This is a genomic window from Variovorax sp. LjRoot130 (genome assembly GCF_964253755.1).
Taxonomy (GTDB): domain Bacteria; phylum Pseudomonadota; class Gammaproteobacteria; order Burkholderiales; family Burkholderiaceae_C; genus Variovorax.
Window position 1 is genome coordinate 5,844,183 of record NZ_CAXURM020000001.1, and the last position, 110,181, is coordinate 5,954,363.

Genomic DNA, 110,181 nt, shown 5'->3' on the forward strand with positions numbered 1-110,181 from the left:
GACGGTGTTCATGCGGGACTCCTGAAGTCGGCGACGTTGACACGGCGTGTCGCCACGGCGGCGCCGACCTCCGCATCATGGAAGATGCCGACCATCGCGGCGCCGCGCGCTGCCGCCTCGCGGATCAGTTCGATCACGGTGCGCGTGTTGGCCGCATCGAGCGAAGCGGTCGGTTCGTCCAGCAGCAGCAGCGGCTTGGGCTTGATCATGTTGCGTGCGATGTTGATGCGCTGCTGCTCGCCGCCCGAGAAGGTGGCGGGCGGCAGATGCCACAGGCGTTCGGGAATGGAAAGGCGCGTGAGCCACTTGCGCGCTTCCTCGCGCGCGGCTTCGAGGGCGGTGGGGTCGTCGCCCGCATCCTCGGCCAGCGGCTCGGCCACGACGTCGAGCGCCGGCACGCGCGGGATCACGCGCAGGAACTGACTCACGTAGCCGATGGTGTCGCGGCGCAGGCGCACCAGCTCCCGCGGATCGGCCTCGGTCACCTCGACCGGCGCACCGCCCGGCGGCTGCACCGTGATGCGGCCTGCGCTGGCGCGGTAGTTGGCATGGATGAGCTTGAGTAGCGTGCTCTTGCCCAGGCCCGAGGCGCCGTCGAGCACCACGCATTCGCCGGCCGAGACGCTGAGCTCGAGGCCCTCGAACACCGAGAGCTCGAGATGGTTCTGTTGATGGAGGGTGAAGCGCTTGGCCACCCCGCGCAGTTGAAGAAGGGGCGCGGTCATGGTTGCAGTACCGAGGAAACGAGAAGCTGGGTGTAGGGATGCTGCGGGTCGTCCAGCACCTGGTCGGTGAGGCCGGCTTCGACCACGCGGCCCTTCTGCATCACCATCATGCGGTGCGCGAGCAGCCGGGCCACCGCGAGGTCGTGCGTGACCACAATGGCGGCGAGCTGCATCTGGCGCGTGAGCTGGCGCAGCAGGTCGAGCAGGCGGGCCTGCACCGAGACGTCGAGGCCGGAGGTCGGCTCGTCCATGAACACCAGGCGCGGCCGGGTGACCAGGTTGCGCGCGATCTGCAGGCGCTGGCGCATACCGCCGGAGAAGGTGCGCGGCGCATCGTCGATGCGCTGCGGATCGATCTCGACGCGCTGCAACCATTCCGATGCGGTAGCGCGCAGGCGCCCGTAGTGCCGCTCGCCGAGGCCCATCAGGCGCTCGCCGACGTTGGCGCCGGCCGAGACATCCATGCGCAGGCCGTCGGCCGCGTTCTGGTGCACGAAGCCCCAGTCGGTGCGCGCGAGCAGGCGCTGCTCGGCCTCGCTCATCGCAAAGACCTCCTGCAGGCCGCCGCTGCGCGTGTGGAACTGCACGCTGCCCTCGTCGGGCCGGCTGCGGGCCGCGACCGCATCGAGCAGCGTGGTCTTGCCGGAGCCCGACTCGCCGACCACGGCCAGCACTTCGCCGGGCCAGAGATCGAAGGAGGCGTCTTGCAGCGCGACGCGATCTCCGTAGCGCTTGCCGATGCCGCGCACGCGCAGCAGGGGGAGGGTGACGCTCTTCATTCGACCTCCTCCAATTGCTGTGCCGGCATCGCCGGACTCTGCGCTTGCTGCCGCGACTGGCAGTAGTCCGAGTCGGAGCACACATGCATGCGTGTGCCGCTGTCGTCGGTGATGACCTCGTCGAGGAAGCTGTCGGTGGCGCCGCACAGCGCGCAGGCTGCGTCCCAGCGCTGCACTTCGAAGGGATGGTCCTCGAAGCCCAGGCTTTCGACCGCGGTGTAGGGCGGCACGGCATAGATGCGCTTCTCGCGGCCGGCGCCGAAGAGCTGCAGCGCGGGGTTCATGTGCATCTTGGGGTTGTCGAACTTGGGGATGGGCGAGGGCGACATCACGTAGCGCTCGTTCACCAGCACCGGGTAGTCGTAGGTGGTCGCGATATGGCCGTAGCGCGCGATGTCCTCGTAGAGCTTGACGTGCATCAGGCCGTACTCGGCCAGCCCGTGCAGCGTGCGCGTGACGGTCTCGCGCGGTTCCAGGCGTTGCATGGGCTCGGGCACCGGCACCTGATAGACCAGCACCTGGCCTTCGGCCAAGGGCGCCTCGGGGATGCGGTGGCGGGTCTGGATCAGCGTGGCCTCCTGCGTGCGCGTGGTGGTCGCGACCCCGGTGGTGCGTTCGAAGAAGCGCCGGATGTTGACCGCGTTGACGGTGTCGTCGGAGCCCTGGTCGATGACCTTGAGCACGTCCTTCGGGCCGATCACCGCGGCCGTGACCTGGATGCCGCCGGTACCCCAGCCGTAGGGCAGCGGCATCTCGCGCGAGCCGAAGGGCACCTGGTAGCCGGGGATGGCCACGGCCTTGAGGATGGCGCGGCGGATCATGCGCTTGGTGCGCTCGTCGAGGTAGGCGAAGTTGATGTTCGTGTCTGTCATTGGGCAACCTCCCCCAGGCTTGTCACTTCGTGTACTTCGCGCACCCCCTCCTGAAGGAGGGGGCGAGCGCCTTCGGGCGGACGGGCGGCGCTCATTCGTCGTCTCCCTGTGCGGGCGCGCTGCGCATGCGGCGCACCAGTTCCAGTTCGGACTGGAAGTCCACGTAGTGCGGCAGCTTCAGGTGCTGCACGAAGCCGGAGGCTTCGAGGCTGTCGCTGTGCGAGAGCACGAACTCCTGCATCTGCGCCGGCGATTCGACCGCCTCGCCGAGCTCGTCGGCGCGCAAGGCACGGTCGACCAGGCTCATCGCCATCGCCTTGCGCTCGCTGTGGCCGAAGGCCAGCCCGTAGCCGCGCGTGAACTGCGGCGGCTCGGTCTTGCTGCCGGCGAACTGGTTGACCATTTCGCACTCGGTGATCTCCATGTCGCCGATCGAGATCGAAAAGCCCAGCTCCTCGGGCTCGATCTCGAGCGCGACGCTGCCGAAGCGGATCTCGCCGACGAAGGGATGGCTGTGCGAATAGCCGCGCTGGGTGGAGTAGGCCATCGCAAGCAGAAAGCCTTCGTCGCCGCGCGCGAGATTCTGCAGCCGCGTCGCACGATCGGCCGGAAAGCGCAGCGGCTCGCGCGTCAGGTCCACCGGGGCCGGATCGCCGGGGGGCACGGGGCGGGTCTCGATCAGGCTTTCGTGGTTGAGCAGGTCGACCACGCGCGGCGTGACGGCGGGTGTGTCGGCTGGCGCTGCTGCTGGGGCAGCCTGGCCTGTTGCGCCGCCGCCGCTCGCGAGCAGCGTGAAGTCGAGCAGGCGCTGCGTGTAGTCGTAGGTCGGGCCCAGCACCTGCCCGCCGGGCAGGTCCTTGAAGGTGGCGGAGATGCGGCGGTCGAGCTGCATGCGCGCGGTGTCCAGCGGCACGCTGGTGCCCAGGCGCGGCAGCGTGGCGCGGTAGGCGCGCAAGAGGAAGATGGCTTCGACCAGGTCGCCCGAGGCCTGCTTGATCGCGAGCGCGGCGAGCTCGGGGTCGTAGACCGAGCCCTCGGTCATCACGCGGTCGACCGCGAGCTTGAGCTGCTCGCGGATCTGCTGCACTGAGAGCTCCGGCGTGGCCGGGTCGCCGCGGCGCTGCTCGGCCAGCAGGCGCAAGCTGTGGAGGATGGCGGCTTCGCCACCCTTGACGGCAACGTACATGCTCAGTGCTCCAGCTCGATGTGGGTGGTGCGCGGCAGGCCGACGATCTGGTGCTCGGTGGCGAGGAACAGGTCGACGCCGCGCGGGAAGGCCGCCTGCTGCGCGGCGTGCTGGGCGATCAGCTTTTCGGCGCGCTCCTGCGGCAAGCCGTCGACGCACAAGCGCGTCTCTGTGCGGATGCCCGGCCCGCGCAGCGTCCATCCTTCGGCGTCGGCGCCGTCGGCCAGCGAGGGCACGTCCACCACGCAGGTGGCTGACTGGTCGGGGTAGGTGTCGCTGCCCTGCGCGAAGCGCTCGAGCGCGGGCGCTTCGTCGCCGCCGGCGATCCAGGCGAACTGGGCCTCACCCGGATCGTCGACGATCACGCAGCCGCAATGAAAGCGCAGCCAGGCCGCGGCATCGCTCTTGGCCAGCATCGGCGAGAGCCAGAGCTTGCAATCCGGATCGAGCAGCGCGAGCAGCAGCGCGGCCGAAGCCGCATGCCCGTGCCTGGGCACTTCGGCATCGTGCGGCAGGTCGACGATGCGGCCCGGGTGCGAGAGGGCCTCCAGCGCAGCGCGGAACACGGCCTGGCTGCCGAGCGCGAGATCCGAGAAACCCGCGCCGACCTTGGAGAGATCTGTGGTGCTGTTCATTGGGTAACCTCCGCGCTGTGCGCTGCGGTGCTATTCGACTTGGGAGCGGCCCGGCGTCTCATGCGTTCTCCTCTTCGTCTCCATCGGCACCGCCGGCTTCGCGCGCAACGGTGAAGAACTCGACCTTGCTGCCCTGCGCACGCGCATGGCGCTCGGCGCGCTCGCGGGCCAGGTGCTGGCGCACGGGCGCGAGCAGTTGCGCATCGAGCGCGTCCTGCTGCGCCGGGTCTTGCAGCAGCGCATCGGCCACCGCCGCCAGCTGCGCTTGCCGGTGCGAGCGGCCCAGCACATAGGCGACGCCGACCGCCGCGCCTTCGTGCGCGACGCCATGCAGGCGCAGCGCACAGCGCGTGAGCGTGACCTCGCCGAGGTTGAAACGCTCGCCCGTGCCGCCGGCGCGGCCCTGGACCATCATGAGGCCCGTCTCGGGCGCGCGCAGCCACTGCGGCGTGCGCTGGGCGTGCTCGCCGAGCGCCGGCTCCAGCAGCGAGAGCGGCGCCCGCGCCAGCACGGCCATCCACTGCGCGCGGCTCGGCGGCCGGCTCGCAGGATGGTTGTCAAAGGCATGAAACATGTGGGTGTTAATCTGGGAAAGTTGTATAGACAAATCGAACAACTGGCGCCAGCTTAGGGCGCACGCATGTAGCTTTCATGACAGCCATCACGACTTCTCCCGACTCGCTTCCGGCGCGCACGGCGCGCGACAGTTTCTGGACCCGCATCGCGGCCGAGCTGGCCGAATCGATCGCCCGCGGCATCTACCCGCCGGGCGAGCGCCTGCCCTCGGAGCACGCGCTGGCCGAGCAGTTCGGCGTCAATCGCCACACCATCCGCCGTTCGCTCGCCAGCCTGAGCAGCCAGGGCCTGCTGCGCGTGACGCAGGGCAGCGGCACCTACGTGGAGGAGTTCGCGGTCGACCTGGTGCTGGCCAAGCGCACGCGTCATCACCAGAGCATGGCGCTGGCAGGCATGCGCGGCGCCTTGCGCGTGCTCGCGTCGAGCACCGTGCGTGCCACGGCCGCGCAGGCACGCGCGCTGCAGGTGCCCGCGCGCAGCACGCTGCTGCGGCTGCAGGTGCTGGGCGAGGCCGAGCAGCAGCCGCTGCACATCAGCGAGCGCTTCTTTCCGCTGCCGCGTTTTGAGCAGCTCGAAGCGGTGGTGCGCGAGACCGGCTCCATCACCGCGGCCTTTGCCGCACATGGCATCGACGACTACACGCGGCATGAGAGCCGCATCACGGCGCAGATGCCCGAGGCCGAGGTGGCGGCCCAGCTGCGGCAGCCGGCCGCGCGGCCGGTGCTCTTCGTCGAGAGCGTCAACGTGGACACCGCGGACGTGCCCATCGAGTTCGCGCGGACCTGGTTTGCGGGCGATCGCGTCACGCTCACGGTGACGCATGACGAGTGATCCCGTGCATCGCTACGCCGTCTACTTCGCGCCCCGCGCCGACAGCGCCTGGTGGCGCGCCGGCAGGCGCTGGCTCGGGCGCTGCGCCTCGCGGCTCGAGCCGTTGCCGCAGGCACCGCTGCCCGGCGTGCCCGCGCCCGAACTGCATCGGCTGACGAAGGCGCCGCGGCGCTATGGCTGGCATGCGACGCTCAAGGCGCCTTTCGCGTTGGCGCCGGGCGTCGACGTCAAGAGGCTGCGCGCCGGCCTGCGCGGCCTCTGCGAGGACTTCGAGCCCTTCACGATGCCCGCATTGAAGGTCGCGATGCTCGACGATTTTCTGGCGCTGGTGCCGGAGGTCGGCAGCCGCGCGATCGACGAAGTGGCCGCAGCCTGCGTCACGCGCCTGCACGCACTGGCCGCGCCGTTGACGCCGTTCGAGATCGAACGCCGCCGCGCAGCCGGCCTCACGCGAGAAGAAGACGCGCTGCTGCTGCGCTGGGGCTATCCCTTCGTGCTGGAGCGCTTCCGCTTCCATCTCTCGCTCACGGGAACGCTCCGCGACGCGGCGCCTTCGATCGTCCCCGCGCTGGCGGATGCGGCGCGCCACGCCTTCGGTGCCTTGCCCGCCTGCCGCTTCGACACCATCTCCCTGTTCGCCGAACCCAAGCCCGGTGCCGACTTCGTGCTGGTAGAACAGATGGAGCTTGGCGCATGAAGGGGCGGCTGGTCTATGTGATGGGGCCTTCCGGCGCCGGCAAGGACAGCCTGCTGGCCTGGCTCAAGGACCATCTTCCGCCGCACATGCCGGTGCACCTGGCGCGCCGCACGATCACGCGGCCGCCCAAGGCCGACGACGAGCAGCACCACAGCGTGAGCGCGCACGCCTTCGAGCAACTCAGCGACGCGCAGGCCTTCGCGTTCCACTGGCAGGCCAACGGCCTGCACTACGGCGTGCGCCACGACGAGCTCTCGCCCCTGCACCTGGGCAAGTGGGTGATCGTGAACGGATCGCGCGCCTACCTGCCGCAGGCGCTGTCGAGGTTTCCGCATCTGACTGTTGTGCACGTCACCGCCAGCATCGACGTGCTGCGCCAGCGCCTGCTGGCGCGCGGGCGCGAGACGCCGGAGATGGTCGATGCCCGCGTGCGGCGTGCCTTGGCGTTCAAGCCGCCGGCGCATGCCATCGAGGTCCGCAACGACGGCGCGCTGGCCGAGGCGGGTGCGCAGCTGCTGCACGCCTTCGAGCGGCTGGCACGCTGAGGCTCACAAAGACGACGAGCGCCGGCGCCAAGCCCGCCGATGTGCTGCTGGACCTCCACTGCCCCTCGCGCGCTACGTTGCAGAACGCGGGCAACAAGTGGGCGCTCGTGATCGAGACCGCGCTGGTCAGGGGACCGCTGGGCCCGAGGAGCACCACCAGGACCTGGCGGATGCGCGTGCAGCTTTCGACTAGCGTTCACCGTCGCCATCATGGCTTGCTTAGTGCGCCGGTACAGCCATGCCGAAACTTGCTAGCTGCTAGCGCATTTTTGGGCTCGTTCGTCGCGAGGAATCCGCGCAAGATGGACAGTATGGACAAGAACTGGCTCTGCTTTCATCCTGCCCCCTCGAAGCCGCACTTCACAGCACCGCCCGGTGCGGTGGATGCACACTGCCACGTCTTCGGCCCGGGCGCGGTGTTCCCCTACGCGCCGGAGCGCAAATACACGCCCTGCGATGCCTCGAAGGACCAGCTCTTCGCACTGCGCGATCTCCTGGGCTTCGAGCGCAACGTGATCGTGCAGGCGAGCTGTCATGGCAACGACAACCGTGCGTTGATCGATGCCATTGCGCATTCGAACGGAGGCGCACGCGGCGTGGCCTCGGTCGCGCCGCGTGTGAGCGACGCCGAGCTTCGCCTTCTGCACGAAGCCGGGGTGCGCGGCGTGCGCTTCAACTTTCTCAAGCGGCTCGCCGACTTCACGCCGCGCGAGGTGCTGATGAACATCGCCGAGCGCATCGCGCCGCTGGGCTGGCACGTGGTCGTGTATTTCGAAGCGCCGGATCTGCCCGAGCTGTGGGATTTCTTCACTCGCCTGCCGACGACCGTGGTGGTCGACCACATGGGCCGGCCCGACGTCGGCCAGCCGGTCGACGGGCCGCAGTTCGAGCGCTTCGTGCGGCTGTTGCGCGAGCATCCGAATGTCTGGTCGAAGGTGAGCTGTCCGGAGCGTCTGTCTGTCTCCGGTCCGCCGACCTACGATGACGTCGTTCCTTTTGCGCGGCGCCTGGTCGAGGAGTTCCCGGACCGCGTACTGTGGGGTACCGACTGGCCGCATCCCAATCTCAAGACGCACATGCCCGATGACGGCACGCTGGTCGACATGATTCCCCGCATCGCGCGGACGGCGGAGCTTCAGCGCAAACTGCTGGTGGACAACCCGATGCGGCTGTACTGGGCCTGAGGCCGGCGGGGAGCTCGTCGGGGGTAGTCCCGGGCGAGCCTAGACTACCCTCCATGGACCTCAAGCAGCTGGAGTACTTCGTTCACGTCGCAGAGCTGGGGAGTTTCACCCGGGCTTCGATCGTGATCGATGTCGCACAGCCCGCGCTCAGCCGGCAGGTGCGCCAGCTCGAAGTGGAGCTGAGACAGAATCTTCTGACGCGCAATGGCCGAGGCGTCATCGTCACGGATGCAGGCAAGCTGCTGCTGGAACACGCCAGAGGCATCCTGCATCAGATCGAACGCGCCAAGGAGGACCTCGGGCTGTTGCGCGGCGCGCTGGCCGGCCGCGTCGCTGTGGGTTTGCCGCCCAGCATTTCGAAGCGCATCGCCGTGCCCTTGACCCGCGCCTTCCGTCAGCAACTTCCCGACGCCAGCCTCTCCATCACCGAGGCGCTTTCAAGCGCCATGCAGGAATCGGTGACCGCAGGCCGCCTCGACCTGGCGCTGCTCTACAACCCTGCGCCTTCCGCGGAGATCGACAGCGTTGTCATCCTGGAAGAGGACCTGTACCTGGTCGGCCCGGCGCAGCCCGCCGGCGAACCGGATGAAGAAGTTTCGATGCGAGAGCTGGCTTCGAAGCCGCTGGTGATCCCGACCAAGCCGAACTCCATTCGCATGCTGGTCGAAGCGGAAATGGCGAATATCGGATGCCGTCCGACCATCGCGATGGAGATCGACGGTGTGGCCGCCATCCTGGATCTGGTGATCGACGGTGTGGGACTGGCTGTCTTGTCCTCGAACGCGGTTCTCACTGCGCCTCGCCCCGAGGCCTTTGCGATGCGCCGGATCGTGGATCCTCCGCTGCGCAGCCGGCTGGCCCTTGCGCTCAGTTCTCAAAGGCCGACCACCCTCACCCAGCAGGCCGTCCTCAAGTTGATCCAGGAGGTGGTGAGCCAGACGATGAGCGGCTCACCGTCACACGCAAAGACTTGATGCGCCACGGGCACATGGACGCTCATTGCTTGGGGATGCCTGCCAGGCGGATGACTTCGGACCAGCGCTGAATTTCGTCCCTGAGAAGCTCCGCCTGTTGCTGCGGAGTGCTTCCCTGCGCCTCGACGCCGAGCTGGCGCAGCCGCTCCTTGATCTCCGGCGCGGCCAGCGCTGCGTTGACCTCCTTGTTGAGCCTGGCGACGATGGCGGGCGGCGTCTTGGCTGGCACCGCAAAGGCGTTCCAGGACGCGACCTTGAAGTTGGGCGCCCCGCTCTCCGCGACGGTCGGCGTCTCCGGCAGCGCGAACGAGCGCTTCGCTCCCATGACGGCAATGGCGCGCAGCGACTTCCCGCTGATCTGACCCAGGATGGGCGCCAGGATTTCGACGCCGGCATCGATCTGCCCCCCTCGCAGCGCGGTGATCAATGCGGGCGACCCGTTGAAGGGAATCACTTGCGCGTCGATGCCGGTGCTGCGCTTGAGCAGCTCGGCCGCCAGATGCTGCGTACTGCCCACGTTGATGGTCCCGATGTTGACGGTACCGGGGTGCGTCTTCGCGTATGTCAACAGCTCCTGCATCGTCTTGAATTTCGAGTCCGCGGCGGTCACGACGGCCATATCGAAATAGCCGAGCGTCGACACCGGAGCGAAGTCTTTGACGGTATCGAAGGGCAGCTGCTTGAACAGCCCCGCGCTGACGGCATTGGCGTTGGACATCAAGAGGACGGTGAGTCCGTCCGGCGGCGCCTTGGCCACGGTATCGGACGCGACCACTCCCCCTGCGCCCGGCTTGTTGTCCACGATGATGCTTTGCCCCATGGACTCCGACATCTTCTGCGCGACGGTCCGTGCCGTGAGGTCGGCAACGCCCCCGGGGCCGAAGGGCACGACGAGACGAATCGGCTTCGTCGACGATGGTTGTGCATTCGCACTCGCGCAAATGGAGATTGCGGCAACGACGAGGGCTGAATGCCGGGCAATTTTCAGGAAGGTGTTCATGGGATTTCGATTCACTTCGAGACAAGCGTGCTGGCGTTTTCAGAAGCGGTGTCGCATGCCGAGCGCGACGTTTCCTGCTCGCGCGAATCCGGTGAGCTTGTCCGCGAGGTAGACCGCGTAGAGATCCGTGCGCTTGGAGAGGAAGTAGTCATAGCCGACGGCACCTGTGGTTCGACGAGAGTCGGCGATCGGCATGTCTCTCTGCGTGCGGGAAACAGAGGCCATGACCCGGCCGGCGCCTATGGGCACCGCGAAGCCGAGCTGGGTCGTCCGGGTCTTGGTCCGGATGCCAGGCGTATCGGTATGAAAGTATTGGCCGTAGACCTTCACCACATCGAAGTCATACGAGAGCCCGGCCATCTGCGCCTTCTGGCTCGAGATCCGGGCCGAAAGGCCCGGGCCCACCTTGACCTGCTGGGCGGAGACCACCGCAGCGAACGGACCCTTCGCGTAGTTGAGGCTCAGGTTGAAATTGCGTTCACCAGTGCGCTCCGCCACTTCGCCCAGTCCGTACGCTGCAGAAACGCGAAACCCCGCTGCTTCCGGCGACGCGTACTGGATGGTGTTGTCCCAGACGCTGTCACCCAGGATCGCACGGTTGTAGCCCGTGTTCCAGACCTGCAGCATGACAGGGCTCAGATTGGCAGACGCCAGAAAGGGGTTGAAGTTGCCTGTTGCCGTATAGAGCGCATTGGTCTGTCGCCCCAGGCTCACCTGGCCGTAGGCTCCGCCGAGCCCGACATAGGAATTTCGCGAGAAGTAGGGATCGGCAGCGGTCCTGCCAAAGTTCCCGCTGTCGGCTTGAAAGAAGCTCTCCAGCGCGAAGAACGATTGCAAGCCTCCTCCCAAGTCTTCGGTTCCCCGTATCCCCCAGTAGGAAGTGGTCATGCCGCCGCTGTTCAATACGGTGGTGCGGCCCGCTTGATCGCTTCGGCGAAGCGAACCCACATACTCGTCCAGCACGCCATAAATACTGACGCTGTTCGCCGACGGACTTTGTGCAAGTGCCGGGAAGGCTCCAAGCGAAGCCGTTGCGATGCCCGCAGCAAGCCAGGCGCGATCGCGCATATCCATCTTGTCTCCTCATATTTGTTCAAACCGCCGGTGTTCGCCCGGTGTCATGAACTATCTCAACTCGGCATACAGCCTGCTAGCTGAGGAGGACACTTTTAGATATGTCGCAGCGGCATAGCTGGCGCGACTGCGTCGGAATGTGCGTCGGCGAAGGCGAGGATGGCAGCCAGCAACGGACCGGTTTCCCCGCGCCACCACCAGTGGTCGTCTCCAGCGAGCTCGATCCATCGAGCACCCGGGATGCGGCTCGCGAGGTCGGCGCCGGCCCCAACGCGAATCGCGCGATCTCCCGCTCGATGCAGAACGAGTGCAGGCACGCGGACCTGCTCTGCCTGTTTTCGAACATCCACGTCACGCAAGGCCTTCAGGGCGGCGGCGAGCGCGCTCGGCGAGGTGGAGTGACGCATCATCCGCGCCCACCACGCGCGCACCGCAGGGTCTTGTCGGGCACCGGGCGCAAAGGTCTCGATGCCCGCTGGACCTCCCCACTCGGCCACGAGCCTGTCCAGCCAGACGTCGAATGCCGTGGCCGGCATCGCGTGAATGTAGCCGGACGACGACGAGCCCTTGGCCATTGCACCGAACAGGATCAACCCGAGCGCTCGCGTCGAATGCTCCACTGCCAGATCGATGACGGCTGGCCCGCCCTCCGAAGAACCGAACAGCCAGGCGCGTTCGATGCCCGCGTCGTCAAGAATCAGGCGAATATCGGTGGCTGTCGCATGTGCAGACGAGTTGACATCGAGCCGCTCGGACAGCCCGACGCCGCGGCGGTCGAAAACCACGACCCGGAAGCGCCTGTTGAGGCACTGCATGAAATCGCGAATGCCGGCGTCCTCCCATCCGATTGGCTATATCGTGCAGCGGCCCGAAAGCCATGCCGTGCACCACGCGCGCGGCGTGCATGCGCACAACTATGCCGACCTTCCTCTGTGGGACATCGTCTTCGGCACTTTCTCCAATCCAGCCGCGCAGGAGCAGCCGACGCAGGGCTTCTACGACGGTGCCTCGCAGCGCGTGCGGGACATGCTCCTGTTTCAGGACGTCTCGCGGCCACGTGCCATCTCCTCCGGCACCTCCTCCAGGCGAGAATCTCAGCCGACACCCAAACATCAATGACGCATGCTCAGCCTGACCCGACTCACGATCCGCCGCGCCAGGAAAGAACGCCTGGCCCAGGTCGCCGGCAGCCTGACTTTCACGACGGTCCTGTCCATCGCGCCGTTTCTCGCGGTGAGCCTCGCGCTGTTCACGCGCTTCCCGATGTTCAAGCGCTTCGAGGATGCGCTCGAAGAGCACTTGTTGAAGAGCCTGCTTCCGGCAGACATCTCACGCACGGTGCTGAAGTACCTCCATCAGTTCGCCGCCAATGCGAGTGGCCTCACCCTGGTGGGCTCATTGTTCCTGCTGGTGGCGGCGATTGCGCTGATGCTCACCGTGGAAAACGCCTTCAACCAGATCTGGAACGTGAAAAGAAATCGTCCGTTCTACAAGCGAGTGGGCCTGTATTTGTTGATGCTGGCCGTGGGGCCACCGGCCCTGGGGGTGAGTCTGTGGGCGACGTCGCATGTGCTGGGTGCGTCGATGGGTTTGATCGGAACCCTGCCACCCTCGGCCAGGTTCGTCCTGAACCTGGGCCCGGTGGCGCTCTGCATGGTGGTCGTGACGAGCCTGTTCTACTTCGTCCCGAACACCAAGGTTCGGCGGCGTGATGCGATCGCGGGTGGCTTGATCGCTGGCATCGCTCTCGAGTTGGGCAAGCGCGGCTTCGCGACCTACCTTCTCAAGATTCCCACCTACAAGGCCGTCTACGGAGCCTTCGCGGTCTTTCCCGTCTTCTTGCTATGGGTGTATTTTTCGTGGCTCGTGACACTGACCGCGGCACTCATTGCCGCCAACCTGGCGCACGGAGCGCCGCGACAGGCAAGCAAGGCTTCGCGTGCCTAGGCGCTGACAGGCGCTAGTGGTTGTCGCGCGGAATGCCGAAGGTCGCGTGGATCTTCTGGTACTTGACCGCGGGCTTCAGCACCATGCCTTCGGAGAGCTCGTCGACGACGGCGCGCTGGATCTCCTGCCACGGCGTCTGGCTCGGCGGATACGGATAGCCGCCGGCGGCTTCGAGCTTCGCGCGGCGCTTGGCAAGCTCTTCGTCCGAGACCAGCATGTTCGCGGTGCGCTTCTTGAGATCGATGCGGACGCGGTCGCCGGACTTGAGCAGTGCGAGCCCACCGCCCGTCGCGGCCTCCGGCGAGGCATTGAGGATCGACGGCGAACCCGAGGTGCCCGACTGCCGGCCGTCGCCGATGCAGGGCAGCGCGGTGATGCCTTTCTTGAGCAGGTAGTCGGGCGCGCGCATGTTGACCACCTCGGCCGCGCCGGGATAGCCGACCGGCCCCACGCCGCGCATGCAGAGGATGCTGTTCGCATCGAGCTTCATCTTCGGGTCGTCGATGCGGCGGTGGTAGTCCTCCGGCCCGTCGAAGACGATCGCCGTGCCTTCGAAGGCCATCGGGTCCTTCGGGTTCTCGAGGTAGCGCGCATGGAACTCCGGCGTGATCACGCTGGTCTTCATGATCGCGGAGTCGAACAGGTTGCCCTTGAGGTTGAGGAAGCCGGCGTTCTTCTTCATCGGCTTGGCGTACGGAAAGATCACCTTGCGGTCGCTCGTGAATTTGCCTTCGCAGTTCTCCACCAGCGTCTTGCCGTTGGCGGTGAGGGCGGGCTGGATCTTGCCCTGGGCGATCAGCTCGGCGACCACCGCGGGCACGCCGCCGGCGCGGTAGTACTCCTCGCCGAGGTACTCGCCGGCGGGCTGCAGGTTCACGATCAGCGGAATCTTGTAGCCGTGCTTCTCCCAGTCGGCCGTCGTCAGCTCGACGCCGATGTGGCGCGCGATGGCGTTCAGGTGGACCGGCGCATTGGTCGAGCCGCCGAGCGCAGAGTTGACGACGATCGCGTTCTCGAAGGCGGCGCGCGTGAGGATGTCCGAAGGCTTCAGGTCCTCGCGCACCATCTCGACGATGCGCCTGCCCGTCATGTACGCCATCTCCTGGCGGTCGCGGTAGGGCGCCGGGATCGCGGCGCTGCCCGGCAGCGTCATGCCCAGCACCTCGGCCAGCGAGTTCATGGTCGACGCCGTGCCCATGGTGTTGCAGTGGCCGGTCGACGGCGCCGAGGAGGCCACGAGCTTCAGGAACTCCTGGTAGCCGATTTTGCCCGCGGCCATCAGCTCGCGCGCCTTCCAGACGATGGTGCCCGAGCCGGTGCGTTCGCCTTCGTACCAGCCGTTGAGCATCGGCCCCGAATTGAGCGCGATGGCGGGGATGTCCACCGTGGCGGCGGCCATGATCTGCGCCGGCGTGGTCTTGTCGCAGCCGGTGGTCAGCACCACGCCGTCGAGCGGATAGCCGTAGAGCACCTCGACCAGCGAGAGGTACTGCAGGTTGCGGTCGAGCGCCGCCGTCGGGCGCTTGCAGGTTTCCTGGATCGGATGGATCGGGAACTCGAAGGCGATGCCGCCGGCATCGCGGATGCCTTCGCGCACGCGCTCGGCCAGCACCAGGTGGTGGCGGTTGCAGGGCGCGATGTCCGAGCCGGTCTGTGCGATGCCGATGATCGGCCGCCCCGACTGCAGTTCGTCGAAGCCGAGGCCGAAGTTCATCGTGCGCTCGAGGTAGAGCGCCGTCATGTCGGCATTGGCCGGGTTGTCGAACCAGGCCTGGGAGCGCAACTTGAGGGCCTGCTTCGGCTTCTTGTTGTTGTTCTTCGGTTTCATCAGGACACTCCCTTCAGGGTCTCGTTGGCGTTCGGGAGCGCGCGGCAATCGTCGATGTACTGCCGGATGATGTCCGCGAAGTTCTCGTGCGGCAGCAGGCCGAGCCGCGCGGCGCGCGCGGCCGTTGCGCCGGTGGGCCAGTTGGCCACGATGCCGGCGATGCGCTCGTCGCGCTCGAAGCGCACGCGCGCGCGCACGGCGGATCCGGCGACCTGCTCGAGCGCGTCGAGCATGTCGCTCACGCGCACGTTGAGGGCCGGCAGGTTGAGCGCGGTGCGGCCGCAGAAGGCCTCGCGGCTGGCTTCGTAGACGGCGATCAGGCCGTCCACCGTGCGTGTCGGCGAAGACATCGGGTGCGAGACCTCGGGCGAGACCGGGCAGATCGCTTCCACGCCGGCCAGCGGCTCGCGGATGATGCCGCTGAAGAAGGACGAGGCCGCGGCGTTGGGCTTGCCGGGCCGCACCGTCACGGTCATCAGCCGCGCGGCGCGGCCGTCGATGTAGCCCTTGCGCGTGTAGTCGGCGATCAAGTGTTCGCAGATCAGCTTCTGCGTGCCGTAGGAAGTTTGCGGCGCAGGCAGCGTGTCGTCGGCGACCAGTTTCGGCAGCGGCACGGCCGGATCCGGCCCGAAGACCGCGACCGAGCTCGAGAACACCACGCGCGTGACCTTGCCGCCGGCATTGACGTTGGCGCGCAGCGCATCGAGCAGCGCGCGCGTGCTGTCCAGGTTGGAACGCAGGCCGAGATCGAAGTCGAGCTCGCATTCGCCGGAGACGGCGGAGGCCAGGTGGAACACGCCGTCGAAGGCTTCGGTGCGCAATGCGTCGGTCTGCGCCAGCAGCGGACCGGTGCGCGCCTCGACGCGCGCATCCGCTACCAGGTCGGCCGGCGGCGGCGCAATGTCGGTGAGGACCATGCGGTCGATGCGCTCGCCGGCGAGCGTGCCGCGCGCGAGCAGGGTGCGGGCGAGGCGCGCGCCGACGAAGCCGCCGCCTCCGGTGATCAGCAGTTTCATTTCTTCTCCTTCAATCTTCGTTTGCGGCTGGGAATGATGCCGCCCTCGACGAGCCGTTCTTCGCCGAGGATCAGGTGCCGGGTGGCGTGGTGGCGTGCCGCTTCCGGGTCGCGCGAGGCGATCGCCTCGACGATGGCGTGGTGCTCCTGCTGCACCGCCTCCATGAAATCCTTGCGGCGCGCTTCGTTGCCGCGCGTGATGCGCATGCCTTCGCGCAGGTACTGCTCGAGAAAGCCGAGCAGGAGGCGGAACTGCGGGTTGCCCGTGGACTCGCCGATGATGCGGTGGAAGGCCAGGTCCTCGGCCACCCCGTCGCGCCCCTCGGCCACCGCGGCGTCGATGGCCTTGAGCGCGCGGCGCAGCGCCGCGATGTGGGCACGGGTGGCGCGCTCGGCCGCCAGGGCCGCGATCGCGCCTTCGAGCACTCGCCGCACTTCGACCACGTGCACCACGGCCTGCACGGAGCCCAGCACGGCCGGGTCGAAGGCCAGCGGCTGGTTCTGCGGCGTGGGCGCCACGAAGACGCCCGAGCCCTGGCGCGACACCACCAGCGACCTGGACTTGAGCTGGTGCAACGCCTCGCGCACCACCGTTCGCGAGACGCCGTGCGTCGCCGCCAGCTGCTGCTCGGTGGGCAGGCGGTCGCCAGGCGCCAGCTCGCCGGATTCGATGAGGGCACCGAGGCGCAGCGCCAGGCGGTCGGACAGCCGGTCGGCTGCCGACCGCAGGGGTTCGGAGGGGGCGGGCGCCTGCGCGGGCGTGGCGGAATGGAGCACGGTGATCAGGTCATCATACAAATCATCGAGGGGTTAACACGTACCGGTTTGCCCTGATAGCGACCCGGCAACCCAGTGCCGATACTCCGCGTCTGCGATGCAGGGGTCCCGCGTCGCCCGCGAGCTTCGCGCAACTTCAGGATTCCAGTGCATGGCAAGTGTCACGATCCAGGCAGTCAAGAAGAGCTTCGGCAATGTCCCCATCCTGCATGGCGTGGACATCGACATCCAGGACGGTTCCTTCACCGTGCTGGTGGGGCCTTCGGGCTGCGGCAAGTCGACGCTGCTGCGCATGATCGCCGGACTGGAGGAGATCAACGGCGGCGAGATCCGCATCGGCGAGCGGCGCGTCAACGACCTGCCGCCGAAGGAACGCGACATCGCGATGGTGTTCCAGAACTACGCGCTCTATCCGCACATGACGGTGCGCGACAACATGGCCTTCGCGCTGGCGCTCGCCAAGCTGGACAAGGCGACGATCGAATCGAAGGTCAAGCGCGCTGGCGAGATCCTCGGTCTCATTCCTCTGCTCGACCGCTTTCCGCGCCAGCTCTCGGGCGGGCAGCGCCAGCGCGTCGCGATGGGCCGCGCGATCGTGCGCGACCCGCAGGTGTTCCTGTTCGACGAGCCGCTGTCCAACCTGGACGCCAAGCTGCGCGTGGCGATGCGCGGCGAGATCAAGGAGCTGCACCAGCGCCTGAAGACGACCTCGATCTACGTCACGCACGACCAGATCGAGGCCATGACCATGGGCGACAAGATCGTGGTCATGCGCGAGGGCCGCATCGAGCAGACCGGCAGCCCGCTCGACCTCTACGACAACCCCGCCAACCAGTTCGTCGCCGGCTTCATCGGCTCGCCGGCCATGAACTTCCTGCCGGGCACGCTCAGGCGCAGCGCCGGCACGGCGCGCGTGGAATTGCAGGACGGCACGCAGCTCGATGCGCCCGTGCACGCCGGCGGCGTCGACGGCCAGTCGGTGGTCTACGGCACCCGGCCCGAGCACCTGACGCTCGCCGACGGCAGCGGCATCCCCGCGCGCGTGGCGGTGATGGAACCGACCGGCATGGACACCTTCGTCTCGTGCCGCCACGAGGGCGCCGAACTCTCCGCGGTGTTCCGCGAGCGCCACGACTTCGCGCCCGGCACCACGATCCACCTGCAGCCCGATCTGCAGCGCGCGCATCTTTTCGACGCAGGCACCGGCGAACGGCTGGTGTCCTGAATTCCATCGGCAGTCCGTTCAAAAGCACAGGAGACAACACGAATGAATGAGTTCAATCGCCGCAAGTTTCTGGAAGGCTCGGCCGGCGTCGCCGCCGCAGCCACGCTCGGCACCGGCACCGCGCTCTTCTCCACCGCCGCGCATGCGCAGTCGATGACTTTCAAGCCCGAGAAGGGCGCCACGCTGCGCGTGCTGCGCTGGAGCCGTTTCGTGCAGGGCGACATCGATGCCTACATGGCCAACGTGAAGAAGTTCACCGAGGCCACCGGCGTCCAGGTGCGCGTGGACAACGAGACCTGGGAGGACGTGCGCCCGAAGGCCGCGGTCGCCGCCAATACCGGCGCGGGGCCGGACATCATCCTGTCGACCAACGACGACGCGAACCTCTACCCGGAGAAACTGCTCGACGTCACCGACCTGTGCACCTACCTTGGCCGCAAGTACGGCGGCTGGTACCAGGGGTGCGAGGCCTACCTGCGGCCCGACGGCAAGAAGTGGATCGGCGTGCCCCTCGGCACCGCCGGCGCGATGCTGGTGTACCGCCAGAGCCACGTGAAGGCGGCAGGCTTCGACACCTTCCCGAAGGACACGAACAGCTTCCTCGAGCTGCTCAAGGCGATGAAGGCGAAAGGCACGCCCGCCGGCTTCGCGCTCGGCAACGCCACCGGCGACGGGCTGTGGACCAACTGGCTGATCTGGTCGCACGGCGGCAAGCTCGTCGACAAGAGCAACAAGGTCGTCATCGACAGCCCGGAGACCATCAAGGCGCTCGAGTACGCCAAGGAGATGTACGCCACCTTCGCGCCCGGCACGCTGTCGTGGCTGGACCCGAACAACAACAAGGCCTTCCTCGACGGCCAGATCAGCCTTACCAATAACGGCATCTCGATCTACTACGCGACGAAGAACTCCAAGGACGACAAGCTCAAGGAGATGGCGCAGGACATCAACCACGCGCCCTACCCGATCGGGCCGGCGGGCGTGCCGACCGAGTCGCACCTGTTCTTCAATCAGATGGTCATGAAGTACACGAAGTACCCGCAGGCGGCCAAGGAGTACCTGCGCTTCATGATGGAACAGGAGCAGTTCGACCCGTGGCTGCAGGCCGCAGGCGGCTACATCTCGCAGCCGCTCGCAGCCTACGAGAAGAGCGCCGTCTGGACCGTCGACCCGAAGCACACGCCGTACCGCGACTGCACGAAGAACATGCGGCCGACCGGGTATGCCGGCACGTTGGGTTATGCGTCGGCCGGCGCGGGAGCGGACTTCATCGTGACGAACATGGTGGCCGAGGCGGCCAGCGGCTCCAAGTCGCCGAAGGAAGCCGCCGAACGGGCGCAAAAGCGTGCCGAACGCTATTACAAGGTCTGAGCCTGCCGCGGACGCGCCTGCGGCGCGTCCGTGGACGGCGCGGCTGGCCGACAGCCGCAACTTCCTCGGCCTGCTCTTCATGCTGCCGGCGGCGGGGCTGCTGCTGCTGTTTCTCACCTATCCGCTCGGCCTGGGCATCTGGCTCGGCTTCACCGACACCAAGGTCGGCCGCGGCGGCCAGTGGATCGGGCTGGAGAACTACGAGTTTCTCTGGGACGACGCGGTCACGCGCCTCGCGCTCTTCAACACGCTGCTCTACACGATGGTGGCCAGCGTGTTCAAGTTCGTGCTGGGGCTGTGGCTGGCCCTCCTGCTCAACAAGAACATCCGCTTCAAGACCTTCTTCCGCGCCGTCATCCTGCTGCCCTACATCGTGCCGACGGCCCTGTCGGCCATCGCCTTCTGGTGGATCTACGACTCGCAGTTCTCGATCGTCAGCTGGGCGCTGATGAAGATGGGGCTGATCGACGCCTACATCGATTTCCTCGGCGATCCTTGGAATGCGCGCTGGTCCGTGATCGCGGCCAACGTGTGGCGCGGCATCCCCTTCGTCGCCATCACGCTGCTGGCGGGGCTGCAGACCATCTCGCCCTCGTACTACGAGGCCTCGGCCATCGACGGCGCCTCGCCCTGGCAGCAGTTCCGGCACGTCACGCTGCCGCTCTTGACGCCGATCATCGCGGTGGTGATGACCTTCTCGGTGCTCTTCACCTTCACCGACTTCCAGCTCATCTACGTGATCACGCGCGGCGGGCCGTTGAACGCGACGCACCTGATGGCCACGCTGTCCTTCCAGCGCGCGATCTCGGGCGGGGCGCTGGGCGAGGGTGCGGCCATTGCGATCGCGATGGTGCCGTTCTTGCTGGCCTGCGTTTTGTTCAGCTACTTCGGCTTGCAGCGCCGCAAGTGGCAGCAAGGGGGATCGGACAAATGAACGCGAAGGCCGCAACGACCGACATGGTCGGCATGAGCTATCTCGAATCGCTGCCGCGCAAGGTGGTGACCGTGTACCTGCCGCTCGTGGTCTTTTTGATCGTGCTGCTGTTCCCGTTCTACTGGATGGCGATCACCTCGGTGAAGCCCGATGGCGAGCTGCTGACGCGCGAGGGCAACCCGTTCTGGGTGGTGGCGCCGACGCTGGCGCATTTCCACAAGCTGCTGTTCGAGACCTCGTACCCGCAGTGGATCTGGAACACGCTGCTGGTGTCGGTGGTGTCGACCTTCTGCTCGCTCGCCTGCTCGGTGTTCGCGGCCTATGCGATCGAGCGGCTGCGCTTCAACGGCTCGCGGCAGGTGGGACTCGCGATCTTCCTCGCCTACCTGGTACCGCCGTCGATCCTGTTCATTCCGCTCGCGAACGTGGTGTTCGGCCTCGGTCTCTTCGACACGCGGCTGGCGCTGATCCTGACCTACCCGACCTTCCTCATCCCCTTCTGCACCTGGCTGCTGATGGGCTACTTCCGCTCCATCCCCTTCGAGCTGGAGGAGTGCGCGCTGATCGACGGCGCGAGCCGCTGGCAGATCCTGGTGAAGATCGTGCTGCCGCTCGCCGTGCCCGGCCTGATCTCGGCAGGCATCTTCGCCTTCACGCTCTCGTGGAACGAGTTCATCTACGCGCTCACCTTCGTCTCGTCGTCGGAGATCAAGACCGTGCCGGTGGGCGTGGTGACCGAGCTCGTGCAGGGCGACGTGTACCAGTGGGGGCCGCTGATGGCAGGCGCGCTGCTGGGGTCGCTGCCGGTGGCCTTCATCTACTCCTTCTTCGTGGAGTACTACGTGTCGGGGTTGACGGGGTCGGTGAAGGAGTGAGAGGCCTGCTCAACGCGTGGGCGCTTCAGGTCATCGAATCTTCAAGCGGTCGTATCCGCTCAGCTCCAGAAAACCCTCGCCCGTGGAACTTCCCGTCACCTGGACGGGCCCTTCCCAATAAATGTTCGCCGTCGTTTTCTGCGAATCGAATTCGCTGTCGGCAAAGAAGGGCTTGATGCTCAACTCGCCGGAGGGGAGCCTGATGCGCCATTCGACGGGGTAGCTGATCTTCGTGCTCGGACTCGTCCATCTGTTGACGGGCACCAGCTCGATCTCGTCCGGCTTCAATGGATGAGACCCGCGTGCATTCGAGACCGTGCCGGCTGTCATGACTTGCCGGCCAGCCGTGTCGAAAAGCGCATAGAGCATCACATCGGAACCATCCGCCAGATGCAATGCAAACCAGTTCCATCCGAGGCTCAACACATCGAAATCGCCCCATTGATGGTCGAACCACACGTCGCCGCTGACCTGGACCGGCTTCCCTCCGATGGAGACTTCGCCTTGGGCGGAAATGCGGGGACGCGAATAGTAGTAACTGATCCCGCTCATGCCGAAATCAAGCAGACCCGGGGTTTCCGAACCTGCAGCTCGATGGGGGACAGGCTGGTGCGAATCGCTCAGGTCGAGCGCAATCGAAGCACCTCCTTCAAGAGAGGCGTGCACTGCATGAGATGGACCCGCAGCAGCGACTTGCCAGCCGTCCTGCCTGAAGTCCAGGCCGTTTGCGGCGCTCTTCGCAGGAACGCCGCCGGTACGCGTTTGGCTGGAATAGCGTTGCCCGGTCTGGAGGTCGGTCAACGCCGCGTGCATGACCGTGTGCTTGACCAGCCCGTTGGCTACGAAGACAACAACGTGAAATGCATAGCGATGGCCTGTCTTCGCGTCGAGGATTCCGTTGTAGTACCACCATTCCATGCCGGACCCATGAGGCGCGTCGTCGGCCGGTAGGTTCAGGGGCGGAAGTGCGGCCGTTCGTTCAATCGGCTTCCTGCCCGAGTCGATCGATCCGGCAGACGCCGCGGAGGCCGGCAGCGGCTCGGGCGTCCATGCATAGAGAAGGCATGCGCCGATGACCGCGAAGACGGCAACCAATGGTGCAACGTAAGGTCTCAAGCCCTTGTTGCCGGAGCGTCTGCGGTATTTCCTGGCGTGGTCGTCGGCTTTCATCTGTCCTACCGGGGATGAGGGATAGGGCCGCAGCCTAGCACCGCTCTTCTTTGCAGCGGCGCAAGCAGCCTTGTCTACCGCTCGTCGAACGCGCACCATGCACTGTGGAGCGCCGCGCCTCGGCCGGCACCGAACACAGGAGCAAGACATGAAAGATCCGCTCACCCCCGCCGCAGAACTCGCGAAGAAGGCGAAGACGCCGTTCCCGGGCGCGACGGCCGAATACGACGCCGCGCGCCAAGCGCTGCTGGCGGAAGAGATCGAATTTCGTCGCCACATGACCCGATTGGGCGAGCAGCGCCGCGCGCTGCCGCCCGGGCCGGTGATCGAGAAGGACTACCGCTTCAAGGACGAGCAGGCCTTCGAGGTCGGGCTCATCGATCTGTTCGGCGACAAGGACACGCTCGTCACCTACTTCTGGATGTACGGGCCGCAGCGTGAACGGCCGTGTCCGATGTGCACCAACTGGCTGGGCGCGGTGAACGGCAATGCCGCCGACATCAAGCAGCGGGTTGCGCTCAAGATCCTGGGGCGCTCGCCCGTGGAGCGGCAATACGCCTTCGCGCAGGAGCGCGGCTGGCGTGACCTGAATTTCGTGCAGACCATCGGCGACGACTACGCCAACGACCTCGGCATCCTGATGCCCGACGGGAGCGAGTACCCGGCGCTGAACGTGTTCAGGCGCGACGGCAGCAAGGTCCGGCTGTTCTGGGCGAGCGAGATGACCGGCGAGATGGCCGACCCCGGCCAGGACCCGCGCGACGCGCCCGACATCGCCTCGCTCTGGTCCATGCTGGACTTGACTCCGGACGGACGCGGGACCGACTGGTATCCGAAGCTCAAGTACTGAGGGGCGAACCACTGCCTCAACGGTCGAGCTTCGTCTGCCCTTTCTGCAGCGAGTCGAGCAACGCCTTCGTTTCGCGAAGATCGCTGAACCCGAACCCTTCGGTGAACCAGCCGTAGAGCGGCTGCAGCATCTGCCGCGCCTCGGTGCTTTTCCCCTGACGCTGCCAGAACCCCGCCAGGTCGCGGGCCGCGCGCAATGAAAAGAGCTTGGCGCCGCGCTCCTCGGCGATGGCGATGGCGTTCTGGTAGTGCGCTTCGGCGCCGGTGTCGTCGCCGTCGATCTCCAGAAACCGGCCGCAAAGCCGCAGCAGTTCGGTCTCGTAGAAGCGCTCGTCGGTCTCGCCCTGGGCAGCCTGCGCCTGGGCGATGAATCGCCGTGCTTCGTCGCTTCGCCCGGCCCGCAACAGCACGTCTGCCGCCTGCGCCCCGTACTGCGAGCCTTGTTGCTTTCCGCCGGCGGACCTCCAGAGGTCATAGCCCTTCCTGAGGAGAAGGATCCCGGCCTCGACATCGCCCAGCGCAACGCTGGTCCGTCCGAGGAAAATCAAGGCGTTGGCAACCCGCGTCTGGATGCCGAAACGTTCGGACAGCTCCAGCATCTGCTTTGCTTCCGAAGCTGCCTGCGCCGGCTCGCCTTTAGCCAGCAGGACCCTGATCCAGGTTTGCCTGGCCATTGCGATCGTTGGGGGATGACCTCTGGCTTCGGCGATCTGCAACGCTTGCGCCGCGAGCGCTTCGGCCTGCTCCAGATAGCCCTGCATCCCGCGCACTCTCATGCTGATGGCGCGAATCATGACCGCCGGATCCGCCCCCGCGATGGGGTGTTCATGCGTGAGCTGCACGCTGTCGTCGAGCGCCTTGGCCTCTTCCAGGTGCGCCCACGCCTCGCCGATCTCGCCGCGCAGATAGCGGGCGCTACCGAGGACGATCGATACGCTGACGCGCAACCGCGCTTGCAGCGACGCCAGCTGCGCCGGTTCGATCTCGCGGATGCTTTCGATGATCTCGCTGTTGCTGACCGAGTTCATCGTCGGCGCCGAGCCGACCCACGCGCTCACGTAGTCCTCGACCCGTCCGAGTTCTCGCGCCAGTTCGCGCGCCCTCGCGTAGCTCTGGTACGTCGCGCTGGAGGCGTAGCCCTCCGAGACCGTCAGCGCATTGCCGAGTTTCAGCTGGAGAGCCAGCTCGAGCTCGCTGCGCGCCGGCCCGGCAGGCAAGCGGGACACGAGTGCGATGGCGGCGTTGTAGTGGCTCGCTGCTTCGCGGCTGGCGTATCGGCGCTGCGCCAGGTCGCCGGCCGCCGTCCAGTACCGGAGGGCTTCGCTGCCGTGGCCGGCTTCCTGATGATGCTGAGCCAGCAGTTCGGGATGCGCAGCGACGGTCTGCGGCTCGCTGCGCTCCAGTGCGTCCGCGATCTGCGCATGCCGCAGCGCGCGCTGGCTCCTGACCATGCTGTTGTAGGCCGTGTCCCGGATCAGCGCATGCTTGAACGCATAGCCCGCGTCCGCAGGCGTGCCGCGGCGAAACACCAGCTCGGCACGAAGCAGCTCATCCAGCGCCTGGTCGAGCTGCGCGGGCGGCATCTGCAGCACCTGTGCGAGCAGCGCATGGCTGAAATCGCGTCCGATGGCTGCTGCGACCTGTGCGATCTCCTTGGCAGGAGCCAGCCGGTCAAGCCGCGCCATCAATGAATCCTGCAGCGTCGACGGAATCGCCAGCGTCTGCAGAGGACCGTGCAGCCGGTAGCCTGCCGGTGTGTCCTCGACGAGCGCGGAGGCCAGCACGGTCTTGGTCAGCTCCTCGACGAACAGCGGTACGCCGTCGGTCTTGCGGATGATCTCGTCGATCAACTCCACAGGCAGCGACTTGCCGGCGGTGACGGTTTCGATCAGCGCCGCCGACTGCCGGTGACTCAGCCGGTTCATCGTCAACCGGGTCGAAGGGTTGCCCCAGGACGGCACGTATTGCGGACGGCAGGTCAAGAGCATCAGGACGCGCGCGTCGCGCAGGCCGTCGACGGCCAGGCCGATCCATTCCTCGGTCGTGGGATCGATCCAGTGCGCGTCCTCGACCAGCACGAGCAGCGGCGCCCGACGGGAAACACCGTCGATGACGTCGATCGCCGCCTGCAAGGTCGCGCTTTTCTGTTGCTGCGGCGTCTGGCCGGCCGGGGCCGGCCGGCCTCCATCCGGCAGCATCATCAGCCTGAGCAGGCAACCCAGCGCATCGGGCACGAGCGATACCCCATGGTCGCTCAGATACCGTTCGAAGCTCGCGGCGCGTTGGGCCGGTGGATCGGCCGGTGTCAGGTTCGCCGCGTTTTCCAGACCGCGCACCAGCGGATAGAGGGCGCTGTTGCTGTGAGAGGGCGAGCATTGCAGCACCATCGTCTCGCGGGCTCCGGTGGCTGTGCGTTCCCGCAGGGCCTGGGTGATCCGCGACTTGCCGATCCCCGGTTCGCCGGAGAGCAGCACGATCTGGCCCTCGCCCTCGCACGCGGTGTTCCACCGCTCGAGCAGCAGCGCCAGTTCGCTGTCGCGTCCGATCAACTGGGACAGTTGTTGTGTGTGAATGGCTTCGAAACGGCTTGCGGTCCGGCGCTCGCGCAGCACTTGCCACGCATGCACCGGCGCTTCGAAGCCTTTGAGCTCCAACAGACCCAGCGAGTCGAGTTCGAACTCTTCACCGATGAGCCGCCGGGTCCGATCTGCGATGACGATGCAGTCAGGCGCTGCCTGGCTCTGCAGCCTGGCCGCCAGGCTCGGCGTTTCGCCGCTGGCGCTCAACTCGGCCGCCGGCGTGCCGGATCCGATCTGGCCGACGACGACGAGGCCCGTCGCGATGCCGATGCGGGTGTGCAAGGCGTGCTGGCCACCCGCTGCGAGTCGGCCGACTGCAGCGATCGCGTCCAGTGCTGCATGGATCGCGCGCGCTGCATCGTCCTCGTTGGCGTGCGGGTAGCCGAAATACACGAGCACCCCGTCGCCGAGCAACTGTGCGACGTAGCCTTGGTGTGCAGCCACCGCCGCCGTCACCGCGGCATGGTAGTCGCCGATGACGGCCCGCAGATCCTCGGGATCGAGCAGGCCGGCCAATTGGGTCGAACCGACCAGGTCGCAGAACATCACCGTCAGTTGCCGCCGCTCGGCGACTTGCGCTGACGCAGGCAGGCTAGCCGCAGCCTGCGTGATGTGGCTCGTGGGGACCTCTTGGATACCCTGCGCGATCACCGACAGGATCCGCTTGCGATCGCCCAGCGCCGCGATGCCGATTTCCTTGAGGTCTGCGTCGGTGAGGCCGGCGACGACGTCCAGTTCAATGCGCTGCGCCTCGAACATCGGCGCATAGCGCTCCATGCCGATCTCAGCAAGCCACTGGACAATTGTTTGCATTGTTCGCCACCCTCTGGAGCGAACTTGCGAGGATACGCCTTTGGTTTCTGTTTATGCGAGATTCCAGCGCTCGCCAGAAGGCGGGATGCACGCTCAGGATTGACCGATCAGAGAGGCGACGGTCTCCCGGATCCAGCGTTGGCCGCTGTGCCCGTGGCTGCGCTCGTGCCACACCATCCCCACCGCGAAGCCTTCCACCGGGAACGGACAGTCGATCAACTTCAGCTGGTCGGCACGGTCGCGTACCAGCCGTTCCGGGACCAGGGCCACGAAGTCCGACTGGGACACGATATCTGGGACGACCAGGAACGAAGCCGCCGACAGCACCACGTTGCGCTTGAGTCCGAAGGCAGCCAGGGCGTCGTCCACCGGCGTAACGAAGCCGCCTCCGTGAAGGGACACGACGACATGCTCCAGCCGGGCAAATTCCTCGACAGTGATCCCGGCCCGCAGCCGCGGGTGCTTTCGCCGGCCGATGAGCACATAGCGCTCGTCGAACAGATGCCGGGTGCGAAGACTGGGCGGCGCGCCTTGCGGCGTCATGAGCGCCAGGTCGACATCGCCGCGCGCCATCTGTGCTTCCAACTCGGGGATGTCCAGATTGCGCTGCGCCACACGCACCCCGGGCGCCTTCGTCCTGAGTTGCACGACGAGCGGCTTGACCACCGCGGCGTGCAGGTAGTCCGTGCAGGCGATGGCGACGGTCAGCCTGGCCTTGGCAGGGTTGAAGTTGCTATGGGCGGCGACCGTGGCACGAAGCTGATCGAGGGCCTGGCGCAGCGGGTCGAGCAGGTCGACCGCCTTGGCGGTCGGTGTCATCCCTCGCTGTGCGGGAATGAGCAGCGGGTCATCGAAGACATCCCGCAGACGGCTCAACTGGGCACTGACCGCTGGTTGGCTCAGGTGCAGGCGGGCGGCCGCCTTCGTCACGTTCTGCTCCACCAGCAAGGCCTCCAGCGTGACCAGCAGATTGAGGTCGAGGCGTTTGCTATCCATTGGATGGATGGTAGCCAAACAATCTTGCGATTTCACGGATGGCTGCGAGCGAGCGAGACTTGCGTGCATGAAGAAAGTCTTGATCGTCCATGCCCACCCCGAGCCCACATCGCTGACCCGGCAGCTGGTCGAGGTCTCCCGGCAGACGCTTCGGCAGCAAGGGCATGAAGTGCTGCAGTCGGACCTGTACGGCATGCGCTGGAAAGCCGTGTTCGACGAACACGACTTCCCCGCCCGTGCCGATTCGGAGCGGCTGTCCTTCGTGGACGAGTCCGGGCATTCCTATGCCAGCGGACGCCAGGCCGCCGACATCGCCGCGGAGCAGCAGAAGGTGCTTGCCGCGGACGCAGTCATCTTTCAGTTTCCGCTCTGGTGGTACGGCATGCCGGCCATCATGAAGGGCTGGCTGGACCGGGTGTGGGCCTACGGCCTCGCGTATGGCTACAAGAACGCCGGCAATACATATCGCTACGGCGATGGCGCCTTCAAGGGCAAGCGGGCCATGCTGTGCGTCGCGGCCGGCGGGCCGGCGAAGGACTATTCGCCGCGAGGCATCAACGGGCCGCTCGAGCAGCTGCTCTTCCCCATCACGCACGGCTCGCTCTACTTCCCTGGCTTCGACGTGCTGCCGACCTTTGCGGCCTATGGCGCCGGGCGCATGAGCGGGGAAGCGCTGAGCGCGACGAAGGAAGCCTGGCGTTCGCGTCTAGCGGGCCTCTTCGAGGACGCACCCATTCCCTTCCGGCGGCAGAACGGCGGGGACTATCCGGACGGCCATGTGCTGGCAAGCCATGTCGCCGTCGGCCAGAGCGGATTGCCGGCGCATGTCGAATCTGCTTGCTAGCGAAGCGCCATCAACAGAACGCCGGTGAGGGCCAGGGCCGCGGTCCAGGCCTGGCGCGGCGCCGTGCCGCTCAGCAGGCGAGGGTGCATGGCGACGCCGCGGCATACGCCGGTGGCGATGACGCCGGTCGTGACCAGCATCGCAGCCGTGTGCACGCCGACGGCCGCCAGTGCCAGGACCAGCGAGCCCGACGCGGTGATCTCGCGCGCCGGATTGTCGCCAAGGCACAGCGGCACGAGCGCCGGCACCAGCATCAGCCCGGCCCCGTGCGCGGTGGTCATCAGGAAGGACCAGAGCGCGATGCCGGCGTGGCCGGCCTGCTTGCTGATGGGCGTGCGCTGCCCGGCGCCGCGCAGCCAACGGTAGGCCGCCGCGCCGACGAGCAGTGCGCCGGCCAGGCCCTGGACCAGCGTGCGGTCCATCGACATGCCCTGTGCAAAAGCGCAGGCCACGATCGCAACCGACACGGCATGCCCAACGGCGATGGGCATCAAGGCCCGCAGCGCCTGCGCCCGATCGCGCGAACGCAGGCCCCAGGCGGCGGCCCACATCCAGCCGGTGGCAGGGTTCAGCCCGTGAAGGGCGCCGACCCCTGCGACCGCCAGCCATGGCCAAAGGCTTGCCATGACGCATGCTCGATGTCAGTGGCAGGACGATCCGGCCGCAGCGGCCGGCCTCGCGGCCGGTGCCGGCTCGTAGCGGTCGTGGTGGCGCACCCATGCCATGCCCTGGCCCGCGTTTTCGTCGCGGCCCTTGGGCGTGAGGTCCAGCAGGTTGTAGGTGCCCATCATCACTTCCACGCCGCGCCCGTAGGTCGAGTAGGTGTGGAAGACATCGCCCGCGTCGTCCTTGTAGAACACGCTGATGCCGGGCCACTCCTCCCCAGCGAGGGGCCACTCGCCGTAGTTGTAGTGGAGCTTGCCCTTGGCCACTTCCTCCGGCGTGAAGCTGACGCCGAAGTCGTAGTTGAAGTCGCTGCCGTTAGAGGACACCCACTTGAACTGCCAGCGCATGCGCCGGCGAAAGCGCTCGATCTCGGCCAGCGGCGCGCGCGAGATGGCCACGAACGTGACGTCGCGATGCGCCAGGTGCACGTTCATGCCGTCGGTGTGGTCGGCCATGTAGGAGCAGCTCGGGCACCCTTGCTCCCATCCCGGGCCGAGCATGAAGTGCTGCACCAGCAGCTGGCGGCGGCCCTCGAAGAGGTCGGCGAGCGCGCGGCGGCCTTCGGGCGCGTCGAAGACGTAGTCCTTCTCGATGCGCTCCCACGGCAGCGCGCGGCGCTCGCGGGCGATCTGGTCGCGCAGGTGCGTCAGCTCCTTTTCGCGGGCCAGCAGCGTCTTGCGCTCGGCAACCCATCGCTCCTTCGACACGACGGGATGGTTCACTGTGCTTGTTTCGGTGGTGTTCATGGTGTGCCCCTTTGCCTTATGACCTGAGGCCTTTCGGACGCCGCACGGCGCGGACCTTTCCGCTCGCGCCGCCGCCGCAATAGAAGAGATCGGCCCCGTCGGACTCGAGCCCGCTGACGCCGATGCCGTGCGGCATCTCCAGCCGCTCGAGCACGGTGCCACTCTTCGGGTCGATGCGGCGGAGTTCGCTCTCGTCGCCTTCCCACGTCCCGTGCCACAGCTCGCCGTCGACCCAGGTCACGCCGGTGACGAAGCGGTTGGACTCGATGGTGCGAATGACTGCGCCGGTCGCCGGATCGATCTGGTGGATCTTGCGATCGCGGTACTGGCCCACCCACAGGCTGCCCTCGGCCCAGGTGAGCCCCGAGTCGCTCCCCTTGCCGGGCGCCGGGATGGAGGCCACCACGTCGCCGGTGGCCGGATCGATCTTGTCGATGCGTGCCTCGGCGATCTGATAGAGGTGCGTGCCGTCGAAGGCAGTGCCGGCGTCGCAGGCGTGGGCCAGCGTGCGCGTGGGCGCGCCGCTCTCGGGATCGAAGGCGATCAGGCTGGCCCCGGTGGCGGCCCAGACGCGCTGGCCATCGTGGGTCACGCCGTGCACGCTGTCGGCCCCAGGGAAGGGACCGTACTCGCGCACGATCTCGGCCGCACGCGCCGTTGCCTGAGGTCTGTCCTTGCTGGTCTTGCTGCTCATCGTTGCTCCTTGTGGTGCGCCTCGGATCGGCGCCTGGAGACAACTCTAATCAAGCGCGAGCGCAGCGGGGAGTAACAAGATCGTCGTGAATCCGGCCAGCGGCGGCGCGAGCCAGCGCTGCGCCCGCGCCCGCCCGATAGCGCGCACCCTCCCCTCTGCCTCGAGCTCGACGAGCGCGCGCTGGACGGTGCGCTGACTGGCGCCCAGGGCCAGCGCCAGGGCCGAGGTCGACCAGGCCGCGCCGTCGGAGAGCAGCGCCACCAGCGATGCCTGCTCGCCGTCGATGGGCGGCGCCAGGACGACGACATCGCGCGCGTCGCGCGGCCTGAGGACGAAGCCGCGCGCGGTGGCCTCGACTTGCGCCAGCGCTGCGACGAGCGCGCGCAGGCGGCCGATCTCGACTCGCAGGCGCGCTCGATGCGTCTCGTCGGGGTGGCGGGTGCGGAACGCGCACGCGATCAAGGCTTCGCGATCGATATCGCCGGGCCACGCCTCGGCGAGCGCACGCGCCAACGCGAACAGCACCGGCCGGCGCGCCAGCGGCCGCCACGCGTCGCCGGCACCCACCCCGCGACGGCAGGCGTCGACCACCAGCGCGTCCGAGGCCAGGAGCGCTGCGACCTCGTCGAGGCGCAGCGCCTGCTCGCCGCCGTTGGAGAGGCGCCGGGCGGCGGGACGATCGAGCGCAGCCCGCGCCTCCGCCACCTCGGCCAGGAGCGCCGGCACGCGTGCACGATCGGCCGCCTCGTGCGCGCGGGCGAGCGCCGCCTGCGCCGGGCCGCGCGTGCGAGCGCCACGCAGGCGGCATCGGCCGCGGCCAGCTCGGCCTACCGCCGCCAGCGACGGCGGCAGGCCGCGCGCATCGAGCGGCGCCAGCGTGGCCGCGGCCTCGTCGAGGCGGCCGAGCAGCAGGAGCCGGCGCGCCGCGATCAGCCGCGCCTGCAGCGCGTTGGCATGGTCGGCGTGCGCCTCGAGCGTGGCCGAGGCTGCCGCCAGCGAGCGCGGCGAGCCGCCGAGGTCGCGCATGGCCAGCGCCACCTCGGCCTCCTCAACGACGCAGCGAGCGCGCGCCAGCGCCTCGTGGGCGCCGAAGCCGCGGGCGGCGAGCCGCAGGAGCTCGCGGGCGCGCGGGTGCTCGCCGAGCTGGGCCATGGCGATGCCGCGCAGGGCCAGCGCCGGCGGGTCGTCGCGCAGGGCGACCCGCTTGAGGGCGCCGAGCGCGTCGCCGGCGGCGAGGGCACGCGCGGAGGCGGCGATCAGGGAGTCCATGACGACAGGCTACCCCACCTCTGATCCCGCGCCGCGGCCTGTTTGCAGGAACAGGACTTCGAAGCGCAAGCAGCTTTGCCTACCGGTCATCGAGCGCGCGATATGCACCATGGAACGCAGGCAAATGGGAAAGGACCCGCCCGCCATCGCAACGACATGCTGAAGCACGCGCATCCCGACAAGGCAGACATCGCCGCGCAGTTGGTCCGGCGAGCGGACGAGTGGATTCGCCGCGCCGAGCCGAGAGATTTGCTGCGCGTCATGCTGCGCGGTGGCCTGAGCCCGGTGATCGTCGAAGAGGGCGGCCACGTACTCACCGGCATCGATCTGAGCGACGGCCCGGGCACCCTCTCCAAGGTAGGAATGATCTGGGTCGATCTGTCGGCCGCCGAAACCCTCGCGATCTTCGCGCAGGTGTGGGGCGCTTCCGATCCTCCCGCGAGCGTCGATGCGCAGGAAGCCTGGATCGCTGCCGACACGGCGGCCCAGGCCGGAGCGCGACGGTTCCTGCACGACGAAGTCGACGAGAACATCGCGCTGTTCGGGGCTTGCGTGGATGAATGGCTCGTATCCAATCAAGCGTAGAAACCCGCGCCAGGCGAGCGCGCGAAGAAAGTTTGACCACTCCACAGGAGCCCACGATGCCCGAAAACCCCAATATTCCACTTCCACCCGGCTTGGCGTCCCAGCGGGCGGTTTACCAGGCCCTGGCCGAGCGCTTCGGTGTGCTGGCGCCCGGCGAGACGCTGTCGAACGAACTCATGGCCTTCGCCGAAGAGGTCGCGCGCATGGCCCGGGAAGACCGTGACAGCGGACGAGGCGTGGAATGACGTTGCGCCGTCTCAACGCATGCCCGCGTGGAGGGTCGTCCTACATCGTCATGCGCAACAGGCTTGCACCATCAGGAATCAGGGCTCGCACTTTTGATGCTGGAAAGGAGCGAGCCATGAACGCCATCAATCTCCGAACCTTCTGCACCGCGGCAGCTCTTGCCGCCTGCAGCGTTGCCTTCGTCGGCTGCACCACGACACGTCCCGACGACCGTGCAAGCACCGCTTCTTCGCGGACGTCCATCGACGCGCAGGTCGACGCCTCCCTGTCCAAGCTCTACGACGCCGTACCGGATTCACGCGAGCTGGTGGCCAAGTCCAGGGGCGTGCTGGTGTTCCCGTCGGTGGTTGGCGCGAAGCTGGGGATCGGCGCCGAGTACGGCCGGGGCGCGCTGCGCGTCGGCGGCCGCACCCAGGCCTACTACAGCACGACGGCGGGCTCGATCGGCTTCCAGGCCGGCGCGCAGTCGAAGGCAATGATCTATCTGTTCACCACCCAGGAAGCGCTGGACAAGTTCCGCAACAGCAAGGGCTGGACGGCTGGGGCGGACGCCACGGTAGCCGCCGCGACCATCGGGGCCAACGGCAGAATCGATACCAACACGATCCGCCAACCGGTGGTCGGCTTCGTGTTGACCAATGTGGGCCTGGAGGCCGGCGTTTCGCTCCACGGCGCGAAGATCACCGAGGTTCAGCTCTAGCGATCCAGGTCGTCGCGCAACCAGACGCTCGCCAAGGCGGACAGCGCAGCACCTGCGGCAGCAGCGATCAGCACCGCTCGCACGGGCTGCTCGATCACGAATTCGCGCGTCACGCCCAGCGCTCGATCGACATGGGCCTTGAGTGGCGCTGCGCCCACCGGTATCGGTGTGCAAGGCAGCGTTTTCGATATCACCTGCTCGTCGTCAACAACGGCACTGGCTTCATCCGCGACGGTTGGGGTCGCGTCATCGGGGTTCTTCGGATTCATCAAAGTCCCTTCGCTTGAAACTGCAGAGACAGCGAACAGATCCTCCCGACAGCGCCCCAGCTCGCGTGTCAGCGCCGAGGGATGCGCGACGTAGGAGCAGTGCGGACGAGAGATTGCACTTTCGGCACAACGCTCGGAGGACGATGTTTGCTGCTTACATCCGGAGTACATGCGACGTCGAAGGGGCAGGCAGAGTGATCTCACGCCGTCTCTCGGCCACTCGCAGAGAGGCAACCGGAGCACAGATCGTGTCCTTACGCATTTCTGGCCAGCTGGTATCAGGGAAGCCGCCTGACGTTCACGGGCTCGAAGAGAGCACCGCCGTCGCTGGACAGAGCAGGCTGGATTCGCGTGCATGGCTCGCGCCTGGGACGCAGAGAAGTAGAACTTTTTGGTTACTTCGGTGTAACCCCTATGAATAGGCGCCGAGGGCCGTCATGTTCACCCGTTGCATCGTCCGCATGCTGTTGTGCATCGCCGCCATCGCGGCCATGCCCGCCATCTCCGAAGAGCCGATGCCAGCCCAGGATCGCGTGTTTCTGAGCAAGGACGAGATCGAGAGAACCTTGATCGGCAGGGCCATAGTTTCAAACAATCTTGCGACCGGAATGATCTCGCGCTGGGAATTCCATTCGGACGGCCACGTCGACTTCGTCAATCGAAGCGGCCCCGGCAGCGCGTCGGGCACGTGGATCCTCAACGCCGATGGCTATATGTGCGTCACGATGGTGATGCGAACCGGCTGCCGCTACTGGTTCACGAAAGACGGCGCCATCGCGAACTCAAATACCAAGGGGCCCGATGCCCCGACGGTGGCCGAGATACGGTTTGAATAGCACTGCGAAGAAACTCCGCCGCCGTCAGCACGTCCTACTGACCCGCCGCCGCGACATTTTCGCGCCCTCGACGAGAAGCCCGTTCAGCAACGCCTTGAACGCCTTCACCGCGCGCTTGGACGTGGCGGCCGGATCGTCCGCATTGGCGATCCATTGCGCCGCGTGCAGCGCGGCGCCGCTGAGCAGACGGGCGGCACCCTCCGGATCGACGTCGATGATGTAGCCGTCTATCTTCAGCGCCTTGAGGCTCTCGGTCATCGAGCGGTTGCATTCGCTCTGGCTCGCCCAGGTCGAGGGATCACCGAGCACCGCGGGGCCGTCGCGCATGACGATGCGCCGGATCTCGGGCTCCAGGGCCATCTCGATGTAGGCGATGTTTTCATCGACGAAGCCGCGCCACGGGTCCTTCGCCTTGGCAGCGATGGCGCGCAGACGTTGCGACATCTCCTCGTCGATCTCGGCGATGACCGCCTGAAGCAGCCCCTTCTTGTCACCGAAATGGTGATAGAGGGCGCCACGCGTCAGACCGGCTGCGGCCGTGAAGTCGTCCATCGACGCGGCCGCGTAGCCGACCGAACCGAACGCCTGGCGCGCCGCATCCACGAGCTTTGCCCGTGTCTCGGCAAGCATCTCCTTGCGCGGTCTGTGTGCCATTGCTTTTCCTTTCATATACGCGGCGTATGTTTTTGACATACACTGCGTATGTCATTGTGCCACTGCTCATTTGCGAGGTGTTTCCCGATGCTCAACCTCTACAGCGAGATCTTCAAGCCGCCGGGAGCCAAGGGCTTTGCGGCGGCCGGCTTCATCGCCCGCCTGCCGGTTGCCATGTCCACGATCGGCATCGTCGCCATGCTGTCCCAGACGCACGGCGCGTATGGGCTCGCGGGTGCGGTCGCCGCCACGTTCGCGCTGACCAACGCGCTCGTCGCGCCGCAGATTTCCCGTCTCGTGGACCGGCTCGGCCAACGTCGCATCCTGACGCCGGCGACGACGCTTTCGGTGGCGGGCTTCATCGGTCTGTTGGTCGCGACGCATTTCGGCGGGCCGGCTTGGACGCTGTTCGCATTCGCGCTGCTCGCCGCCGCGATGCCCAGCATGCCGGCCATGGTCCGGGCGCGGTGGACGCAGCTGTACCGCGGCACACCCCAGCTCAACACGGCCTTCGCCTTCGAGTCGGTCGCAGACGAGCTTGTCTATATATCGGGATCGGCCCTGGCCGTCGGTCTCAGCGTCTCCCTGTTCCCGGAGGCCGGCCCGCTCGCCTCGACCCTGTTCCTGGCCGTCGGCTCCGCAGCCTTCATCCTGCAGAAGGGTACCGAGCCCAAGGTGCAGCCGACGGCCAAGAGCGGCGGCGCGCCGACCATCAAACTGCGTCCGGTCCAGATCCTGACCTTCGCGATGGTGGCCATCGGCGCGATCTTCGGTACGGCGGAGGTGACCGTCATTGCGCTCACGGCCGAATTCGGCAACGCGGCCGCGGCCAGCCTGGTGCTTGGCGGCTATGCCCTCGGCTCCATGTTCGTCGGCCTGGCGTTCGGCGCCTTGAAGCCCAGAATGCCGCTTTCGCGCCAATTCGCCATCGCGATCGCCATCGCGGCGGCGACGACCGTGCCGCTGCTGTTCGTAGGCAACGTTCGAATGCTGGCACTCGCCCTGTTCATCAGCGGCGCAGCGATCTCGCCAACCTTCATCACGGCCTTCGGCCTGGTCGAACGGCTCGTCCCGGCCGCCAAGCTCACCGAAGGCATCACCTGGGTGATGACCGGGATCGGCATCGGCATGGCCATCGGCTCGTTCGCCTCCGGCTGGGTCATCGACGCATTCGGCCCTGGCCAGGGATTCTGGGCTTCAGTCGTAGCCGGTGGCGTCGCATTTCTCACCGCGCTTCTCGGTCAGCGTGGCCTTACGGTTTCGCACTGCATCGGCGACCGGCGCCCGGCAGCCGCCTGAACTCGAAGTGCGGCGGCCAGCCACCACGACGTGGCGGGCTCTGTCTTCTTGCCTTCTGATTAAATTTCCGCTTGACCTCAAGTTAGGTTGAGGGATCACAGTGCGGCGCATGAACTGTGATTCCCAACCCTCAGGCCGCGTCGCGCACGCGCTCGAAATCCATCGCAGCATTGCCGCGTGCAGTGACCATCTCACGCGGAACAACGATGTCCACGCGCTGACCGCGGCGTTGATGTTGCCTTGCTACCAGGCCCAGCTCGGCCGGCTGGCGCGCGCGATGAACTCGGTGGAGAAGAGCGAGCTGATGTCGCTGCTGCTCCCCATCGACGCGGGGTGACAGCAGGCCCTCAGCCCTCCGCGCGCTGGATGACCACCAGGCGGCGTGCGCCGGGTCCTTGCGATGCCAGCTTGTCGCCAGGGTTGCGCAGCCGGCAGCGGTCGATGGACAGGCAGCCGCAGCCGATGCAGTCGTCCAAGGTGTCGCGCAGCTTCTTGAGCTGAGCCATGCGCTCGTCCAGCTCCGCGCGCCAGCCGGCGGAAAGCCGCGCCCAGTCCGCGCGGCTGGGCGCCGCCGAGGTGGGGAGGGTCGCCAGGGCATCGGAGATGTCGGCCAACGCGATGCCCACCCGCTGCGCGACACGGATGAACGCCACACGCCGGAGCACCTCACGCGCATAGCGACGGTGGTTGCTCGGCGCCCGATGGCTCGCGATGAGGCCTTTGGATTCGTAGAAATGAAGGGTGGAGACCGGGACGCCGCTGCGTTGCGCGACCTCGCCGACGGAAAGCGTGGCGGAACGATCTATGGGTTCTGGCTTGGATTTCATCGGGACCTCTCGGCCTCAACTTTAGTTGAGGTTTTGGTCCCGTAGCTTGTCTACGTCATTCGTAGAGCAAACGCCTTGGCGCTCGTCCACGATCGAGTGATGGAAGGCCCTTACACCTACAGAGTCCTTCGCTACGTGCACCACGTCGGCACGGCCGAGTTCATCAACGTCGGTGTCGTTGTCGCCTCGTGCGATGCGCCCTGCGTTGCGGCGAAGTTCAACACCGACTACCGCCGCGCCAAAGGTGCCATTCCGTCTCTGGAAACCGAGATCCTTCTCGCCCGCATGACGCGCCTGCAGCGTGCTTCGACGCTATCGATGCCGCCCGGTGTTCCGAGGTGCGCGCCCGCGAAGGCATGTCCATCGAGGGATTGATCCGTTGCGTGCTGCCGTTGGAAGACAGCGCACTCCACTGGTCGCCTACTGGCTCAGGCATCGGCGGTCCGCTGGCCGCGACGCTGCAGTTGCTCTACGAGCGCTTCGTCACCAGGCATGACTCTCGACGCGGGCGTTGAGTGAAATGCCTCGTCTTGCGCCTCGTTGTTGATGTGGAGGAAGCAGCAGCACGAAGACGACTGAACGCACGACATGCTTACCAGCTTTCTCGATTCAAAGTCCACTACGCAACCGGCTGCTGAAGCACACCCCGCTTGCGCGCATGGAACACAAACGCCACCACCTGCCACGCGACGAACACGCCGATCAACGCAAGCAAGGTGCCGCTGATGGGCCGGGTGAAGAACATGGTGAAACTCCCGCGGCTCAGGAGCAGCGAGCGGCGGAAGTTCTCTTCCAGCATGGGGCCGAGGATGAAGCCGAGCATGAGCGGGGCGGCATCCAGCTCCAGCCGCATGAACATGTAGCCGACGAAGCCGAACGCAGCCGTGATGAAGATGTCTTCCATGCTGTTGTTCACGCTGTAGGTGCCGATGCAGCAGAAGAACAGGATGGACGGGAACAGCACGCTGTACGGGATCTTGAACACCGACAGCCAGTAGCGCACCAGCGGCACGTTCAGCACGAGCAGGAAGACGTTGCCCACCCACATGCTGGCCACCAGGCCCCAGAACAGGTCGGGGTGGCTGGCGATCATGTTCGGCCCGGGCTGGATGCCCTTGATGACGAAGGCGGCCAGCATCAGCGCCATCACCGCGTTCTCGGGGATGCCGATGCTCATCAGCGGGATGAAGCTGGTGCGCGCTGCCGCTTCGTCGGCCGCGGCCTGGCCGGCCACGCCCTCGATGCAGCCGGTGCCGATCTCGTGCTTGTACTTGCTGACCTTCTTGTCGATCGCATACGCGGCAAACTGCGCGATGGTGGGGCCGCCGCCGGGCAGGATGCCCAGGAAGGAGCCGATCGCGCCGCCGCGCAAGGCGCTGGGGATGATCCGCTTGAACTCGGCCCACGTCGGGATCAGGTTGATCTTGCCGTTGAAGGGCGAGCGCTCCTCGCGGGCGTCGAGGTTCTTGGTGATCTCGGCGATGCCGAAGCAGCCGAGCGCGATGCTCACAATGCCGACGCCGTCCATCAGGAAGGGCAGGTCCATGGTGAAGCGCGCGGTGCCGCTGTTCACGTCGGTGCCGATCTGGCCGAGCAGCACGCCGATCAGGCACATGGCAAGGCCATTGAGCAGGCTGCCCGTGGTGACGAAGCTCACGCACACGAAGCCGACCATCATCATGGCGCAGTAGTCCGCAGGGCCGAAGAGGAAGGCCACTTCGCCGAGCACGGGCGCAAGCCATGCGAGCACCACGATGGCGATCGTGCCGCCGATGAAGCTGGAGACGCCAGCGGTGAACAGGGCCAGGCCGGTCTTGCCCTTGAGCGTCATCGCGTAGCCGTCGATGCAGGCCACGATGCTGCTGGCGTGCGGGATCTTCATCGTGATGGCGCTCACGCTGTCGCCGTATTGCGCGCCGTAGTAGATGCCGGCCAGCATGATGAGCGCGCCACCCGTGGGGATGGAATAGGTCAGCGGCAGCAGCAGGCTGATGGTGGCCAGCGGGCCCAGGCCGGGCAGCAGGCCGACGAGCGTGCCCACGGTGCAGCCGAGGGCACAGAACATCAGGTTCTGGAGGGTGAGGGCGTGCGAGAAGCCGAACGCCAGGTTGTGCAGGACGTCCATCAGTAGAGCGGCAGGTTCAGGCCGAGCAGTTTCTGGAGGACCAGGGCCATCGTGACCAGGCCGGCGGCGATCTTGACGTTGCGCACCCATGAGTAGGAGGTGCCGGCCAGGGTGGAGCAGAACACCATGAAGACGATGCCCGCGATCATGTTCACGTACATCGAGATCACGGCCAGTCCGCAGAGGCTCGTGAGGATGATGGCAATGTTCTTGAGGTTGAGGTCCAGGTGCACGCGTTCGACAAAACGCGAGCGGATCACTGTCGCCAGGCCGACGAGGAACAGCAGGGAGCTGACCAGGGCAGGGAAGAGGCCCGGCCCCGCGCGGCTGAAATCGCCGATCGGGTAGCGCAGGGACTGGAGCCCGAAGGCCAGCGAGATCGCGATGAGGAAGAGTCCTCGGGCGAGGTTTCGATCGATCATGGGATGTTTGTCTCCGGTGTGGCAGTTGCTGACCGGCGCGAATGGTCCTGCCTTGCCACTGATCGGAATCTGACCAGCCCACGAGGGGAAATACGTAGCGGGCGGACGTTTGATGCGGTGATGCGAGCGTCCGCTTCGCTTCCACGGCAATGTCCGATGGCTGAGGTTTAATTGCGTTTCTGCCCGTATCAACGGCGATGCGGGCGTCGCGGAGAAACCGAGATGAGCAACGTGAGAATGTGGCCCGTCGAATCGGCCGATGCCCTCAGCCCGCTGCAACGGCGTCACGCGCCCGCCGGCACCTCTTCGGAGGATCTGATCCACTTCGGTCCGTTCAGTCTGTCGCCCACCACACACATCCTCCAGGATGCGGGGCGGCCGGTGCGGCTCGGCAGCCGTGCGCTCGAGATCCTGTTGTTGTTGGTAGAGAACGCCGGCAGGTTCGTGAGCAACGCCGAGATTGTTCAAAGAGTCTGGCCGCGAAACGTCGTCGTGGACGGCAATCTCAGAGTTCATATCGCGGGCCTGCGCAAGGCGCTCGGGGATGGCCAGGAAGGCCGTCGGTACATCGTCAACGCACCCAATCGGGGCTACAGCTTCGTCGGCGAGGTCACCACGCGGAGCGTCGAACTCGCCGTCGTGCAAGCGCCTCCCGACCGCGCGCCGCGGCCGGCTGCGGGCGCCTGGATACCCACGCCGCTGATCCGGGTCATCGGGCAGGAGGACGCCATCCACACCCTGGGCCGGCGGATTGCGAGCAGGCGATTGGTGACGCTCGTCGGCGCCGGCGGCATCGGCAAGACGACGGTCGCGCTGGCTGCCGTGGGGGCCGCGACGAACGGCGAGATGCATTCGCGCTGGAGCAGCATTCACTTCGTCGATCTGGCATCGCATACCAACCCGAGCCTGGTCCCCGCGGCCCTGGCCTTGGCCTTGGGCCTCGGGTCCGTGGTGGGCGACGCCTCGGGCAGCCTGATCGCTTTTCTGCACGACAAGAGCGCACTCATCGTCTTAGACAACTGCGAACACCTGGTCGCCCCTCTTGCGGTCCTGATCGAAAGCATTCTTCGGGCAGCACCCGGCGTGCACGTGCTGGCGACGAGCCGCGAGCCGCTGCGCGCGGAGGGCGAATGGATCCAGAGGCTGCAGCCGCTCGCTGTGCCTCCCGCGGGCGCCAGGCTGACCGCGCAGGAGCTGATGCAGTTCTCCGCCGTGGAGCTCTTCGTGGATCGTTGTGCGGCCTTGGTCGACCAGTTCAGCCTGCACGACTCCGATGCGGCAGCGGTCGGCGTCATCTGCCGGCGGCTCGACGGCATGCCGTTGGCCATCGAACTGGCAGCCGCGCGCGTCGGCTCGTTCGGACTCAAGGGGGTGGCGGAGGCCATCGACGACCGCTTTGCCTTGCTCAACAAGGGGCGGCGAACGGCGCTGCCACGGCACCAGACACTTCGTGCGACGCTCGACTGGAGCTTCGAGCTGCTATCGGAAACCGAGCGGCGGCTGCTGGTGCGGCTGTCCGCGTTCGCAGGCGCATTCACTCTCGATGCCATGACAGCCGTCGCCGTCAGCGACGACCTGCCTTCGGACCAGGCGGTGGATGCGGTCTCGGAGCTGATCTCGAAATCGTTGCTCAACTCCGACCCGAGTGGGGAAGAACTCAGCTTCAGGCTCCTCGACACGACGCGAGCGTATGCGGCGGGGCACCTCGCCGCGCTCGGCGAAGAATCCGTCAGGCTGCACCGTCGCCACGCCAAGTACTTCCTGTCCTTGCTCGAACGCGCGGAGATCGCGTGGCGATCGATGCCAGTACCCGAATTCATCTCCGCTTTCGGCCGCTGCATCGATGACATTCGTGCAGCGCTGGACTGGGCTTTCGGCGCAGAAGGCGACGGTGCGCTCGGCGTGGCGCTGGTTGCCAAGGCGGCGCCGCTGTTCTTCCAGATGTCGTTCACGGACGAGCATCGCCAGTACATCGAGCGGGCGCTGGCATACAGTGCGGCGCCGGACATCGAGATCGACCCGCGGCTGGAATTCGAGCTCAGCGCCGTCGCCGGCATCATCATCTTCAATGCGCACGGCCTGCATCCGTCACGCGATCGCGTCTTCGTCAAGGCGGCGGAGCTTGCGGATCGGATTGGCGATGCCCAGCTGATGGCCATGGCAAGCAGCGCGCAATGGATGGGTGCCTACCAGACCTCCAATCCCAAGCTCATGCTGGTGCATGCACAGCAGTACGCTGCACTCACATCGGGCACCGCAGATCTGGCGTGCGCCCTCCATCGGGACCGCATCCTCGCCCCGACATGGCATCTCCTGGGCAGCCAACGCGAAGCGCTCGCCTGCTGCGAGCGCGGCCTTGCTGACCCGGCCGTGATTCGCGTCCCCTTCCTGATGGGCGTCAGGATCGACCGGCGCGTCTCCATGGGTTGCATCCACGCGCGCGTGCTCTGGCTGCTCGGCCTGGCGGAGCAGGCCGAGCGCGCCGTTCTCCGGGCCATCGAGGCGGCGGAGCGGGAGCAGGAGCCTGTGGCGCTTGCGACTGCGCTGGCCTTCAGCGCATGCCCGCTCGCCATCTGGGCAGGGAGGGTTGAACTGGCTCGCGAGCGGGTGGACCGTCTGCTTCGACTGACGGCCGAGCGTGCCCTGACGGTATGGCGGGACTACGGTCTTGCGTTTGAAGCGCACATCAGATGGCACGAGTCCGGTGCGCCTGGACATCCGCCGCCGCTGCCGCCTTCGGTCGCAGTGCTGCCGCAGCTGTCCCAGTTGATGGCCACCTTTCATCCGGACTATGTGACGAATCGCGTGTTTGAAATCGGCGAAGCCGGCATGGCAGGCTGGTGTCGGGCCGAGCTGCTGCGGGTACGTGCAGAGCGAGTGCGCGAATCGGATCCCGAAGGCAGCGAACGACTCCTGACCCGTGCGCTGGAGCTGGCATTGCATGACGAAACCCTGCCTTGGGCCTTGCGAGCGACAACAAGCCTGGCTCGCCTTTGGACCGGGCAGCGCAAGGCGGACGATGCAGTCCGGTTGCTCGAGAAGATTCTGGCCCTGGCGAGTGAGGGCCTTGACTCCAGCGATGTCGTTGCCGCCCGCGCGGCCTTCCTCGAAGCGATGGCTCTGCGTGGCGGAGGCTGACCCCACTCACCTGGGCGAGAGACCCATTTCCTCCGCCAGCTTGCGCGAACTCTCGTAGCCTGCCTGCACTTGCGCTCTCATCCTGGAAGGACCGGTGTCGGGGGACGGCGTGATGCCATCGTCCAGCCAGCGTCGTCGCAGGTCCGGATCGGCAAGCGCATCGCGCAGCGCGGCGTTCAGCGCGGCGACGATGGCCGAGGGCGTCTTCGCCGGGGCGACCAGCCCCTGCCAGACGTTGAACGCCCCCACGTCCAGACCCTGGTCGCGAAAGGTCGGCACGTTCCTGAGTGCAACAACGTCGGACTTGCCGATCATCGCGATCGGTCGGATGACGCCCGAGTTGACGAAGCCGACCGATGCGGGGTTCACCGCATCGCTCGCCAGCGTGAGGCGTCCTGCGATGAGGTCTGCGGTGGCCGCGCTATTGCCGCGATACGGCACCGGCGTGATCTTGCCTCCACCGCTTCTATTGACGAGCTCGACCAGGAAATGCGTGTTGCTGCAAACGCCTGGCGTACCCCAGGTGTAGGCGCCCGGCTCTTTCCTGGATGCCGCAAGGATCTCGGCAAAGCTGGTGAGTGCCGAATCGCCCTTGACGTACACCATCGCCGGCGACGTGGAGACGAGCCCGATCATCTCGAAGTCGTTCACCGGGTGATAGGGCGAATCCTTGTTGCACGCAGGCGTGAATTCGTGCGTCGATGCCGTCGCAACGCCGACGGTGTACCCATCCGGCCTGGCCTTCGCAACGGCATCGGCACCGATCGCCCCTCCAGCGCCGCTGCGGTTTTCCACCTGGATGGGTTGCTTGAGCGCTGCGCCCATCTTGTCCGCGAGCTGGCGCGCCACGATGTCGGTGGTTCCACCTGGAGCGAATGGAACGATGAGCCTGATCGGCCTGTTGGGGAAACCGTCCGCCGCAGCAACAGCTGACCCAGCTCCCAAGGCGAGCAGGAAGATCGCCGCCGATGATGGGCAATGGCCGCACTGGGACATCATGGTCGCTCCGGAAAAGGACAAGGCCACGAAGTCTAGTGAGTCGTGCGCCGTTTTCCAATCGGCTGGAAGTCAGAGCATCCCCTCGGACACGAAGGGCGCCACCAGGCGAAGGTACATGCGCGTGCGGAAGTCCGCATCGGGTTCGTCGTTGTGGACGACTTCATTGAAATCGTCGATGCCGATCCATTCGAGCCTGCCATGCTCCGGCGAAAGGCGCACGCGGTACGAACTCTGGAGCTTGTCCAGGTTCATCAGGCGCAGCATCTCCCTGGCGAGCTGGGGACTCTCGATCACGATGCCGATCTCGGTGTTGAGAGCATCCGATCGGGGATCGAAGTTCATGGATCCGATGAACACCGTCGACCTGTCGATCACGGCCGTCTTGGCATGCAGGGTGCCGAGCGTTCGACTTCCGAACAGTCCGAATCCGCGATCTCGACTGGCCCGGGTCGGACTGAGCTCGTAGAGTTCCATTCCCATGAGCAACATCCGCCTGCGATAGCGCATGTACCCCCAGTGGACCAGCGGCTCGTCGGTCGCGGCGAGCGAATTGGTAAGCACCTTGTAGCTCACACCCTCGCGAACGCCTTGCCCGAAGATGGCCATACCGTCCTCCGCAGGCACGAAGTACGGCGAACTCAACGTGACTTCTCTTCGCGCATTTCGCAGCAGGCCTTCTACGCGCAGACGGACCGTGTGCAGGTGCGGCGCAGTGCTCCCTTCCGGAACCGGCCGGCAGTTCCAGACCTTGGCCGTCGGATCGACCCATGCACTGGCAACGCCCCAGATCAGTCCGATCCGTGGATCGCTCATTTCCTCGACGATGGGCCCATAGCCCAGCACGTCCGTTTTCTCCTCGACGACCTCCGTCGGCAGGGCGTCTCGCGCCGTGACGTCGTCGAAGGCTCGCCGGCGCTCCTCGGCGGACGTTGATGTGGGCGCGAAGTAGGCGAGCGGAATCGCGAACTCGCTGTTCCAGTAGTCGTCGAATGCGCTCGACAACTGCTCGACCACCGCCCCCACCAGCAGTGCGTCGACGTCCGCGAAGTTCTGGTTCGGGTCTCGCGTGAAATAGGAGTCCGCGATATTGCGCCCGCCGACGATCGCCATCGCGCCATCCGCGACAAAGAGCTTGTTGTGCATTCGGTGGTTGACGCGGTAGAAATCGAGCGCCGAGGCGGCAAAGCGTGTCAGCACATGGCCTCTTCCTGCCGAGAACGGGTTGAACAGACGTACCTCGATGTTCGGATGCGCGGCGAGTCCGATGAGCATGTCGTCCATGCCTGCCGTGTACATGTCATCCAGCAGAAGTCTCACGCGCACGCCTCTCGCCGCGGCGTCTCTCATCAGCCGCAGCAAATAGCGCCCGGTGGCGTCGTTCTGCAGCAAGTAGTACTGGACGTCGAGCGTGCGTTCGGCACGAGCGGCGAGGGCGATGCGGGTGCTCAGCGCATACGGCCCGGTCGGCAACAGTCGCACGCCGGTCAGCGTCGGATCGGGGCTCGAATTCTTCGCCAGTCGCCCGAGAAGGGTCTCAGCGCTTGCCGGTATGGCGAAGGATGGCTCCACGCCCGCCGGCGCCGGCAACGATGCGCAACCGGCCGTGCCTGACGCGGCGAAGGCCAGCGCCAGCCAACGCAATGCCAGACTGCGAGCAAGCCGGCGAACGAACTCGTGTGTCGCATCCCCTGTCACGATGACTCCGGGCCGTTATGGATCTCAATGATCGTTCGTCATTGCGCGATGGCGCGTTAATCCTTGTCAATCGTTGCAGTCTAGCCGCCGCATAACTTGAATATGGAGCAGCGCGCAAGCAACCTGAGAGGGAATCAGGCAAAGGCAGAATTCTTGGCCACCCTCTCATCAGGCGCGGATCCGGCGGAGCCCGGTTTGCACACACCGTTGAAAGTCGGCGCATGGATGCTCAACCATCGCGTCGTGATGGCACCGCTCAACCGTTTGCTGGCAACTGCCGCAGACGGCGTGCCGTCGAAGAGGACGATCGAGCACTATGCGTTGCGCACGACCGATGGCGGCCTCATCGTTGCCGAGTCGATTGCCGTGTCGCCCCTGGGCATCGCGCAGGCCGGGACCGCGGGCATCTTCGAATCGAAGCACGTGAATGCCTGGAGCCTCGTCACCCATGAGGTCCACCGGCGCGGAGGGTTGATCGTCGCGCAGCTATGGCATGCCGGCCGTTTTACACGATCGGCACAGGCCGGGACGCAACCCATCAGTGCGTCGGCATTGGACGATGACGGAATCGACGACGTGATCGACCAATACCGTCGTGCGGCAGAGAACGCCGCCGACGCGGGATTCGACGGCGTCGAGATGAGTTGTGCCTATGGGTGCCTGGCGGATCAGTTCCTTCAGGAGTGGTCGAACATCAGGACGGATCGGTACGGCGGTTCGATCGAGAACCGTGTCCGGTTCCTTGTCGACGCGGTGCAGGCGCTTTGCGCGGTCTGGGGGCCGGCCAGGATCGGGGTGCGCATGGACGGCTCGGTGCCCGACGATCTGCTTTCACACGTGCTCGCCAGGATGCATGACGAGCAGCTCGCCTACGTGCATGTGGTGGTGCCGAGTGCCGGCGACGGCATGGCGCGGATGGCGCAGTTGGTTCGCGCCAGCTTTGGAGGCGCGGTGATCGCTGCCGGCGGCTTCGATGCGGACAGCGCGCGCGAGGCCATCGCGAGTGGCGCAGTCGATGCGGTTGCCTTCCTGGACGATCCGCGGCGTTAAGCGCCCCCGTATACAACGATTGATGCGGATTAACTGGACCAACGTTCCGCGCCCAATGAACATGTGGCATCGACAGCGAAATGAATCGGAGCACCGCATGATCACCTCCCGCCAAGCCGAAGATGTCGTCGCCGCCGCCAAGACGCGGGCCGCGGGCCTTGGCATTGCCGTCAACATTGCCCTGCTCGATGCCGGCGCCAACCTCAAGGCTTTCGTGCGTATGGACGGCGCGGTACTCGGGTCGATCGACGTGGCGATGCGCAAGGCTCGCACCGCTGTCCTTTTCGAGTGCAACAGCGATGTGGTCTGGGAGTACTGCAAGCCAGGCGCACCGGCCCCGGGACTCGAACTCACGAATGGCGGCCTCGCCCCCTTCGGCGGCGGCATCCCGCTGCGCAGTCCCGCGGGCGAACTCATGGGCGCAGTGGGAATTTCCGGCGGTGCGGTCTCGCAGGATGTCGAGATCGCCGAGGCCGCCGTCGCCGCGCTGGTGCGCTGATCGTTTTCTCAACCGGCCGAATCGGCCACTCCCTAAGGACGCAGACCATGCCCAAGACCATCCTCATCACTGGTGCCGGCTCCGGCTTCGGCGAGGCCGCCGCCATCGGCATTGCCAAGAATGGCCACAACGTCATTGCGACAGTGCAGGTATCTCCGCAGGTCATGCCTTTGCGCGCGAAGGCCAAGGAGCTCGGCCTCAGCAACTTCCGGGTCGAGCGCCTCGACCTGACCGACCCCTACGACATCGCCCAGGCCCAGACGTGGGACTTTGACGTTCTGTGGAACAACGCCGGCCAGGGAGAGAGTGGGCCGGTTTGGGAGATACCCATCGATCTCGTTCGCCGCAACTATGAGATCAACGTCTTCCTGCCTCTGCTGCTGACGCAGGGCGTGGTTCAAAAGTGGATTGCGAACAAGAAGAAGGGCAAGGTCGTGTTCACCTCGTCCATGGGAGGACTCTTCACGCCGGCCAATTGGGGCACCTACGTCTCTACCAAGCACGCGCTGGAGTCGATCGCCGAGGCATTGCAACAGGAACTGAGTCCCTACGGCATCAAGGTCCAGACGATCAATCCGGGCGCGTACTACACCGGCTACAACGAAACCATGGCCGACAACGCTTTCCGCTGGCTGGACGACAGCAAGAACTTCACCAGGCGGGCCGAACTGCGCAAGGGCTTCGACGACTTCTTCGCGACACCCGAGGGCCGCATGGACCCGCGGGAGATGATCGATTGCATGATCGAGATCGTCCCCGCCGACACCGGCAAGTTCCGCAATGTCGTGCCGAAGGCCATTGAGGACATGCTGAAGACCCATCAGCAGCAGGCCTGGAGCAACCAGATCTGAGAACGCCACCTCGCGCGCCGGACCTGCTGTCTGTCTCGGGCAGGCCCGGGGCCCCACACTTAGACTTCTGCTGTCGGCCAGGACCAGGCCTTCGATGACGCCGCAGAATTCACCCAAGACCGGTCGGTCGGTGGCGTGCTCAAGACGAGCTATCCGCAGCGGGCCATCGTTGTTGCCCACCTCTCTGAAGTTGCAGCCGTCCTCTTGACCAAGCACCTTCACGCTATCGCCGCGGGCGCGGCCAGGCGAGTCATGCGCAGGAGTTCTTCACCACCGTGAACCTGGCCTATACACCGGCTTGAACGGCGGCGCCTCAACAGTTGCCCGGCACCGGCGACACGGCCCAAGCCCCCACAATGCCGTGCGCGCCGCGCCTCAACTTGTTAAAGTTTGCGCCCGTTCGCCACGCCGTCAATCTCGTGGCATTGCCTTGTTGTTCAGCCCGCCCGAAAGCCACCATGACCGCCGGAAACTCCCAAATCATCTACACCCTCACCGACGAGGCGCCGCGCTTGGCCACGGCCTCGCTGCTGCCCATCATCCAAGCTTTCGCCGCGCCGGCGGGCATCGACGTCGCCACCAGCGACATCTCGGTGGCGGCCCGCATCCTGGGTCAGTTTCCTGAGGTGTTGACCGAAACGCAGCGGATGCCGGACAACCTGGCAGAGCTGGGCAAGCTGACGCTGCGGCCCGCAGCCAACATCATCAAGCTGCCCAACATCAGCGCCTCGGTGGCCCAGCTGAAGGCCGCCATCACGGAACTGCAGGACAAGGGCTACAAGGTTCCCGACTTCCCCGAAAGCCCGAAGACGGACGAGGAGAAGGATATCCGCGCGCGCTACAACAAGTGCATCGGCAGCGCGGTGAACCCGGTGCTGCGGGAGGGCAACTCCGATCGCCGTGCGCCCAAGGCAGTGAAGGAATTTGCGCGCAAGAACCCGCATCACATGGCCGAGTGGAGTCAGGCGTCGCGCTCGCACGTCTCGCACATGCACCACGGCGACTTCTACCACGGCGAGAAGTCGATGACGCTGCACAAGGCGCGCGACGTGAAAATGGAACTGATCACCAAGAGCGGCAAGGCCATCGTGCTCAAGCCGAAGGTTTCGCTGCTCGAGCGCGAGGTGATCGACTCGATGTTCATGAGCAAGAAGGCCCTGCTCGATTTCTACGAGCGGCAGATCCAGGACGCGCACAAGACAGGCGTGATGTTCTCGCTGCACGTGAAGGCCACCATGATGAAGGTGTCGCACCCCATCGTGTTCGGCCACTGCGTCAAGATCTTCTATCGCGACGCCTTCGAAAAGCACGCCAAGCTGTTCGAGGAGTTGGGCGTGAACGTCAACAACGGCATGGTCGACCTGTACAACAAGATCGCCACGCTGCCTGAAAGTACGCAGGATGAGATCAGGCGCGACTTGCACGCCTGCCACGAGCATCGCCCCGAGCTGGCGATGGTGGATTCCGCCAAGGGCATCACCAACTTCCATTCGCCCAACGACGTGATCGTGGACGCCTCCATGCCCGCGATGATCCGCAACGGCGGCAAGATGTACGGTGCCGACGGCCGGCTGAAGGACGTGAAGGCCGTGATGCCCGAGAGCACCTTTGCCCGCATTTACCAGGAGATCATCAACTTCTGCAAGTGGCACGGCGCCTTCGACCCCAAGACCATGGGCACCGTGCCCAACGTCGGCTTGATGGCGCAGCAGGCCGAGGAATACGGCTCACACGACAAGACCTTCGAGATCCCCGAGGACGGCGTGGCCAACATCACCGATCTCGATACGGGTGAGGTGCTGCTCAGCCAGAACGTGGAAGCGGGCGACATCTGGCGCATGTGCCAGGTCAAGGACGCCGCCATCCGCGACTGGGTCAAGCTCGCCGTCACGCGCGCGCGCAACTCGGGCATGCCGGTGGTGTTCTGGCTCGACGCCTACCGCCCACATGAGGCGCAGCTCATCACCAAGGTCAAGATGTACCTGCACGAGCACGACACCGCCGGACTGGACATCCAGATCATGAGCCAGGTGCGCGCCATGCGCTACACGCTGGAGCGCGTGATCCGCGGGCTGGACACCATCAGCGCCACCGGCAACATCCTGCGCGACTACCTGACCGACCTGTTCCCCATCATGGAGCTGGGCACCTCGGCCAAGATGCTGTCCATCGTCCCTCTGATGGCTGGCGGGGGCATGTACGAAACGGGCGCCGGCGGCTCGGCACCCAAGCACGTGCAGCAGCTGGTGGAGGAGAACCACCTGCGCTGGGATTCGCTGGGCGAGTTCCTCGCGCTGGCCGTGAGCCTGGAGGAACTGGGCATCAAGACCGGCAACGCCAAGGCCAAGTTGCTGGCCAAGTCACTCGACACCGCCACCGGCAAGCTGTTGGACAACAACAAGGGCCCCTCGCCCAAGACCGGTCAGCTCGACAATCGCGGCAGCCACTTCTACCTGGCGCTCTACTGGGCCCAGGCCATGACCGAGCAGACCGAAGACAAGGAACTGGCCGCCCATTTCAAGCCGCTCGCCGATGCCCTGGCCGCCAACGAGCAGAAGGTCGTGGACGAGCTCGCCGCCGTGCAAGGCAAGCCGGCCGACATCGGCGGGTACTACCTGCCGGATGTGCGCAAGACCGATGCGGTGATGCGGCCGAGCGCAACGTTCAACGCGGCGCTGGCCGCCGTGTCGGGCTGAAGGCAGGGCGCGGCCAAGACCAGACATTGAGAGGCAGAAGGAAGTCTGAGAATGGCGACGAAGAACGTCAAGCTGCGAAGCGACCAGATTGGCAAGGCATCACCGGTCGAGGTATTCGCGGTGCCGTGCGGCCAATGAGTCTTGACGAAATCACTCAGGCAACCATCGCCTTCATCCGCGCGCATGAGGCCTGGGGCGCTCCTATCGTGCTGGCCCTCGCCTTCGGGGAATCGTTGGCGTTCATTTCCCTGTTGTTGCCGGCGACCGTGATCTTGTTTGGTGTCGGCTGGCTCATCGGGGGGAGCGGCATTGCGTTCTGGCCGCTGTGGTGCGCGGCCGTCGTCGGGGCCGTCCTGGGGGACTGGTTGTCCTTCTGGATCGGCGGACGGCTGAAGAGCAATGTCGGCAACCACTGGCCCCTGTCTCGCCATCCGGACCTGATCCCGCGCGGTCATAGGCTCTTCGAACGCTGGGGAGTGGTCGGCGTATTTTTCGGGCGCTTCCTCGGCCCCCTTCGCGCGTCTGTGCCATTGGTGGCAGGCATCTGCGAAATGCCCGCGTCTACGTTTCAGATTGCCAACATCGCTTCAGCTATCGTGTGGGCGACCGGCATCCTGGCTCCCGGCGCGTTCGGCCTCAAGTGGCTGCAGCAGTGGGTGTGAAGAGCTCGGGGTGAGTTCGGATTGCAATTGAACGTCCACCAACGCTCAGTTGGTTCATCATCACACCGTCCAGGACCGCACCGAGAGGGAAAGCTCATGTCAACGCTCGCACTGTTCGACACCGCGGTTGCCGGCTTGACCTCGGCCTTGGCCACTCCGTCCGGCATCGTTGCGCTCTGCTCGGCTGGGGCCGCCGGCACGCTGGTGATCGTGAGTTCCTTCGTAAAGACCATGATCCCCCTGCGCTGCCTTGCGATCGGCGGCAACCTGGGCTTTCTGATCTACGGCGCGCTGCATCCGTCGCTGATCCTGGTGCTCCTGCACGGCGCACTGCTGCCGATCAACATTTTCCGCGCAGCCCAGATGGTCCGCCTCACGCGCCGCGTGCAGGTCGCGGCGGCGTCGAGCGACTTTTCCGGCGTCTGGCTGCGCCCCTACATGCGCCGGCGGCGACTGAAGAAAGATGCAATCCTGTTCCGCAAAGGCGATGCGGCAAAGCGCCTGTACTTCCTCGCTGAAGGGCAGATCGAGTTTGTCGAGATCGGGCAGACCATGGAGCCTGGCCGCTTGTTCGGCGAGATTGGGTTCTTTGCGCCTGACAAGCAACGCACGCTGACCGCCCGCTGCGCCACGAACTGCACCGTGCTGCAGATGGACGAGATGACTTTCAAGTCGCTCTATTTCCAGAACCCGGCCTTTGGATTCGAGGTGGTGACCTTGGTGGCTGGACGGCTCCTGGCTGACCGGCAGCGCCTGGAAGACCGGCTCGCGGCCGAATCGCTGGTCACCTGATCATGCGATGACCCAGCGCGAACAACCTATTGCAACTCAACAACTAGCCAGGCTCCCGATGCGGGATGACAATGTGCAACATCATGAAACGCGCGACAACACTTCGCCGCCTGGCGCTGTGGGTCTGGCTCCTGATCCTGCCGGTGCTCGCCCAGGCGCAGGCACAGCTCGGAAGCGCCGCTGCCTTGCGGGCCAAATATGACGCCGTTCAGTCGCAGTTCGACCAGAACGCCTTTGGGCGACCGCTGGTGCTCGAATCGACGGAAGCCGCCGGTCAATTGAGCGGCGATATCTTCGCAGTGTTGAATCACCCGGTCGACCAGGTGAACAGTTCGCTGAGCCAGCCCGTCGTCTGGTGCGATGTGCTGATGCTGCACCTCAACACCAAGTACTGTGTGGTGCGCGGGACAGAAAGTGCCAGGACACTCGTCGTCTCGGTCGGCCGCAAATTCGACCAGCCGCTTTCGGAGGCGCAGCGCGTCCACTTCGTCTGGCAGCCGCCGACCATCACCGACGACTACCTCAGCGTGCGATTGAGCGCCGACAAGGGGCCGCTGTCCACCCGCGACTACCGCATCGAACTCGAGGCGACGCCGCTCGGCAACGGCAAGACCTTCATTCATCTCGGCTACGCCTATGCCTACGGGGTGGCAGCGCGCATCGCGATGCGGGGCTACCTCGCGACCATCGGCGCAGACAAGGTGGGATTCACCGCGATGGGCAAGGACTCGGCGGGCCAGCCGGAATACGTGGGCGGCGTGCGCGGCGTGGTGGAGCGCAACACCATGCGCTACTACCTCGCCATCGACGCCTACATGGACGCCCCCAAACAACTGGCGCCGCGCCTCGCGGCATGGTTCGACAGCACGGAGCGCTATGCGCGGCAACTGCACGAAGTGGAGCGGGACGACTATCTCGCCATGAAGCGCAACGAATACAAGCGCCTTGCAAACCCCTTGCCGGAGTAAGCGCGCCGGGGCGGAATCGCACTAGAGCCTGCCGCACGTCATCCCAATCGAGAAGCAAAGGGATTCCATCTAGCTCGTCACCGGCAGCCTCCCTTACCCCGGCCCTTCGCGCCTGAGGCTGTTACTCAACGCCGTCTTCCTCAATATCACAGCAAACGACTGCACGGCAGCCGGCTTCGCCTCCTTCAGCCGCCACAAGATCCCTGGCGTGCGTATCGGCGTCGGGCTCTCCAGCGGAATCACCTTCAGCCCCGCCATCGCCTCCGGCACCGCGTTGATCGCCACGATCGAGCCGATCATCGTGCGCGCCACCAGCGCGAGCATCGGCGCCACGGTCGACATCTCGGCCACCACGGTCGGCTCGGCGCCGCAGGCGTGGAAGCACTCGTCGAGCATGGTGCGGGTCGAGAAGGCGGATGAGACGAGCACCAGGTCTTGCCGGTGCAGCTCCACCATGCGGATGCGCTTGCGGCCGGCGAGCGGATGGTGAGTGGAGACGACCAGCACCATCTCCTCGTTGTAGAGCGGCTCGAACCACAGGCCGGCCGAGTCCTGCGGTCGGTAGGAGATGCCGAGGTCCATCTCGCCGTCCCTAAGCCGTGCGGCGATCACTTCCGCGGCGAGTTCCTCCACGCTGATGCGCACGGTCGGATGGCGCGCGAGGAACTGCGCCACGCATTCGGGGATGAGGCCGATGTTGAAGGTGTGCGTGGCGCCTATGCGCACCTTGCCCGTGAGGTTGCCGGCGCCGGGCTTGAGCAGCGCCACGCCCTGGTCCACCTCCTTCAATGCGCGCGAGGCGTAGCCGCGCAGCAGCTCGCCGGCCTCGGTGGTCACCACCTTCTTGCCGATGCGCTCGAAGAGCGGCTGGCCCAGCTCGTCCTCGAGCTGCTTGATCTGGTGCGAAAGGGTCGACTGGGTCACGTGCACGCGCTCGGCCGCGCGCGTGAAGCTCAGGCAATCGGCCAGCGCGACGAAGTAGCGCAGATGCCTCATCTCCATACAAACCCCCGCGAATGATCGATGCCATCGATCATATCCATGGAAATTCATCATTTGTCGGGGCCACCTGCGCGGCCTATCGTCCGGCCAGAACCAGGAGACAAGACATGGCGGACTACAACCAAGACAGCATCACGCAGGACGTGCTCGAGGCTTTCGCGGCGACGCCCGACCCGCGCCTGCGCGAGCTGATGACGGCGCTGGTCAAGCACATTCACGCCTTTGCGCGCGAGGTCGACCTGAAGCCCGACGAGTGGCTGGCGGCGATGAAGTTTCTCGAAGCCACGGGGCAGATCTCGACCGACAAGCGGCCCGAGTTCATCCTGCTCTCCGACACGCTGGGCCTGTCGATGATGGTGGTGGCGCTGGATCAGGCGCGCGCCAGCGGCGGCGCACAGGGCGCGACCGAGGCGACGGAGGCCACGGTGGAGGGCCCGTTCTACTGGCCCGGCGCGCCCGACATGCCGCTGGGCGCCGACATCAGCGGTAGCGCGCGCGGCGAGCCGACCTTCTACATGGGTCGGGTGACCGATGTGCACGGCGCACCGCTGGAAGGCGCCTTGCTCGACGTGTGGTCGGGCGACGGCGAGGGCAAGTACGACGTGCAGCTGAGCAGCGAGCCCACGATGGCCGCGCGCGGGCGCTTTCGCGCCGATGCGCAGGGGCGCTACTGGTTCTGGTCGATCCGGCCCGCCTACTACCCGATTCCCGACGACGGCCCGGTGGGCCAGATGATGCATGCCACTGAGCGCAGCATCTACCGCCCCGGCCACATCCACCTGCAGGTCTCGGCGCCGGGCCATGTGACGCTGACGACGCAGGTGTTCGTGGGCGGCAGCCCCTACATCGACCAGGACGCGGTCTTCGGCAAGCGCGACAGCCTGGTGGTCGACTTCGAGACGCATGCGCCGGGCAAGGCGGTGGACGGGCGCGAGATGCGCGTGCCGTACCACTCGGCGAGCTTCGATGTGCGGCTTGCGCCGGTGTCGGCCTGAACTCCACTTCTCTTCTTTTTTTACAAGGATTTTTATGAAGATCGGCAAGGCCACCGTGCCGCGCACGTCCATCTGCACTTCGGACGCCCACACCATCGTCATTCGCGGCCATGACCTGTCGAAGGAGCTGATCGGCAAGCTCTCCTTCGTCGACCATTTCTTCCTGCTGCTCACCGGGGAGATGCCGACACCGGGCCAGGCCGCGGTGCTCAACGCCACGCTGGTCGCGATCGCAGAGCATGGGCTGGTGCCCAGCGTGCAGGCCGCGCGCATGACCTTCGCCGCGGCGCCCGATGCGATGCAGGGCGCGGTGGCGGCGGGCATCCTCGGCTGCGGCTCGGTGGTCCTGGGCTCGTCGGAGACGGCGGGGCGCATGTATGTCGAGATCGATGAGCAGGTACAGGCCGGCAGCGCGCTCGACGAGGCGGCGCTTTCGGTGATGAAGGCCTGGCGCGCGGCGGGCCGTTCGATTCCCGGCTACGGCCATCCGCTGCACAAGGAGCGCGACGAGCGCGTGGGCGCGCTGTTCGATGTGGCCAAGGCGGCGGGCACCGACCTGCGCTTCGTCGAGATCGCGGAAGCATGCGAAAGGCTGCTGCCCGAGGTGCTGGGCAAGCCGCTCAAGCTCAACGTGTCGGGCGCGATCCCCTCGGTGCTGCTGGGCGCGGGCTTTCCGGTCGAAGGGCTCAAGGGCGTGCCGATGCTTGCGCGCACCGCGGGGCTGATCGCGCACATGGTCGAGGAGATCCGCCAGCCGATCGGCTTCGCGCTCTCCTACCAGGCGACGCGCGAGATGGAATACGACGGCGAGCTGCCTCCGGGCTTCGGGAAGCACGAATGATCCCTGTATTGAAAGGCCTCAAGGTCATCGAGCAGGGCACCTTCATCACGGGGCCGGCGGCCGGCATGCTGCTGGGCGACCTGGGGGCCGACGTGATCAAGGTCGAGCAGCCGAAGACGGGCGACCCCTTCCGCGCCTTCAAGAACGGGCTGTACAGCCCACACTACCAGACCTACAACCGCAACAAGCGCAGCATCACGCTCGATACCAAGGACAGCGCCGATCGTGAAGTGCTCGACGCGCTGATTGCCGATGCCGACGTCTACATCCAGAACTTCCGGCCCGGCGTGGCGGAGAAGCTGGGCGTCGGCGCCGAGCGGCTGCAGGCGCTGAACCCGAAGCTCATCTACGTGGCGATCAGCGGCTTCGGCGCCACCGGGCCTGCCGCCAACCGGCCGGCCTATGACACCGTCGCGCAGGCGGCGAGCGGGTTTCTCAATCTGCTGGTGAACCCCGAGAACCCGCGCGTGGTCGGCCCTGCCATTGCTGATTCGCTGACCGGCTTCTACGCGGCCTACGGCGTGCTGGGCGCCTTGTACGAGCGCAGCCGCACCGGCATCGGCCGCAAGGTCGAGGTGTCGATGCTGGAGGCGATGGCGCATTTCAACCTCGATGCCTTCACGCACTTCTTCCAGGTCGACGAGGTGATGGGGCCGTACAGCCGGCCCAGCGTGTCGCAGTCCTACGTGCTGCGCTGCGCGGACGACAAGTGGATCGCGCTGCACATGTCCTCGCCCGAGAAGTTCTGGCAAGGCCTGGCGGTGGCGATCGAGCAGCCCGACATCTTCCAGGACCCGCGCTTCGCGACCCGCGACGCGCGCATCGACAACCAGGAGGCGCTGATCGCGCTGCTGGGCGAGCGCTTCCGCACGCGGACGCGCGACGAATGGTGCCGCCGCCTGCAGCGCGAGGACGTGCCCAACGCGCCGATGTACGACACCAGCGAGGCGCTCGAAGACCCGCAGGCGAAGCATCTGCAGCTGATGACCTCGGCCGAGCATCCGGTGATGGGGCTGTTTCGCACGGTGCGTTCGCCGGTCAGCTTCGACGGCGAGCGCGCGCTCGAGGTGCGGCCGCCGCCGATGCTGGGCGAGCACAGCGACGAGATACGTGCCGCGCTGAAACGCAAGTAGATAAATAGAGACAACGGAGACAAGCGATGACGATCAAGACAACGATGCGCACCCTGCTCGCCGCGGGCGTGCTGCTCATGCTGGGCACGGCTCAGGCGCAAGACAAGGGGCCGATCAAGATGGTCGTTCCCTTCGGCGCCGGCACCACCACCGACACGGTGGCGCGCGTGGTCGGCGAGGGGCTGGGCAAGGCGCTGCAGCAGACGGTGATCGTCGACAACCGCGCGGGCGCGGGCGGCTCGACCGGCAGCGACATGGTCGCCAAGTCGGCGCCCGACGGCCGCACGCTCGTGATGGGCACGGTGGGCACGCACGCCATCAACGCCGCGCTCTTCAGCAAGCTGCCCTACGACCCGATGCGCGACTTCGCGCCGGTGGCCTTCATCGGCTATACGCCCACGCTCTTGGTGGTGGCGGCCGAGTCGCCGCTCAAGTCGCTGAAGGACCTGGCCCAGGCCGCCGCGCGGCCGCAGGGCGTGACCTTCGCCTCGGCCGGCAACGGCACCTCGGGGCACCTCGCGGGCGAGCTGCTGGCGCAGCGCCTGGGCGGCAAGATGCTCCACGTGCCCTTCAAGGAAGGCGCGATGGCGCTGACGGGCGTGATCTCGTCGCAGGTCGACTTCATGTTCTATCACCCGGCCGCGGTGATGCCGCAGATCAAGGCGGGCAAGCTGCGCGCGCTGGGCGCGAGCGGCGCGGTGCGCAGCGCGGCGGCGAGCGATGTGCCGACGCTGATGGAGCAGGGCATTGCCGACTTCGACCTGGTCGCCTGGTTCATGCTCTACGCGCCGGCCGCCACGCCCGACGCCACGCTGACGCAATTGCGCACGGCCAGCGCCGCCGCGCTCGCGCAGCCCGATGTGATGGCGCGCCTGCGCGACCAGGGCATCGAGTCGCGGCCGATGCGCGCTGAGGAGATGCGGCCCTTCAACAAGACCGAGCTCGGCAAATGGGCCGGGCTGGTCAAGCGCTCGGGCGCGCAAGTCGACTGACAGCTTTCGTTCGTTTCGCTCACAAGAACCTAAAGGAGACAGGAACCATGAAGACGCAGAACCTCAGAGGCATCGGGCGGCGCACCGCCGTGGGCGCCATCGCACTGGCCGCGGCCGGCTTCGCGATGGCACAGCAGCCAACGGGTGCGCCGATTCGCATCGGCAGCACGCTGGCTCTGACCGGGCCGCTCTCGGCCACGGCCCAGATCCACAAGGTGGTGGGCGACATCTACATCGAGCAGCTCAACAAGCGCGGCGGCCTGCTGGGCCGGCCGGTGGAGTGGGTGGTGAAGGACGACCAGTCCAAGCCCGACCTGGCACGCACGCTGTACGAGCAGCTCGTCACCGCCGACAAGGTCGACCTGCTGATGGGGCCCTACGCCACCGGCGCGATCCTCTCGGCGATGGGCGTGGCGCAGCGCTACAACAAGGTGCTGGTGCACCACACGCTGGGCATTCCCTCGCTCGCCAAGTACGACATGCAGTTCCCGGCCTGGTCGATCGGCTCCGACCCCGCGACCACCGTGCCCAACACCTTGTTCGATGCGCTCGCCGCCTCGCCCAAGCCGCCGAAGACGGTGGCGGTGGTGACCAGCAAGTTCCCGTCGATCCAGTTCATGAGCGCGGGTGCGCGCGAGGTGATCAAGAAGCGCGGCCTGACCGAGGTGCTGTTCCTCGAATGGGATTTCGGCAACCGCGACTTCGGCCCGATCGCCAACCGCGTGAAGGACGCCAAGCCCGACTTCGTGTGGGTCGGCGCCATCGGCCTGGAGGGCAACCTGCTGCTCGACGCGATGAAGAAGATCGACTATTCGCCGCCGCAGCACTTCTACCTGTACCCCGCGCCCGGGCCGCTGCTCGCGTCGCCGGATGCGAAGAACGCGCTCTCGGCCACGATCTTCGAGGCGCAGCCGCCTTTCACTTCCAACTTCGGCGCGGCCGAATTCGTCAAGCTCTACGCCGAGCGAGCCGCGAAGGCCGGCTTCACCGACACCTCGGTCGAGACCCAGGCCGCTGCCTCGTACACCGCGTGGCAGATCCTCGAGGCCGGCGTGGTCGCGACCAAGAGCCTGGACGACAAGGCGATCGGCACCTGGCTGAAGGCGAACAAGGTCGACACGCTGCAAGGCAAGCTGCGCTTCGACGGCACCGGCAACTTCGGCGACGACCTGATGCGCATCAAGCAGATCCAGGGCGGCAAGTGGGTGGTGGTGTGGCCCAAGGAGGTCACCTCCGGCGGCGCCAAGCTGATCACGCACTGACATGTCGGGCTTCACGCTGCCCAGCATCTCGCTGCTGTCCCAGTCCATCCTCTCGGGCATCTTCGTCGGCGCGCTGTACGGGCTGATGGGCCTGGGCCTCAGCCTGAGCTGGGGCCTGCTGCGGCTCATCAACCTCGCGCACTTCGCCTTTGCCTTCCTCGCCGCCTACCTCTGCTACCAGATGGCGACGATGGGCATGGACCCGCTGCTGACGCTCGCCGTCATCGTGCCCTTCTTCTTCGCGCTCGGCGCGGGCCTGCACTGGGTGATGGTGCGCTTCAAGGTCACGCCCTTCAATTCGCTCTTGCTGACCTTCGGGCTCACCGGCATCGCCGAGAGCGTGATTCAGTCGATCTGGACCGCCGACTTCCGCAAGCTCGAATCGAGTTACGGCGAAGAGAAGTTCAGGATCGGCGGGCTCTTCGTGCCGGTGCCCGAACTCATCACGCTGGTGCTGGCCGTGGGCCTGGCCTTCGCGGTGTGGGCGGTGCTGCGCTTCACCGACCTGGGCCGCGCAATGCGCGCCGCCGCGCAAGACGCGCCGGTGGCCGCCGCTTTCGGCGTCAACCAGAAGGCGCTGGGGCTGGTGCTCGCAGGCACCTGCGCGGCGCTGGCCAGCGTGGCCGGCGTGTGCCTGGCCTTGAGCTTCACGCTCGCGCCCTCGCAGATGTACGCCTGGGTCGGCGTGGTGTTCGCGGCCGTGATGCTCGGCGGGCTGGGCAGCGCGCTCGGGCCGCTGGTCGCGGGCACGCTGATCGGCGTGAGCGAGGCCATCACGATGGCGGTGACCGCGCCCTCGTGGGCGCCGATCGTCTCGTTCACCTTGCTGATCGTGATCCTGATCTTCAGGCCGGGGAAGACAGGCTGATGAAACGCACTCCACTGATCATCCTGGCCGCGGGCGTGGCGCTGGCCTTCGTGCCGCAGCTCGGCCTGCCGGCCTTCTACGACTCGCTGCTCTACCTGATGCTGCACTGGATCGTGCTCGCGACCTCGTGGAACATCCTGTCGGGCTACTCGGGTTACTTCTCCTTCGGGCACGGCGCCTTCTTCGGCGCCGGCATCTACACCAGCGCCAACCTGATGGCGCGCTACGACTGGCCCTTTCTGTGGACGCTGCCGGCGGCCGCGCTGGTGGCCGCGGTGCTGGGCGTGGCGCTGGGTGCGGTGGTGTTCCGCGTCAAGGGCGTGCGCGGCGAGCTGTTCGCGCTGCTCACGCTGGCGATCACCTTCGTGATCGGCACCATCGTGGTCAACACGCCGCTGGACGGCGGCAACGGCGTCTCGCTCGCGGCGGTGCCGGTGCCGAAGATCGGGCCGACGCCGTCGTCGACCTTCTACCTGCTCGCGCTTGCTGCAGCGATCGGCACGCTGCTGATCGCGTGGGGCATCCAGGTGTCGAAGTTCGGCGCCGGCCTGTTCGCGATCCACGACGACGAGGACGCGGCCGAGGTGATGGGCGTGCCGACCTACCGCTACAAGCTGATGGCGCTGGCCGTCTCGTGCGCGCTGGCCGGCGTGGCGGGCGGCATCCACGCGCTGTTCCTCTCGTACGTGACGGCCGGCGAGGTGTTCACGATCACGGTGCCGCTGACGGTGGTGCTGATGAGCGTGCTCGGCGGCACGCGCCACTGGGCCGGGCCGGCAATCGGCGCGGTCGCGATCACCGGGCTGCTCTACAGCTTCACGGCCGCCGACCATGCAGTGGCCGGCAAGGCGCTGATCGGCGTCATCCTGATCGCGGCGATTCTGTTCATGCCCGACGGCATCCTGGAACGCGTTCGGCGCACCTTGGGACGCACTTTGCGGCGCGCGCCGACCGCCAAGCCGGCCGCTGCTGTCGCATCGGCCGAGATGGCGGTCCGGGCAACGGCCGGCGCGCAGGGCGACGTGCTGCTGCGCGTGCAGGGCTTGAGCAAGGCCTTCAAGGGCGTGCGCGCGCTCGGCGGCGTCGACGTCGACGTGCGGCGCGGCGAGATCCTCGGCCTGCTGGGGCCCAACGGTTCGGGCAAGTCGACCTTCATCAACGTCGTCAGCGGCCACTACGCGCCCACCGGCGGCGCGATCTGGTTCGAGGGCCGCTGCATGAACGGGCTGCCGGCACACCGCATCGCGGGCAGCGGCATCGCGCGCACCTACCAGATCCCGCGGCCCTTCGGCCACCTGAATGTGCTGCAGAACGTGGCGATCGCGACCATGTTCGGCGGCGCGGTGCGCGACCCGACGGCGGCCGCGAAGCAGGCGCGGACCTGGCTGGAATTCACCGGCCTCGAGGACAAGGCGCATGCCCGGCCCGACGACCTCAACCTGCACCAGCGCAAGTTCCTCGAGCTCGCCCGCGCGCTCGCCTCGCGGCCGCGGCTGGTGCTGCTCGACGAAGTGCTGTGCGGCCTGACGCCGCACGAGATCGACGGCGCGGTGGCGCTGATCCGGCGCATCCGCGAGCAGGGCTCCACCATCGTCTTCGTCGAGCACGTGATGCGCGCGGTGATGGCGCTGACCGACCGCATCGTGGTCTTCAACCACGGCGAGCTGCTGGCCGAAGGCGCGGCCACCGACGTGATGCAGCGGCCCGAGGTGATGACCGCCTACCTGGGAAAGGCCGCCCATGCTTGAGGTACGCGATCTGCAAGTGGCCTACGGCGCGGCGCAGGCGCTGTGGGGCGTGTCGCTCGAGGTGCGGCCCGGCGAGTTGCTGTGCGTGGTGGGGCCGAACGGCGCCGGCAAGACCACGCTGATCAATGCCATCGCCGGCATGCTGCGTGCACGCAGCGGGCACATCGTGCTCAACGGGCAGGACATCACGCAGCTGCCCGCGCACCGCTTCTGCGAGGCCGGCATCGCGCTGGTGCCCGAGGGCCGGCGCCTCTTCACCGGCATGAGCGTGCAGGAGAACCTCGAGCTCGGCAGCTACCTGCCGCATGCCAAGGCGAAGCGGCAGGAGACGCTGGCGCAGGTGATCGAGCTGTTCCCGGTGATCCGCGAGAAGCTCGCCAGTCCGGCGGGCGAACTCTCGGGCGGCCAGCAGCAGATGGTCGCGATCGCGCGCGCGCTGATGGCGCGGCCGCGGCTGCTCTTGCTCGACGAGCCGTCGCTCGGCCTGTCGCCGCGCATCGTGGGCGACATGTTCGCGGCGATCCGGCGCATCAATGCGGACGGCATGTCGGTGCTGCTGGTGGAGCAGAACGTCGCGATGGCGATGGAGGTCTCGCAGCGCGCCTACGTGCTCGAGGAAGGCCGCATCGTGGCCGAGGGCGTGCCCGACGAGCTGCTGGCGCGGCCCGAGATCCAGCGCGCCTACCTGGGCGTTTGAACCCCTTTCAACTGGAGAAACCCATGCTGTTCCCCACCACCATCGTCGGCAGTTTCCCGCAGCCCGAGTGGCTGATCGACCGCGCCAAGCTGGCGGGGCGCTTTCCGCCGCGGGTGCGGGCGCGCGAGCTGTGGCGCATTCCGCCGCAGTACCTGGAGGAGGCGCAGAACGACGCCACGCTGATGGCGATCCGCGCGCAGGAAGAGGCGGGCCTCGACATCGTGAGCGACGGCGAGATCCGGCGCGAGAGCTATTCGAACCGCTTCGCGACCGCGCTCGACGGCATCGACCTCGACAACCCGGGCACGGCGCTGGACCGCTCGGGCCATCCGAATCCGGTGCCGCGCATCGTGGGCCGCATCCGCCGCCGCCATGCGGTGGAGGTCGACGACCTGAAGTTCCTGCGCGCCCACACCGACCGCCAGGTGAAGATCACCGTGCCCGGGCCGTTCACGATGCTGCAGCAGGCGCAGAACGACTTCTACGGCAGCGAGGAAGAGGCGGCGATGGACTATGCCGACGCGGTGAACGCGGAGATCCGCGATCTCTTCGCCGCCGGCGCCGACGTGGTGCAGATCGACGAGCCCTACATGCAGGCGCGGCCCGAGAAGGCGCGCCAGTACGGCTTGAACGCGCTGAACCGCGCGCTCGAAGGCATCACCGGCACGACGGCGGTGCACATCTGCTTCGGCTACGCGGCCATCATCCACGAGCGGCCGAGCGGCTATTCCTTCTTGCCCGAGCTTGCGCAGTGCAGCTGCAAGCAGGTGTCGATCGAGACCGCGCAATCGCACCTGGACTGCTCGGCCCTGGCCGCGCTGGACGGCAAGCGGGTGATGGTGGGCTGCATCGACCTCTCGACGCCGGAGGTCGAATCGGTCGACACCATCGTCGAGCGCATCCAGCGCGCGCTGCCCTACGTGAAGCCCGAGAACGTGATCCTCGCGCCCGACTGCGGCATGAAGTACCTGCCGCGCGATGCGGCTATTGGCAAGCTGCGCGCGATGGTCGAGGCGGCGAAGGTGCTGCGCAGGGAACACGCGACCTAGCAGGCCGCGCGTGGTGCCGGCGGCATGCTGCATCTCTGCCCTGCACCGCAGCAAAACGGGATAGGCCATCGAGTCAATTGATATTTCGAAAGGACGCAACCAAACTATTACATCGAGAAACCGTCCAACCGGTAGAGACAAACCAGTTGGCCAGTGAAGGATGGGAACGAGCATCCGGGTACGCTCGCCGTGCCCGGGCAGGGGATGAGCGATGTTCAGTTGGATCATTGGCTCTAGTCTGAGATTCCGCTTCCTGGTGCTGGCCATCGCCGCAACGCTGTTGGTCTTCGGGACCCAGCAGCTGCGGAAGATGCCGGTTGACGTATTCCCCGAGTTCGCGCCGCCCAAGGTCGAGATCCAGACCGAGGGACCTGGCATGACCGCCACCGAGGTCGAGGAACTCATCACGATTCCCATGGAGGACCAGCTGCGCGGCGTGCCGGGCGTCGAATACGTGCGCTCCTCGTCCGTGACGGGACTCTCGCAAGTCGTGCTGCTCTTCAGGATGGGCAGCGACCTCATGGATGCGCGGCAGCGCGTGCAGGAGCGCCTGAAGCTCGCCATCGCCGAGCTGCCGAAGTCGTCGGGCATGCCTGTGATGCTGCAACCCCTCTCCTCGACCAGCCGAGTCATGAAGATCGGGCTGACATCGAAGGTCTACGACCAGATGGACCTGTCGATGATCGCCTACTGGACGGTCAAGTTCCGGCTCATGTCGGTCCCCGGCGTGGCCAACATTCCCATGTGGGGCGACCGGATCAAGTCGCTGCAGGTGCAGGTCGAGCCGAGCCTGATGCGCGCCCACAACGTCACGCTGAACGAGGTCATGGAGACGACCTCGGACGCATTGGACATCGGCATGCTGTCGTACAGCTCGGGGGCCAAGGCCCGTATAGACGGGATGATCGACACGCCCAACCAGCGCTTCGCCATCCACAACGAGTCGCCGGTGTTCTCGACCGAGCACCTGGCCGCGGTGCCGCTGACCCTCAAGGGCAGGCGTGTGGATCCGCCGCGGCTGGGCGATGTCGGCAAGGTGGTCTGGGACACCTGGCCCATGGTCGGCGATGCCGTCATCAACGACGAGCGCGGCCTGATGATGATCGTCGAGAAGCTGCCGTGGGCCAACACGCTGGAAGTCACGCGCGGCATCGAGGAAGCGCTCGCGGCATTGAAGCCGGGGCTGCCGGGCATCGAGATCGACTCCACGATCTTCCGGCCGGCGACCTTCATCGAGCTGTCGATGGACAACCTGACGCAGGCGCTCATTATCGGCTGCATCCTGGTGGTCATCGTCCTCGGCGCCTTTCTCTATGAATGGCGGGTGGCGCTGATCAGCGTGGTCGCCATTCCCCTGTCGCTGGTGGCCGCCGGGGTGGTTCTCTACATGATGGGCGCCACGATCAACACGATGGTGCTGGCCGGATTCATCGTCGCGCTCGGCGACGTCGTGGACGACGCGATCATCGATGTCGAGAACATCGTTCGGCGCCTGCGCCAGCACCGCAGGACGGGCAGCGGCAAGTCGACCGCGCGCATCATCCTCGAGGCGTCGATCGAGGTGCGCTCCGCCATCGTCCACGCGACCGTGATCGTCGTGCTGGCGGTGACGCCGGTGTTCTTCATGGGCGGGCTGTCGGGCGTGTTCTTCGAGCCGCTGGTCCTGGCCTACCTGGTCGCGATGCTGGCTTCGATGGTGGTGGCGCTGACGGTGACGCCGGCCCTGTGCCTGCTGCTGCTGGATCGTGCACGGGTCGAGCAGCGGGAGTCTCCGCTGGTGCCGTGGCTCAAGCGCCAGTACGCGGCAGCGCTTTCGCGGGCCGTGGAGGCGCCCCGCGCGACCTTCGCGGTAGCCGTCCTCCTCGTCGTCGCGGCCATCGGCGTGTGGCCTTTCCTCGGGGCGTCGCTGCTTCCCGAGTTCAAGGAAAGGGACTTCCTGATGCACTGGGTTCCTCCCGAGGGGACCTCGCACCCGGAGACCTTCCGCATCACCCAGGCAGCCAGCCGCGAGCTGCGCGCCATTCCCGGCGTGCGCAACTTCGGCGCCCATATCGGACGCGCGGTCGGCGGGGACGAGCCCTACGGCGTGAACTTCACCGAGAACTGGATCAGCGTCGATCCCAAGGCGGACTACGCCACGACGCGCGCGAACGTCGAGACCGCGGTCGCCGGCTATCCCGGCCTCTACCGCGACGTGCAAACCTATCTGAAGGAGCGGATCAAGGAGGTGCTGACCGGCGCGGGCGAATCCATCGTCGTGCGCATCTTCGGCCCCGAGCTGCCGGTCCTGCGCGAAAAAGCGCGTGAAGTGGAAGACGCGCTGAGGGACATCCCCGGACTCATCGATCTCCATCTGGAACAGCAGGTCGATGTGCCGCAGGTGCAGGTCAAGGTGAACCTGGACAACGCTGCCCGCCGTGGGATCAAGCCCGGGGACGTGCGCCGGGTGGTGAACATCCTGATGTCGGGCATCGAGGTCACGGACATCCACAAGGGCGGCAAGGTCTACGACGTCTTCGTGTGGACCGCGCCCTCGTCCCGACGCAACGTGGACGACATCCGCGAGTTCCTGATCGACACACCCTACGGCGGGCGCGTGCGGGTGGCGGACATCGCCGACGTCGGCATCGCGCCGACGCCGAACAAGATCAAGCGCGAGAACAACTCGCGGCGCATCGACATCCACGCCAACGTCAAAGGACGTGATCTGGGCTCGGTGGCCAGCGATGTCGAGCAGCGGCTCGAGAAGCTTCAGTTCCCGATCGGGTACTACCCGCAGTTGCTGGGCGAATACAAGGAACGCCAGGCGGCGCAGCGGAATCTGCTGACTGCCTCCCTCTTCGTCGTCGTGGCGATCTTCCTCGTCCTGCATGCGACGTTCAGGAGCCTGCGACTCGCCACCATGGTCTTCCTTGCCCTCCCGGCGGCGCTGGTCGGTGCGGTGCTGGCGACCTTTACCGCCGACCGCGTCATCTCGCTCGGCTCGCTGGTGGGAATCATCACCATCCTGGGCCTGTCGGCGCGCAACGGCATCATGCTCATCGAGCACTGCCGGCACCTCGAGCGGGAGGAAGGCATGCCCTTCGGCACCCCGCTCGTCCTGCGCGGCGCCGGCGAACGGCTGTCGCCCATCCTGATGACCACCCTGTGCACCGCGCTGGCGCTGCTGCCGCTGATCGTGCCCGGCAGCATCCCCGGCCATGAGGTCGAGCACCCGATGGCCGTGGCCATCCTGGGCGGCATCATCACCTCGGGCCTGCTGAGCCTGTTTGTGATTCCGATCCTGTACCTCCGGCATGGCGCCGGCGCCCGCGAGCCCTTCGAGGCGCGCTCTCCCCAGGCGGCGTCGCCCCTAGCGTCGCGCTGACGATGGCTGCATCGAGTCGGAAGTCCAAAGAAGAAGAGAGGCAATCATGGTTCGCTTGCTCGGATATCTCGGTGTCATCGCCTCGACCATCGCCTTGACGCTGGGCGCACCGGCGCGCGCGCAGGATCCCGCACCGGATCCCGCGCCGGACCAGAAGGTCCAGCCTCGTTCGCAGACCAAGGACGCCGCCGCGGACGACCACACGCCCAAGCCCGTGCAGGATGCGGCAGAGCCGGACCATATCCGTGGCCGGGTCACCCTGGTCGAAGCGTCCTTGTTCGCGGTGAAGACCCGCGAAGGCAGGACGCTCCGCATCGGACTCCACGACAGCACAACGGTCATCGGCCTCAGCAAGGGCAGCTTCGCCGAGGTGGACTTCGGCGTCTACGTCGGCGCCGTCGCAGTGAAGCTGGAGGAATACAGCCCCATCGTGCGCGATTCGGCGGTCTGGCTGCACAAGGGGTTCGAGCTGCGGATCATCGACGACAAGCTGCGCGGCATCGCGCTGGGCCACAAGAAGTGGGACCTGACGCCCGACAGCATCATCTCCCACGGTTGGGTCGACGACCTCGAGGTCCGTGTGCTCTCGATCAAGTGGGGTCCCACCGACTATGACGAAACGGACGTGGAGGTTCCCCGCGACGTGCCGGTCCAGAAGATGTCGCTCGGCGACAAGAGCCTGATCCAACCGGGAATGTCCGTCTTCGTCGGTGCGCAGAAGGGTTCGGACGGCAAGTACGTGGCCCTCTTCGTCCTCGTCGGCAAGGACGGCATCGTCCCGGCGCTGTAGCAAGCGAAGTCTCAGACAAGGAGGAACTCCCATGAAAACCCAGCACCTGGCCGCGGTCGCAACGCTCCTGTTGGCGCCGGCCGCAGCGCTTGCCCTGGATCCGGGTCCGTCGAAGCCGACGGGGAAGAACCCGACGGTCACACTGGAGGCGGTCGCGGGGAGCACCGTCAAGCGCGTGGTCCTGAGCGCGAAGGCAGCCGAACGCCTGGGGATCGAAACCGGCAAGGTGGGCGAGGAGTCGATCGTCCACAAGCAGATGGTCAGCGGGCTCATCACCGCCGCGGCCGACAAGCCGCCCGCCGCGAAGCCCGGCGGCGGCACCTTTGGCGGTTTCGCCCAGGCCGGCGGCGCCCCTGCAGGCGCTGCTGCGGTCGCTGCAGTGGTTTCCGCGACGCCGGCGCAGCAGAAACCTGGCGGCGCACCCGCCGGCCTGGGGAAGGTCGTCATCGAATCGCCGCAACAGCCGACGCCTGCAACGCCATCGGCGCGGACGAACAGCCCCATCCTCGGCGATGCCTGGGTGCTGGTGAGCCTGTCGGCCGCGGAGTGGGAGCGGCTCGCCAAGGACAAGCCGGCACGCCTGCTGCCGCTTGCCACCCGAGACACGCAGGGTGGCGACTTGCTCGCGCAGCCGTCCGGCGTGGCGCCGGTCGAGGACACCAAGCGCTCGATGCTGTCGCTCTACTACATCGTGCCCGGTGCGGACCACGGCCTGACGCCGAACAGTCGCATGCGAGTCGAGCTGCAGATTTCCGGCACCGAGGACAAGCGCAAGGTCGTGCCGTACAGCGCCGTGTACTACGACGGCAAGGGCGCCGCCTGGGTCTACGTCAACACCAAGCCGCTGACCTTCGAGCGGCAACGCATCAACGTGGAGCGCATCGTCGGCGACGTGGCGATCCTTTCCGGCGGTCCCGCGATCGGAACCCCGGTTGTCACCGTGGGTGCGTCGCTGCTCTTCGGGACGGAGATCTTCGGGAAGTAGCGCTCATCGATGAGCGCCGAGCGAAAGGGGGCGGGTATGTTTCGCTGGATCATTGGCTCGAGCTTGCAGTTTCGCTACCTGGTGCTGGGCATCGCCGCGGCGCTCATGATTTTCGGCACGGCCCAGCTGCGCAAGGCGCCCGTCGACGTCTTCCCGGAGTTCGCGCCACCGGTGGTGGAGGTCCAGACCGAGGCGATCGGACTGTCGGCCGACGAAGTGCAGAGCCTGATCACCCTCAACCTGGAGGAACTGCTCTCGGGCGTGCCCTGGCTGCAGTCGATCCGCTCGCAGTCGGTCACCGGCCTCTCCTCGATCGTGCTCACCTTCAAGCGCGGGACCGACATCATGAAGGCCAGGCAGATGATCCAGGAGCGCCTGACGCTGGCCTATACCCTGCCGAACATCGCCCAGCCGCCGGTGATCCTGCAACCCCTGTCGGCCACCTCCCGCTTCATGATGATCGGGATCACGTCGGACAAGGTCGAGCCGACGGAACTGTCGCTGCTCACGCGCTGGACGATCAAGCCGCGGCTGCTGGGGGTTCCCGGTGTCGCGAACGTAGCGATCTGGGGCCAGCGCCTGCGGCAGATGCACGTGCAGATCGACCCCAACCGGCTGCACGACGCCAAGCTGCTGCAGGAAGACATCATCGCGGCCGCCGGCGATGCGCTGTGGGTGTCGCCGCTGACTTTCCTCAAGGGATCGGCGCCCGGCACCGGTGGGTGGATCGACAACATGAACCAGAGGCTGGGCGTCCAGCACACGATGCCGATCGAGACGCCGGAGGACATGGCGAAGGTGGCCGTCACGACGCCGCATCTGCTGCTCTCGGGCAAGACGCTGTCGCTGGGCGATGTCACCGAGCTGACCTTCTCGCATCCGCCGCTGATCGGCGACGCGGTGGCCAGGAACGGCAGCGGCCTGATCCTGGTCATCGAGAAGTTTCCGTCCGCCAACACGCTGGAAATCACGCGCTCGGTCGACCGGGCACTGGCGGAGCTGAGTCGCGGCCTGCCCGGCGTGCAGATCGACACCCGGGTTTACAGGCTGGCGTGGTATGTCGACGATTCGATCGCCCATCTGACGCAGGCGATCATCCTCGGCGGCGTGCTGGTGATCCTGGTCATCGGCGCGTTCCTGAACAGCTGGCGCAGCGCGCTGATCAGCGCGGTGTCGATCGCGCTCACGCTGCTCGCCGCCCTGGCCGCGCTGCATCTGACAGGCGCCACGATCAACACCATGATCCTCGCCGGCCTGATCGTTGCGCTGACCGTGGTCATCGACGATGTGGTCGTCGACACGGAAATGCTGCGGGAGCGACTGCGCGCGCACAGGCCGGACAGCGGCATACCCGTGACGGCGGTCGTCTTCGCCACGACCATGGCATCGCAACGCAACGCGCTCTACGCGACCCTGGTCGTGATGCTCGCCGTGCTGCCCATCTTCTTCATGGGCGGCGTGGCAGGCTCGTTCTTCGAGCCGCTGGCCATCGCGTACCTGCTGGCGGTGGCCGCATCGACTATGGTCGCACTGACCGTGACCCCCGTGCTCAGCCTGATGCTGCTGGGGCACGCGGCCGGCCGGGAACGCGAGTCACCTGTCGCCGCCTGGCTCTGCAACAAATACGATTCGGGTCTGCGCAGGCTCATCGCCGCGCCGCGCAAGGCGGTGCTGGTGGCCGGCGTCGCGGTGCTGGCCGGCATCGGCATCTGGCCGCTGCTGGGTCAATCGCTGCTTCCGACCTTCAAGGAACAGGTCCTGCTGGTGAACTGGTCCACGCCCCCGGGGACTTCCCATACCGAAACGCATCGGATCACTTCGCGGGTCAGCAGCGAACTGCGATCCCTGTCCGGCGTGCGTTCGGTCGGCGCCCATGTGGGACGCGCGGTGACGGGCGACCAGGTGGTGGGCATCAATTCGAGCCAGATCTGGATCAGCATCGACCCGAAAGCCGATTACGACAGGACGGTCGCGGCGATACGCGAGACCGTCGAAGGCTATCCGGGCATCGAGCACAGCGTGCGTTCCTACCTGCGCGACAAGGTCAGCGAAGTGCTCACCGGCGCGGGCCATGCGATCGTCGTGCGCATCTACGGCCAGAAGATCGAGGTGCTGAATCAGAAGGCCGAGGAAGTCCGGCAGGCGATCTCCGGCATTCGGGGAATCGTCGACCTGCAAACCGAAGGCCAGGTGGAAGAGCTCCAGGTGCAGGTCAAGGTGGACCTCGACGCCGCGGGCCGCGCCAACGTCAAGCCCGGCGATGTGCGGCGCTCCACGGCGACCGTCTTTGCCGGCCTGGTCGTCGGCTATCTGTTCAAGGAGCAGAAGATCTACGAGGTGGTGGTGCACGGTGCGCCCGAGGCTCGCCAGAGCGTGACCAAGCTGCGCGATCTGTGGGTCGACAAGTCGGATCGCACCCAGGTGCGCCTGGGCGATATCGCCGAGGTCAGCCTGGTATCGACGCCGACGGTCCTGCGCCACGAGCGCATTGCGCCCTACGTGGACGTCGTGGCCAACGTGGCGGGACGCGATGCCCACTCGGTGGCGGAAGAGGTCGAGAAGCGGCTCGAGACGGTCAGCTTCCCGCTCGAGTACCACCCCGAACTCCTGGGCGAATCGGCGGAACTGGAAAGTGCCCAAGAGCACATGCTCGGCGTCACCATCGCCGCGCTGATCGGGATTTTCCTGCTGCTGCAAGCCTGCTTCGGAAGCTGGCGCCTGGCGACGATGGCTTTCGTGGGTCTTCCGGCTGCGGTTGCAGGCGGTGTGCTGGCGGTGCTGGTCAGCGGGGGCGTGATCTCGCTGGGCTCGATCGTCGGGTTCCTCGCCGTGCTGGGCATCGCGGCCCGCAACGGCGTTGCGCTGCTCGATCACTACCAGCACCTCGAGGCACGGGAAAAGGTGCCCTTCGGTCTCGAGCTCGTGGTGCGCGGCGCGCGGGAACGGTTGTCGCCCATCCTGGCGGGCTCGGCCGCGATCGTCGTCGCGCTGCTGCCGATCATCGTCTTCGGGCAGCGCGCCGGTTTCGAGATCGTGCAGCCCACGGCCATCGTCATCATCGGCGGCCTGCTCGCATCCACCCTCGTGACGCTGTTCGCGATGCCGGCGTTGTACCTGCTTCTCGGAGCGGGAGCCCAGCGCCATTCCGACCTCGGCCTGGCCGATGGGCAACCTCGACATGAAGGAGAGCTTCCATGAAGACGAGAACCTTTCAATGCCTGCTTGCCGCCGCAGCGATCTTCGCTTCCGGCGCGGCGGGTGCGCAGGATGCTTCGGGCTGGCAGCAGGAGTTCGGAATCTCGAGTTGCAATCTCGTGACCCAGGGAAGGAACCCGTACTTTGTGCTGGAACCGGGCTATCAGCTCGTCCTCGAGGGCGGCGATACCAAACTCCAGATCACGGTCCTCGACGAGACAAAGACGGTCGCGGGGACCGCGACGCGTGTGGTCGAGGAAAGGGAGTGGAAGAAAGGAGAGCTGTACGAAGTCTCCAGGAACTACTTCGCCATGTGCGAGCAGACCAAGGACGTCTTCTATTTCGGCGAGGACGTCGACTACTACAAGAAGGGCAAAGTGGTCAAGCACGACGGCAGCTGGCACGCGGGCGTCAACGGCAACAAGGCCGGCCTGATCATGGCCGGAACGCCGAAGCCGAAGATGAAGTACTACCAGGAGATCGCGCCCGGCGTGGCCATGGACCGGGCCGAGATCGTCAGTCTCGGTGAGACATGCAAGACGCCTGCGGGCACCTTCTCCGGATGCATGAAGGTGAAGGAAAGCTCGGCCCTCGACCTGCTTGCAAGCGAGTACAAGTACCACGCGCCTGGGATCGGGCTCGTCAGGGATGAGGATCTGCGGCTGACGCGCTACGGCTTCATCAAGGACAAATGACAGCGTGTTTCCCCGGGGTACATCTTCATTGCCTTGCGGACGCGACTACGCAATGATTCTTTGCAGTCGGGCAGGAGTTCTCTACAACGATGAAGAACGGCAATGGCTTGAATCGAACATGTCGAAGCGCAACACGTTCCCTGGCGTGGTCCCTGTTGCTCGCTGCCGCGCCGGATGCGCTGGGGATTGAAGCCGAGCCGGCCGCAGTCGCGCCGAGCGAGCAAACGGCCGGCAGCACCAATGTGCAGCAGCCGGTGCCCGACGAGTCCATCTCGAATGTCGACGCCGGCATTCAGGTGGCGCAGTTCCAACTGCCCACGCCGCCGTCCGACGAACCGGCCATTCCCGGGGACCCTGTGTTCTCGAGGTATCCGGAAAGGCCGCTGATCTCCCGCCTGGAGTATCAGTTCTCGTACGGCAGCGAGTCGGACGTCACGTACCGCCGCAACCCGGATCTCGACCGGCGCCTGAAGGACACGTCGCTGATCCTGTCGCCCCAAATCAACGGGGCCATCATCTACCGGCCCACCGATCGGGTGGAAATGATGCTCGAGGCGATCCTGCAGAGAGACATCGCCGTGAAGGAACAGGACATTGTCACCCTTCCGAGCGGACAGACGCAACTTGCGCCGCGCCACTACAACTCGCTGCCCATCGACCAGGCCTGGGTGACATTCAAGGAGCTGGGGCCGGCCGACCTGACGCTGGGACGGCGCAATTTCGAGGACGACCGGCATTGGCTGTATGACACCTCGCTCGACACCGCCCTGGTCAAGCTCAAGGCAGGTGCCTTTCAAGCCGAACTGAGCTATTCGCGCAAGGACAGGCTGGACCTGGATCTGCTCGCGCCGGTTCAGAAGACGCGCAACGACATCTACATGGCCTACCTGAGCTACCGCGGCATCGAAGACATCAGGTTGGCCGGCTACACGATCTACCGCGAGGATCAAGCAGGGAAGGAAGGACAACCTCTGCTCCTCGGATTGCGCGCCTCCGGCAACCCGTCCGACCGATTCAATTTCTGGACCGAAGTCGCGCTCCAGCGCGGCAAGGACGAGACCAAGAAGAACTTCAAGGGCTACGCCTTCGATATCGGTGGCACCTATCGATTCCCGGATCTGCCGTACGCCCCCAACATCACCCTGGGCTACGCGTACGGAAGCGGCGACGGAAACCCGAACGACAACAGGAATCACGAATTCCGGCAGACCGGCTTGCAATCAAACGAAGCAAGGTTGGGGGGCATTCCCAAGCTGAAGTACTACGGCGAGGCCCTCGATCCGGAATTGAGCAATCTCCAGATCCTCACTGCGGCCGTCGGCTTCAGGCCGGCGCCGAACATCTCGGTGGACCTTGTCTATCACCGCTACAAGACGAACAAGCTCGCGAGCGATCTTCGCAACGCTGCCCTTACGGCGGAGATGAACCAGGACAGTTCGCGGCCGAGCAAGGAAGTGGGGGACGCGCTCGACATCGTGGTCGGCTTTCGCAACCTGTTCGGCGTCCGGCGGCTCGGACTCGATCTGAGAGCGGGATTGTTCTTTCCCAGGGGAGCGTATCGCAACGAAGTGCTCTTCAGGCATCCCACCACCAGGAGGGAGATCAGCACGTTCCGCAGGGCGGACAGGGGGATCAGCGTCCTTGCCAAATTCTGGTATTGAGAGGACCTGACCGAACCGTTACTTCCGCGCAAACAAGGGCTGCTCGAAGTGCGCGACGCGCACGGTGCGCCTGGCGATGCACAGCTCGCGGAACTGATAGAGGATCGACACCATCGTCGAGGGCCGCCGTCGATGTCGGTGGCGACAATCATCCGTTAGCCGCGGGCATCGGCCATGCGGCGTTCAGAAGCGGTCTGCCAGCCCCATCGCCGGATCGCTCACCGAGTGCCGGCCGGTCTCCACCCGACCGGCGAAGCGCCGGTAGAAGGCGGTGTCGGCATCGCAGGTCACCACGAAGTCGTACCAGTTGCCGCTCGCGTCCAGGCTCCAGCGGATGCTAGTGTCGTCGCCGCCCTGGACCCGCACGCTCCACGCGCCGCGAGACCTGTTGTCGCGATCCCCGTGGTCGCCGCCATAGTGGCCGCGCGCGTCGTGATCGTCGCGACCGTCCTTGCCACTTGCGCCATGGCCCTGGGGCCGCGCGTAGACCAGGGTTGTGCTGCACGGTGAAACGGCAATCGCGCCGGCCATCGTTGCGCAGCTGCAAATGCCGAAGCCGCATGCCCTCGCAGGCATGCGGCTTTTTTTGTCGGCCCGTGCAGCTGCCAAGCCGTCGAGCCTGGGTCCGATCAGCGCTTCGCGGGCCTGGTCGCCCGGCCCAGGTGCTCTTCGATGTCACCGGAGCTTCTGCAGGCCGCGGGCGACCAGCGCCTTCAGGCGGTTCTGGACGGCGGGTCGCTGATGGAGGCGATGAACGCGTCCCAGCCCGGCTGTATCTCGGTGGCCGTCCGCGCGCCGAAGGCAGCGAGCAACTTGGTAAGTCAGCGTTTTGTCATGCCTGACGCAGCACGAAGACGAGCGTTCTGTCCTCCTCAAACAAGGGCGCAGCGCTCATGTCCACGTTTGCCTTCACGCCTACATTGAGGCCCCAGGCAAGGCCCGTCACTCGAATTGACGCGACGGGTCTGTCAGTAAGAATCAAATTCGGAGACACATATGCGATCTGCCGCCCTCCTTTTCAGCCCCTTCGCGACGGTGGCATTGGTCCTTGCCTTTGGCTGGCCCGCGCTGCTCGCATGCTTTGCTCTTGCATTGAGTACGCTTCTTTTCTCCACGGGCGACACCGAAGCCCACGCTCCTTCGCCAACAATCAACCGCGCGTGACCTCTATGCTATAGAGCCCCCAGGGGCAAAGGGCGAATCGTTCCTTGAGCGGCTTGTCCTTGAACGCGGCGAGCGTATCGGCCTCATAGATCGCCCACTGCGGGCCCAGCCCTCCCAGCGCGAGCGGAGCGCCGTCGATCTCGGTGGCAACGATCATCCGATAGCTGCGCGCGTCGGCCATGCGCAGCGGTACGACGTAGCCGTCCACCGCACGAAGGGCCAGCATCGCGTCGCCGGCCACACCCGCCGCCTCCACCACGCTGGTCAACAGCGGGCCCGCGAGCGAATGCGCCTTGGCGTCGTACTCGAGCGTCGGTTTGATTCGAACGACCGGCAGGCGGCGCAATGCCTCGGTGTCGAACACATAGGCCTTGTCGAACTTGACGCCGTGCTTCGCCATCAATTGGTCGAGCGCCGGATCGACGGGGCCTCGGTTGGACTTGGCTATCGCTCCGCTGACGGTCAACAGACCCGGACTCTTGCGGGTCGGCTCCGCAGCCGATGCGTGAATTGCAGGCAACAGCCCGGCGAGCGTGGCGGTGCCAAGGAAGTGTCGTTTGTTCATCGGTCGATTGTGGGCGGTGCGCCTGCATTCGTCCATCGCTGCGCAGCCCCTACTTGCGCGCAAACAAGGGCTGCTCGAAATGCGCGACGCGCACGGTGCGTCCGGCGATGCACAGCTCGCGGAACTGATAGAGGAAGGCCGCCGTCGGCGCCGCGATCCAGGTGTCTCCGACCGGCATGCGCAGCACCGGGTGCTCGCTGTCCTCGATGGGATCGAGCAGGGGCGCATCCGCGCGCATGAACTCGGTGAGGGGAATGCGATGGATGCTGGCGACCTCGGCTTCGCTCGGCACCAGCGCGCGTGCGGCGCCTGCCCAGACGACGACCGGCGTGATCGCGAAGCCGGAGCGGGTGACGAAATCGTCGAGGCGGCCGAGGATCGCGCCCTCGTCGAGCTCAAGGCCGACTTCTTCGTGCAGTTCGCGCAGCGCGGCCTCTTCCGGCGACTCGGCGCCGTCGATGCTGCCGCCCGGCAGCGCCCATTGCCCCGGGTGGTTGCGCATGTGGGACGGGCGTCGGGTCAGGAGCACGGCGGCGTCCTGACTCCAAGCCGCAGGTGTGCGAAGCCCCGGCAGCGCTGCGCCGAAGCCTTCCTCGACGAGCGCCAACGCCACGGCCGCACGCTTCGAGCCGGGGGCGCTCAGCGCCTGCCGCTCGAAGCCGCCAAGCCGGCCGGCGATCAGGGCACGCAGTGTGTCATCGAGCAGCATCGATCACTCCCGAGGCTCCAGCGCGGCCAGCAGCAAGGCCAGCCGCGCATCGAGCGCGGCGAGGTCTGCGGACTTGATCGAGGCGAGCAGCCGCTGCTCGTTCTCGACATGCGCGCCCACCGCGCGATCGATCAGCTTCAGGCCGGCGGGCGTGAGCTGCACCAGCATGCTGCGCGCGTCTTCGCGGTTGGCCACGCGCTTCACGAGGCCGCGCGACTCCAGCCCCTTGAGGCGGTGCGTCATGGTGCCCGAGCTGATCATCAATGACGAGAAGAGGGCGGTCGGCGCCAGGCAGTAGGGCGCGCCGGAGCGCCGCAGCGTGGCCAGCACGTCGAACTCCCAGCGCGTCATGCCGAAGTCCGAGAAGCATCGGTCCAGTTCGCGCTGCAGCAGCGCCGCGCAGCGCTTGATGCGGCCGATGGTGCCCATCGCGCCCACGTCGAGGTCCGGGCGCTCGCGGCGCCACTGATCGAGGATCGCGTCCACCGCATCCGCCGGTCGCTTCTTGGCACCCATCGGCAAAACCCCATTTATCTTGAAGTCAAGATTATCTGCTAGGCTCCATTTATCTTGACGTAGAGATAAATGCGATGCGCAACACACAAGGCTCGATCGCCTGGACCGACGTCCTCCTGACCGCTTTCGCCCCCGCCATCTGGGGCTCGACCTACATCGTCGCGACCGAGCTGCTGCCGCCCGACCGGCCCTTCACCGCGGCCCTGCTGCGCGCACTGCCGGCCGGCCTGCTGCTGGCGCTGTACTGCCGGCGCCTGCCGGCGCGCGGCGAATGGGGCCGACTGATCGTGCTGTCGGCGTTGAACATCGGCTTCTTCCAGGCGCTGGTCTTCGTCGCGGCCTACCGGCTGCCCGGCGGACTGGCCGCGGTGGTCGGTGCGATCCAGCCGCTCTTGGTGATGGGCCTTGCCTGGGCGCTCGACCAGCGCCGGCCGCCGCAGCTGGCGGTCGGCGCCGCGGTGCTGGGCATCGCCGGCATGGCGGCGCTGCTGCTGTCGCCGGGTTCGGTGTGGGATCCGGTCGGCATCGCCGCGGCCCTGGCCGGCGCCGCCTGCATGGCCGCCGGCACCTACCTGACGCGCCGCTGGCAGCCCGCGATGCCGGTGCTGGCGCTCACCGGCTGGCAGTTGCTGCTGGGCGGGCTGATTCTCTTGCCCATGACCTGGGCCATCGATCCGCCGCTCCCGCAGCTGACCGGCACGCAAGTCGCGGCCTATGCCTATCTCTCGATCGTCGGCGCGCTGCTGGCCTATGCGCTGTGGTTCCGCGGCATCGCGCGCCTGTCGCCGGTGGCGGTGTCCTCGCTCGGCCTGCTGAGCCCGCTCACGGCAGTGATCCTCGGCTGGGCCTTGCTGGGCCAGGCGATGCGCGGGCTGTCGCTCGTGGGGCTGGTCGCGGTGCCGGTCAGCATCCTCGCCGTGCAATGGGCCATGAGCCGCCGGGCCGTTCCCAAGGCGAATACCGCAGCGCGCAGCGCGGAGGTTACTTACTGAGCCCGCAGGCTTTGACGACGTCCCTTCAGGGCGCGCGCTGACGCCGCTCGAACAGCGGTTGCAGGAGCATCATCGTGTCCACGAAGCCTGCGGATGGAGCGTTTGGGACTGCCGCAGGCGCTTTCGCCCTTCTTTCGGAGAATCCCGTGAGCTTCAATCGCTGTGCATTTGTCAAAGGCGCCTTTTCAACCGCCGTGGTGGCCGCCGCACTCTCGGCTTCCGCTGCGGCCCATGCCGAGGTGAGCTGGTCCATCGGGATCGACGCCCCGACTTACTACGAGCCGGAACCCGTCTACTCGAGCCCGCCGCCGGTCTACTATCAACCAGCACCCCCCACTTACTACGAGCCGCCGCCGCCGCCCGCTTACTACCGTCCGGCGCCGAGGTACTACGGACCGCCACCGCCGGTCTATTACGAGCCGGACTATCGGTATGGTCCACGCCCCGTGGAGCGGCCAAGGCTGAGCGACATGCAGCGACGCGCGCTGGACAACTGCGTCCTGCTGGCGCCGCGTGAACAACCCAGGTGCCGTGCCACGGTCATGTCGACCGTCCGCTAAGCCGTCGGGTCAGCCCCTCAGCGCGTCGAGCAGCCGCGCCACGTGCACCGCTTCGCGCTGCGCACCGTCGGCGATCTGGTGCCGGCAGCTGGTGCCGTCGGCGACGATGATCGCGTCGGGGTTCTCGCGCACTGCCGGCAGCAAGCTGGCCTCGGCCATCTGCATCGACACCTCGTAGTGCGAGGCTTCGTAGCCGAAGCTGCCGGCCATGCCGCAGCAGGAGCTTTCGATCAACTCCGGTTTCGCGTCGGGAATGAGCCGCAGCACATCGAGGATCGGGCTCACCGCGCCGAAGGCTTTCTGGTGGCAGTGGCCGTGCAGCAGGATCGGCTTGCCGGCAGGCTTGAGCCCCAGCTTGAAGCGGCCGGCCTTGGCTTCGCGCGCGATGAACTCCTCGAACAGCAGCGCTTCTTTCGCGACCGTCTCGGCCTTCGCGCCCAAGCCCATCACCAGCGTTTCGTCGCGCAGCGTCAGCAGACACGAAGGCTCGAGGCCCACGATCGCGATGCCGGCTTCGGCCAGCGGCAGCAGCGCATCGACGAGCGCGCCGGCGCGGGCCTTGGCTTCATCCACCATGCCATTGGCGAGGTAGGTGCGGCCGCAGCAGTGGTGGCCGCCGTCCTTCTCGACCGTGTGCAGCATGTAGCCCGCGGCCTTGAGCACGCGCGCCGCAGCGAATGCGTTCTCGCTTTCGAAGGTGCCGTTGAAGGTGTCGACAAACAGCACCGCGACCTTGCGTCCCACGCAGGCGGCGGCGATGGCCATGTCGCGATTCACGAACATCGAGGCATCGCCGGCGCGCCAGAAGGTGTCGCTGCGCCATGCGGGCAGCGAGCGCTTGGCCGAGAGGCCCAGCAGCCGCTCGCCGAGCCAGGCCGCGCCCGGCACGCTGTTGCGCAGGTTCATGAGCCAGGGGAAGCGGCTCGCGGCGTGCGCGTAGTCGGGCAGCCGGGCGATCAGCCGGTCCTTGAGTGTGTGGCCGTGCTTCTTCTTGTAGTGGGCCAGGAACTCGATCTTCATCTTCGCCATGTCGACGCCGGTCGGGCAGTCGCGCTTGCAGCCCTTGCAGCCGACGCAGAGGTCCATGGTGTCGTACATGGCCTCACTGGTGAAGGCCTCGGGCCCGAGCTGGCCGGAGACCGCGAGGCGCAAGGTGTTGGCGCGGCCGCGCGTGAGGTGCTTCTCGTCGCGCGTCACGCGGTAGCTCGGGCACATGGTGCCGGCGTCGAACTTGCGGCAGTGGCCGTTGTTGTTGCACATCTCGACGGCCTTGGCGAAGCCGCCGCTGACGTCGCCGCCGGTGCCGGGCGCGGTGGTCTCCTCGGTCACCGGGTCGGCCTGCACGTTCCAGGCCGACCAGTCGAGCACGGGCACCAGCGGGATGCGTTTGTAGGGCCTCGGCGCCGAGGGCGGCGCGAAGCGGAACAGGGCACCGTCGTCCATCTTCGGCGGATCGATGATCTTGCCGGGGTTGAAGAGGTTGAGCGGGTCCAGCTTGTTCTTGATGGCGCGGAAGGCCTCGTTGATCGCGGGGCCGAACTGCCATTCGATCCATTCGCCGCGGCACAGGCCGTCGCCATGCTCGCCGCTGAAGGCGCCCTTGTACTTGCGCACCAGCTCGCTCGCCTCTTCGGCAATGGCGCGCATCTTCGCGGCGCCGTCGGTGCGCATGTCGAGGATCGGGCGCACGTGCAGCGTGCCGACCGACGCGTGCGCGTACCAGGTGCCGCGGGTGCCGTGCTTGGCGAACACGGCGGTGAGGCCATCGGTGTACTCGGCCAGGTGCTCGAGCGGCACCGCGCAGTCCTCGATGAAGCTCACCGGCTTGCCGTCGCCCTTGAGGCTCATCATGATGTTGAGGCCGGCCTTCCGCACTTCCCACAGGTTCTTCTGCGCCGCGTCGTCGGGCATCTGGACCACGCTGCCGCGCAGGCCGAGGTCGCCCATGAGGTCGGCCAGGTCCTTCAGCTTGGGCAGCAGCCAGGCCTTCTCGCTGCCCGAGAACTCGACCAGCAGGATGGCTGCGGGCCGGCCGATCAGTGCGGTTTCGACGGTGGACTTGAACGCGGGGTTGGCGAGGCTCAGCTCGATCATCGTGCGGTCGACCAGCTCGACCGCCGTCGGCCCCAGCTTCACGATGTGCTGCGCCGCGTCCATCGCCGCATGGAAGCTCGGGAAGTTGACGATGCCGAGCACCTTGGCGCGCGGCAGCTCGGCGAGCTTCAGCGTCAGGCTGCGCGTGTAGGCCAGCGTGCCCTCGGCGCCGATCAGCAGGTGCGCGAGGTTGACGCTGCCGTCGGCGGTGTAGGGCTTCTCGCTCTGGTTGTCGAAGATGTCGAGGTTGTAGCCGGCGACGCGCCGCATCACCTTGGGCCAGCGCTCGGCGATCTCGTGTCGGTGCTGCCTGGCGAGCTGCTGCACGTGCAGCGCGATGTCGGACGCGCGCGCTCCGAGCTCCGAGACCGGGCCGAAGTCGACCAGCTCGCCGTCGGACAGCCAGGCGCTCGCGCCCGCCACGTTGTGGACCATGTTGCCGTAGGCGATGGAGCGCGAGCCGCAGGAGTTGTTGCCGGCCATGCCGCCGAGCGTGGCCTGCGCGCTGGTCGACACGTCGACCGGGAACCAGAGCCCGTGCGGCTTGAGCCGCGCGTTGAGGTGGTCGAGCACGATGCCCGGCTCCACCGTGGCGCGGCGCGCCTCGACGTCGAGATCGAGCACGCGCCGGAAATGCTTGCTGTTGTCGATGACGAGCGCCGCGCCCGTGGTCTGGCCGCACTGGCTGGTGCCGCCGCCGCGCGCGAGCACCGGCACCTTGAGGTCGCGCGCGATGTCGATGGCGGTCGCGATGTCGCGCTCGGTCTTCGGCACCAGCACGCCGGCCGGCATGATCTGGTAGATCGAAGCGTCGGTCGCATAGCGGCCGCGCGAGGCGGCGTCGAACAGCACCTCGCCCTCGGTCTCGGCGGCGAGGCGCCGTGCCAGCGCTTCGCAGGTTTCGTTGGGCGGCAAGACGGTACCGGCTGGCTGGAGATGGCTCGCGGGCTCGATGCGCATGGGTTCTCGTCGATTCAGCTCTTGGCCGCCTGGGCCTTGGCGGGATAGATCTCGCCGGCGCGCAGCAGCTCCAGCACGGTGTCGCGCTTGCGGTTGAGATGCTCGATCATCAGCGTGCGCATCGCGGCCGCGTCGTGTGCGGCCAGGGCCTCGACCATGCGCTCGTGCTCGGCCACCGCGCTCTTCCACTTGGCCTCGTTCTGGTTGGTGCGAAAGCGCAGCGACTGCACGCGGGCATTGATCGAGCGGTAGGTGCTCGCGAGCACGGGGTTCCTGGCCGCGTCGTTGATCGCGGTGTGGATGCGCGCGTTGATGCGGTAGTAGCCCGAGAGATCGCGGCGTGCGAAGCAGGCCATCATTTCGTAGTGCAGCGCGCGCAGCTCGGCGAGCTCCTCCTCGGTGATGCGCTGGGCCGCCAGTTCGCCCGACATGCCTTCGAGCATGGCGAGCAGCTCGAAGGTGTTGACCACGTCCGCCTCGGTGAGCTTGACGGCCACCGCCCCGCGGTTCGGCAGCAGGTCCACCAGGCCTTCGGCCGCCAGCAGCTTGATGGCCTCGCGCAGCGGCGTGCGCGAGACGCGCAGCTGCGCGCTGAGCTCGCGCTCGTTGAGCTTGGCGCCGGGTGCGATCTGGCCTTCGACCAGCATGGTGCGCAGCCGCGACGCCACCTGGTCATGCAGCGCGAGCCGAGAGATTTCAATGATTTCCGCCATGGAATGCATTTTGAATGCAAATAGTGGCCCGCTCAATCGAGGAGACTAGGGGTTAACGAGCACGACAGATCGAATTTTGCATGCAAAACTGAAAAAGAAAGGACGGTCCCGAATGCTTCAACTCGACTTCCATCCCACCGGCAGGCACTTCCTGCAGATCCCCGGCCCGAGCCCGGTGCCGGACCGCATCCTGCGGGCCATGAGCCTGCCCACCATCGACCACCGCGGCCCCGAGTTCGGCGCCCTCGGGCTGCAGGTGCTGGCGGGCATCAGGAAGATCTTCAAGACGAAGCATCCGGTCGTCATCTACCCGTCCTCGGGCACCGGCGCCTGGGAAGCGGCGCTTGCCAACACGCTGAGCCCCGGCGACCTCGTGCTGATGTACGAAACCGGCCACTTCGCCGCGCTGTGGCAGAAGATGGCCGCGCGCCTGGGCCTGTCGACCGAGTTCCTGGCCTGGTCGGGCAGCGACGAGCAGCTGCCGCATGCGCCGAGCTGGCGCCGCGGCGTGCAGGCCGACCTGATCGAGGCGCGCCTCGCCAAGGACACGGAGAAGAAGATCAAGGCCGTGTGCGTGGTGCACAACGAGACCTCGACCGGCGTCACCTCCGACATCGCCGCGGTCCGCAAGGCCATCGATGCGGCGGGCCATCCGGCGCTCTTGATGGTGGACAGCATCTCGGGCCTCGCGAGCGCCGACTTCCGCCACGACGAGTGGGGCGTGGACGTGACCATCAGCGGCTCGCAGAAGGGCCTGATGCTGCCGCCGGGCATCAGCTTCAACGCGCTCTCGCCGCGCGCGCTGGAAGCATCGAAGAGCGCGAAGCTGCCGCGCGCCTTCTGGGCCTGGGACGAGATCGTCGAGATGAACAAGGACGGCTACTGGCCCTACACGCCCAACACCAACCTGCTCTACGGCCTGGCCGAATCGCTGGACATGCTGCTCGGCGAGGGCCTGGACAAGGTGTTCGCGCGGCATCAGCGCTGGGCCGCCGGCGTGCGCGCCGCGGTCGAGGCCTGGGGCCTGCCGATCCAGTGCGCCGACCCGGCCGTCTACTCGCCGGTGCTGACCGGCGTGATCACGCCCGAGGGCGTCGATTCGGATGCGGTGCGGCGCCTCATTCACCAGCGCTTCGATCTCTCGCTCGGCACCGGCCTCGGCAAGCTCAAGGGCCGCATGTTCCGCATGGGCCACCTGGGCGACAGCAACGACCTCACGCTGGTCGCGATGGTGGCCGGCGTCGAGATGGGGCTCAAGCTCTCGGGCGTGAAGCTCGCCGCGAGCGGCGTGCAGGCCACGATGGACCACTTCGCGAGCCACGCGGCGCCGGCGGCATTGCAGAAGGCCGCCTGAGCCCATTCATTCACCAACAAGGAGACCGCGACTCATGCAACGACGTTCCCTCATCCAGGCCGCGGGCGCGGCGGCGGCAGTCACGCTCGGCGTGCCGCGCGTGTTCGCGCAGGAATGGCCCAACGGGCCGGTGCGCATCGTGGTCGGCTTTCCGCCGGGCGGCGGCACCGATGCGCTGGCGCGCGTGGTGGCGCAGAAGCTGTCGACGATGTGGAACCAGTCGGTGATCGTCGAGAACAAGGGCGGCGTGGCGGGTGTGCTCGCAGCCGAGTACGTGTCGACGCAGCCGAGCGACGGCAGCACGCTCTTGATGGCGCACATCAATAGCCACGCGCTCGCGCCCAGCCTGCAGCCCAAGCTGCGCTACAGCGTGGAGCGCGACTTCGTGCCCATCGTGCTGGTCGGCGTGACGCCCAACCTGCTGATCGCGAGCCCGACGCAGAAGGCGGTGACGGTGAAGGACATCGTGGCCTTGTGCGCCGCGGAGCCCGGCAAGGTGAGCTTCGGCTCGGCCGGCGCCGGCTCGGCGCAGCACCTGGCGCTGGAGATGTTCAAGCTGCAGGCCAAGGTCGATGCGCTGCACGTGCCCTACAAGGGCAGCGGGCCGCTCCTGGCCGACCTCATGGGCAGCCAGATCCAGTACAGCTTCGAGACCATGACCGCGGCCACGCCGCACGTGAAGAGCGGCAAGGTGATCGGCGTGGCGCAGACCCGCATGAAGCGCGCCAAGGGCCACCCGGCCATACCGACGATGCAGGAGCAGGGCTTCGACGGCTTCGAGGCCACCACCTGGTACGGCCTCGCGGGCCCCGGCAAGCTGCCGGCCGGCATTGCCGACAAGATCAACCGCGACGTCAACACGGTGCTCGCGATGCCCGACGTGCAGGAACGGCTCGACACCTACGGCGCCGAGGACGGCGGCGGCTCGCGCGAGAAGTTCAGGCAATTCATCGCCAGCGAAATCACGAAGTGGGCCAAGGTCGTCAAGGACGGCAAGGTGAAGGTCGACGCATGACGGACGTGACGCAGGCGCTGGCCTCGGCCTGGCGCGAGGGCCGCGCGCTCGACGCCGCCGCATGGCAAGACAAGGTGGGCGACGCGGCAGAGGCCTACCGGGTGCAGGAGCGCGTGGCGGCAGCGATGGAATGGTTCGAAGGCACGCCCGTACCCAAGCACTGGAAGTCCGGCGGCCCGTCGCGCGAGGCGGTGCTCACGCATGCGCCGCTGCCGCCGGCCGGCGTGCGGGCGAGCCCCTCGGACTTCGGCGCGCACCGGGCATCGAGGCCGAGATCGCGCTGCGGCTGGGCCAAAGCGTGACGCCGGCGCAGGCCGCCGCACTGACGCCGGAGACCGCCGGCAAGCTGGTCGATGCCATGGCCGTCTCCATCGAGATCGTCGATTCGCGCTGGAAAGACGCGGCGCTTGCGTCGGCCTGGTTGCGCCTCGCCGACCAGCAGTCGCACGGCGCGCTGGTGCTGGGCGCATGGGTGCCCTATGCCGCGCGCGACTGGGCCTCGCAGCGCTGCGAGACGCGCATCGGTTCGCGCGAGCCCGTGCTGCGCACCGGCACGCATCCGCTGGGCGACCCGGCCTGGCCGCTGCCGACCTGGCTGCGGCATGCGACGCGCAACGGCGCCGTCGTGCCGGCCGGCACCGTGGTCACGACCGGTTCCTGGGTCGGCGTGCTGCCGGTCGCGCGCGGGGAGGCTGTGGTCGTCGAGTTTCCCGGCATCGGTCGCGCCGAGGCCGCATTGTTCAGCCCAGCTCGAAGCTCGTGATGCCGTAGAGGCGCTGAAGTTCGCAGGCCGGTGCCGTGCCCGCGTACATGCGCGCGGTCTCGAACACGCTGCGCAAGCCCAGCGCCCGCGCCAGCGCCAATGCGTCGGCGTTAGGCATGGGAACGTCGAGGTAGACGGGGTCGCCTTCGGGGACGCTGCCGCACAGCGCGGCGTAGAGAGTGCTCGCTACCTCCGGGCGGTCCGCCACCAGCGGGCCGATCTTGTGGCCCTCGCGGCAGCGCCGGATCAGGCCCCATCCGGCGAGCCGGCCCTGATCCATCCAGGCCAGACCCGTCGCCTCCGGCATCGCGATCCAGGCGCGCAGAAAGGCCTCGCGCGGCGCGGGAAAGATGCGGCGCTCGTCGGCGCAAAGCGCCGCGAAGTCGACGTCGCGAAGCGGCACGATCGGCGCGTCGCCGGTGCGCTCGCTGCGCCGGGCCGTACCGGCAAAGCGGATGTTCTGCCATGCCAGGGAGAAGCCGCTCTTGCGATAGTTGTCCTGTTGCGCCGGCACGCCGTCGAGCCCGACCACATGGCCCGCCAGTCGCGCCATGCCTTTGGCCCAGAGTCGGCGCCCGATGCCGCGCCCGCGCCAGTCCGGCGCCACGATGTACAGGCCGATGAAGCCGAAGCGTCCCGCATAGGAGACGGCGCCGATGCAGCCCACCGCCTGCCCCTGATGCTCCGCGACCAGGAAGCCGCCGGGGTCCGCCGCGTGGAAGGGGTCGGCGTCATGCAGCCCGGGGTTCCAGCCTTCGCGCGCCGCGAATTCGATGACGACGGGCATCTCGCCGCGCCGCAGGGTGCGAATCCTGATGTCCATTCAGTGCGCGCCGCGCATCAATCGGGAGGCGCTTCGTTCCAGGTCGCCGGGTCCACCGCCTTGGGCTCGTTCCACAGGCAGGGGCCGCACATGGTGGCGAGATAGACCAGCCTCTCGGCCTTCATGCCGGCCACCACCGGCGTGGTACCGCACACCTCGCAGGCGTGCGCGTAGTCGGGTACGTAGCGATCGATGGAGGTGATGGGATCCATGGCGCGAATGATCGCGCATTTCGCGCCGCGATGTCACTGCGTCGGAGGGCGTACGGCACCGCCGGCGCGTTAGGATCGCCCATGAAAAAGACATTCCAGCTCCATATCGAAGGCAAGAACCCCGACCGGGTTCTGGATGCCGTCAAGCACGAGCTTCGCAAATACGTCAAGCGCGAACGGCGGCGCGAGCTGCCCGAAGGCGCGGACTTCTGGGACTTCGATTGCAAGTTCGGCCCGACGCCCGAAGCGGCCGAACCGGTTCACCTGTCCGCGCTCACGGCGCTGGTCGACGGCGTGGCGAAGGAGGGCGGCGCGCAGTTCTATGCCGAGATCCTGGCCAAGCCCGGCCATCGCCGCAGCCGGCCCGCGGACGCGCCGGCCGCCGGCCCCGATTCGGCCGCGCCATGACGACCATCCAGGCACGGCGCAGGTTGATCGTGATCGTGCTGCTGTGCGTGGCCGCCGGCGGCGCGCTGCTGCGGCACTTCGCGGCGCCGGGATCGACCGCGCGCGACGTCGGCACGCTGCTGATGGTGCTGTGGCTGCCGGTCATCGGCAGCGTCGTCGCCTGGCTCTTCGCGAAGCTGCGGCGTACGGCGCCCGGGGCCGCCGATTCGTCGGGTTTCGAGGCCCGAAGCGCATTCCATCCCCACGCCCTGGTCGAACTCACGATGCGCGCGTCGCAACTGCCTTCGGAGGACGTGCCCATTGCGGAAGGCGAGTACCGCTGCGCGCTGGTGGTGGACAACGAAGGCTTCTCGGCTCGATGGTTGGTGGCACCGGGCCGCGCGTTCCGGCGCGGAACGGCGCAGGCGCTCGAAGTCGAGTTCCTGGCACCGGCGCTCGCGCTGCCGCGCTTCCCGCGGGACGCCGTGTTCCGGATGCTGGTCGACGAGTCCTTCGTCGGCGACGGCCGTGTGCTGCGGGTGCTCGATCGCGCTTGACCCGCACCCGGGACCCCGTGCCGGATAGGCGTTGGCCTACACCGCGACGGGATCGCAAGGAAAGACATTCCGCTGCACCGCAACATAATGGCGAAGGCTTTGGTTCTAACCGGCGTGATGTCTTCTCAGGGGCAAGTCCATCCATGTTTCATTCTTCGACCGAGACCGCCTTGTCCGCCGTTGCTCCCCGTGTGTTGCCCGACACCCTGGCATCGCTGTTCGACGTGCAGTGCGAAGCGCATGCGAACAAGCTGGCCTACGGCTTTCTCAAGGATGACCTGAGCGTCGCGCAGGAGAGCAGCTATGGCCGGCTCCAGGCCGATGTCCACGGCATCGCCGCCTGGCTGTCGGCCCAGACCCACGCGGGCGACCGCGTGCTGCTCGCCTTCGGGCCCGGGCTGGACTTCGTGCGCGTGTTCTGGGCCTGCGTGCTCTCGGGCCGGGTGGCGGTGCCGGTTCCCGCGCCCGATCCGGTGCGGCTGCACCATGCGGCGCCGCGCCTGCGCAGCCTGATCGCCGATTCGCGCGCCGCGCTGGTGCTGACCAGCGCATCGCTGCTCGATGCGGCGGCCGCCACGCTGGACCCGGCCACCTTCGCGATGGCGCGCTGGATGGCGCTGCCCGATTCGGCGTCGCTGGACAGCGCCGAGACGCCAGCCTTCGCGTCGCCGGCGCTCGAGCCCGCCAGCCTCGCCTACCTGCAATACACCTCCGGCTCCACCTCGGCGCCACGCGGCGTGCGGCTGACGCATGCCAACGTGATTGCCAACATCCGCGCGGTGATCGCGTCAAATCATGGAAACAACGCCAGCCGGGCGCTCAGCTGGCTGCCGCACTTCCACGACTACGGGCTGGTGTTCGGCGTGCTGGCGCCCGTGATCGCAGGCGCGACCGGCTACCTGATGTCGCCCGTGGCTTTTCTGCGCCGGCCGCTGCGCTGGCTGGAAGCCATCGCGGCCTATCGCATCACGCACAGCGGCGCACCCGAGTCGGCCTACGCCGCCTGCCTGCAGGCACTGGGCGACAAGGCGCTCGGCATGCGCCTCGACAGCCTGGTGTCGCTGACCTGCGGTGCCGAGCCGATCCGCGCCGCCACGGTAGAGCGCGTGCTGGCGGTCTTCGGCGCCGCCGGCCTGCGCCCCGATGCGTTCGCGCCGTCCTATGGCCTCGCCGAGGCCGTGCTGGGCGTGAGTTCGACGACGCCGGGCACGCCGCCTCGCATCGTTTCGGCGGATGCGGCCGCATTGCTGGCCCATCGCTTCGAACCCGCCGCGGACACATCGCGCGACGCGCGCCGACTGGTCGGCTGCGGGCGGGCGATGCCCGACACCGAGCTCCTGGTCGTCGAAGCCGGGCGCCCGTGTGCCGACGGCGAGGTCGGCGAGATATGGGTGGGTTCGCCGAGCATCGGCGAAGGCTACTGGATGCAGCCCGAGGCCAGCGAAGCCGTCTTCGGCGGCCACCTGGCCAATGGCGCCGGGCCTTTCCTGCGCACCGGCGACCTGGGCTTTCTCGACCGCGGCGAGCTGTTCGTTACCGGGCGACTGAAAGACCTGGTCATCGTCCACGGCGAGAACCACTATCCGCAAGACCTGGAATGGAGCGCCGAGCGCGCCCATCCCGACCTGCGCGTGGGCCACGGCGCCGCCTTCCCGGTCGATACGCCGGGCGGAGAAGCGGTGGTGCTGGCACTGGAACTCCAGCGGCGCCCGGTCCCCACCGACACCGAGGCGGTCTTCAGCGCGGTGCGCCGCGCCATCGCGGTGGAGCACGGGCTGCCGGTGCACGCAGTGGCACTGGTGCGCGCCGGCGCCTTGCCGCGCACCTCGAGCGGCAAGATCCAGCGGCACCGCTGCCGCGAGGCCTTTCTTGCGAACGAGCTGCCGCTGGCGGCGCCGCTCGATACCGGCGGCGACGAGGCGATGGCCCTGGACGAGGAGGCACTGGCCACCCCCGAGGAGCGGCCCGGCGCCGTGCTGCCGCGCGACGCGCGCGAGCAGGCCGTCTGGGACATCTGGCGCGAAGTGCTGGGCACGCGCGCCTTCGGCGTGCACGAGAGCTTCTTCGAGCTCGGCGGCAACTCGCTGCGGATGACGCAGGTGCTCTCGCGCATCCGGCAGCGCTTCGACGTCGAGCTGCCGCTCGCCGAGCTGTTCGAGCATGCGAGCGTCGCCGCGATGGCGGCGCAGGTGGCGCGGCAGGCCGCATCGGGCGGCGGGGCAGCCGCCGCGCATGACGGCGGCATCGAGCGTGTGCCGCGCAGCGGGCCGCTGCCGGCCTCGCTCTCGCAGCGCCGCATGTGGGTGATCCAGCACTTCGACCCGGCATCGACCGCCTACAACGTGCCAATCGCGATCCGGCTGCGCGGCGCGCTCGACCCGGCGCTGTGCCAGCAGGCGCTCGACCTCATGGTCGAGCGGCACGAAGGCCTGCGCACGGCCTTCGTGATGGGCGAGGACGAGCCCATGCAATCCATCGCGCCGAAGCTCGCGGTGCCGATCGAGTTCATCGACCTGAGCGATCTGCCCGGCCGCGAGGGCAACGAGCAGGCGCGCGCGCTGCTGGCGGATCGCATTGCGCAACCCTTCGATCTCTCGCAGGCGCCGCTGCACCGGCCGACCCTGATCCGGCTCGGCGAGCGCGAGCATGTGCTGTTCTGGCTGCTGCACCACGCGATCACCGACAACTGGGCCGGCGCGCTGCTGATGCGCGAAGCGCTGGCGGCGTACGGCGCCCTGGCGGCCGGTCGCAGGCCGGAATCGGCGCCGCCCGCGATTGCCTATGCCGACTACGCCGCCTGGCAGCGCCGGCCCGAATCGGTCGAGGCGCGGCGCCCGCACCTGGCGTACTGGCTCGAACGCCTGCGCGACTTGCCGGAGCTCGACCTGCCCACCGATTTCCCGCGTCCGGCCAAGGCCAGCGCCAAGGGCGCGCGCGTCTCGGCCGAGCTGCCGCTGCGGCTGCGCGAGGCGATGCGCGAATTCGGTGGCCGCGAGGCCGTCACGCCTTTCGTCATCTACCTGTCGGCCTTCGTGCTGATGCTGTCGCGGCAGGCCAAGAGCGACGACGTGGCGATCGGCATGCCGATCGCGAACCGGCATCGCTTCGCCGCGGAGCAGCTGGTCGGCACGCTGGTCAACACGCTGGTGATGCGCACCGACCTCGCGGGCGACCCGAGCTTCACGCAACTCGTGCACCGCGTGCGCAGGAATGCGCTCGAGGCCTATACGCACCAGGAGGCGCCCTTCGACGAGCTGATCGATGCGCTGGGACACGACCGCACGCTTCGTCCCGAAGGCCCGGTGCGCGTGCTCTTCAACGTGCTGAATGCGCCGGTGGGCAAGCCGGAGCTGTTCGGCCTGGAGGTCGACGAGTTCGATTTCGAGCGCACGGCCGCGCAGTTCGATCTGTCGATGCACATCGACACCGAGTTCGCGCATCGCATCCACCTCGAATACGCGACCGACCTCTACAGCGCGGCCAGCGCCGCGCGCATGCTCGAGAACTACCTGTCGCTGGTCGAGCGGCTGCTCGCGCAGCCCGAGCGCCACCTGTCCGAGCACGAGATGCTCTCGCCGGCGCAGATGAGCCTGCTGCGCCACGGCTGGAACGGCGCCAGGGCGCCGCTGCCCGCGCAGCAGCTGGTGCACCGCTACCTGGACCTGGGCGCGCCCGAAATTCGCACGCGCGTGGCCGTCATCGACGCCGATGGCGACACGCTCGGCTACGGCGAGATCGAAGCGCAGTCGAACATGCTGGCGCGCGTGCTGCGCGCGCGCGGCATCGCGCGCGGCCAGCGCGTCGGCCTGTGCATCGAGCGCAGCCCCGCGATGCTGATCGCGCAGCTGGCGGTGATGAAGGCCGGCGCGGCCTACGTGCCGCTGGACCCCGACTATCCGGTGGAACGGCTGCGCTTCATGGCGGCCGACGCGGACCTGTCTGCCATCCTCACGCAGCGCAGCGCGAGCGCCATCCTCGACGGGCTGAACGTGCCGATGCTGCGGGTCGACGACGAGCGGCTGACGGCCGGCAGCTCAGGCGACGCGCTCGAGCCGCAGCCCGAGCTCGATGCCACGCCGGCCGACGAGGCCTACCTGATCTACACCTCGGGCTCCACCGGCCAGCCCAAGGGCGTGCGCGTGCCGCACCGCGGCGTGGTCAATTTCCTGGCCGGCATGGTGAAGATGCCGGGGCTCGCGGCCGATGACTGCGTCCTGGCGATCACCAGCCCGTCCTTCGACCCCTCGGTGCTCGACCTGCTGCTGCCGCTGGTCGTGCGCGCGAAGGTGGTCATCGCCTCGCAGCAGCAGGTGCACGAGCCGGCTGCGCTGCGCGCATTGCTCGAACGGCATGGCGTCACGCTGCTGCAGGCCACGCCCTCGGGGTGGCGCGGGCTGATCGAAACCGGCTGGGCCGGATCGCCCGGCTTCCGCGCGCTGATCGGCGGCGAATCGCTGCCGCCGATCCTGGCGGAGCGGCTGATGGAGCGCAGCGCCGAGCTCTGGAACATCTACGGACCGACCGAAACCACCGTCTGGACCACGGCCTGGAAGGTGGAGTCGCCGCGCGATGGCATCGCCATCGGGCGGCCGATCGACAACACCACGGTCTGGGTGCTCGACGAGCATGGCCATGCCTGCCCGATCGGCGTGCCGGGCGAGCTGTACGTCGGCGGCGCCGGCGTCACCCTCGGCTACTACCACCGCGACGCACTGACGGCCGAGCGCTTCGTGCCCGACCCCTTCAGCGACGACGCGGAGGCACGGCTCTACTGCACCGGCGACCTCGGCCGCTGGCGCCATGACGGCGTGCTCGAGCACCTGGGCCGCGCCGATCACCAGGTCAAGCTGCGCGGCTACCGCATCGAGATGGGCGAGATCGAGTCCGCGCTGCTGGACTATCCGGATCTTGCGCATTGCGTCGCCGTGACGCACGCGCAGAGCGAAGAAGACGTGCGGCTGGTGGCCTACAGCGTGGCGCGCATCGGCACGGCGCCGACGCCCTTCTTGCTCAGAGAGCACCTGCGCACGCGCCTGCCGCACTACATGATCCCGCAGCATTTCGTCGCGCTCGCCGCGATGCCGATGCTGCCGAACGGCAAGGTCGACCGCGCTTCGCTGCCGGCGCCGGTCATCGACATCGTGCTGCCCGACGGGCGCAGCTACGTGCCGCCGGTCACCCACAGCGAGCAGGTCATCGCCGGCATCTGGTCGGAGTTGCTGGGGGTCGAGAAGATCGGCCGCACCGACAACTTTTTCGATCTCGGCGGGCACTCGCTCATGGCCATGCGCTCGGTGGCGGCCATCGAGGCGCTGCTGGGGTGGAAGGTCGCGCCGCGCCGGCTCATCTACGAGAGCCTGCAGCAGGTCGCCCGCGAGGAGAACCTGGGGGCGCACTGATCGCGCCGCGCGCTGCCGGACGGAAGGGCTTGCTGAGAAAGCGCGAGCCGCGCTCGCCGAAGCGCCATGGCACGTTGGCCGCCTTGGAGATGCCGATGCGCGGCCCGGTCTCGACCATCACGGCCGGATGATCGTCCGCCGCGGCCAGCAGCACGAAGGGCGGGCGGTCCAGCGCACGGCCGTTGAAGGCGCCGTCGATGCCCAGCGCCTGCGCGACGCGGCCGGGGCCGGCGCAGAGCAGGTGGATGTCCTCGAGCCCGCGGCGCTCGCGCATGCGCTCGATCCCCATCGCCGGCGCCAGCGCGCGGATCAGCACCCCGGCGCCATGCCCTTCCTCGCGGCAGACGAAGTTGAGGCACCAGTGGATGCCGTAGGAGCGATAGACGTAGGCGCGCCCCGGCGGCCCGAACATCGCGGCGTTGCGCAGGGTCAGGCCGCCGAAGCTGTGCGAGGCCGGGTCGTCGCGGTCGTAGGCCTCGGTCTCGACGATGCGGCCGCCGACGCCGTCGACCAGCAGCGTGACGCCGATCAACAGGCGCGCGACCTCATGCGAGGGCGCGGCGAAGTCGATGGCGGCAGCCGCGGCAAGCGGGTGATGGGGCTTCACGCGGGGCAGCCCGGTCATGGTCGCTAGAGACCTTTTTCGACCATGTCCAGCAGCTGCTGACCCAGCGCGTCCGTCTGCTCGCGCGGCATGCCGCGCAGCGGCCCGTCGATGATGAGCAGCGCGAGGCCGTGCACCGCGGACCAGGCCAGGAATTCCGCGCCGGGCCTGCGCTCGGGCGGCAGCGCCCCCGCCGCGACCAGCTGATCGAGCGCGGCGCCCAGCAGCTCGAAGGGATTCAGCCCGCTCTGGCCGCTCTTGGCCTCGGGCGGCGCGTCTTCCACATCCACCGGCGCACCGAAGGCGGTGCGGAACAGCCCGGTCTCGGTCTGCGCGAAGCGCAGGTAGCCGGCGCCGATGGCGCGCACCGCAGCGCGGGCGGCTTCGGCAGGGTCGCCATCGGTGCGCTGCGCCGCGAGCTCGGCCTCCATCGCGGTCGCGACCGCTGCCAGCGCCGCGGCACGCACCGCCTGCAAGAGCGCCTGGCGGCTCGCGAAGTGCCGGTAGGCCGCATTGGGAACCACGCCGGCGCGCCGCGTGGCCTCGCGCAGCACCACCGCTTCGGGCCCGCCGCTGCGCGCCAACTCGACCCCCGCCTCCAGCAGCGCACGCCGCAGATCGCCATGGCGATAGGTGCTGCGTGCAGGCGGGACGGGGCTGGGAACACTCATTTTCAATTCCATGTGGACAGCGTCCATTATGTCTGCTATCTTTCTTGTGGACGTTGTACACAACGGGTGACTTTTTTCCCCCGACCCCACCGCACTTTCCAAAGGAGACACGCATGGCGACCCAGATCTACGTGAACCTGCCGGTCAAGAACCTCGACAAATCGGTCGCGTTCTTCACAGCGCTCGGTTTCAAGTTCAACCCGCAGTTCACCGACGAGAACGCCACCTGCATGATCGTCAGCGAGAACATCTTCGTGATGCTCTTGGTCGAGAGCTACTTCAAGACCTTCACGCCCAAGGCCATCGCCGACGCCAAGAAGAGCACCGAGGTGCTGCTGTGCCTCTCGTGCGACAGCCGCGCCGAGGTCGATGCGCAGGTCGCCAAGGCGGTGGCCGCCGGCGGCAGCACGCCCAACAAGGCGCAGGACCACGGCTTCATGTACCAGCACGGCTTCGAGGACCTGGACGGTCATCTCTGGGAGCTGGCGTACATGGACATGAGCGCTTTTCCCAAGAGCTGAAGCCGGAATCGGCGATATCCCCCCACCCACCCCCAAGGAGATCCGAAATGAAAGTCCAGTCCTATCTCTTCTTCGACGGCCGCTGCGAAGAGGCGCTCGAGTTCTACAGCAGCAAGCTAGGCGCCAAGGTGAAGGACCTGATGCGCTTCAAGGACAACCCCGACCCGGCCGGCGCCGAAGGATGCGGCAACGGCTCCGGCTCGCCCATCTCGCCGGACAAGGTGATGCACGCGTCCTTCCAGATCGGCGAGACCGAGCTGCTGGCCTCCGACGGCATGGCCGCGGGACAACCCAAGTTCGAGGGCATTTCGCTCGCGCTCACCGCAAAGGACGAAGCCGAAGCCCGGCGCCTCTTCGCGGCCCTGAGCGAAGGCGGCCAGGTGCAGATGCCGATGGCCAAGACCTTCTTCTCGCCGGCCTTCGGCATGGTGGCCGACCGCTTCGGCGTGTCGTGGATGGTGCTGGCGGACTAGGGCAATCCCGCGCTAGTGGCTGGTGTGCCTGCGGGCGCTCCAGCGCGAGCGCGCCAGAGCGACCACTTCGACCACGCCCCAGACGAGGGCGCCGCCGAGTGCGCGGATGGAATGAGTCGTGGTGGGCCAGAGCATGTGAGGCATGGTCCCACCCTAAGAGCGTCATATGACACGTTGATGGCATGCAATGCCGCTATCCTGGGTTCACCCGACTTCCATTTGACGAGTGAATCCGACGGATCTGCCTGAACTGCTGGAGCTGCAGAGGCTCGCCCAGCTGGCGGGCCCGCTGATGGAGCAGCGCGTGCTGTGTGAGGTCGTGGCCGGCGAGCAGCGCTTTCCGGTCCACGCCTTCGTGCTCGGCAGCGCGCGAGCGGATGCGCCGGCGGTCGGCTTCTTCGGCGGCGTGCACGGCCTGGAGCGCATCGGCGCCGAGGTGACGATCGCCTACCTGCGCAGCATCGTGATGCGGCTCGCGTGGGACGAGACGCTGCACCGGCAACTGGAGGCCATGCGCCTGGTGTTCATGCCGCTGGTCAATCCGGGCGGGCTGTGGCTCGGCACGCGCGCCAATCCCAACGGCGTCGACCTGATGCGCAATGCGCCGGTCGAGTCGAAGGAGCGGGTGCCCTACCTGGTCGGCGGCCAGCGCATCAGCGCCGGCCTGCCGTGGTACCGCGGCGCGCAGGGCCAGCCGATGGAATGCGAGAGCGCCGCGCTGTGCGCGCTGGTCGAGACCGAGCTGCTGGGCCGGCCCTTGAGCGTCGCGGTGGATTGCCACTCCGGCTTCGGCCTGACCGACCGCATCTGGTTTCCCTACGCGCACACCTCCCGCCCGATCGCGCATCTTCCCGAGATGCATGCGCTGTGCGAGATCCTCGATCAGACGCTGCTGCATCACCGCTACGTGCTGGAACCGCAGAGCCGCCAGTACCTGGCCCACGGCGACCTGTGGGACCACCTGTACCTCGGCGCCACCAAGCGGCCGGACACGGTGTTCCTGCCGGTGACGCTGGAAATGGGCTCGTGGCTGTGGATCAAGAAGAACCCGCGCCAGATCTTCTCGCGCCACGGCATCTTCAATCCGATGATCGAGCACCGGCAGCAGCGCGTGCTGCGCCGGCACATCGGCTGGCTGGACTTCATCACCCGGGCCGTGTGCAGCTACAAACGATGGCTGCCTGGCGGCGAACAGAGAGCGCATCACCGGCAGCAGGCGATGGCCAGGTGGTACGGACGACAGCCCTTATGAGCACCTGGGTCCTGCTGCGCGGGTTGACGCGTGAGAGCGGCCATTGGGGGCACTTCCCCGAGCTTCTGCAGGAGCGGCTGCCGGGGGCCCGGATCGTGGCGCTCGACCTCCCCGGCAACGGGCGCCTGAACCAGGCACGCAGCCCGGCGCGGATCGAGGCGACGATGGAAGACTGCCGTCGGCAGCTGCTGGCCCTTGGGGTCGAGCCGCCCTGGCATCTGCTCGCGATGTCGCTCGGTGCGATGGTCGCGGTGGACTGGGCCGCGAAGCATCCCCAGGAGCTCGCCGGCTGCGTGCTGATCAACACCAGCCTGCGCCCTTTCAGCCCCTGGTATCGGCGCCTGCGTCCGGCGAATTACGGTGCCTTGCTCGGTCTTCTGTTCGCGCGCCAGGCCGCGCGCGGACGCGAGCAAACGATCCTGCGCCTGACCAGCCGCCACCTGCAGCCGGACGCGGCCGTGATCGAGGACTGGACGGCGCTGCGCGAAGCCCGGCCGGTGTCGCCATCCAACGCCTTGCGGCAGCTGCTGGCCGCGGCGCGCTACCGTGCGCCGCGGCAGGCGCCGGCCGTGCCCTTGCTGATGCTCGGCAGCGCGCGCGACGCCCTGGTGGACGTGCGCTGCTCGCGGCGCCTGGCGCGGCAGTGGGGCGTGGGGCTGGTCGAACATCCCACGGCCGGCCATGACCTGCCGCTGGACGACGGGCCCTGGCTGGCCGAGCAGGTCGGCCGCTGGGCGGCGCGGGCCGGCGCGTAGGGCGTCATGCGGCGGAGAGTGCCCAACCAGGGCAGGCCCGACAACCTCTCGAGCCGTGTGCTGGATCGGATCGTGGGAGAGCGCCAGCCCCGCGACCAGCACGGCTACACGAAGTCCGCCTTCATTTCCGCGGGCCGCGACACGACGCCTTTCGACCACAAGATCGTGACCGACGCCCTTCGGCGCCGCGGCGTCATGAGCTTCGTGACGCAAGGCATGCAACTCCACCACGCCCACGACATGCCCGAGCGCGGGTGGCGCCCGGCCGGGCCGGTGGGCGCCAGGGCTTGACGAGGGCCGCTCCCGACGCGACAGGCGCGAACGGCTTCTTGGCTCTAAATTCGACGCTCCATTCCAAGAGGAGCACCTGCCCATGATTCACGTCGTCGCCGTCATCACGGCCAAGCCCGGCCAACGCGATCGGATCCTCGAAGCCTTCCGCGCCAACCGACCCGCGGTGCTGGCCGAGCAGGGCTGCATCGAATACAACGCCACGGTGGACGCAGCCGGCATGCCGCCCTCACGCGGCTCCTTCGGCCCGGACACCTTCGTCGTCATCGAGAAGTGGGAAACGCTGGCCGCGCTGCAGGCCCATGCCGCCGCACCGCACATGGCGGCCTACGGCGCCCAGGTGAAGGAGTGGACCGAGAACCGGGTCATCCACGTGTTGGAGCCGGTGTGATACCTTGAATTACCGAGCGGTCATTATTTCTTGGCTTTCTACAGGCTCAAGACACAAAATTACCGAGAGGTAATTAAACGGAAGATCCATGACCGAATCAGCCTCGAACTTACCTGTCGGTAATTTGAACGGCACCGTCGTGCATTCCACCACCGAACTGGGCGAGCTGATCCGCCAACGTCGCCGCGCTCTGCAACTGAATCAGCTCGATATCGCCGGGTTGGGCAACACAGGGAACCGCTTCATCGTGGATCTGGAGGCAGGCAAGCCGACTGTGCAATTGCAGAAGGCACTCGACGTACTGCAACTGCTCGGCCTCGAGGTGGTGGTGCGGCCGCGCGGCACGACGGGTCGGTGATGCGGCTTGATAACAAAAACGCGCCCGAAGGCGCGCCATTGCTTGAGGTTGAAGCGATTTACTTCGCCACCACCCGCACCATTTCCAGGCACTTGTTCGAGTAGCCCCACTCGTTGTCGTACCAGCTCACGAGCTTGATGAAGGTGCCGTCCAGCGCGATGCCGGCCTCGGCGTCGAAGATCGAGGTGCGCGGGTCGCCGCGGAAGTCGGTGGCGACCACCTTGTCCTCGGTGTAGCCGAGCACGCCCTTGAGCGCGCCTTCGCTTTGCGCCTTCATTTCGGCGCAGATCTCCTTGTAGGTGGCTTCCTTGACCAGTTCCACCGTGAGGTCGACCACCGACACGTCGGAGGTCGGCACGCGGAAGCTCATGCCGGTGAGCTTCTTGTTGAGCTCGGGAATCACCACGCCCACCGCCTTGGCAGCGCCGGTGCTGGAGGGAATGATGTTCTCCAGGATGCCGCGGCCGCCGCGCCAGTCCTTGTTGCTCGGGCCGTCGACGGTCTTCTGCGTCGCGGTTGCGGCGTGCACGGTGGTCATCAGGCCGCGCTTGATACCCCACTTGTCGTTCAGCACCTTGGCCAGCGGCGCCAGGCAGTTGGTGGTGCAGCTGGCGTTGCTGATGATGGCCTCGCCGGCGTACTTCTTGTCGTTCACGCCGTAGACGAACATCGGCGTGTCGTCCTTGCTGGGCGCGGACAGGATCACCTTCTTGGCGCCCGCGTCGATGTGCTTCTGCGCAGTTTCCTTGGTCAGGAAGAGGCCGGTGGATTCGAGCACGATGTCGGCGCCGACGTCGCTCCACTTGAGTTGCGCGGGATCGCGTTCCTGCGTCAGGCGGATCTTCTTGCCGTTGACGATGAGGGTGTTGCCCTCGACGTTGATCTCGCCCTGGAAGCGGCCGTGCACCGAGTCGTACTGGAGCATGTAAGCCAGGTAGTCGGGCTCGAGCAGGTCGTTGATGGCAACGATCTCGATGTCGTTCTTGAAGTTCTGCACCGCCGCGCGGAGAACGTTGCGACCGATGCGACCGAAGCCATTGATGCCGAGTTTGATAGCCATGTGCCTTGCTCCTGGAGGGTTGAAAACTGGGTGATGCGGTCGATGTCAGCGCTTGAGCGCCGCTTCGACCGTGGCAGCGACGTTCTCTGCCGTGAATCCGAAATGCTTGAACAGCACGCCCGCGGGTGCCGATTCGCCGTAGGTGTCGATCCCGACGACGGCTGCGACGCCGTACTTCCACCAGCCGTCGGTGGCGCCCATTTCGACCGCGATGCGCGGCGTTCCCTTGGGCAGCACGCTCTTTTTATACGCCACATCCTGGCGGTCGAAGGTGGTGGTGGACGGCATGGAGACCACGCGCACGCCGATGTTCTTTGCCGCCAGCAGCTCCTGGGCCTTCAGCGCGAGCTGCACTTCGGAGCCGGTGGCGATGATGACGGCCTTGAGCTTCTTGTTCTTGAGGCCGACGGCCTCGGGCTCGGCCAGCACGTAGGCGCCCTTGCTGATGTCGCTCAGGTCCTTCTTGGGCGAGTAGGGCAGGTTCTGGCGCGACAGCAGCAGCGCGGTGGGGCGCTCGGCGTTCTGCAGCGCGACCGCCCAGGCCACCGCGGTCTCGGCGGTGTCGCCGGGGCGCCAGACGTCGAGGTTCGGGATCAGGCGCAGCGAGGCGGCATGCTCGATCGACTGGTGCGTCGGGCCGTCTTCGCCCAGGCCGATGGAGTCGTGCGTGAAGACGTGGATCACGCGCTGCTTCATCAGCGCCGCCATGCGGATCGCGTTGCGGCTGTAGTCGCTGAAGGTGAGGAAGGTGCCGCCGTAGGGAATGAAGCCGCCGTGCAGCGCCACGCCGTTCATGATGGCCGCCATGCCGAACTCGCGCACGCCGTAGTTGATGTGGCGGCCCGGCAGGCCGTCGGGGACCTGTTCGTTGCCTTCGGTGCGGACCACGGCGCCGTCCTTGTCGAAGCGCAGGGCGGGCGTGCTCTTGGTGTTGGTGAGGTTCGAGCCGGTCAGGTCGGCGCTGCCACCCAGCAGTTCGGGCAGGGCGGCGGTGAAGGCTTCGAGCGCGAGCTGCGAGGCCTTGCGCGAAGCCACGGTCTCGCCCTTGGTGTGGGCGGCGACCACGGTGTCGAAGGCGGTCTGGTGGAAGTTCTTCGGCAGCTCGCCCTTCATGCGGCGCGTGAACTCGGCTGCCAGGTCGGGGTACTGCTTCGCGTAGGCGGCGAACTTGTCGTTCCACGCGGCTTCGCGCTGGGCGCCGGCGGCCTTGGCATCCCACTCTTCGTACACGGCGTGCGGCAGTTCGAAGGGCTCGTGCGCCCATTGCAGCGCGGTGCGCGTGAGGCCGATCTCGTCGGCGCCCAGCGGTTCGCCGTGCGCCTTGGCGGTGTTGGCGCGGTTCGGGCTGCCCTTGCCGATCTGCGTCTTGCAGATGATCAGCGTCGGGCGGTCGGTGTGCTTCTTCGCCTTCTCGATGGCCTTGGACACATCCTTCACATCATGGCCGTCGATCGGGCCGATCACGTTCCAGCCGTAGGCCTTGAAGCGTTCTTCGGTGTTGTCGATGAACCAGGGCAAGACCCGCCCGTCGATCGAGATGCCGTTGTCGTCGTACAGCGCGATCAGCTTGCCCAGCTTCCAGGCGCCGGCCAGCGCCGCGGCCTCGTGGCTGATGCCTTCCATCAGGCAACCGTCGCCAAGGAAGGCGTAGGTGTAGTGATCGACGATCGCGTGGTCCTTGCGGTTGAACTCGGAGGCCAGCAGCTTCTCGGCCAGCGCGAAGCCGACCGCGTTGGTGATGCCCTGGCCCAGCGGACCGGTGGTGGTTTCGACGCCGGGCGTCACGCCCGTTTCGGGATGGCCGGCGGTCTTGCTGTGCAGTTGGCGGAAGCGCTTGAGCTCCTCGACCGGCAACGCATAGCCCGTGAGGTGCAGCACGGCGTAGATGAGCATCGAGGCATGGCCGTTGGACAGCACGAAGCGGTCGCGGTCGAACCAGTGCGGATTGACGGGGTTGTGCTGGAGGTGCTCGCCCCACAGCGCAACCGCCATGTCGGCCATGCCCATCGGCGCGCCCGGATGCCCCGAGTTTGCAAGTTGTACGGCATCCATTGCCAGCGCGCGAATCGCGTTGGCCATCAAGGCTTGGTTGGCCATCTGATCGGCTTTCTGGGGGGCAGGTTAGGGGGGAACCGGGTATTTTAACGGGCGAGCTTCGGGGGGGCCGTCCGGGGCAGAGGTCGGGCTGCTAGAGTGCCGCCCATGCATGGCTTGCATCTCACCGCCGACCTCCACGACTGCCGCTGCGGGGCGCATTGGCTGGTGGACGCCCAGGCCGTCGGCGCGGCTTGCGTCAAGGCCGTGGAGGCTGCCGGGCTGCAGGCGGTCGGCACGCTGTTCCACACCTTTCCGGCCACGCCGCTGGGTCCGGGCGGCGTGACAGCGACCGTGCTCCTGGCTGAGTCGCACCTGTGCGTCCACACCTGGCCCGAACAGCGCGGCGTGACGCTCGATGTCTACGTGTGCAACTTTGGCGCCGACCACTCGGCCAAGGCGAGGGCGGTGATGAAGGCCCTGGAGGCGCTGTTCGTGCCGGGCCACGCGCAAAGGCACGCATTGAAGCGCGGCACGATCGAGAAGGCCGAGGCAGCGTGAGCATCAAGGCAATGATCCTCGCCGCCGGGCGCGGCGTGCGCATGCGGCCGCTGACCGATGTCACGCCCAAGCCCTTGCTCGAGGTTCAAGGCAAGCCGCTGATGCAGTGGCCGATCGAGGCGCTGGCGGCGGGCGGCTTCACCGAGCTCGTGGTCAATACCGACTGGCTGGGCGAGCAGATCCCGCTTCGCTTCGGGCACCGCCATGCGGCTTCCGCCATTTCTTACTCGCACGAGGGCCGCGATTTTGGCGGTGCACTCGAGACGGCGGGCGGCATCGTGCGTGCGCTGCCGCTTCTGGGCGACATCTTCTGGGTGCTGGCGGGCGACGTGTTCGCGCCGGAGTTTGCGTTCACGCGGGAAGCGGTCGACCGCTTCGCGGCCAGCGGACGGCTTGCCCACCTGTGGCTGGTGCCGAACCCGCCGCACAACCTGCGCGGGGACTTCGGGATTTCGCCGGCCGGGCTGGCGTTGAATGACGCGCCGGTCAAGCACACCTTCTCCACCATCGGCCTCTACCGCGCGGGGCTGTTCGCGCCGCCGTACTGCGGCATCCCGGCCGGCAACGCCCAGGGCGCCAAGGCGCCGCTCGCGCCCATCCTGCGCGCGGCGATGGAGGAAGGCCGGGTCGGCGCCGAGCTCTACGCCGGCGACTGGACCGACGTCGGCACGCCCGAGCGCCTGGCTGCGCTGAATCAAAAAAAACGGCCCGCACGAGGCGGGCCGTAGACAGGCTAGATCACGGTCTGGGCGATCAGGGCACGTTGGCCGACCTGAGCGTGAAGGGCCGGCCCTCCATCGTGAAGCTGCCGCCGAACTCCATGTTCATGCTACCGGTCGGCTGCACCGGGCAGCCGCCCGATGACGCCGGGCAGGCCCCGCCGCCCGCGAAGACCACGGAACCGTAGCGGTAGTTCGACACCGCCTTGCCGGTGTAGTCCGCGATGCTCAGCACCATGTTGTCGCTGGCGAAGTTGTCGGCGTCCTCGACCGCGATCGGGTCGATGATGCGCGAGTCCTGCAGCGTGCGCACCACACTGCCGCTGTTGCCGTCGCCTGCGAACCTCACCCACTGGATCTTGCGATCGCCGCGCGAGGCCACCAGCACCTGCTGGTTCAGCGGTTCGATGGTCTTGTTCTCCGGATCGATCTTCGAGATCGCCAGCGAGGTCGGGTTCTTCCCGATCGCGACACGGCTCTTCTCGACGACGTCCGTGACCGTGGTGCCGGTGGGCACGTTGCCGAGGCCGTAGATGCGCAGCGAACCCTCTTCCGTGGCGATCCAGGCGCGGTGAGTCGGCCCGAAGATTGTGGTCTTCACCGCGGTCGGCTTGCTGTCCAGCGCCACCGTCGTGATCACCGTTGGCGTCTGCTGCGGCTTGTACGCGAAGGTGTACGGCCACTGGTTGTCGGCCTGACCCAGGTTGGTGAACTCCGTCGGGCCGGTGCCGAAGTAGACGCTGTTGACGTAGCTGAACAACGGCTTCAGGTCGATGAAGGCGGCCTTCTTCTCCGACTTGGAGATGACCACCGCCACACCTGCCTTGGCGTACCGGTTGGCGTTCGTGCCGGAACCCGAGAACGTCGCACGCTTGGCCGGATCGGTCAGCGGCGAGTAGGTCTGGCCCATGAACTCGCCGTACTTTTCCGGCAGTGCCGTCTGGAACTGGTCGAAGCCCGTGGTGACAGCGATCTCGGTCGGCGCGTTCATGCCCGGCAGGTCGATGTAGCCCAGCACCTTCATGAAGGCGGTGTTGCCCATGTTCGGCAGGCCGGGGTACACGCCCATCCACTCGTGCCACCAGTCGTACCAGCGGTCGTAAGTCGTGCTCCGGATGCCGGTGGGCGTTCCGCCATTGGGGTTGTAGGGGTCGCAGTTGTTGCACAAGCCGGCCAGCGAGATCACCGCCACCTGGCCCTTCAGCGCCGTCGTGTCCCACACCGTCACCAGCGCGTATTCGCTGGTGTTGGTGACGGCGATGCCGGTGGGCACCTTGTTGGCGGGCAGCTTCACCGAGGCGCGATTGTTGGCGGTGTTGGTGCCGGCGGTGCCGATCAGGCCGTTGTTGAAGGCCACCAGCGAGGTCGCGCAGAAGCCCGTGCGCCCGCCGCAACGCGCCACCGCCACCGGCTCGCCGGTCGTGAGGCCGGCGTCCTTGTAGGTGCTGACGTTGTAGTTGGTGCGTCCGGCGCTGCCGTCCCACGCGGCCGCTTCCTGCCAGGGCAGTTGCGGCGCTTGCGCGAAGGTGTTGTGGTCGATCGCCGAGACCTGAAGGTCGCCCACGCCCATGCGCAGCGTCGTGTTGTCGGCGACGAAGCCCACGTGGGCCTGGTTGGTCGAGTACAGGCCTGCGTCCGCCAGGACCGGGCCACCGACCTGCCAGGTGCCGGCGTGATAGCTCATCGTCTGGTCCGCGCGCTTGAACAGCGTCGGGATGCCGGTGTTGTTCACCGCCGGGGCGTTGCCATAGCGGTAGGCGATGCCTTCTGCCCTGGAGAGAACCGGCGCCATGGCACGGTATGCGCTGGCCTGCACGTTGCCGGCGCTGTCGACGACGTCGCCGGAGACGGGTGCCGGAGCCGGCGCTGGAGCCGGTGCCGGCGCGGGGGCCGGGGCGGGCGCCGGAGCGGGTGCAGGGGCCGGTGCAGGGGCGGGCGCCGGAGCCGGTGCGGGAGCCGGCTCCGTTGCTGCACCGAGGGAATAACAAGCCTTCACGACGAACGGCACGGGATCCTTGCCGAAGTATTCATTCGTGCAGTTGGCGGTGCCGGTGACCGTCTTTTGAACCCACGATGATCCGGCCCCGTACTGGACCAGGGTGGCAGAGGCGACACTGAATGACGAACCCTCACCGGCGAGCCGCGTTCCCGCGGCAGGCGCGGGTGCGGGTGCGGGTGCGGGGGCGGGTGCTGGTGCTGGTGCCGTCGCGGTCTGCACGTAGCACGCTTTCGCCACGTATGGCAGCGGGTCGCCAAAGGTCGCATTGCTGCAGGCAACCGTGCCCGACAGCGACTTGTTCGCGTAGGTGTCGTTCGCGCCGTACTGCACGACCTGCGCCGAGCTCAGCACGAAGCTTTGATTTTCGTCCGCGACCTTGGTCCAGCTCGAATCGAGCTTGCTGATCGGCGCTGCTTCCTTGGTCGCGGTAGTTTCTGCCGGCGCGGCAGCAGCCGGAGCAGTCGATGTTTCAGCGCCCAGGGCAGCAAAGCCTCCCCCGCCACTGCTGCTACTTCCCCCACCTCCACAACCAGCGAGCGCTCCTGCTGCAACAAACAGCAGAAGCGCACTTTTATCTGTGACTTTCACGCAAATCCCTCCAAATTGGTTAAGTTGGGGTTTTTACGGGGGTTGGTTGGTGCGAGCAACCTCTCTTGCACTTCCTTTCCTGTGTGTTTCCGGCTCCCTAGGGCGGTGTTACCAAGGTTGTGCTTGGTGACGACTTCAACGCAAATCCAGACACTCGGGTGTTGTCTTACTTCTTACTGTCATATGGGCGGCCGAAAAGGACCTGGACACCACGGCCGTCGGACTGGAGCGCAAAAAAAAGCGGCCCGCATGGAGCAGGCCGCAGTTCAATTGAGCGCAGTTCTCAGCAGATCAAGGCACATTGGCGGTCTTGAGCTGGAAGGGTTTGCCTTCCATCGTGTAGCTGCCGCCGAACTCGATCTTGACGTCACCAGTCGCTTGGACCGGGCATCCGCCCGGCGGCTGGCAGGTCCAGGAGCCACCACGATCAGAGAAGAACACCGGGCCATAGCGGTAGTTGGATACCTTTTTGCCGGTGTAGTCCGCAATCGTCAGCACATGGCCCACGTTCGAGAAGTTGTCGGCGTCTTCAACCGAGATGGGGTCGACGATACGGCTGTCCGCCAATTCGCGAACCACGCTGCCGCTGTTGCCATCGGCCGCGAACCTTACCCACTGGACCTTGCGATCGCCGCGCGAAGCCACGAGCACCTGACGGTTCAGCGGTTCGAAGCTGGTGTCGTCCGGATCGATCTTGGATATGGCGAGCGAAGTCGGATTCTTGCCGATGGCCACGCGGCTCTTCTCAGTGATATCCGCGGCCGTGGTGCCGGTGGGCACGTTGCCCAGCCCGAAGATGCGCAGCGAGCCTGCTTCGGTTGCGATCCAGGCGCGGTGCACACTGCCGAACAGCGTGGTTCTGACCGCTGTCGGCCGGTCATCCAGCGCCACCGTCGAGATCACCGTCGGCGTCTGTTGCGGCTTGTTGGCGAAGGTGTACGGCCACTGGTTGTCGGCCTGACCCAGGTTGGTGAACTCCGTCGGACCGGTACCGAAGTAGACGCTGTTGACGTAGCTGAACAGCGGCTTCAGGTCGATGAAGGCAGCCTTCTTCTCCGACTTGGAGATGACCACCGCCACACCTGCCTTGGCGTACCGATTGGCGTTCGTGCCGGAACCCGAGAAGGTCGCACGCTTGGCCGGATCGGTCAGCGGCGAGTAGGTCTGGCCCATGAACTCGCCGTTCTTCTCCGGCAAGGAAGTCTGGAACTGATCGAAGCCGGTAGTGACGGCGATTTCCGTCGGGGCGTTCATGCCCGGCAGGTCGATGTAGCCCAGCACCTTCATGAAGGCGGTGTTGCCCATGTTCGGCAGGCCGGGGTACACGCCCATCCACTCATGCCACCAGTCGTACCAAGCGCTGTACTTCGTATCGCGAATGCCCGTCGCGTTTCCGCCATTGGGGTTGTAGGGGTCGCAGTTGTTGCACAGCCCCGCCAGCGAGATCACCGCCACCTGGCCTTTGAGCGCCGTCGTGTCCCACACCGTCACCAGCGCGTATTCGCTGGTGTTGGTGACGGCCATGCCGGTGGGCACCTTGTTGGCGGGCAGCTTCACCGAGGCGCGATTGTTGGCGGTGTTGGTGCCGGCGGTGCCGATCAAGCCGTTCTGGAAAGCCACCAGGGAAGTCGCGCAGAAGCCGGTGCGACCACCGCAACGCGCCACCGCCACCGGTTCGCCCGTCACCTGCCCGGCGGCTTTGTAGGTGCTGATGTTGTAGTTGTCGCGTCCGGCGCTGCCATCCCAGGCTGCCGCTTCCTGCCAGGGCAGCTGCGGCGCCTGCGCGAACGTGTTGTGATCGATCGCGGAAATCTGCAGATCGCCCACGCCAACGCGCGCAGCCGTGTTGTCGGCGACGAAGCCGACGTGCGCCTGGTTGGTCGAATACAGGCCAGCCTCGCTGAGAACCGGGCCACCAACCTGCCAGGTACCGGCGTGATAGCTCATCGTCTGGTCCGGCCGGGTTGCCAGGGTCGGGATGCCGGTGTTGTTCACGGCCGGCGCGTTGCCATAGCGATAAGCAATGCCTGCATCCTTCGCGAACTGGGCGGCAGTCGCCTTGTAGGCGTCGGCAGCCAGATTGCCGGAGCTGTCGACCACGTCATTCGGAATCGGCGTGCTGCCGGTCGTCGTGCCCGTACCCGGGTCACTCACGGCGGCGAGGCCCGCAAAGCCACCACCGCCACCACCACCCCCACCTCCACAAGCTGATAGCGCGCCTGCGGCAACAACCAGGAGAAGCGCGCTTTTATGGATAAATTTCAACAAAAACACCTCCAATATGACAAAGATGTGCGTTTGTACGTGGGTGCAGTCCTACCGGGCAACCCTTCTTGCAAATCTTTTCCTTATGTGTTTCCACTCTCCCCTGGTGAAGTTACAAAGGTATTGCATAGTGACGTTATGACCGCAAATCATCAAGCCGCCCGCCGGGTACATCTTTCTACTTATTTGGGCGCCGATGGCATCGCCATCATTCCCACCGCGCCCGAGCGGCCACGCAATCGGGACACCGACTTCCTGTACCGCCACGACAGCTATTTCTATTACCTGACGGGCTTCCCCGAGCCGAATGCCTGGCTGGTACTCACAAGCGAAGGTCGTGCCACGCTGTTCTGCGCGCCCAAGGATCTGGAACGGGAGATCTGGGACGGCTACCGGCTGGGGCCGGAGGCAGCGCCGGCCGCGCTCGGCGTCGACGAGGCCTTTGCGATCGACGAACTCGACGCCCGTTTACCGCGGCTGCTGGAGAACAGGTCGACCGTCTGGTACCCCTTCGCGACGCACAAGGGGCTGGAATCGCGCATCGACGGCTGGCTGTCGGCAGTGCGCGCCCGGGTGCGCTACGGCGCGCTGTGCCCCGAAGAGCAGCGCGACCTGTGCGGGCCGCTCGACGAGATGCGGCTCGTCAAGGACGCGCACGAACAGGACACCATGCGCGGCGCCGCGCAGATCAGCGCCCGGGCCCACATCCGCGCCATGCAACTGTCGGCGCGCATGCTGCGCGAGGGCAAGGACGTGCGCGAGTACCACCTCGACGCCGAGCTGCTGCACGAATTCCGCCTCGGCGGCTCCCAATACCCGGCCTACAGCTCGATCGTGGCCGCGGGCGCCAATGCCTGTGTGCTGCACTACCGTGCCGACGCAGCACCGGTACGCGACGGCGAACTGGTGCTGATCGACGCCGGCTGCGAGCTCGACGGCTACGCCAGCGACATCACGCGGACCTTTCCGGCCAACGGCAAGTTCACCGGCCCGCAGCGCGCCTTGTACGACCTGGTGCTGGCGAGCCAGGACGCGGCAGTCGCGGCCACCCGGGCCGGGCAGCGCTTCAACGATCCGCACGAGGCCACCGTGAAGGTGCTGTCGCAGGGCATGCTGGACCTGGGCCTGCTGGACGCCAACAAGGTGGGCAGCGTCGAGGACGTGATCGAGCAGCGCGCCTACTTCCCTTTCTATATGCACCGCACCGGCCACTGGCTGGGCATGGACGTGCACGACTGCGGCAGCTACGTCGAGCCGACCCAGGTGGGCGAGGTGAGCGAACGCAAGGACCCGCTGTCGAACGAAGTCATCAAGAACCGGCCCAGCCGCATCCTGAAGCCGGGCATGGTGCTGACCATCGAGCCGGGCATCTACGTGCGTCCGGGCGAGGGCGTGCCGGAGCAGTTCCACAACATCGGCATTCGCATCGAGGACGACGCAATCGTCACCGAGACCGGCTGCGAGCTGATCTCACGCGGCGTGCCGGTCAAGGCCGACGAGATCGAGGCGCTGATGCGGCCCTAAGCCGCATCGCCCAGCGGGCTCAGCACCTTGCGCGCCCAGCCGGGCAGCCACGGCCCATGCGGCTGGAGTTGGCCCGCGACCACCGAGGCCACGAGGTGCGGGCCGCCCGCGTCGGTGTCCGTCGCATCGAACAGCATCGCGAGCTGCACCTCGCGCACGGCCTGGCGCAGGTTCTCGAGCGTGCGCGGATAGCGCGCCAGGATCTTGTCCGCGGGCACGCTGTGGCCGCCTTCGTGAATGCGCTGCCGCACGCGTTCCAGCAGCCGGCGCGGCTCGTCGAGGCACACGATGTACAGCACCACCTCGAAGCCGAGCGCACGCGCATCGGCGATGAGCTGCAGCTTGGAAGGGTGCGAAAAGACGGTTTCGCTGACGAAGGACTGCCCGGCGCGCAGATGCGCCTCGCGTTGCGCATCGGCCCAGGCCCGGGCGGCCTCGGATCGCCGGACCGCATGATGGACATGGCCGAGCTGCTCGCGCTCGTACAGATCGGCGTTGATGAAGGGCAGCTGCGGATAGCGCGGCTGGATCAGATAACGGTAGAGCGTCGACTTGCCGGCGCCGTTGGGGCCGGCGATCAGGTGGAGAACCGGCATCAGGCCGCGTTGCGGCCACGCGCACGGGGCGCTGCCTTGGCGCGGTTCTCGGCCACCGCCACCTTGGCGCGCTCAGCCAACGCGCCGGACTGCGCCAAAGCCAGCACGTGGCCGTGCAAGGCGTCGAGTTCAGGTGAGAGGGCGGGCTGCACGTTGACCTCGACGGCGTAGGCCGCCGATTCCTCGCGCGCAATCAGCGCCTGGCTGTCCTGCGTGGACAGGCCCGCTTGCTCCAGCGCGCGGCCCAGGGTGGCCCAGTACTCGATCTGGCTGGCCACCGACCGGCGCATGGGCTGCGCCGCATTGCGCGCCTTGTCGACCAGCGCGGCCGGAAGCTTGACGGAAGCAAAGGGGGTTGCCGTGGACATGGTTTCACTCCTGATTGGCGCATTTTGCGCCAGTCCGCAAAATCACGTCAAGCAGCGGCTCCACCGGCCGCTGCCAGATGCCCGCGCGTGAACGCTTCT

105 protein-coding genes and 2 pseudogenes (2 of these 107 running past the window's edge) are annotated in these 110,181 nt (G+C 66.9%); 61 read left to right on the forward strand and 46 right to left on the reverse strand.

The window, feature by feature from the left end; all coding sequences use genetic code 11:
* The 7 genes from ACSQ86_RS28930 to phnG all read right to left on the reverse strand — a co-directional run.
* On the reverse strand, positions 1-12 hold the 5' end (the start) of the coding sequence (locus ACSQ86_RS28930; protein ID WP_436310173.1) for an alpha-D-ribose 1-methylphosphonate 5-triphosphate diphosphatase. Its footprint begins 1,137 nt before the window's first position; 12 of the gene's 1,149 nt are visible here — the first part of the coding sequence; the start codon lies at positions 10-12; its stop codon lies beyond the left edge, outside the window.
* Positions 9-725: a phosphonate C-P lyase system protein PhnL gene (gene phnL / locus ACSQ86_RS28935; protein ID WP_436306117.1), complete on the reverse strand. Its 717-nt coding sequence runs from the start codon at positions 723-725 to the stop codon at positions 9-11. Before phnL ends, ACSQ86_RS28930 begins: the two co-directional genes overlap by 4 nt.
* Positions 722-1,504, reverse strand: a complete 783-nt coding sequence (gene phnK, locus ACSQ86_RS28940; RefSeq protein ID WP_436306118.1) for a phosphonate C-P lyase system protein PhnK — start codon at positions 1,502-1,504, stop codon at positions 722-724. The genes phnL and phnK overlap by 4 nt, the downstream gene beginning before the upstream one ends.
* Positions 1,501-2,376, reverse strand: a complete 876-nt coding sequence (locus tag ACSQ86_RS28945) for an alpha-D-ribose 1-methylphosphonate 5-phosphate C-P-lyase PhnJ (protein WP_436306119.1) — start codon at positions 2,374-2,376, stop codon at positions 1,501-1,503. Before ACSQ86_RS28945 ends, phnK begins: the two co-directional genes overlap by 4 nt.
* Before the next feature lie 91 nt (positions 2,377-2,467).
* A complete protein-coding gene (locus ACSQ86_RS28950) occupies positions 2,468-3,562 on the reverse strand; it encodes a carbon-phosphorus lyase complex subunit PhnI (protein WP_436306120.1) in 1,095 nt (364 codons plus the stop codon).
* A 2-nt stretch (positions 3,563-3,564) separates the two neighbouring features.
* Positions 3,565-4,197 carry a phosphonate C-P lyase system protein PhnH gene (phnH, locus tag ACSQ86_RS28955; RefSeq protein ID WP_436310174.1) on the reverse strand — a complete coding sequence of 211 codons (633 nt, stop codon included), beginning with the start codon at positions 4,195-4,197 and terminating at the stop codon, positions 3,565-3,567.
* A 58-nt stretch (positions 4,198-4,255) separates the two neighbouring features.
* Complete coding sequence (phnG, locus tag ACSQ86_RS28960; protein ID WP_436306122.1) at positions 4,256-4,771, reverse strand: phosphonate C-P lyase system protein PhnG; 516 nt, start codon at positions 4,769-4,771, stop codon at positions 4,256-4,258.
* A gap of 77 nt (positions 4,772-4,848) precedes the next feature.
* Between phnG and phnF the strand changes: the two genes are divergently transcribed.
* The 5 genes from phnF (at position 4,849) to ACSQ86_RS28985 (ending at position 9,004) form a co-directional block, all read left to right on the forward strand.
* Positions 4,849-5,604 (forward strand): phosphonate metabolism transcriptional regulator PhnF, encoded by a 756-nt coding sequence (gene phnF / locus ACSQ86_RS28965; protein WP_436306123.1) that lies wholly within the window; start codon positions 4,849-4,851, stop codon positions 5,602-5,604.
* The gene (locus ACSQ86_RS28970) at positions 5,594-6,301 is read left to right on the forward strand and encodes a DUF1045 domain-containing protein (RefSeq protein ID WP_436310175.1); all 708 of its coding nucleotides are present in this window, start codon (positions 5,594-5,596) and stop codon (positions 6,299-6,301) included. Before phnF ends, ACSQ86_RS28970 begins: the two co-directional genes overlap by 11 nt.
* The gene (gene phnN / locus ACSQ86_RS28975; RefSeq protein ID WP_436306125.1) at positions 6,298-6,846 is read left to right on the forward strand and encodes a phosphonate metabolism protein/1,5-bisphosphokinase (PRPP-forming) PhnN; all 549 of its coding nucleotides are present in this window, start codon (positions 6,298-6,300) and stop codon (positions 6,844-6,846) included. Before ACSQ86_RS28970 ends, phnN begins: the two co-directional genes overlap by 4 nt.
* 302 nt (positions 6,847-7,148) lie before the next feature.
* Complete coding sequence (locus ACSQ86_RS28980) at positions 7,149-8,030, forward strand: amidohydrolase family protein (protein WP_436310176.1); 882 nt, start codon at positions 7,149-7,151, stop codon at positions 8,028-8,030.
* Positions 8,031-8,083: 53 nt separating this feature from the next.
* On the forward strand, positions 8,084-9,004 hold the full coding sequence (locus tag ACSQ86_RS28985) for a LysR substrate-binding domain-containing protein (RefSeq protein ID WP_436306127.1): 921 nt from the start codon (positions 8,084-8,086) through the stop codon (positions 9,002-9,004).
* Positions 9,005-9,026: 22 nt separating this feature from the next.
* Here ACSQ86_RS28985 and ACSQ86_RS28990 read toward each other — a convergent pair whose 3' ends face one another.
* The 3 genes from ACSQ86_RS28990 to ACSQ86_RS29000 form a co-directional block, all read right to left on the reverse strand.
* Positions 9,027-10,004 (reverse strand): tripartite tricarboxylate transporter substrate binding protein, encoded by a 978-nt coding sequence (locus ACSQ86_RS28990; protein ID WP_436310177.1) that lies wholly within the window; start codon positions 10,002-10,004, stop codon positions 9,027-9,029.
* 39 nt (positions 10,005-10,043) lie between these two features.
* Positions 10,044-11,078 (reverse strand): porin, encoded by a 1,035-nt coding sequence (locus ACSQ86_RS28995; protein WP_436310178.1) that lies wholly within the window; start codon positions 11,076-11,078, stop codon positions 10,044-10,046.
* A gap of 95 nt (positions 11,079-11,173) precedes the next feature.
* Complete coding sequence (locus ACSQ86_RS29000; RefSeq protein ID WP_436306130.1) at positions 11,174-11,893, reverse strand: alpha/beta fold hydrolase; 720 nt, start codon at positions 11,891-11,893, stop codon at positions 11,174-11,176.
* A gap of 10 nt (positions 11,894-11,903) precedes the next feature.
* Here ACSQ86_RS29000 and ACSQ86_RS29005 point away from each other — a divergent pair, with 10 nt between their 5' ends.
* The gene (locus ACSQ86_RS29005; protein WP_436310179.1) at positions 11,904-12,197 is read left to right on the forward strand and encodes a sterol desaturase family protein; all 294 of its coding nucleotides are present in this window, start codon (positions 11,904-11,906) and stop codon (positions 12,195-12,197) included.
* A 3-nt stretch (positions 12,198-12,200) separates the two neighbouring features.
* On the forward strand, positions 12,201-13,025 hold the full coding sequence (locus ACSQ86_RS29010) for a YihY family inner membrane protein (RefSeq protein WP_436294178.1): 825 nt from the start codon (positions 12,201-12,203) through the stop codon (positions 13,023-13,025).
* A gap of 13 nt (positions 13,026-13,038) precedes the next feature.
* Here the strand turns inward: ACSQ86_RS29010 and ACSQ86_RS29015 are convergent, their stop codons facing one another.
* From ACSQ86_RS29015 to ACSQ86_RS29025, 3 genes are read right to left on the reverse strand one after another with little or no spacing between them, the layout of a single operon-like run.
* Positions 13,039-14,853 (reverse strand): IlvD/Edd family dehydratase, encoded by a 1,815-nt coding sequence (locus ACSQ86_RS29015; RefSeq protein WP_436306133.1) that lies wholly within the window; start codon positions 14,851-14,853, stop codon positions 13,039-13,041.
* On the reverse strand, positions 14,853-15,869 hold the full coding sequence (denD, locus tag ACSQ86_RS29020) for a D-erythronate dehydrogenase (RefSeq protein ID WP_436306134.1): 1,017 nt from the start codon (positions 15,867-15,869) through the stop codon (positions 14,853-14,855). Before denD ends, ACSQ86_RS29015 begins: the two co-directional genes overlap by 1 nt.
* Positions 15,866-16,645, reverse strand: coding sequence for a FadR/GntR family transcriptional regulator (locus ACSQ86_RS29025; protein WP_244503872.1), 780 nt, complete (start codon positions 16,643-16,645; stop codon positions 15,866-15,868). Before ACSQ86_RS29025 ends, denD begins: the two co-directional genes overlap by 4 nt.
* 151 nt (positions 16,646-16,796) lie before the next feature.
* Between ACSQ86_RS29025 and ACSQ86_RS29030 the strand changes: the two genes are divergently transcribed.
* The 4 genes from ACSQ86_RS29030 (at position 16,797) to ACSQ86_RS29045 (ending at position 21,050) form a co-directional block, all read left to right on the forward strand.
* On the forward strand, positions 16,797-17,870 hold the full coding sequence (locus ACSQ86_RS29030) for an ABC transporter ATP-binding protein (RefSeq protein ID WP_436306135.1): 1,074 nt from the start codon (positions 16,797-16,799) through the stop codon (positions 17,868-17,870).
* 42 nt (positions 17,871-17,912) lie between these two features.
* Complete coding sequence (locus ACSQ86_RS29035; RefSeq protein WP_093107243.1) at positions 17,913-19,241, forward strand: ABC transporter substrate-binding protein; 1,329 nt, start codon at positions 17,913-17,915, stop codon at positions 19,239-19,241.
* A 79-nt stretch (positions 19,242-19,320) separates the two neighbouring features.
* Positions 19,321-20,175 (forward strand): carbohydrate ABC transporter permease, encoded by an 855-nt coding sequence (locus tag ACSQ86_RS29040; protein ID WP_436310319.1) that lies wholly within the window; start codon positions 19,321-19,323, stop codon positions 20,173-20,175.
* Positions 20,172-21,050 (forward strand): carbohydrate ABC transporter permease, encoded by an 879-nt coding sequence (locus ACSQ86_RS29045; protein WP_436306136.1) that lies wholly within the window; start codon positions 20,172-20,174, stop codon positions 21,048-21,050. The genes ACSQ86_RS29040 and ACSQ86_RS29045 overlap by 4 nt, the downstream gene beginning before the upstream one ends.
* Positions 21,051-21,080: 30 nt before the next feature.
* On the opposite strand, the gene ACSQ86_RS29050 is transcribed toward ACSQ86_RS29045, so the two are convergent.
* On the reverse strand, positions 21,081-22,220 hold the full coding sequence (locus tag ACSQ86_RS29050; RefSeq protein WP_436310180.1) for a lipocalin family protein: 1,140 nt from the start codon (positions 22,218-22,220) through the stop codon (positions 21,081-21,083).
* Positions 22,221-22,368: 148 nt separating this feature from the next.
* Between ACSQ86_RS29050 and ACSQ86_RS29055 the strand changes: the two genes are divergently transcribed.
* Positions 22,369-23,070 (forward strand): DUF899 family protein, encoded by a 702-nt coding sequence (locus ACSQ86_RS29055; RefSeq protein WP_436310181.1) that lies wholly within the window; start codon positions 22,369-22,371, stop codon positions 23,068-23,070.
* A 16-nt stretch (positions 23,071-23,086) separates the two neighbouring features.
* Here the strand turns inward: ACSQ86_RS29055 and ACSQ86_RS29060 are convergent, their stop codons facing one another.
* Together ACSQ86_RS29060 and ACSQ86_RS29065 are read right to left on the reverse strand one after the other, a co-directional pair.
* Positions 23,087-26,461 carry an adenylate/guanylate cyclase domain-containing protein gene (locus ACSQ86_RS29060; protein ID WP_436310182.1) on the reverse strand — a complete coding sequence of 1,125 codons (3,375 nt, stop codon included), beginning with the start codon at positions 26,459-26,461 and terminating at the stop codon, positions 23,087-23,089.
* 93 nt (positions 26,462-26,554) lie between these two features.
* Positions 26,555-27,457 carry a LysR family transcriptional regulator gene (locus tag ACSQ86_RS29065; protein ID WP_436306144.1) on the reverse strand — a complete coding sequence of 301 codons (903 nt, stop codon included), beginning with the start codon at positions 27,455-27,457 and terminating at the stop codon, positions 26,555-26,557.
* 67 nt (positions 27,458-27,524) lie between these two features.
* Here ACSQ86_RS29065 and ACSQ86_RS29070 point away from each other — a divergent pair, with 67 nt between their 5' ends.
* Positions 27,525-28,301: an NAD(P)H-dependent oxidoreductase gene (locus tag ACSQ86_RS29070; protein ID WP_436306145.1), complete on the forward strand. Its 777-nt coding sequence runs from the start codon at positions 27,525-27,527 to the stop codon at positions 28,299-28,301.
* Here ACSQ86_RS29070 and ACSQ86_RS29075 read toward each other — a convergent pair.
* Genes ACSQ86_RS29075 through ACSQ86_RS29090 form a run of 4 tightly spaced genes read right to left on the reverse strand, consistent with a single transcriptional unit; the run spans position 28,298 to position 31,676 of the window.
* Complete coding sequence (locus ACSQ86_RS29075; RefSeq protein ID WP_436310183.1) at positions 28,298-28,927, reverse strand: hypothetical protein; 630 nt, start codon at positions 28,925-28,927, stop codon at positions 28,298-28,300. The genes ACSQ86_RS29070 and ACSQ86_RS29075 overlap by 4 nt on opposite strands.
* 15 nt (positions 28,928-28,942) lie before the next feature.
* On the reverse strand, positions 28,943-29,713 hold the full coding sequence (locus ACSQ86_RS29080; protein WP_436310184.1) for a DUF899 domain-containing protein: 771 nt from the start codon (positions 29,711-29,713) through the stop codon (positions 28,943-28,945).
* Between the two features lie 16 nt (positions 29,714-29,729).
* Positions 29,730-30,407: a Vgb family protein gene (locus ACSQ86_RS29085; protein ID WP_436306148.1), complete on the reverse strand. Its 678-nt coding sequence runs from the start codon at positions 30,405-30,407 to the stop codon at positions 29,730-29,732.
* A gap of 45 nt (positions 30,408-30,452) precedes the next feature.
* The gene (locus ACSQ86_RS29090) at positions 30,453-31,676 is read right to left on the reverse strand and encodes a helix-turn-helix domain-containing protein (RefSeq protein ID WP_436310185.1); all 1,224 of its coding nucleotides are present in this window, start codon (positions 31,674-31,676) and stop codon (positions 30,453-30,455) included.
* Between the two features lie 156 nt (positions 31,677-31,832).
* On the opposite strand from ACSQ86_RS29090, the gene ACSQ86_RS29095 reads away from it, so the two are divergent.
* The 3 genes from ACSQ86_RS29095 (at position 31,833) to ACSQ86_RS29105 (ending at position 33,207) form a co-directional block, all read left to right on the forward strand.
* Positions 31,833-32,261: a hypothetical protein gene (locus ACSQ86_RS29095; protein WP_436310186.1), complete on the forward strand. Its 429-nt coding sequence runs from the start codon at positions 31,833-31,835 to the stop codon at positions 32,259-32,261.
* A 56-nt stretch (positions 32,262-32,317) separates the two neighbouring features.
* Complete coding sequence (locus ACSQ86_RS29100; protein ID WP_436310187.1) at positions 32,318-32,506, forward strand: aminoglycoside phosphotransferase; 189 nt, start codon at positions 32,318-32,320, stop codon at positions 32,504-32,506.
* Between the two features lie 116 nt (positions 32,507-32,622).
* Positions 32,623-33,207, forward strand: coding sequence for a BPSL1445 family SYLF domain-containing lipoprotein (locus ACSQ86_RS29105; RefSeq protein ID WP_436306151.1), 585 nt, complete (start codon positions 32,623-32,625; stop codon positions 33,205-33,207).
* On the opposite strand, the gene ACSQ86_RS29110 is transcribed toward ACSQ86_RS29105, so the two are convergent.
* On the reverse strand, positions 33,204-33,476 hold the full coding sequence (locus ACSQ86_RS29110) for a hypothetical protein (protein ID WP_139191689.1): 273 nt from the start codon (positions 33,474-33,476) through the stop codon (positions 33,204-33,206). The two genes, ACSQ86_RS29105 and ACSQ86_RS29110, sit on opposite strands and share 4 nt — an antisense overlap.
* A 437-nt stretch (positions 33,477-33,913) precedes the next feature.
* On the opposite strand from ACSQ86_RS29110, the gene ACSQ86_RS29115 reads away from it, so the two are divergent.
* Entirely contained in the window at positions 33,914-34,312 is a 399-nt protein-coding gene (locus ACSQ86_RS29115; protein WP_436306152.1) for a hypothetical protein, read from the forward strand.
* Between the two features lie 24 nt (positions 34,313-34,336).
* Here the strand turns inward: ACSQ86_RS29115 and ACSQ86_RS29120 are convergent, their stop codons facing one another.
* Positions 34,337-34,966, reverse strand: coding sequence for a TetR/AcrR family transcriptional regulator (locus tag ACSQ86_RS29120; RefSeq protein ID WP_436306153.1), 630 nt, complete (start codon positions 34,964-34,966; stop codon positions 34,337-34,339).
* Between the two features lie 87 nt (positions 34,967-35,053).
* Here ACSQ86_RS29120 and ACSQ86_RS29125 point away from each other — a divergent pair, with 87 nt between their 5' ends.
* Positions 35,054-36,265 carry an MFS transporter gene (locus tag ACSQ86_RS29125; protein ID WP_436310188.1) on the forward strand — a complete coding sequence of 404 codons (1,212 nt, stop codon included), beginning with the start codon at positions 35,054-35,056 and terminating at the stop codon, positions 36,263-36,265.
* A gap of 109 nt (positions 36,266-36,374) precedes the next feature.
* Entirely contained in the window at positions 36,375-36,602 is a 228-nt protein-coding gene (locus ACSQ86_RS29130; protein ID WP_093107207.1) for a hypothetical protein, read from the forward strand.
* 10 nt (positions 36,603-36,612) lie between these two features.
* Here ACSQ86_RS29130 and soxR read toward each other — a convergent pair whose 3' ends face one another.
* Complete coding sequence (soxR, locus tag ACSQ86_RS29135) at positions 36,613-37,092, reverse strand: redox-sensitive transcriptional activator SoxR (RefSeq protein WP_093107205.1); 480 nt, start codon at positions 37,090-37,092, stop codon at positions 36,613-36,615.
* A gap of 75 nt (positions 37,093-37,167) precedes the next feature.
* Between soxR and ACSQ86_RS29140 the strand changes: the two genes are divergently transcribed.
* Positions 37,168-37,467, forward strand: a complete 300-nt coding sequence (locus ACSQ86_RS29140) for a DUF3037 domain-containing protein (RefSeq protein ID WP_436310189.1) — start codon at positions 37,168-37,170, stop codon at positions 37,465-37,467.
* Between the two features lie 244 nt (positions 37,468-37,711).
* On the opposite strand, the gene ACSQ86_RS29145 is transcribed toward ACSQ86_RS29140, so the two are convergent.
* Both ACSQ86_RS29145 and ACSQ86_RS29150 read right to left on the reverse strand, forming a co-directional pair.
* Complete coding sequence (locus ACSQ86_RS29145) at positions 37,712-39,217, reverse strand: tripartite tricarboxylate transporter permease (protein WP_093107201.1); 1,506 nt, start codon at positions 39,215-39,217, stop codon at positions 37,712-37,714.
* Positions 39,217-39,639: a tripartite tricarboxylate transporter TctB family protein gene (locus tag ACSQ86_RS29150; RefSeq protein WP_170855599.1), complete on the reverse strand. Its 423-nt coding sequence runs from the start codon at positions 39,637-39,639 to the stop codon at positions 39,217-39,219. The genes ACSQ86_RS29145 and ACSQ86_RS29150 overlap by 1 nt, the downstream gene beginning before the upstream one ends.
* A 222-nt stretch (positions 39,640-39,861) precedes the next feature.
* On the opposite strand from ACSQ86_RS29150, the gene ACSQ86_RS29155 reads away from it, so the two are divergent.
* A complete protein-coding gene (locus tag ACSQ86_RS29155; RefSeq protein ID WP_436306157.1) occupies positions 39,862-42,777 on the forward strand; it encodes an ATP-binding protein in 2,916 nt (971 codons plus the stop codon).
* Between the two features lie 6 nt (positions 42,778-42,783).
* On the opposite strand, the gene ACSQ86_RS29160 is transcribed toward ACSQ86_RS29155, so the two are convergent.
* On the reverse strand, positions 42,784-43,626 hold the full coding sequence (locus ACSQ86_RS29160; RefSeq protein WP_436306158.1) for a Bug family tripartite tricarboxylate transporter substrate binding protein: 843 nt from the start codon (positions 43,624-43,626) through the stop codon (positions 42,784-42,786).
* A 219-nt stretch (positions 43,627-43,845) separates the two neighbouring features.
* On the reverse strand, positions 43,846-45,471 hold the full coding sequence (locus tag ACSQ86_RS29165; RefSeq protein WP_436310190.1) for a phospholipase D family protein: 1,626 nt from the start codon (positions 45,469-45,471) through the stop codon (positions 43,846-43,848).
* Positions 45,472-45,624: 153 nt separating this feature from the next.
* On the opposite strand from ACSQ86_RS29165, the gene ACSQ86_RS29170 reads away from it, so the two are divergent.
* The 7 genes from ACSQ86_RS29170 to ACSQ86_RS29200 all read left to right on the forward strand — a co-directional run bounded on the left by ACSQ86_RS29170 (position 45,625) and on the right by ACSQ86_RS29200 (position 52,989).
* Positions 45,625-46,521 carry an alkene reductase gene (locus tag ACSQ86_RS29170; RefSeq protein WP_436306160.1) on the forward strand — a complete coding sequence of 299 codons (897 nt, stop codon included), beginning with the start codon at positions 45,625-45,627 and terminating at the stop codon, positions 46,519-46,521.
* Between the two features lie 97 nt (positions 46,522-46,618).
* Positions 46,619-47,020: a GlcG/HbpS family heme-binding protein gene (locus tag ACSQ86_RS29175; protein WP_436306161.1), complete on the forward strand. Its 402-nt coding sequence runs from the start codon at positions 46,619-46,621 to the stop codon at positions 47,018-47,020.
* A 47-nt stretch (positions 47,021-47,067) separates the two neighbouring features.
* Positions 47,068-47,871 (forward strand): SDR family oxidoreductase, encoded by an 804-nt coding sequence (locus ACSQ86_RS29180; RefSeq protein ID WP_436310191.1) that lies wholly within the window; start codon positions 47,068-47,070, stop codon positions 47,869-47,871.
* A gap of 458 nt (positions 47,872-48,329) precedes the next feature.
* Complete coding sequence (locus ACSQ86_RS29185) at positions 48,330-50,567, forward strand: NADP-dependent isocitrate dehydrogenase (RefSeq protein ID WP_436306163.1); 2,238 nt, start codon at positions 48,330-48,332, stop codon at positions 50,565-50,567.
* Positions 50,568-50,701: 134 nt separating this feature from the next.
* Positions 50,702-51,229 (forward strand): DedA family protein, encoded by a 528-nt coding sequence (locus ACSQ86_RS29190; protein ID WP_436306164.1) that lies wholly within the window; start codon positions 50,702-50,704, stop codon positions 51,227-51,229.
* A gap of 27 nt (positions 51,230-51,256) precedes the next feature.
* Positions 51,257-52,021 (forward strand): Crp/Fnr family transcriptional regulator, encoded by a 765-nt coding sequence (locus tag ACSQ86_RS29195; RefSeq protein ID WP_436306165.1) that lies wholly within the window; start codon positions 51,257-51,259, stop codon positions 52,019-52,021.
* A gap of 83 nt (positions 52,022-52,104) precedes the next feature.
* Complete coding sequence (locus ACSQ86_RS29200) at positions 52,105-52,989, forward strand: hypothetical protein (RefSeq protein ID WP_436310192.1); 885 nt, start codon at positions 52,105-52,107, stop codon at positions 52,987-52,989.
* 93 nt (positions 52,990-53,082) lie between these two features.
* On the opposite strand, the gene ACSQ86_RS29205 is transcribed toward ACSQ86_RS29200, so the two are convergent.
* The gene (locus ACSQ86_RS29205; RefSeq protein ID WP_093107189.1) at positions 53,083-53,991 is read right to left on the reverse strand and encodes a LysR substrate-binding domain-containing protein; all 909 of its coding nucleotides are present in this window, start codon (positions 53,989-53,991) and stop codon (positions 53,083-53,085) included.
* A 107-nt stretch (positions 53,992-54,098) separates the two neighbouring features.
* Between ACSQ86_RS29205 and ACSQ86_RS29210 the strand changes: the two genes are divergently transcribed.
* The 15 genes from ACSQ86_RS29210 to ACSQ86_RS29280 all read left to right on the forward strand — a co-directional run bounded on the left by ACSQ86_RS29210 (position 54,099) and on the right by ACSQ86_RS29280 (position 74,269).
* On the forward strand, positions 54,099-54,986 hold the full coding sequence (locus ACSQ86_RS29210; RefSeq protein WP_436310193.1) for a dioxygenase: 888 nt from the start codon (positions 54,099-54,101) through the stop codon (positions 54,984-54,986).
* A gap of 34 nt (positions 54,987-55,020) precedes the next feature.
* The gene (locus tag ACSQ86_RS29215) at positions 55,021-55,827 is read left to right on the forward strand and encodes a citryl-CoA lyase (RefSeq protein ID WP_436306168.1); all 807 of its coding nucleotides are present in this window, start codon (positions 55,021-55,023) and stop codon (positions 55,825-55,827) included.
* Positions 55,824-56,960, forward strand: a complete 1,137-nt coding sequence (locus tag ACSQ86_RS29220) for a CaiB/BaiF CoA transferase family protein (protein WP_436306169.1) — start codon at positions 55,824-55,826, stop codon at positions 56,958-56,960. Before ACSQ86_RS29215 ends, ACSQ86_RS29220 begins: the two co-directional genes overlap by 4 nt.
* 26 nt (positions 56,961-56,986) lie before the next feature.
* The gene (locus ACSQ86_RS29225; RefSeq protein WP_436310194.1) at positions 56,987-57,952 is read left to right on the forward strand and encodes a Bug family tripartite tricarboxylate transporter substrate binding protein; all 966 of its coding nucleotides are present in this window, start codon (positions 56,987-56,989) and stop codon (positions 57,950-57,952) included.
* 47 nt (positions 57,953-57,999) lie between these two features.
* Positions 58,000-59,214 (forward strand): amino acid ABC transporter substrate-binding protein, encoded by a 1,215-nt coding sequence (locus ACSQ86_RS29230; RefSeq protein ID WP_436310195.1) that lies wholly within the window; start codon positions 58,000-58,002, stop codon positions 59,212-59,214.
* 1 nt (position 59,215) lies between these two features.
* Complete coding sequence (locus ACSQ86_RS29235) at positions 59,216-60,082, forward strand: branched-chain amino acid ABC transporter permease (protein ID WP_436310196.1); 867 nt, start codon at positions 59,216-59,218, stop codon at positions 60,080-60,082.
* On the forward strand, positions 60,082-61,830 hold the full coding sequence (locus ACSQ86_RS29240) for a branched-chain amino acid ABC transporter ATP-binding protein/permease (RefSeq protein ID WP_436310197.1): 1,749 nt from the start codon (positions 60,082-60,084) through the stop codon (positions 61,828-61,830). The genes ACSQ86_RS29235 and ACSQ86_RS29240 overlap by 1 nt, the downstream gene beginning before the upstream one ends.
* Complete coding sequence (locus ACSQ86_RS29245; RefSeq protein ID WP_093107174.1) at positions 61,823-62,527, forward strand: ABC transporter ATP-binding protein; 705 nt, start codon at positions 61,823-61,825, stop codon at positions 62,525-62,527. The genes ACSQ86_RS29240 and ACSQ86_RS29245 overlap by 8 nt, the downstream gene beginning before the upstream one ends.
* Positions 62,528-62,550: 23 nt before the next feature.
* The gene (locus tag ACSQ86_RS29250; protein ID WP_436310198.1) at positions 62,551-63,576 is read left to right on the forward strand and encodes a uroporphyrinogen decarboxylase family protein; all 1,026 of its coding nucleotides are present in this window, start codon (positions 62,551-62,553) and stop codon (positions 63,574-63,576) included.
* A gap of 211 nt (positions 63,577-63,787) precedes the next feature.
* Entirely contained in the window at positions 63,788-66,943 is a 3,156-nt protein-coding gene (locus ACSQ86_RS29255; protein WP_436310199.1) for an efflux RND transporter permease subunit, read from the forward strand.
* 46 nt (positions 66,944-66,989) lie between these two features.
* Complete coding sequence (locus tag ACSQ86_RS29260; protein ID WP_436310200.1) at positions 66,990-67,733, forward strand: hypothetical protein; 744 nt, start codon at positions 66,990-66,992, stop codon at positions 67,731-67,733.
* 31 nt (positions 67,734-67,764) lie between these two features.
* Complete coding sequence (locus tag ACSQ86_RS29265) at positions 67,765-68,718, forward strand: hypothetical protein (protein WP_436310201.1); 954 nt, start codon at positions 67,765-67,767, stop codon at positions 68,716-68,718.
* A 36-nt stretch (positions 68,719-68,754) separates the two neighbouring features.
* On the forward strand, positions 68,755-71,916 hold the full coding sequence (locus ACSQ86_RS29270) for an efflux RND transporter permease subunit (protein WP_436310202.1): 3,162 nt from the start codon (positions 68,755-68,757) through the stop codon (positions 71,914-71,916).
* A complete protein-coding gene (locus tag ACSQ86_RS29275) occupies positions 71,913-72,608 on the forward strand; it encodes a hypothetical protein (protein WP_436310203.1) in 696 nt (231 codons plus the stop codon). The genes ACSQ86_RS29270 and ACSQ86_RS29275 overlap by 4 nt, the downstream gene beginning before the upstream one ends.
* 89 nt (positions 72,609-72,697) lie before the next feature.
* Positions 72,698-74,269, forward strand: a complete 1,572-nt coding sequence (locus ACSQ86_RS29280; protein WP_436310204.1) for an alginate export family protein — start codon at positions 72,698-72,700, stop codon at positions 74,267-74,269.
* Positions 74,270-74,452: 183 nt separating this feature from the next.
* Here the strand turns inward: ACSQ86_RS29280 and ACSQ86_RS29285 are convergent.
* The 4 genes and pseudogenes from ACSQ86_RS29285 to ACSQ86_RS29300 all read right to left on the reverse strand — a co-directional run.
* Positions 74,453-74,599: pseudogene (locus tag ACSQ86_RS29285) on the reverse strand (phospholipase domain-containing protein); the annotation flags it as partial.
* Positions 74,600-75,419: 820 nt separating this feature from the next.
* Positions 75,420-75,998 (reverse strand): molybdopterin-dependent oxidoreductase, encoded by a 579-nt coding sequence (locus ACSQ86_RS29290; RefSeq protein ID WP_436310205.1) that lies wholly within the window; start codon positions 75,996-75,998, stop codon positions 75,420-75,422.
* Between the two features lie 49 nt (positions 75,999-76,047).
* Complete coding sequence (locus ACSQ86_RS29295; RefSeq protein ID WP_436306176.1) at positions 76,048-76,707, reverse strand: NUDIX hydrolase; 660 nt, start codon at positions 76,705-76,707, stop codon at positions 76,048-76,050.
* A 3-nt stretch (positions 76,708-76,710) separates the two neighbouring features.
* Positions 76,711-77,223 (reverse strand): MarR family winged helix-turn-helix transcriptional regulator, encoded by a 513-nt coding sequence (locus ACSQ86_RS29300; protein ID WP_436306177.1) that lies wholly within the window; start codon positions 77,221-77,223, stop codon positions 76,711-76,713.
* Positions 77,224-77,297: 74 nt separating this feature from the next.
* On the opposite strand from ACSQ86_RS29300, the gene ACSQ86_RS29305 reads away from it, so the two are divergent.
* Both ACSQ86_RS29305 and ACSQ86_RS29310 read left to right on the forward strand, forming a co-directional pair.
* A complete protein-coding gene (locus ACSQ86_RS29305; RefSeq protein ID WP_436310206.1) occupies positions 77,298-78,215 on the forward strand; it encodes an EamA family transporter in 918 nt (305 codons plus the stop codon).
* 146 nt (positions 78,216-78,361) lie between these two features.
* Positions 78,362-78,775 carry a hypothetical protein gene (locus ACSQ86_RS29310; protein ID WP_093107366.1) on the forward strand — a complete coding sequence of 138 codons (414 nt, stop codon included), beginning with the start codon at positions 78,362-78,364 and terminating at the stop codon, positions 78,773-78,775.
* 9 nt (positions 78,776-78,784) lie between these two features.
* On the opposite strand, the gene ACSQ86_RS29315 is transcribed toward ACSQ86_RS29310, so the two are convergent.
* Together ACSQ86_RS29315 and ACSQ86_RS29320 are read right to left on the reverse strand one after the other, a co-directional pair.
* Entirely contained in the window at positions 78,785-81,829 is a 3,045-nt protein-coding gene (locus ACSQ86_RS29315; RefSeq protein ID WP_436306179.1) for an FAD-binding and (Fe-S)-binding domain-containing protein, read from the reverse strand.
* A gap of 14 nt (positions 81,830-81,843) precedes the next feature.
* Complete coding sequence (locus ACSQ86_RS29320; RefSeq protein WP_436294145.1) at positions 81,844-82,542, reverse strand: GntR family transcriptional regulator; 699 nt, start codon at positions 82,540-82,542, stop codon at positions 81,844-81,846.
* 112 nt (positions 82,543-82,654) lie between these two features.
* Here ACSQ86_RS29320 and ACSQ86_RS29325 point away from each other — a divergent pair, with 112 nt between their 5' ends.
* From ACSQ86_RS29325 to ACSQ86_RS29335, 3 genes and pseudogenes are all read left to right on the forward strand, one after another.
* Positions 82,655-83,896: a pyridoxal-phosphate-dependent aminotransferase family protein gene (locus ACSQ86_RS29325; RefSeq protein ID WP_436310207.1), complete on the forward strand. Its 1,242-nt coding sequence runs from the start codon at positions 82,655-82,657 to the stop codon at positions 83,894-83,896.
* A 34-nt stretch (positions 83,897-83,930) separates the two neighbouring features.
* Entirely contained in the window at positions 83,931-84,911 is a 981-nt protein-coding gene (locus tag ACSQ86_RS29330) for a Bug family tripartite tricarboxylate transporter substrate binding protein (RefSeq protein WP_436294143.1), read from the forward strand.
* A pseudogene (locus tag ACSQ86_RS29335) lies at positions 84,908-85,674 on the forward strand (fumarylacetoacetate hydrolase family protein). Before ACSQ86_RS29330 ends, ACSQ86_RS29335 begins: the two are co-directional and overlap by 4 nt.
* Here ACSQ86_RS29335 and ACSQ86_RS29340 read toward each other — a convergent pair.
* Both ACSQ86_RS29340 and ACSQ86_RS29345 read right to left on the reverse strand, forming a co-directional pair.
* Positions 85,652-86,497 carry a GNAT family N-acetyltransferase gene (locus tag ACSQ86_RS29340; RefSeq protein ID WP_436310208.1) on the reverse strand — a complete coding sequence of 282 codons (846 nt, stop codon included), beginning with the start codon at positions 86,495-86,497 and terminating at the stop codon, positions 85,652-85,654. The pseudogene ACSQ86_RS29335 and the gene ACSQ86_RS29340 sit on opposite strands and share 23 nt — an antisense overlap.
* Before the next feature lie 17 nt (positions 86,498-86,514).
* Positions 86,515-86,709, reverse strand: coding sequence for a hypothetical protein (locus tag ACSQ86_RS29345; protein ID WP_093107159.1), 195 nt, complete (start codon positions 86,707-86,709; stop codon positions 86,515-86,517).
* An 81-nt stretch (positions 86,710-86,790) separates the two neighbouring features.
* Here ACSQ86_RS29345 and ACSQ86_RS29350 point away from each other — a divergent pair, with 81 nt between their 5' ends.
* From ACSQ86_RS29350 to ACSQ86_RS29360, 3 genes are all read left to right on the forward strand, one after another.
* Entirely contained in the window at positions 86,791-87,117 is a 327-nt protein-coding gene (locus ACSQ86_RS29350) for a DUF6172 family protein (RefSeq protein ID WP_436310209.1), read from the forward strand.
* Positions 87,114-87,653 (forward strand): hypothetical protein, encoded by a 540-nt coding sequence (locus tag ACSQ86_RS29355; RefSeq protein ID WP_436310210.1) that lies wholly within the window; start codon positions 87,114-87,116, stop codon positions 87,651-87,653. Before ACSQ86_RS29350 ends, ACSQ86_RS29355 begins: the two co-directional genes overlap by 4 nt.
* Positions 87,654-87,796: 143 nt before the next feature.
* Complete coding sequence (locus ACSQ86_RS29360; protein ID WP_436310211.1) at positions 87,797-93,052, forward strand: amino acid adenylation domain-containing protein; 5,256 nt, start codon at positions 87,797-87,799, stop codon at positions 93,050-93,052.
* Here the strand turns inward: ACSQ86_RS29360 and ACSQ86_RS29365 are convergent.
* Both ACSQ86_RS29365 and ACSQ86_RS29370 read right to left on the reverse strand, forming a co-directional pair.
* A complete protein-coding gene (locus tag ACSQ86_RS29365) occupies positions 92,997-93,677 on the reverse strand; it encodes a DNA-3-methyladenine glycosylase (RefSeq protein ID WP_436310212.1) in 681 nt (226 codons plus the stop codon). The two genes, ACSQ86_RS29360 and ACSQ86_RS29365, sit on opposite strands and share 56 nt — an antisense overlap.
* Before the next feature lie 5 nt (positions 93,678-93,682).
* A complete protein-coding gene (locus tag ACSQ86_RS29370) occupies positions 93,683-94,327 on the reverse strand; it encodes a TetR/AcrR family transcriptional regulator (RefSeq protein ID WP_436310213.1) in 645 nt (214 codons plus the stop codon).
* Between the two features lie 113 nt (positions 94,328-94,440).
* On the opposite strand from ACSQ86_RS29370, the gene ACSQ86_RS29375 reads away from it, so the two are divergent.
* Positions 94,441-94,848: a VOC family protein gene (locus tag ACSQ86_RS29375; RefSeq protein ID WP_436310214.1), complete on the forward strand. Its 408-nt coding sequence runs from the start codon at positions 94,441-94,443 to the stop codon at positions 94,846-94,848.
* A gap of 47 nt (positions 94,849-94,895) precedes the next feature.
* On the forward strand, positions 94,896-95,321 hold the full coding sequence (locus tag ACSQ86_RS29380; protein ID WP_436310215.1) for a VOC family protein: 426 nt from the start codon (positions 94,896-94,898) through the stop codon (positions 95,319-95,321).
* A gap of 12 nt (positions 95,322-95,333) precedes the next feature.
* Here ACSQ86_RS29380 and ACSQ86_RS29385 read toward each other — a convergent pair whose 3' ends face one another.
* Positions 95,334-95,465: a hypothetical protein gene (locus tag ACSQ86_RS29385; protein ID WP_436306192.1), complete on the reverse strand. Its 132-nt coding sequence runs from the start codon at positions 95,463-95,465 to the stop codon at positions 95,334-95,336.
* Between the two features lie 82 nt (positions 95,466-95,547).
* Between ACSQ86_RS29385 and ACSQ86_RS29390 the strand changes: the two genes are divergently transcribed.
* The 5 genes from ACSQ86_RS29390 (at position 95,548) to ACSQ86_RS29410 (ending at position 98,368) form a co-directional block, all read left to right on the forward strand.
* Complete coding sequence (locus ACSQ86_RS29390) at positions 95,548-96,573, forward strand: M14 family zinc carboxypeptidase (protein WP_436310216.1); 1,026 nt, start codon at positions 95,548-95,550, stop codon at positions 96,571-96,573.
* Positions 96,570-97,328: an alpha/beta fold hydrolase gene (locus ACSQ86_RS29395; RefSeq protein WP_436310217.1), complete on the forward strand. Its 759-nt coding sequence runs from the start codon at positions 96,570-96,572 to the stop codon at positions 97,326-97,328. The genes ACSQ86_RS29390 and ACSQ86_RS29395 overlap by 4 nt, the downstream gene beginning before the upstream one ends.
* 6 nt (positions 97,329-97,334) lie before the next feature.
* Positions 97,335-97,619: a hypothetical protein gene (locus ACSQ86_RS29400; protein ID WP_436310218.1), complete on the forward strand. Its 285-nt coding sequence runs from the start codon at positions 97,335-97,337 to the stop codon at positions 97,617-97,619.
* Between the two features lie 82 nt (positions 97,620-97,701).
* Complete coding sequence (locus ACSQ86_RS29405) at positions 97,702-98,010, forward strand: putative quinol monooxygenase (protein ID WP_093107141.1); 309 nt, start codon at positions 97,702-97,704, stop codon at positions 98,008-98,010.
* A gap of 88 nt (positions 98,011-98,098) precedes the next feature.
* A complete protein-coding gene (locus ACSQ86_RS29410) occupies positions 98,099-98,368 on the forward strand; it encodes a helix-turn-helix transcriptional regulator (protein WP_436294134.1) in 270 nt (89 codons plus the stop codon).
* A 58-nt stretch (positions 98,369-98,426) separates the two neighbouring features.
* Here the strand turns inward: ACSQ86_RS29410 and gap are convergent, their stop codons facing one another.
* Positions 98,427-99,428 (reverse strand): type I glyceraldehyde-3-phosphate dehydrogenase, encoded by a 1,002-nt coding sequence (gene gap / locus ACSQ86_RS29415; RefSeq protein ID WP_093107137.1) that lies wholly within the window; start codon positions 99,426-99,428, stop codon positions 98,427-98,429.
* A 45-nt stretch (positions 99,429-99,473) separates the two neighbouring features.
* Positions 99,474-101,525, reverse strand: a complete 2,052-nt coding sequence (gene tkt / locus ACSQ86_RS29420) for a transketolase (protein WP_436310219.1) — start codon at positions 101,523-101,525, stop codon at positions 99,474-99,476.
* A 105-nt stretch (positions 101,526-101,630) separates the two neighbouring features.
* On the opposite strand from tkt, the gene ACSQ86_RS29425 reads away from it, so the two are divergent.
* Together ACSQ86_RS29425 and ACSQ86_RS29430 are read left to right on the forward strand one after the other, a co-directional pair.
* A complete protein-coding gene (locus tag ACSQ86_RS29425; protein ID WP_436310220.1) occupies positions 101,631-102,023 on the forward strand; it encodes an S-adenosylmethionine decarboxylase family protein in 393 nt (130 codons plus the stop codon).
* A gap of 11 nt (positions 102,024-102,034) precedes the next feature.
* Positions 102,035-102,751 carry a nucleotidyltransferase family protein gene (locus ACSQ86_RS29430; RefSeq protein WP_436294257.1) on the forward strand — a complete coding sequence of 239 codons (717 nt, stop codon included), beginning with the start codon at positions 102,035-102,037 and terminating at the stop codon, positions 102,749-102,751.
* A 25-nt stretch (positions 102,752-102,776) separates the two neighbouring features.
* Here the strand turns inward: ACSQ86_RS29430 and ACSQ86_RS29435 are convergent, their stop codons facing one another.
* Together ACSQ86_RS29435 and ACSQ86_RS29440 are read right to left on the reverse strand one after the other, a co-directional pair.
* Positions 102,777-105,092 (reverse strand): hypothetical protein, encoded by a 2,316-nt coding sequence (locus ACSQ86_RS29435; protein ID WP_436310221.1) that lies wholly within the window; start codon positions 105,090-105,092, stop codon positions 102,777-102,779.
* Positions 105,093-105,620: 528 nt separating this feature from the next.
* Positions 105,621-107,609 carry a hypothetical protein gene (locus ACSQ86_RS29440; protein WP_436310222.1) on the reverse strand — a complete coding sequence of 663 codons (1,989 nt, stop codon included), beginning with the start codon at positions 107,607-107,609 and terminating at the stop codon, positions 105,621-105,623.
* A gap of 123 nt (positions 107,610-107,732) precedes the next feature.
* On the opposite strand from ACSQ86_RS29440, the gene ACSQ86_RS29445 reads away from it, so the two are divergent.
* The gene (locus tag ACSQ86_RS29445) at positions 107,733-109,118 is read left to right on the forward strand and encodes an aminopeptidase P N-terminal domain-containing protein (protein WP_436310223.1); all 1,386 of its coding nucleotides are present in this window, start codon (positions 107,733-107,735) and stop codon (positions 109,116-109,118) included.
* Here the strand turns inward: ACSQ86_RS29445 and ACSQ86_RS29450 are convergent.
* The 3 genes in view from ACSQ86_RS29450 to ACSQ86_RS29460 are tightly spaced (at most 47 nt apart) and all read right to left on the reverse strand, a layout consistent with a single transcriptional unit that may run on beyond the window.
* Entirely contained in the window at positions 109,115-109,714 is a 600-nt protein-coding gene (locus ACSQ86_RS29450; RefSeq protein ID WP_436310224.1) for a zeta toxin family protein, read from the reverse strand. The two genes, ACSQ86_RS29445 and ACSQ86_RS29450, sit on opposite strands and share 4 nt — an antisense overlap.
* Entirely contained in the window at positions 109,714-110,082 is a 369-nt protein-coding gene (locus ACSQ86_RS29455) for a TA system antitoxin ParD family protein (RefSeq protein WP_436306201.1), read from the reverse strand. The genes ACSQ86_RS29450 and ACSQ86_RS29455 overlap by 1 nt, the downstream gene beginning before the upstream one ends.
* 47 nt (positions 110,083-110,129) lie before the next feature.
* Positions 110,130-110,181, reverse strand: partial view of an FAD-dependent oxidoreductase gene (locus ACSQ86_RS29460; protein ID WP_436310225.1) — the final stretch only. Its footprint extends 1,535 nt past the window's final position; the window shows 52 of its 1,587 coding nt (coding positions 1,536-1,587); its start codon lies off the right edge, out of view; its stop codon occupies positions 110,130-110,132.

Excerpts from the sequence above, each read along its gene's own strand:
- phnL (WP_436306117.1), bottom strand. The coding sequence starts at position 725 with ATGACCGCGCCCCTTCTTCAACTGCGCGGGGTGGCCAAGCGCTTCACC.
- phnK (WP_436306118.1), bottom strand. The coding sequence starts at position 1,504 with ATGAAGAGCGTCACCCTCCCCCTGCTGCGCGTGCGCGGCATCGGCAAG.
- ACSQ86_RS28945 (WP_436306119.1), bottom strand. The coding sequence starts at position 2,376 with ATGACAGACACGAACATCAACTTCGCCTACCTCGACGAGCGCACCAAG.
- ACSQ86_RS28950 (WP_436306120.1), bottom strand. The coding sequence starts at position 3,562 with ATGTACGTTGCCGTCAAGGGTGGCGAAGCCGCCATCCTCCACAGCTTG.
- phnH (WP_436310174.1), bottom strand. The coding sequence starts at position 4,197 with ATGAACAGCACCACAGATCTCTCCAAGGTCGGCGCGGGTTTCTCGGAT.
- phnG (WP_436306122.1), bottom strand. The coding sequence starts at position 4,771 with ATGTTTCATGCCTTTGACAACCATCCTGCGAGCCGGCCGCCGAGCCGC.
- phnF (WP_436306123.1), top strand. The coding sequence starts at position 4,849 with ATGACAGCCATCACGACTTCTCCCGACTCGCTTCCGGCGCGCACGGCG.
- ACSQ86_RS28970 (WP_436310175.1), top strand. The coding sequence starts at position 5,594 with ATGACGAGTGATCCCGTGCATCGCTACGCCGTCTACTTCGCGCCCCGC.
- phnN (WP_436306125.1), top strand. The coding sequence starts at position 6,298 with ATGAAGGGGCGGCTGGTCTATGTGATGGGGCCTTCCGGCGCCGGCAAG.
- ACSQ86_RS28980 (WP_436310176.1), top strand. The coding sequence starts at position 7,149 with ATGGACAGTATGGACAAGAACTGGCTCTGCTTTCATCCTGCCCCCTCG.
- ACSQ86_RS28985 (WP_436306127.1), top strand. The coding sequence starts at position 8,084 with ATGGACCTCAAGCAGCTGGAGTACTTCGTTCACGTCGCAGAGCTGGGG.
- ACSQ86_RS28990 (WP_436310177.1), bottom strand. The coding sequence starts at position 10,004 with ATGAACACCTTCCTGAAAATTGCCCGGCATTCAGCCCTCGTCGTTGCC.
- ACSQ86_RS28995 (WP_436310178.1), bottom strand. The coding sequence starts at position 11,078 with ATGGATATGCGCGATCGCGCCTGGCTTGCTGCGGGCATCGCAACGGCT.
- ACSQ86_RS29000 (WP_436306130.1), bottom strand. The coding sequence starts at position 11,893 with ATGCAGTGCCTCAACAGGCGCTTCCGGGTCGTGGTTTTCGACCGCCGC.
- ACSQ86_RS29005 (WP_436310179.1), top strand. The coding sequence starts at position 11,904 with ATGCCGGCGTCCTCCCATCCGATTGGCTATATCGTGCAGCGGCCCGAA.
- ACSQ86_RS29010 (WP_436294178.1), top strand. The coding sequence starts at position 12,201 with ATGCTCAGCCTGACCCGACTCACGATCCGCCGCGCCAGGAAAGAACGC.
- ACSQ86_RS29015 (WP_436306133.1), bottom strand. The coding sequence starts at position 14,853 with ATGAAACCGAAGAACAACAACAAGAAGCCGAAGCAGGCCCTCAAGTTG.
- denD (WP_436306134.1), bottom strand. The coding sequence starts at position 15,869 with ATGAAACTGCTGATCACCGGAGGCGGCGGCTTCGTCGGCGCGCGCCTC.
- ACSQ86_RS29030 (WP_436306135.1), top strand. The coding sequence starts at position 16,797 with ATGGCAAGTGTCACGATCCAGGCAGTCAAGAAGAGCTTCGGCAATGTC.
- ACSQ86_RS29035 (WP_093107243.1), top strand. The coding sequence starts at position 17,913 with ATGAATGAGTTCAATCGCCGCAAGTTTCTGGAAGGCTCGGCCGGCGTC.
- ACSQ86_RS29040 (WP_436310319.1), top strand. The coding sequence starts at position 19,321 with ATGCTGCCGGCGGCGGGGCTGCTGCTGCTGTTTCTCACCTATCCGCTC.
- ACSQ86_RS29045 (WP_436306136.1), top strand. The coding sequence starts at position 20,172 with ATGAACGCGAAGGCCGCAACGACCGACATGGTCGGCATGAGCTATCTC.
- ACSQ86_RS29050 (WP_436310180.1), bottom strand. The coding sequence starts at position 22,220 with ATGAAAGCCGACGACCACGCCAGGAAATACCGCAGACGCTCCGGCAAC.
- ACSQ86_RS29055 (WP_436310181.1), top strand. The coding sequence starts at position 22,369 with ATGAAAGATCCGCTCACCCCCGCCGCAGAACTCGCGAAGAAGGCGAAG.
- ACSQ86_RS29060 (WP_436310182.1), bottom strand. The coding sequence starts at position 26,461 with ATGCAAACAATTGTCCAGTGGCTTGCTGAGATCGGCATGGAGCGCTAT.
- ACSQ86_RS29065 (WP_436306144.1), bottom strand. The coding sequence starts at position 27,457 with ATGGATAGCAAACGCCTCGACCTCAATCTGCTGGTCACGCTGGAGGCC.
- ACSQ86_RS29070 (WP_436306145.1), top strand. The coding sequence starts at position 27,525 with ATGAAGAAAGTCTTGATCGTCCATGCCCACCCCGAGCCCACATCGCTG.
- ACSQ86_RS29075 (WP_436310183.1), bottom strand. The coding sequence starts at position 28,927 with ATGGCAAGCCTTTGGCCATGGCTGGCGGTCGCAGGGGTCGGCGCCCTT.
- ACSQ86_RS29080 (WP_436310184.1), bottom strand. The coding sequence starts at position 29,713 with ATGAACACCACCGAAACAAGCACAGTGAACCATCCCGTCGTGTCGAAG.
- ACSQ86_RS29085 (WP_436306148.1), bottom strand. The coding sequence starts at position 30,407 with ATGAGCAGCAAGACCAGCAAGGACAGACCTCAGGCAACGGCGCGTGCG.
- ACSQ86_RS29090 (WP_436310185.1), bottom strand. The coding sequence starts at position 31,676 with ATGGACTCCCTGATCGCCGCCTCCGCGCGTGCCCTCGCCGCCGGCGAC.
- ACSQ86_RS29095 (WP_436310186.1), top strand. The coding sequence starts at position 31,833 with ATGCTGAAGCACGCGCATCCCGACAAGGCAGACATCGCCGCGCAGTTG.
- ACSQ86_RS29100 (WP_436310187.1), top strand. The coding sequence starts at position 32,318 with ATGCCCGAAAACCCCAATATTCCACTTCCACCCGGCTTGGCGTCCCAG.
- ACSQ86_RS29105 (WP_436306151.1), top strand. The coding sequence starts at position 32,623 with ATGAACGCCATCAATCTCCGAACCTTCTGCACCGCGGCAGCTCTTGCC.
- ACSQ86_RS29110 (WP_139191689.1), bottom strand. The coding sequence starts at position 33,476 with ATGAATCCGAAGAACCCCGATGACGCGACCCCAACCGTCGCGGATGAA.
- ACSQ86_RS29115 (WP_436306152.1), top strand. The coding sequence starts at position 33,914 with ATGTTCACCCGTTGCATCGTCCGCATGCTGTTGTGCATCGCCGCCATC.
- ACSQ86_RS29120 (WP_436306153.1), bottom strand. The coding sequence starts at position 34,966 with ATGGCACACAGACCGCGCAAGGAGATGCTTGCCGAGACACGGGCAAAG.
- ACSQ86_RS29125 (WP_436310188.1), top strand. The coding sequence starts at position 35,054 with ATGCTCAACCTCTACAGCGAGATCTTCAAGCCGCCGGGAGCCAAGGGC.
- ACSQ86_RS29130 (WP_093107207.1), top strand. The coding sequence starts at position 36,375 with ATGAACTGTGATTCCCAACCCTCAGGCCGCGTCGCGCACGCGCTCGAA.
- soxR (WP_093107205.1), bottom strand. The coding sequence starts at position 37,092 with ATGAAATCCAAGCCAGAACCCATAGATCGTTCCGCCACGCTTTCCGTC.
- ACSQ86_RS29145 (WP_093107201.1), bottom strand. The coding sequence starts at position 39,217 with ATGGACGTCCTGCACAACCTGGCGTTCGGCTTCTCGCACGCCCTCACC.
- ACSQ86_RS29150 (WP_170855599.1), bottom strand. The coding sequence starts at position 39,639 with ATGATCGATCGAAACCTCGCCCGAGGACTCTTCCTCATCGCGATCTCG.
- ACSQ86_RS29155 (WP_436306157.1), top strand. The coding sequence starts at position 39,862 with ATGAGCAACGTGAGAATGTGGCCCGTCGAATCGGCCGATGCCCTCAGC.
- ACSQ86_RS29175 (WP_436306161.1), top strand. The coding sequence starts at position 46,619 with ATGATCACCTCCCGCCAAGCCGAAGATGTCGTCGCCGCCGCCAAGACG.
- ACSQ86_RS29180 (WP_436310191.1), top strand. The coding sequence starts at position 47,068 with ATGCCCAAGACCATCCTCATCACTGGTGCCGGCTCCGGCTTCGGCGAG.
- ACSQ86_RS29185 (WP_436306163.1), top strand. The coding sequence starts at position 48,330 with ATGACCGCCGGAAACTCCCAAATCATCTACACCCTCACCGACGAGGCG.
- ACSQ86_RS29190 (WP_436306164.1), top strand. The coding sequence starts at position 50,702 with ATGAGTCTTGACGAAATCACTCAGGCAACCATCGCCTTCATCCGCGCG.
- ACSQ86_RS29200 (WP_436310192.1), top strand. The coding sequence starts at position 52,105 with ATGAAACGCGCGACAACACTTCGCCGCCTGGCGCTGTGGGTCTGGCTC.
- ACSQ86_RS29205 (WP_093107189.1), bottom strand. The coding sequence starts at position 53,991 with ATGGAGATGAGGCATCTGCGCTACTTCGTCGCGCTGGCCGATTGCCTG.
- ACSQ86_RS29210 (WP_436310193.1), top strand. The coding sequence starts at position 54,099 with ATGGCGGACTACAACCAAGACAGCATCACGCAGGACGTGCTCGAGGCT.
- ACSQ86_RS29215 (WP_436306168.1), top strand. The coding sequence starts at position 55,021 with ATGAAGATCGGCAAGGCCACCGTGCCGCGCACGTCCATCTGCACTTCG.
- ACSQ86_RS29220 (WP_436306169.1), top strand. The coding sequence starts at position 55,824 with ATGATCCCTGTATTGAAAGGCCTCAAGGTCATCGAGCAGGGCACCTTC.
- ACSQ86_RS29225 (WP_436310194.1), top strand. The coding sequence starts at position 56,987 with ATGACGATCAAGACAACGATGCGCACCCTGCTCGCCGCGGGCGTGCTG.
- ACSQ86_RS29230 (WP_436310195.1), top strand. The coding sequence starts at position 58,000 with ATGAAGACGCAGAACCTCAGAGGCATCGGGCGGCGCACCGCCGTGGGC.
- ACSQ86_RS29235 (WP_436310196.1), top strand. The coding sequence starts at position 59,216 with ATGTCGGGCTTCACGCTGCCCAGCATCTCGCTGCTGTCCCAGTCCATC.
- ACSQ86_RS29240 (WP_436310197.1), top strand. The coding sequence starts at position 60,082 with ATGAAACGCACTCCACTGATCATCCTGGCCGCGGGCGTGGCGCTGGCC.
- ACSQ86_RS29245 (WP_093107174.1), top strand. The coding sequence starts at position 61,823 with ATGCTTGAGGTACGCGATCTGCAAGTGGCCTACGGCGCGGCGCAGGCG.
- ACSQ86_RS29250 (WP_436310198.1), top strand. The coding sequence starts at position 62,551 with ATGCTGTTCCCCACCACCATCGTCGGCAGTTTCCCGCAGCCCGAGTGG.
- ACSQ86_RS29255 (WP_436310199.1), top strand. The coding sequence starts at position 63,788 with ATGTTCAGTTGGATCATTGGCTCTAGTCTGAGATTCCGCTTCCTGGTG.
- ACSQ86_RS29260 (WP_436310200.1), top strand. The coding sequence starts at position 66,990 with ATGGTTCGCTTGCTCGGATATCTCGGTGTCATCGCCTCGACCATCGCC.
- ACSQ86_RS29265 (WP_436310201.1), top strand. The coding sequence starts at position 67,765 with ATGAAAACCCAGCACCTGGCCGCGGTCGCAACGCTCCTGTTGGCGCCG.
- ACSQ86_RS29270 (WP_436310202.1), top strand. The coding sequence starts at position 68,755 with ATGTTTCGCTGGATCATTGGCTCGAGCTTGCAGTTTCGCTACCTGGTG.
- ACSQ86_RS29275 (WP_436310203.1), top strand. The coding sequence starts at position 71,913 with ATGAAGACGAGAACCTTTCAATGCCTGCTTGCCGCCGCAGCGATCTTC.
- ACSQ86_RS29280 (WP_436310204.1), top strand. The coding sequence starts at position 72,698 with ATGAAGAACGGCAATGGCTTGAATCGAACATGTCGAAGCGCAACACGT.
- ACSQ86_RS29290 (WP_436310205.1), bottom strand. The coding sequence starts at position 75,998 with ATGAACAAACGACACTTCCTTGGCACCGCCACGCTCGCCGGGCTGTTG.
- ACSQ86_RS29295 (WP_436306176.1), bottom strand. The coding sequence starts at position 76,707 with ATGCTGCTCGATGACACACTGCGTGCCCTGATCGCCGGCCGGCTTGGC.
- ACSQ86_RS29300 (WP_436306177.1), bottom strand. The coding sequence starts at position 77,223 with ATGGGTGCCAAGAAGCGACCGGCGGATGCGGTGGACGCGATCCTCGAT.
- ACSQ86_RS29305 (WP_436310206.1), top strand. The coding sequence starts at position 77,298 with ATGCGCAACACACAAGGCTCGATCGCCTGGACCGACGTCCTCCTGACC.
- ACSQ86_RS29315 (WP_436306179.1), bottom strand. The coding sequence starts at position 81,829 with ATGCGCATCGAGCCCGCGAGCCATCTCCAGCCAGCCGGTACCGTCTTG.
- ACSQ86_RS29320 (WP_436294145.1), bottom strand. The coding sequence starts at position 82,542 with ATGGCGGAAATCATTGAAATCTCTCGGCTCGCGCTGCATGACCAGGTG.
- ACSQ86_RS29325 (WP_436310207.1), top strand. The coding sequence starts at position 82,655 with ATGCTTCAACTCGACTTCCATCCCACCGGCAGGCACTTCCTGCAGATC.
- ACSQ86_RS29330 (WP_436294143.1), top strand. The coding sequence starts at position 83,931 with ATGCAACGACGTTCCCTCATCCAGGCCGCGGGCGCGGCGGCGGCAGTC.
- ACSQ86_RS29340 (WP_436310208.1), bottom strand. The coding sequence starts at position 86,497 with ATGGACATCAGGATTCGCACCCTGCGGCGCGGCGAGATGCCCGTCGTC.
- ACSQ86_RS29345 (WP_093107159.1), bottom strand. The coding sequence starts at position 86,709 with ATGGATCCCATCACCTCCATCGATCGCTACGTACCCGACTACGCGCAC.
- ACSQ86_RS29350 (WP_436310209.1), top strand. The coding sequence starts at position 86,791 with ATGAAAAAGACATTCCAGCTCCATATCGAAGGCAAGAACCCCGACCGG.
- ACSQ86_RS29355 (WP_436310210.1), top strand. The coding sequence starts at position 87,114 with ATGACGACCATCCAGGCACGGCGCAGGTTGATCGTGATCGTGCTGCTG.
- ACSQ86_RS29360 (WP_436310211.1), top strand. The coding sequence starts at position 87,797 with ATGTTTCATTCTTCGACCGAGACCGCCTTGTCCGCCGTTGCTCCCCGT.
- ACSQ86_RS29365 (WP_436310212.1), bottom strand. The coding sequence starts at position 93,677 with ATGACCGGGCTGCCCCGCGTGAAGCCCCATCACCCGCTTGCCGCGGCT.
- ACSQ86_RS29370 (WP_436310213.1), bottom strand. The coding sequence starts at position 94,327 with ATGAGTGTTCCCAGCCCCGTCCCGCCTGCACGCAGCACCTATCGCCAT.
- ACSQ86_RS29375 (WP_436310214.1), top strand. The coding sequence starts at position 94,441 with ATGGCGACCCAGATCTACGTGAACCTGCCGGTCAAGAACCTCGACAAA.
- ACSQ86_RS29380 (WP_436310215.1), top strand. The coding sequence starts at position 94,896 with ATGAAAGTCCAGTCCTATCTCTTCTTCGACGGCCGCTGCGAAGAGGCG.
- ACSQ86_RS29385 (WP_436306192.1), bottom strand. The coding sequence starts at position 95,465 with ATGCCTCACATGCTCTGGCCCACCACGACTCATTCCATCCGCGCACTC.
- ACSQ86_RS29395 (WP_436310217.1), top strand. The coding sequence starts at position 96,570 with ATGAGCACCTGGGTCCTGCTGCGCGGGTTGACGCGTGAGAGCGGCCAT.
- ACSQ86_RS29400 (WP_436310218.1), top strand. The coding sequence starts at position 97,335 with ATGCGGCGGAGAGTGCCCAACCAGGGCAGGCCCGACAACCTCTCGAGC.
- ACSQ86_RS29405 (WP_093107141.1), top strand. The coding sequence starts at position 97,702 with ATGATTCACGTCGTCGCCGTCATCACGGCCAAGCCCGGCCAACGCGAT.
- ACSQ86_RS29410 (WP_436294134.1), top strand. The coding sequence starts at position 98,099 with ATGACCGAATCAGCCTCGAACTTACCTGTCGGTAATTTGAACGGCACC.
- gap (WP_093107137.1), bottom strand. The coding sequence starts at position 99,428 with ATGGCTATCAAACTCGGCATCAATGGCTTCGGTCGCATCGGTCGCAAC.
- tkt (WP_436310219.1), bottom strand. The coding sequence starts at position 101,525 with ATGGCCAACCAAGCCTTGATGGCCAACGCGATTCGCGCGCTGGCAATG.
- ACSQ86_RS29425 (WP_436310220.1), top strand. The coding sequence starts at position 101,631 with ATGCATGGCTTGCATCTCACCGCCGACCTCCACGACTGCCGCTGCGGG.
- ACSQ86_RS29430 (WP_436294257.1), top strand. The coding sequence starts at position 102,035 with ATGATCCTCGCCGCCGGGCGCGGCGTGCGCATGCGGCCGCTGACCGAT.
- ACSQ86_RS29445 (WP_436310223.1), top strand. The coding sequence starts at position 107,733 with ATGACCGCAAATCATCAAGCCGCCCGCCGGGTACATCTTTCTACTTAT.
- ACSQ86_RS29450 (WP_436310224.1), bottom strand. The coding sequence starts at position 109,714 with ATGCCGGTTCTCCACCTGATCGCCGGCCCCAACGGCGCCGGCAAGTCG.
- ACSQ86_RS29455 (WP_436306201.1), bottom strand. The coding sequence starts at position 110,082 with ATGTCCACGGCAACCCCCTTTGCTTCCGTCAAGCTTCCGGCCGCGCTG.